105 protein-coding genes (1 of these 105 only partly in view) are annotated in these 107,533 nt (G+C 65.7%); 55 read left to right on the forward strand and 50 right to left on the reverse strand.

Annotation, left to right across the window (positions count from 1 at the left end; genetic code table 11):
* Positions 1-67 carry the 5' portion of a tripartite tricarboxylate transporter substrate-binding protein gene (locus J2X67_RS16100; RefSeq protein ID WP_309954275.1) on the reverse strand. Its footprint begins 908 nt before the window's first position, so only the first 67 of its 975 coding nucleotides appear in the window; it begins with the start codon at positions 65-67; its stop codon lies off the left edge, out of view.
* A gap of 206 nt (positions 68-273) precedes the next feature.
* Between J2X67_RS16100 and J2X67_RS16105 the strand changes: the two genes are divergently transcribed.
* Complete coding sequence (locus J2X67_RS16105) at positions 274-1,464, forward strand: M48 family metalloprotease (protein ID WP_309954277.1); 1,191 nt, start codon at positions 274-276, stop codon at positions 1,462-1,464.
* A gap of 128 nt (positions 1,465-1,592) precedes the next feature.
* Positions 1,593-2,162, forward strand: coding sequence for a type 1 glutamine amidotransferase domain-containing protein (locus J2X67_RS16110; RefSeq protein WP_309954278.1), 570 nt, complete (start codon positions 1,593-1,595; stop codon positions 2,160-2,162).
* A 21-nt stretch (positions 2,163-2,183) separates the two neighbouring features.
* Here the strand turns inward: J2X67_RS16110 and J2X67_RS16115 are convergent, their stop codons facing one another.
* Positions 2,184-3,350 carry a citrate synthase gene (locus J2X67_RS16115; RefSeq protein WP_309954280.1) on the reverse strand — a complete coding sequence of 389 codons (1,167 nt, stop codon included), beginning with the start codon at positions 3,348-3,350 and terminating at the stop codon, positions 2,184-2,186.
* A 77-nt stretch (positions 3,351-3,427) separates the two neighbouring features.
* Here J2X67_RS16115 and J2X67_RS16120 point away from each other — a divergent pair, with 77 nt between their 5' ends.
* Positions 3,428-4,546 (forward strand): citrate synthase/methylcitrate synthase, encoded by a 1,119-nt coding sequence (locus J2X67_RS16120; RefSeq protein ID WP_309954281.1) that lies wholly within the window; start codon positions 3,428-3,430, stop codon positions 4,544-4,546.
* 132 nt (positions 4,547-4,678) lie between these two features.
* Positions 4,679-5,698 carry a hypothetical protein gene (locus J2X67_RS16125; protein ID WP_309954282.1) on the forward strand — a complete coding sequence of 340 codons (1,020 nt, stop codon included), beginning with the start codon at positions 4,679-4,681 and terminating at the stop codon, positions 5,696-5,698.
* On the opposite strand, the gene J2X67_RS16130 is transcribed toward J2X67_RS16125, so the two are convergent.
* The 7 genes from J2X67_RS16130 to J2X67_RS16160 all read right to left on the reverse strand — a co-directional run bounded on the left by J2X67_RS16130 (position 5,689) and on the right by J2X67_RS16160 (position 14,290).
* Positions 5,689-6,936: an AMP-binding protein gene (locus tag J2X67_RS16130; RefSeq protein WP_309954283.1), complete on the reverse strand. Its 1,248-nt coding sequence runs from the start codon at positions 6,934-6,936 to the stop codon at positions 5,689-5,691. The two genes, J2X67_RS16125 and J2X67_RS16130, sit on opposite strands and share 10 nt — an antisense overlap.
* 154 nt (positions 6,937-7,090) lie before the next feature.
* The gene (locus J2X67_RS16135; protein WP_309954284.1) at positions 7,091-7,903 is read right to left on the reverse strand and encodes an ABC transporter ATP-binding protein; all 813 of its coding nucleotides are present in this window, start codon (positions 7,901-7,903) and stop codon (positions 7,091-7,093) included.
* A 95-nt stretch (positions 7,904-7,998) separates the two neighbouring features.
* Positions 7,999-9,330: an ABC transporter substrate-binding protein gene (locus J2X67_RS16140; protein WP_309954285.1), complete on the reverse strand. Its 1,332-nt coding sequence runs from the start codon at positions 9,328-9,330 to the stop codon at positions 7,999-8,001.
* Between the two features lie 55 nt (positions 9,331-9,385).
* Positions 9,386-10,450 carry a branched-chain amino acid ABC transporter permease gene (locus J2X67_RS16145; protein WP_126748489.1) on the reverse strand — a complete coding sequence of 355 codons (1,065 nt, stop codon included), beginning with the start codon at positions 10,448-10,450 and terminating at the stop codon, positions 9,386-9,388.
* 1 nt (position 10,451) lies between these two features.
* A complete protein-coding gene (locus J2X67_RS16150) occupies positions 10,452-11,381 on the reverse strand; it encodes a branched-chain amino acid ABC transporter permease (protein WP_309954286.1) in 930 nt (309 codons plus the stop codon).
* A gap of 168 nt (positions 11,382-11,549) precedes the next feature.
* Complete coding sequence (locus tag J2X67_RS16155; RefSeq protein ID WP_309954287.1) at positions 11,550-12,338, reverse strand: ABC transporter ATP-binding protein; 789 nt, start codon at positions 12,336-12,338, stop codon at positions 11,550-11,552.
* Positions 12,335-14,290, reverse strand: coding sequence for an AMP-binding protein (locus J2X67_RS16160; protein WP_309954288.1), 1,956 nt, complete (start codon positions 14,288-14,290; stop codon positions 12,335-12,337). Before J2X67_RS16160 ends, J2X67_RS16155 begins: the two co-directional genes overlap by 4 nt.
* Positions 14,291-14,374: 84 nt before the next feature.
* Here J2X67_RS16160 and J2X67_RS16165 point away from each other — a divergent pair, with 84 nt between their 5' ends.
* The 4 genes from J2X67_RS16165 to J2X67_RS16180 all read left to right on the forward strand — a co-directional run bounded on the left by J2X67_RS16165 (position 14,375) and on the right by J2X67_RS16180 (position 16,726).
* Entirely contained in the window at positions 14,375-15,145 is a 771-nt protein-coding gene (locus J2X67_RS16165) for a Crp/Fnr family transcriptional regulator (protein WP_309954289.1), read from the forward strand.
* Positions 15,142-15,612, forward strand: coding sequence for a hypothetical protein (locus J2X67_RS16170; RefSeq protein WP_309954290.1), 471 nt, complete (start codon positions 15,142-15,144; stop codon positions 15,610-15,612). The genes J2X67_RS16165 and J2X67_RS16170 overlap by 4 nt, the downstream gene beginning before the upstream one ends.
* A gap of 62 nt (positions 15,613-15,674) precedes the next feature.
* Positions 15,675-16,439: an SDR family NAD(P)-dependent oxidoreductase gene (locus J2X67_RS16175; RefSeq protein ID WP_309954291.1), complete on the forward strand. Its 765-nt coding sequence runs from the start codon at positions 15,675-15,677 to the stop codon at positions 16,437-16,439.
* Between the two features lie 29 nt (positions 16,440-16,468).
* Positions 16,469-16,726 carry a hypothetical protein gene (locus tag J2X67_RS16180; RefSeq protein WP_309954292.1) on the forward strand — a complete coding sequence of 86 codons (258 nt, stop codon included), beginning with the start codon at positions 16,469-16,471 and terminating at the stop codon, positions 16,724-16,726.
* A 46-nt stretch (positions 16,727-16,772) separates the two neighbouring features.
* On the opposite strand, the gene J2X67_RS16185 is transcribed toward J2X67_RS16180, so the two are convergent.
* Both J2X67_RS16185 and J2X67_RS16190 read right to left on the reverse strand, forming a co-directional pair.
* A complete protein-coding gene (locus tag J2X67_RS16185) occupies positions 16,773-17,828 on the reverse strand; it encodes an MBL fold metallo-hydrolase (RefSeq protein ID WP_309954293.1) in 1,056 nt (351 codons plus the stop codon).
* 61 nt (positions 17,829-17,889) lie between these two features.
* Positions 17,890-18,885, reverse strand: a complete 996-nt coding sequence (locus J2X67_RS16190) for a tripartite tricarboxylate transporter substrate binding protein (RefSeq protein ID WP_309954294.1) — start codon at positions 18,883-18,885, stop codon at positions 17,890-17,892.
* Positions 18,886-19,092: 207 nt separating this feature from the next.
* On the opposite strand from J2X67_RS16190, the gene J2X67_RS16195 reads away from it, so the two are divergent.
* A complete protein-coding gene (locus J2X67_RS16195; RefSeq protein ID WP_309954295.1) occupies positions 19,093-19,470 on the forward strand; it encodes a VOC family protein in 378 nt (125 codons plus the stop codon).
* Between the two features lie 30 nt (positions 19,471-19,500).
* On the opposite strand, the gene J2X67_RS16200 is transcribed toward J2X67_RS16195, so the two are convergent.
* On the reverse strand, positions 19,501-20,082 hold the full coding sequence (locus J2X67_RS16200) for a Fe-Mn family superoxide dismutase (protein WP_309954296.1): 582 nt from the start codon (positions 20,080-20,082) through the stop codon (positions 19,501-19,503).
* A gap of 40 nt (positions 20,083-20,122) precedes the next feature.
* Entirely contained in the window at positions 20,123-20,791 is a 669-nt protein-coding gene (locus tag J2X67_RS16205) for a metalloregulator ArsR/SmtB family transcription factor (RefSeq protein ID WP_309954297.1), read from the reverse strand.
* Between the two features lie 178 nt (positions 20,792-20,969).
* On the opposite strand from J2X67_RS16205, the gene J2X67_RS16210 reads away from it, so the two are divergent.
* The 7 genes from J2X67_RS16210 to kdpE are packed head-to-tail and all read left to right on the forward strand — an operon-like array spanning position 20,970 to position 29,147.
* Positions 20,970-21,110, forward strand: a complete 141-nt coding sequence (locus J2X67_RS16210) for a hypothetical protein (RefSeq protein ID WP_309954298.1) — start codon at positions 20,970-20,972, stop codon at positions 21,108-21,110.
* On the forward strand, positions 21,107-21,205 hold the full coding sequence (gene kdpF / locus J2X67_RS16215; protein WP_309954299.1) for a K(+)-transporting ATPase subunit F: 99 nt from the start codon (positions 21,107-21,109) through the stop codon (positions 21,203-21,205). The genes J2X67_RS16210 and kdpF overlap by 4 nt, the downstream gene beginning before the upstream one ends.
* A gap of 1 nt (position 21,206) precedes the next feature.
* Entirely contained in the window at positions 21,207-22,949 is a 1,743-nt protein-coding gene (gene kdpA / locus J2X67_RS16220; protein ID WP_309954300.1) for a potassium-transporting ATPase subunit KdpA, read from the forward strand.
* Between the two features lie 12 nt (positions 22,950-22,961).
* Positions 22,962-25,061 carry a potassium-transporting ATPase subunit KdpB gene (kdpB, locus tag J2X67_RS16225; RefSeq protein WP_309954301.1) on the forward strand — a complete coding sequence of 700 codons (2,100 nt, stop codon included), beginning with the start codon at positions 22,962-22,964 and terminating at the stop codon, positions 25,059-25,061.
* 13 nt (positions 25,062-25,074) lie between these two features.
* On the forward strand, positions 25,075-25,659 hold the full coding sequence (kdpC, locus tag J2X67_RS16230; protein WP_309954302.1) for a potassium-transporting ATPase subunit KdpC: 585 nt from the start codon (positions 25,075-25,077) through the stop codon (positions 25,657-25,659).
* Positions 25,660-25,675: 16 nt separating this feature from the next.
* Positions 25,676-28,444, forward strand: coding sequence for a DUF4118 domain-containing protein (locus tag J2X67_RS16235; RefSeq protein ID WP_309954303.1), 2,769 nt, complete (start codon positions 25,676-25,678; stop codon positions 28,442-28,444).
* 4 nt (positions 28,445-28,448) lie between these two features.
* Positions 28,449-29,147 (forward strand): two-component system response regulator KdpE, encoded by a 699-nt coding sequence (gene kdpE, locus J2X67_RS16240; RefSeq protein WP_309954304.1) that lies wholly within the window; start codon positions 28,449-28,451, stop codon positions 29,145-29,147.
* Positions 29,148-29,158: 11 nt separating this feature from the next.
* Here the strand turns inward: kdpE and J2X67_RS16245 are convergent, their stop codons facing one another.
* The 4 genes from J2X67_RS16245 to J2X67_RS16260 form a co-directional block, all read right to left on the reverse strand.
* Positions 29,159-30,289, reverse strand: coding sequence for a zinc-binding dehydrogenase (locus J2X67_RS16245; protein WP_309954305.1), 1,131 nt, complete (start codon positions 30,287-30,289; stop codon positions 29,159-29,161).
* Positions 30,290-30,388: 99 nt separating this feature from the next.
* A complete protein-coding gene (locus J2X67_RS16250) occupies positions 30,389-30,967 on the reverse strand; it encodes a tyrosine-protein phosphatase (RefSeq protein ID WP_309954306.1) in 579 nt (192 codons plus the stop codon).
* On the reverse strand, positions 30,964-31,455 hold the full coding sequence (locus tag J2X67_RS16255) for a hypothetical protein (protein WP_309954307.1): 492 nt from the start codon (positions 31,453-31,455) through the stop codon (positions 30,964-30,966). The genes J2X67_RS16250 and J2X67_RS16255 overlap by 4 nt, the downstream gene beginning before the upstream one ends.
* The gene (locus J2X67_RS16260; RefSeq protein WP_309954308.1) at positions 31,452-32,591 is read right to left on the reverse strand and encodes an MGDG synthase family glycosyltransferase; all 1,140 of its coding nucleotides are present in this window, start codon (positions 32,589-32,591) and stop codon (positions 31,452-31,454) included. The genes J2X67_RS16255 and J2X67_RS16260 overlap by 4 nt, the downstream gene beginning before the upstream one ends.
* Positions 32,592-32,685: 94 nt before the next feature.
* Between J2X67_RS16260 and J2X67_RS16265 the strand changes: the two genes are divergently transcribed.
* The 5 genes from J2X67_RS16265 to J2X67_RS16285 all read left to right on the forward strand — a co-directional run bounded on the left by J2X67_RS16265 (position 32,686) and on the right by J2X67_RS16285 (position 37,401).
* Positions 32,686-33,510, forward strand: a complete 825-nt coding sequence (locus tag J2X67_RS16265) for a pseudouridine synthase (RefSeq protein WP_309954309.1) — start codon at positions 32,686-32,688, stop codon at positions 33,508-33,510.
* A gap of 10 nt (positions 33,511-33,520) precedes the next feature.
* Complete coding sequence (locus J2X67_RS16270) at positions 33,521-34,624, forward strand: winged helix DNA-binding domain-containing protein (protein ID WP_309954310.1); 1,104 nt, start codon at positions 33,521-33,523, stop codon at positions 34,622-34,624.
* A 129-nt stretch (positions 34,625-34,753) separates the two neighbouring features.
* On the forward strand, positions 34,754-35,410 hold the full coding sequence (locus J2X67_RS16275) for a response regulator transcription factor (RefSeq protein ID WP_281147028.1): 657 nt from the start codon (positions 34,754-34,756) through the stop codon (positions 35,408-35,410).
* A gap of 132 nt (positions 35,411-35,542) precedes the next feature.
* A complete protein-coding gene (locus J2X67_RS16280) occupies positions 35,543-36,949 on the forward strand; it encodes an ATP-binding protein (RefSeq protein WP_309954446.1) in 1,407 nt (468 codons plus the stop codon).
* A gap of 113 nt (positions 36,950-37,062) precedes the next feature.
* Positions 37,063-37,401 carry a hypothetical protein gene (locus J2X67_RS16285; protein WP_309954313.1) on the forward strand — a complete coding sequence of 113 codons (339 nt, stop codon included), beginning with the start codon at positions 37,063-37,065 and terminating at the stop codon, positions 37,399-37,401.
* 7 nt (positions 37,402-37,408) lie between these two features.
* On the opposite strand, the gene aqpZ is transcribed toward J2X67_RS16285, so the two are convergent.
* Positions 37,409-38,116: an aquaporin Z gene (gene aqpZ, locus J2X67_RS16290; RefSeq protein ID WP_309954316.1), complete on the reverse strand. Its 708-nt coding sequence runs from the start codon at positions 38,114-38,116 to the stop codon at positions 37,409-37,411.
* Positions 38,117-38,290: 174 nt separating this feature from the next.
* Positions 38,291-39,301: an NAD(P)-dependent alcohol dehydrogenase gene (locus J2X67_RS16295; protein ID WP_309954318.1), complete on the reverse strand. Its 1,011-nt coding sequence runs from the start codon at positions 39,299-39,301 to the stop codon at positions 38,291-38,293.
* Between the two features lie 99 nt (positions 39,302-39,400).
* On the opposite strand from J2X67_RS16295, the gene J2X67_RS16300 reads away from it, so the two are divergent.
* The 4 genes from J2X67_RS16300 to J2X67_RS16315 all read left to right on the forward strand — a co-directional run bounded on the left by J2X67_RS16300 (position 39,401) and on the right by J2X67_RS16315 (position 44,029).
* Entirely contained in the window at positions 39,401-40,333 is a 933-nt protein-coding gene (locus J2X67_RS16300; protein ID WP_309954320.1) for a LysR substrate-binding domain-containing protein, read from the forward strand.
* 68 nt (positions 40,334-40,401) lie between these two features.
* Positions 40,402-41,451, forward strand: coding sequence for an ABC transporter substrate-binding protein (locus tag J2X67_RS16305; RefSeq protein WP_309954321.1), 1,050 nt, complete (start codon positions 40,402-40,404; stop codon positions 41,449-41,451).
* A 143-nt stretch (positions 41,452-41,594) separates the two neighbouring features.
* The gene (htpG, locus tag J2X67_RS16310; RefSeq protein WP_309954323.1) at positions 41,595-43,631 is read left to right on the forward strand and encodes a molecular chaperone HtpG; all 2,037 of its coding nucleotides are present in this window, start codon (positions 41,595-41,597) and stop codon (positions 43,629-43,631) included.
* A 62-nt stretch (positions 43,632-43,693) separates the two neighbouring features.
* The gene (locus J2X67_RS16315; RefSeq protein WP_309954325.1) at positions 43,694-44,029 is read left to right on the forward strand and encodes a hypothetical protein; all 336 of its coding nucleotides are present in this window, start codon (positions 43,694-43,696) and stop codon (positions 44,027-44,029) included.
* Positions 44,030-44,062: 33 nt separating this feature from the next.
* Here the strand turns inward: J2X67_RS16315 and J2X67_RS16320 are convergent, their stop codons facing one another.
* The 4 genes from J2X67_RS16320 to J2X67_RS16335 are packed head-to-tail and all read right to left on the reverse strand — an operon-like array spanning position 44,063 to position 47,998.
* Positions 44,063-45,196 carry a hypothetical protein gene (locus tag J2X67_RS16320; RefSeq protein WP_309954327.1) on the reverse strand — a complete coding sequence of 378 codons (1,134 nt, stop codon included), beginning with the start codon at positions 45,194-45,196 and terminating at the stop codon, positions 44,063-44,065.
* Between the two features lie 6 nt (positions 45,197-45,202).
* Positions 45,203-45,964 carry a hypothetical protein gene (locus J2X67_RS16325; RefSeq protein WP_309954329.1) on the reverse strand — a complete coding sequence of 254 codons (762 nt, stop codon included), beginning with the start codon at positions 45,962-45,964 and terminating at the stop codon, positions 45,203-45,205.
* Positions 45,954-46,973 carry a hypothetical protein gene (locus tag J2X67_RS16330; RefSeq protein ID WP_309954331.1) on the reverse strand — a complete coding sequence of 340 codons (1,020 nt, stop codon included), beginning with the start codon at positions 46,971-46,973 and terminating at the stop codon, positions 45,954-45,956. The genes J2X67_RS16325 and J2X67_RS16330 overlap by 11 nt, the downstream gene beginning before the upstream one ends.
* Positions 46,970-47,998, reverse strand: a complete 1,029-nt coding sequence (locus tag J2X67_RS16335; protein ID WP_309954334.1) for a glycosyltransferase family 2 protein — start codon at positions 47,996-47,998, stop codon at positions 46,970-46,972. The genes J2X67_RS16330 and J2X67_RS16335 overlap by 4 nt, the downstream gene beginning before the upstream one ends.
* Positions 47,999-48,093: 95 nt before the next feature.
* Between J2X67_RS16335 and J2X67_RS16340 the strand changes: the two genes are divergently transcribed.
* The gene (locus tag J2X67_RS16340) at positions 48,094-49,431 is read left to right on the forward strand and encodes a UDP-glucose/GDP-mannose dehydrogenase family protein (protein WP_309954336.1); all 1,338 of its coding nucleotides are present in this window, start codon (positions 48,094-48,096) and stop codon (positions 49,429-49,431) included.
* Here the strand turns inward: J2X67_RS16340 and J2X67_RS16345 are convergent.
* The 3 genes from J2X67_RS16345 to J2X67_RS16355 are packed head-to-tail and all read right to left on the reverse strand — an operon-like array spanning position 49,417 to position 53,319.
* A complete protein-coding gene (locus tag J2X67_RS16345; RefSeq protein ID WP_309954338.1) occupies positions 49,417-50,562 on the reverse strand; it encodes a CoA transferase in 1,146 nt (381 codons plus the stop codon). The two genes, J2X67_RS16340 and J2X67_RS16345, sit on opposite strands and share 15 nt — an antisense overlap.
* 23 nt (positions 50,563-50,585) lie before the next feature.
* Positions 50,586-51,572, reverse strand: coding sequence for a Bug family tripartite tricarboxylate transporter substrate binding protein (locus J2X67_RS16350; RefSeq protein WP_409050506.1), 987 nt, complete (start codon positions 51,570-51,572; stop codon positions 50,586-50,588).
* 25 nt (positions 51,573-51,597) lie between these two features.
* Entirely contained in the window at positions 51,598-53,319 is a 1,722-nt protein-coding gene (locus tag J2X67_RS16355; protein ID WP_309954340.1) for an acyl-CoA dehydrogenase family protein, read from the reverse strand.
* 90 nt (positions 53,320-53,409) lie between these two features.
* Here J2X67_RS16355 and J2X67_RS16360 point away from each other — a divergent pair, with 90 nt between their 5' ends.
* Positions 53,410-54,297: a LysR family transcriptional regulator gene (locus J2X67_RS16360; protein WP_309954342.1), complete on the forward strand. Its 888-nt coding sequence runs from the start codon at positions 53,410-53,412 to the stop codon at positions 54,295-54,297.
* Here J2X67_RS16360 and J2X67_RS16365 read toward each other — a convergent pair.
* From J2X67_RS16365 to J2X67_RS16395, 7 genes are all read right to left on the reverse strand, one after another.
* Complete coding sequence (locus J2X67_RS16365; protein WP_309954344.1) at positions 54,288-55,322, reverse strand: serine/threonine protein kinase; 1,035 nt, start codon at positions 55,320-55,322, stop codon at positions 54,288-54,290. The two genes, J2X67_RS16360 and J2X67_RS16365, sit on opposite strands and share 10 nt — an antisense overlap.
* Before the next feature lie 33 nt (positions 55,323-55,355).
* On the reverse strand, positions 55,356-56,471 hold the full coding sequence (locus J2X67_RS16370; RefSeq protein WP_309954346.1) for a DUF2855 family protein: 1,116 nt from the start codon (positions 56,469-56,471) through the stop codon (positions 55,356-55,358).
* A gap of 176 nt (positions 56,472-56,647) precedes the next feature.
* Positions 56,648-57,073 (reverse strand): organic hydroperoxide resistance protein, encoded by a 426-nt coding sequence (locus J2X67_RS16375; protein ID WP_126750043.1) that lies wholly within the window; start codon positions 57,071-57,073, stop codon positions 56,648-56,650.
* Between the two features lie 75 nt (positions 57,074-57,148).
* On the reverse strand, positions 57,149-57,601 hold the full coding sequence (locus J2X67_RS16380) for a MarR family transcriptional regulator (RefSeq protein ID WP_309954349.1): 453 nt from the start codon (positions 57,599-57,601) through the stop codon (positions 57,149-57,151).
* A 659-nt stretch (positions 57,602-58,260) separates the two neighbouring features.
* Entirely contained in the window at positions 58,261-59,106 is an 846-nt protein-coding gene (locus J2X67_RS16385; protein ID WP_309954352.1) for an ABC transporter permease, read from the reverse strand.
* A 3-nt stretch (positions 59,107-59,109) separates the two neighbouring features.
* Positions 59,110-60,090, reverse strand: a complete 981-nt coding sequence (locus tag J2X67_RS16390) for an ATP-binding cassette domain-containing protein (RefSeq protein ID WP_309954354.1) — start codon at positions 60,088-60,090, stop codon at positions 59,110-59,112.
* A 52-nt stretch (positions 60,091-60,142) separates the two neighbouring features.
* Entirely contained in the window at positions 60,143-61,033 is an 891-nt protein-coding gene (locus tag J2X67_RS16395; protein WP_309954356.1) for a LysR family transcriptional regulator, read from the reverse strand.
* 111 nt (positions 61,034-61,144) lie between these two features.
* On the opposite strand from J2X67_RS16395, the gene J2X67_RS16400 reads away from it, so the two are divergent.
* Positions 61,145-61,810 carry a glutathione S-transferase gene (locus J2X67_RS16400; RefSeq protein WP_309954358.1) on the forward strand — a complete coding sequence of 222 codons (666 nt, stop codon included), beginning with the start codon at positions 61,145-61,147 and terminating at the stop codon, positions 61,808-61,810.
* A complete protein-coding gene (locus J2X67_RS16405) occupies positions 61,807-62,766 on the forward strand; it encodes a pyridoxamine 5'-phosphate oxidase family protein (RefSeq protein WP_309954361.1) in 960 nt (319 codons plus the stop codon). Before J2X67_RS16400 ends, J2X67_RS16405 begins: the two co-directional genes overlap by 4 nt.
* Positions 62,767-62,807: 41 nt before the next feature.
* Here J2X67_RS16405 and J2X67_RS16410 read toward each other — a convergent pair whose 3' ends face one another.
* Complete coding sequence (locus J2X67_RS16410; protein ID WP_409050507.1) at positions 62,808-63,980, reverse strand: cytochrome P450; 1,173 nt, start codon at positions 63,978-63,980, stop codon at positions 62,808-62,810.
* 113 nt (positions 63,981-64,093) lie between these two features.
* On the opposite strand from J2X67_RS16410, the gene J2X67_RS16415 reads away from it, so the two are divergent.
* Positions 64,094-64,783, forward strand: coding sequence for a helix-turn-helix transcriptional regulator (locus J2X67_RS16415; protein ID WP_309954363.1), 690 nt, complete (start codon positions 64,094-64,096; stop codon positions 64,781-64,783).
* A gap of 22 nt (positions 64,784-64,805) precedes the next feature.
* Here the strand turns inward: J2X67_RS16415 and J2X67_RS16420 are convergent, their stop codons facing one another.
* Together J2X67_RS16420 and J2X67_RS16425 are read right to left on the reverse strand one after the other, a co-directional pair.
* Positions 64,806-65,816, reverse strand: a complete 1,011-nt coding sequence (locus J2X67_RS16420; RefSeq protein ID WP_309954365.1) for a tripartite tricarboxylate transporter substrate binding protein — start codon at positions 65,814-65,816, stop codon at positions 64,806-64,808.
* Between the two features lie 99 nt (positions 65,817-65,915).
* Positions 65,916-67,433, reverse strand: coding sequence for an AMP nucleosidase (locus J2X67_RS16425; RefSeq protein ID WP_309954368.1), 1,518 nt, complete (start codon positions 67,431-67,433; stop codon positions 65,916-65,918).
* Between the two features lie 104 nt (positions 67,434-67,537).
* Between J2X67_RS16425 and J2X67_RS16430 the strand changes: the two genes are divergently transcribed.
* Positions 67,538-68,449, forward strand: coding sequence for a 2-dehydropantoate 2-reductase (locus J2X67_RS16430; RefSeq protein WP_309954372.1), 912 nt, complete (start codon positions 67,538-67,540; stop codon positions 68,447-68,449).
* On the opposite strand, the gene gorA is transcribed toward J2X67_RS16430, so the two are convergent.
* Both gorA and J2X67_RS16440 read right to left on the reverse strand, forming a co-directional pair.
* Positions 68,446-69,804 (reverse strand): glutathione-disulfide reductase, encoded by a 1,359-nt coding sequence (gorA, locus tag J2X67_RS16435; protein ID WP_309954374.1) that lies wholly within the window; start codon positions 69,802-69,804, stop codon positions 68,446-68,448. The genes J2X67_RS16430 and gorA overlap by 4 nt on opposite strands.
* Before the next feature lie 90 nt (positions 69,805-69,894).
* The gene (locus tag J2X67_RS16440) at positions 69,895-71,874 is read right to left on the reverse strand and encodes a DUF6600 domain-containing protein (RefSeq protein ID WP_309954376.1); all 1,980 of its coding nucleotides are present in this window, start codon (positions 71,872-71,874) and stop codon (positions 69,895-69,897) included.
* A 139-nt stretch (positions 71,875-72,013) separates the two neighbouring features.
* Here J2X67_RS16440 and J2X67_RS16445 point away from each other — a divergent pair, with 139 nt between their 5' ends.
* Positions 72,014-74,104: a PEP/pyruvate-binding domain-containing protein gene (locus tag J2X67_RS16445; protein WP_309954378.1), complete on the forward strand. Its 2,091-nt coding sequence runs from the start codon at positions 72,014-72,016 to the stop codon at positions 74,102-74,104.
* A 22-nt stretch (positions 74,105-74,126) separates the two neighbouring features.
* Here the strand turns inward: J2X67_RS16445 and J2X67_RS16450 are convergent, their stop codons facing one another.
* The 3 genes from J2X67_RS16450 to J2X67_RS16460 form a co-directional block, all read right to left on the reverse strand.
* On the reverse strand, positions 74,127-76,115 hold the full coding sequence (locus J2X67_RS16450; protein WP_309954380.1) for a TRAP transporter large permease subunit: 1,989 nt from the start codon (positions 76,113-76,115) through the stop codon (positions 74,127-74,129).
* Positions 76,112-76,732 (reverse strand): TRAP transporter small permease subunit, encoded by a 621-nt coding sequence (locus J2X67_RS16455; RefSeq protein ID WP_309954382.1) that lies wholly within the window; start codon positions 76,730-76,732, stop codon positions 76,112-76,114. The genes J2X67_RS16450 and J2X67_RS16455 overlap by 4 nt, the downstream gene beginning before the upstream one ends.
* Before the next feature lie 94 nt (positions 76,733-76,826).
* Positions 76,827-77,942 carry a TRAP transporter substrate-binding protein gene (locus J2X67_RS16460; RefSeq protein ID WP_281146660.1) on the reverse strand — a complete coding sequence of 372 codons (1,116 nt, stop codon included), beginning with the start codon at positions 77,940-77,942 and terminating at the stop codon, positions 76,827-76,829.
* Positions 77,943-78,161: 219 nt separating this feature from the next.
* On the opposite strand from J2X67_RS16460, the gene J2X67_RS16465 reads away from it, so the two are divergent.
* On the forward strand, positions 78,162-78,575 hold the full coding sequence (locus J2X67_RS16465) for a rhodanese-like domain-containing protein (RefSeq protein ID WP_309954384.1): 414 nt from the start codon (positions 78,162-78,164) through the stop codon (positions 78,573-78,575).
* Positions 78,576-78,679: 104 nt separating this feature from the next.
* Here J2X67_RS16465 and lysM read toward each other — a convergent pair whose 3' ends face one another.
* Entirely contained in the window at positions 78,680-79,141 is a 462-nt protein-coding gene (lysM, locus tag J2X67_RS16470) for a peptidoglycan-binding protein LysM (RefSeq protein WP_309954386.1), read from the reverse strand.
* Between the two features lie 127 nt (positions 79,142-79,268).
* Here lysM and J2X67_RS16475 point away from each other — a divergent pair, with 127 nt between their 5' ends.
* Positions 79,269-80,045, forward strand: coding sequence for a type III pantothenate kinase (locus tag J2X67_RS16475; protein WP_309954388.1), 777 nt, complete (start codon positions 79,269-79,271; stop codon positions 80,043-80,045).
* Positions 80,046-80,062: 17 nt separating this feature from the next.
* Here the strand turns inward: J2X67_RS16475 and J2X67_RS16480 are convergent, their stop codons facing one another.
* The 3 genes from J2X67_RS16480 to J2X67_RS16490 are packed head-to-tail and all read right to left on the reverse strand — an operon-like array spanning position 80,063 to position 83,153.
* Complete coding sequence (locus J2X67_RS16480; RefSeq protein WP_309954389.1) at positions 80,063-81,403, reverse strand: serine hydrolase; 1,341 nt, start codon at positions 81,401-81,403, stop codon at positions 80,063-80,065.
* 44 nt (positions 81,404-81,447) lie between these two features.
* Positions 81,448-82,272, reverse strand: a complete 825-nt coding sequence (locus J2X67_RS16485) for a crotonase/enoyl-CoA hydratase family protein (protein WP_309954390.1) — start codon at positions 82,270-82,272, stop codon at positions 81,448-81,450.
* Between the two features lie 32 nt (positions 82,273-82,304).
* Complete coding sequence (locus J2X67_RS16490) at positions 82,305-83,153, reverse strand: 3-hydroxybutyryl-CoA dehydrogenase (RefSeq protein ID WP_126749873.1); 849 nt, start codon at positions 83,151-83,153, stop codon at positions 82,305-82,307.
* 186 nt (positions 83,154-83,339) lie between these two features.
* Between J2X67_RS16490 and purT the strand changes: the two genes are divergently transcribed.
* The 9 genes from purT (at position 83,340) to J2X67_RS16535 (ending at position 92,886) form a co-directional block, all read left to right on the forward strand.
* Positions 83,340-84,542 (forward strand): formate-dependent phosphoribosylglycinamide formyltransferase, encoded by a 1,203-nt coding sequence (gene purT / locus J2X67_RS16495; RefSeq protein ID WP_309954392.1) that lies wholly within the window; start codon positions 83,340-83,342, stop codon positions 84,540-84,542.
* Positions 84,543-84,864: 322 nt separating this feature from the next.
* The gene (locus J2X67_RS16500) at positions 84,865-85,692 is read left to right on the forward strand and encodes an AraC family transcriptional regulator (RefSeq protein WP_309954394.1); all 828 of its coding nucleotides are present in this window, start codon (positions 84,865-84,867) and stop codon (positions 85,690-85,692) included.
* A gap of 22 nt (positions 85,693-85,714) precedes the next feature.
* Positions 85,715-86,590 carry a branched-chain amino acid ABC transporter permease gene (locus J2X67_RS16505; RefSeq protein WP_309954396.1) on the forward strand — a complete coding sequence of 292 codons (876 nt, stop codon included), beginning with the start codon at positions 85,715-85,717 and terminating at the stop codon, positions 86,588-86,590.
* A 6-nt stretch (positions 86,591-86,596) separates the two neighbouring features.
* Positions 86,597-87,673: a branched-chain amino acid ABC transporter permease gene (locus tag J2X67_RS16510; protein ID WP_309954398.1), complete on the forward strand. Its 1,077-nt coding sequence runs from the start codon at positions 86,597-86,599 to the stop codon at positions 87,671-87,673.
* Entirely contained in the window at positions 87,670-88,491 is an 822-nt protein-coding gene (locus J2X67_RS16515; RefSeq protein WP_309954400.1) for an ABC transporter ATP-binding protein, read from the forward strand. Before J2X67_RS16510 ends, J2X67_RS16515 begins: the two co-directional genes overlap by 4 nt.
* A 70-nt stretch (positions 88,492-88,561) precedes the next feature.
* On the forward strand, positions 88,562-89,335 hold the full coding sequence (locus J2X67_RS16520; RefSeq protein ID WP_309954402.1) for an ABC transporter ATP-binding protein: 774 nt from the start codon (positions 88,562-88,564) through the stop codon (positions 89,333-89,335).
* Positions 89,336-89,339: 4 nt separating this feature from the next.
* Entirely contained in the window at positions 89,340-91,220 is a 1,881-nt protein-coding gene (locus tag J2X67_RS16525; RefSeq protein ID WP_309954404.1) for a long-chain fatty acid--CoA ligase, read from the forward strand.
* 32 nt (positions 91,221-91,252) lie between these two features.
* A complete protein-coding gene (locus J2X67_RS16530) occupies positions 91,253-92,416 on the forward strand; it encodes an ABC transporter substrate-binding protein (RefSeq protein WP_309954406.1) in 1,164 nt (387 codons plus the stop codon).
* An 8-nt stretch (positions 92,417-92,424) separates the two neighbouring features.
* The gene (locus J2X67_RS16535; RefSeq protein WP_309954407.1) at positions 92,425-92,886 is read left to right on the forward strand and encodes an EVE domain-containing protein; all 462 of its coding nucleotides are present in this window, start codon (positions 92,425-92,427) and stop codon (positions 92,884-92,886) included.
* Between the two features lie 7 nt (positions 92,887-92,893).
* Here J2X67_RS16535 and J2X67_RS16540 read toward each other — a convergent pair whose 3' ends face one another.
* On the reverse strand, positions 92,894-93,547 hold the full coding sequence (locus J2X67_RS16540) for a MarC family protein (protein WP_281146675.1): 654 nt from the start codon (positions 93,545-93,547) through the stop codon (positions 92,894-92,896).
* 61 nt (positions 93,548-93,608) lie between these two features.
* Positions 93,609-94,355 (reverse strand): SDR family oxidoreductase, encoded by a 747-nt coding sequence (locus tag J2X67_RS16545; RefSeq protein ID WP_309954411.1) that lies wholly within the window; start codon positions 94,353-94,355, stop codon positions 93,609-93,611.
* A gap of 73 nt (positions 94,356-94,428) precedes the next feature.
* On the opposite strand from J2X67_RS16545, the gene J2X67_RS16550 reads away from it, so the two are divergent.
* Positions 94,429-95,034, forward strand: a complete 606-nt coding sequence (locus J2X67_RS16550; RefSeq protein WP_309954413.1) for a 2-hydroxychromene-2-carboxylate isomerase — start codon at positions 94,429-94,431, stop codon at positions 95,032-95,034.
* 57 nt (positions 95,035-95,091) lie between these two features.
* Positions 95,092-95,775, forward strand: coding sequence for a dienelactone hydrolase family protein (locus tag J2X67_RS16555; RefSeq protein ID WP_309954415.1), 684 nt, complete (start codon positions 95,092-95,094; stop codon positions 95,773-95,775).
* A 27-nt stretch (positions 95,776-95,802) separates the two neighbouring features.
* Here the strand turns inward: J2X67_RS16555 and J2X67_RS16560 are convergent, their stop codons facing one another.
* Positions 95,803-96,711, reverse strand: a complete 909-nt coding sequence (locus tag J2X67_RS16560) for a LysR family transcriptional regulator (protein WP_309954417.1) — start codon at positions 96,709-96,711, stop codon at positions 95,803-95,805.
* A gap of 228 nt (positions 96,712-96,939) precedes the next feature.
* Here J2X67_RS16560 and J2X67_RS16565 point away from each other — a divergent pair, with 228 nt between their 5' ends.
* Entirely contained in the window at positions 96,940-97,308 is a 369-nt protein-coding gene (locus J2X67_RS16565; protein WP_309954419.1) for a DUF4148 domain-containing protein, read from the forward strand.
* Positions 97,309-97,418: 110 nt separating this feature from the next.
* Here the strand turns inward: J2X67_RS16565 and J2X67_RS16570 are convergent, their stop codons facing one another.
* The gene (locus J2X67_RS16570; protein ID WP_309954421.1) at positions 97,419-98,579 is read right to left on the reverse strand and encodes a magnesium transporter CorA family protein; all 1,161 of its coding nucleotides are present in this window, start codon (positions 98,577-98,579) and stop codon (positions 97,419-97,421) included.
* 69 nt (positions 98,580-98,648) lie between these two features.
* A complete protein-coding gene (gene hemB, locus J2X67_RS16575) occupies positions 98,649-99,638 on the reverse strand; it encodes a porphobilinogen synthase (RefSeq protein WP_409050509.1) in 990 nt (329 codons plus the stop codon).
* Between the two features lie 368 nt (positions 99,639-100,006).
* Here hemB and J2X67_RS16580 point away from each other — a divergent pair, with 368 nt between their 5' ends.
* From J2X67_RS16580 to J2X67_RS16620, 9 genes are all read left to right on the forward strand, one after another.
* On the forward strand, positions 100,007-100,435 hold the full coding sequence (locus J2X67_RS16580; protein WP_309954425.1) for a CopD family protein: 429 nt from the start codon (positions 100,007-100,009) through the stop codon (positions 100,433-100,435).
* 5 nt (positions 100,436-100,440) lie between these two features.
* Entirely contained in the window at positions 100,441-101,589 is a 1,149-nt protein-coding gene (locus J2X67_RS16585) for a VanZ family protein (protein ID WP_409050508.1), read from the forward strand.
* Between the two features lie 9 nt (positions 101,590-101,598).
* Positions 101,599-101,952 carry a ferredoxin gene (locus tag J2X67_RS16590; RefSeq protein WP_281146685.1) on the forward strand — a complete coding sequence of 118 codons (354 nt, stop codon included), beginning with the start codon at positions 101,599-101,601 and terminating at the stop codon, positions 101,950-101,952.
* A 71-nt stretch (positions 101,953-102,023) separates the two neighbouring features.
* Entirely contained in the window at positions 102,024-102,656 is a 633-nt protein-coding gene (locus J2X67_RS16595; RefSeq protein ID WP_309954427.1) for an alpha/beta fold hydrolase, read from the forward strand.
* 40 nt (positions 102,657-102,696) lie between these two features.
* Complete coding sequence (locus J2X67_RS16600; protein ID WP_309954429.1) at positions 102,697-103,866, forward strand: D-alanyl-D-alanine carboxypeptidase family protein; 1,170 nt, start codon at positions 102,697-102,699, stop codon at positions 103,864-103,866.
* 182 nt (positions 103,867-104,048) lie between these two features.
* Entirely contained in the window at positions 104,049-104,426 is a 378-nt protein-coding gene (gene rpsL / locus J2X67_RS16605; protein ID WP_013543948.1) for a 30S ribosomal protein S12, read from the forward strand.
* Between the two features lie 151 nt (positions 104,427-104,577).
* Positions 104,578-105,051, forward strand: a complete 474-nt coding sequence (gene rpsG / locus J2X67_RS16610) for a 30S ribosomal protein S7 (RefSeq protein ID WP_013543947.1) — start codon at positions 104,578-104,580, stop codon at positions 105,049-105,051.
* 96 nt (positions 105,052-105,147) lie between these two features.
* Complete coding sequence (gene fusA, locus J2X67_RS16615) at positions 105,148-107,247, forward strand: elongation factor G (RefSeq protein ID WP_309954431.1); 2,100 nt, start codon at positions 105,148-105,150, stop codon at positions 107,245-107,247.
* Positions 107,248-107,443: 196 nt separating this feature from the next.
* Positions 107,444-107,533, forward strand: a 90-nt coding sequence (locus tag J2X67_RS16620; protein ID WP_038111923.1) for a GTP-binding protein, incomplete at its 3' end; no start/stop codon positions are given.

The following is a 107,533-nucleotide window of genomic DNA, read 5'->3' on the forward strand; positions in this document are numbered from 1 at the left end:
GGAAATCCTGGGCGTGGACGCCGAGGGCGGCAGCGGCAAGCGCCGTGAGTGCAAGCAGTTTCTTCATGGTGTCTCCGGAGACGGTGAAATTGAAAATGGCCGCGATCATAAGGGCTGACCGCGACCTGACCACTAGCGAATAGCCCTTAGGGGGATCCCGATATAGGTGGTTTCCTGGGGCATGATTCGGCCTCGCATATCGCGCCTGAGGGGGCGCGAAAAAACAACCACAACACCGGCGGCCCCCGGGGCCGCATCGAGGAGGAAATTCCAATGGATCCATGGGTTTATCCGCGCGAGCGCTGGCTCGGCAACATCACGCTCGGCCTGGGCCTGCTCGTCTGGGCGGCACTGGTGCTCGGCACCTTCGGCATTGCGCTCATCTACGTGCTGCTCGGCTTCATCGGCTATGTGTTCGCACAGTCGGCCGTCATTGCGTGGATCAAGGGCACGGCCGTCAAGCTTTCGCCCACCCAGCTGCCCGAACTGCATGCGCGCTTCCAGGCCTGCTGCGGCTATCTCGGCATCGAGGAGCCGCCCGAGGCCTACCTGCTGCATGGCGACGGCATCTTCAATGCATTTGCCACGCGCTTCTTCGGCCGCAACTTCGTCGTGCTGCTGTCCGACGTGGTCGACGCCATGGAAGCCCAGCCCGACGGCATCAACTTCTACATCGGCCACGAGCTCGGCCATATCCGCCGCGGCCACCTCACGGGCCACATCTGGCGCGCACCGGTGCTGTGGATTCCGCTGCTCGGCGCAGCCTATTCACGGGCGCAGGAATACACGTGCGACCTGCACGGCGCCGCCTGCTGCGAGCAGGCCGACTCCGCGCCTCGGGCGCTCGTGGCCCTGGCTGCCGGCGCCCAGCAATGGCGCAATGTCGACCTGCAGCGCTATGCCAACCAGTCGGCTGGCAACAGCGGCTTCTGGGCTTCGTTCCATGAACTGATCGCCGGTTATCCGTGGCTCACCAAGCGGGTGGCGCGCACCATCGACCCGGCCGCCAAGCTGCCGAGCCGCAATCCGCTGGCTTATGTGCTCGCGATCTTCGTGCCCTACACCGGCCGTGCCGGCGGCGGCGCGCTGGGCCTGCTGGTGGTGGTTGCCGTCATCGGCGTGCTGGCCGCAGTGGCACTGCCGGCCTACAAGGAGTACGAGTCGCGCGCGGCCGTATCGCAGGCCTGGTCCGAGGCTGCGCCGGTGCGCGAAGCGCTGGGCAACTACTACAAAGAGAAGCAGGAGATTCCCGAGTCTCTTGAAGCCGCTGGCGCGCCAGCGGCCTTGCCCAATGGCTCGGCCCTCACGCTCGACACCGACACCATGGTGGTCGACGTGGAGCTCCCCAAGGCTAAGGGCACGCTGCGCATGGAGCCCTCGGCTACCGAAGACGGCATTGCCTGGAACTGCGTGGCTGGCGACGACCTCTCGCAAAAGGCTTTGCCGATTTCTTGCCGCAAGTAAACGCGATCAAAGCGTAAGAGAAGTTTTCCGCCTGTCGAACTGTCCGACAGGCGGACCCGACGGGTGCCGATGCACGCCGCGGGTATCGGCTCTAGGGTGAAGTTCTTGTTTCAAGGAGTGCTTTACCCATGCCCGCTATTTCATCTTCACTCGACGGAATGAAGGTTGCCATTCTTGTGTCGGACGGCTTCGAGCAGGTCGAAATGACCGAGCCGCGCAAGGCGCTCGACGCGGCCGGCGCGCAGACGCAAATCGTTTCGCCGCTCGACGGCAGCGTGCGCGGCTGGAAACACCTCGACCCGGCCGACACCTTCGAGGTCGACGTGATGCTCAAGAACGCCAACGCGGACGACTTCGACGCGCTGCTCCTGCCCGGCGGCGTCGTCAACCCCGATGCACTTCGTATCAATGAAAAGGCCGTGGCCTTCGTGCGCGCCTTCGTCGATGCGGGCAAGCCCATTGCTGCAATCTGCCACGGCCCGTGGACGCTCATCGACGCAGGCGGCGTCAAGGGCCGCAGGATGACGTCATGGCCTTCGCTGCGCGCCGACTTGCAGAACGCAGGCGCAAAGTGGATCGACCAGGAAGTGGTGGTCGACCAGAACCTGGTCACGAGCCGCAAGCCCGACGACCTGCCCGCATTCAACCGGGAGATGACGACGCTGTTCGAGCTCGCTCACGAAGACGCCATTCATTGACGCGAGCAGGAACGGTGCCCTTCACCGCGTGAGCGCCGGCCCCGTGTAGCGCGCACGCGGCCTTATCAGTTGCCCCGTGGCCTGCTGCTCGAGCACGTGGGCCGTCCAGCCGACGGTGCGCGCCAACGCAAAAAGCGTCAACGGCGCGTCGGTCGGAAGCTTGTGCACGGCCGCCAGTGCGGCCAGTGCGAAGTCGATGTTCACTGCTTCGCCCAGCAGCCTTTCGCCCGTTGCCCGCAGGTCCGCGAACACGGGCGGAAGCACGACGTCCGCGAGCAGCGCCGCGCAGCGCGCGTCGCCTTGCGGATACAGCGGATGGCCGAAAGCCGCGAGCGCGCGATCGTGCGCGAGCCATTCGCGCACCGCGGCATCGCTGCCCGATGCAGCGGCGTTGCGCACGAGTGCCTGAACCGCTGCCGCGGCACCGCCATGCAAAGGGCCTGTCAGCGTTGAAAGCCCCGTCAGCAGGCAGGCGGCCATCGAGGCGCCGGTCGATGCAGTCACCCGCGCGGCAAAGGTCGATGCGTTGAGTTCGTGGTCTGCCATGAGCACCAGTGCCCTGCGCAATGCATCGGTCGCTTTCGGACGGCGCCACGCCGCGGCAAGGCGTGCATGCAAGGGCAGGGCGGCGGAAGAAGGCGGGCCGAGCAGTGCATCTGCAAGCGTGCCGATCACCTCTGCCGCCTCGGCCTGCAGCACTGCGCGCGAGCGGCCTCGCGAGGGCGCGTCGATTGCGGCGCGCCCTGCGAGTGCGAGCAAGCCGGCCTGAAGGGGTGTTGACTGCTTTGTGCTGTGCACCTGGGGCGAAGCGGTGCAGGCAAAGCGCGGCGGTGCGCTCTCCCACAGGAGCCCTGCCACTTCTTCGAGCGTTGCGTGTTCCGCCAGCAGGCAGGCGTCCTGCCCGCGATACCAGAGCCGCCCGTCAGCCACGGTGGACACGGCGGAGGGCAACACCGGTTCGCCCCATTGAATGGCTTCGCTCGCCACTGCCTCGCTGGTGCGCCGCCCGCGCGTGCGAGCCGCGGTGCGCTGAACGTCTTCGCGGTGGTAGAGGCTGCGGCGCGGGTCTGCCGCATCGGGCTTGGCGCGAATGCGGCCGCGGCTCACGCTGGCGTAGAGCGTTTGCGGCCGCACCCGCATCAGTTCGAGCGCCTGTGCGGCGGAAAGCCAGAGCGGAGGCTTGGTCATGTTGATGGAATAAATCAAGATTGACGTCAATATTAGCGCCGACAGAATGAACGCCATCTCATCAAGGAGCACAAGAAATGAAAGACGAAGATGGCGGTCTCGAAGGCGTGGTGGCCGCGCACACGGTGTTGTCCGAAGTGGATGGCGCCGCTGGCCGGCTGGTGATTCGAGGCCACGAGCTCCGCGAAATTGCGCAGCACTGGCACTACGAAGACGCCGTGGCGCTGCTGTTCGAGGGCTTCTTCGAAAAGCTCCCCGACGCGGCCGCCTTGCGCAGCGGCTTGGGCCGTGCGCGGCGCGAAGCCTTCGAGCGGCTGCAGGCCAATGACGATGCCATGCTGCGCAAGCTCCCGCCCATCGAAGCGGTTCGGGCCTTGATGGCACGCCTGCCCGACGGCGACGACCTTGCCACTGCGCTGCGCCTGGTGGCTGCGCCCGCGGTCTACACCGCAGCGGTGATGCGTTGGCGGCTGGGCGTGCAGGCGCTTGCACCCGACGAAACACTGCCGCAAGCCGCCGACATGCTTCGCATGCTGCACGGCCGCGCACCCACCGGGGCGCAGGTTGCGGCGCTCGACACCTACCTGGTCACCGTCTGCGACCACGGCCTGAATGCGTCCACCTTTGCCGCGCGCGTGGTGGCTTCGACCGGCGCGGGGCTTGCGTCGGCGGTGCTCGCCGGCATCAGCGCGCTCAAGGGTCCGTTGCACGGCGGTGCGCCCGGGCCGGTGCTCGATGCGCTCGACGCCATCGGAACCGCGGCCAACGCCCGCGCTTGGCTCGAAGAGGCTGTGGCGGGTGGCCAGCGGTTGATGGGCTTCGGCCACCGCATCTACCGCGTGCGCGATCCGCGAGCCGATGCGCTCAAGGGTGCGCTGCGCCGCCTGAGCGCGGACGGCGCCGTCAACGCCGCGCGCTTCGAACTGGCAGAGGCCGCCGAGAAAGCCGCGCTCGCCATCCTGCGCGAGAAAAAGCCCGATCGCGCGCTCGAAACCAATGTGGAGTTCTACACCGCGCTGCTGCTCGAAGCCCTGGGCTTCGGCCGCGAGAGCTTCACCTGCGTGTTCGCGGCCGGGCGCGTGAGCGGATGGATCGCGCATGCGCGCGAGCAGGTGAAGAAGGGCCGATTGATACGGCCGCAATCGGTGTATGTGGGCCCCCCGCCCGAAGAAGCCGAGGCCGCGCTCGCGCACTGAGCACACCCTGGACGTGCTTTGCACGGCCTCGGGAGTGCCGCCATCGCGATCCGGTACGCTCGCCGCTTTTACATTGCCCGGCCCCGTGCGTGCCGGATGATGGGCTCATCAAGGCGAAAGTATTCCTATCGTATGGCGGCATCTCCATCTTTCGAGCGCGCGCAGCGCCTGCCCAGAGACTTTGCATGGATCGTGGTGGCCATCGATGCGGCCCTGTTCATCGTCAGCATGACGGTGCAGCTGCTGCCATCGTCGCCGCACAGCGAGCAGATGCGCAGCGTGTACGCGCAGCCGGGCGTGTGGGTTCCGCTGCTGTCGCGCGTTGCAACGGCCTGGCTGCTGGCCGCCACGCTGGCGTGGTGCCATGCGCGCAAGGCGCTCGACGAGCGCGGTGCCGCCCGCGTTGCGCAGCTTCGCAGCCCGGGGAGTCGCTTTGCCGCCGTGTTCCTGCCGGCGATGGTGGTCAACGCCCTTGCGCTGACGCCGCTGTTCTACCAGGCACAGGTGCTCTTCATGCCGGGCGGGCCGATGCACGAGGCGGTCGATGCGTACGGCTTGCGGTCGATCATGGCCATGTCGATGCTGCTCCAGTCGGTTCTACAGGTGCTCGTCGTCATCGCGAGCGTGTGGCTTGCCGCTCGTTTTGCATTGCGCGAGCGCGGGATTGCAATCGAGGATGAACGCTACGGCGCGGAGCCTGGCGGCGCCGCATCGACGCGCGGCGCGGTGGCACTGGTGATTGCCGCAATGTTCGTCTCGCTGCAGATGTGGATCGGCAACGCCGCGAGCGGCTGGGTCGATATGTCGCGGGACTCCGAAGTGCTGCCGCTTCTTCTTGCCTGGTTTGCGCTTCCGCTGCTGGTCTATGGGCTGGCGTTCTGGGGCGGGTGGCTTGGCGCCGAACCTGCGCCTGCGCAGACGCGTCCCTTCCGGGCCGTGGCGGCGGCGGTCACGGCCTTTGCGCTGCTGCAGGCGGTGTGCATTGCACTCGCGGTCGGCGGCCTGTTGTGGATTGCGAGCGTGAGCTTTTCGGGCCAAAGCAGCAGCGGCAGCTTCGTGATGCTCGCGGTTGCAATGGCGGTGGTCTACCTTGTGCTGCTGGTGTTTGTGGCGCGTGCAGTCACGCGCCGTTTCTACCGCCGTTACTTGTAGCTGCGCGCGTCCTCGATCACCTTGCCGTCGTTCGGCAGCGTTCCGGGCGCCACCAGTTCGATGGTGCCGCGCAGCTTTGTCACCTCGCGCACCGCATCTGCGATGCGTGCATCGAGCCCGGCCGGCGCGCCGGCGCATTCGAGCCTGAAGGTCATCTGGTCGTCGCCCATTTCGCCCGACACCACAAGGCGCGCACGCACGATCTCCGGAAAGCGCCGCACGATTTCAGCGACCTGCGAAGGATGCACGAACATGCCGCGCACCTTGGTGGTCTGGTCGGCGCGGCCAAGCCACCCCTTGATGCGCTTGTTGGTGCGGCCCGTGGGGCAGGTGCCCGCAAGCACCGCAGAGAGGTCTCCGGTGCCGAAGCGCACCAGCGGATAGTCGGGGTTGAAGGTGGTCACCACAATTTCGCCCACCTCGCCGTCGGGCACGGGGTCTCCGGTTCCGGGGCGCACAATTTCGACCAGCACGCCCTCATCGATCACCAGGCCTTCGCGCGCGCTGGTCTCATAGGCGATCAGGCCGAGGTCGGCGGTGGCGTAACACTGGGTGCCTTTCACGCCGTGCGCCGCAATCCAGTCATGCAGGCTGGGCGGAAAGGCTTCGCCGGAAACAAGTGCCTTGGTGAGCGAAGGCAGCTTCAGGCCTTTTTCTTCGGCCTTCTCGAGCAAGATTTTCAGAAAGCTCGGCGTGCCCGCATAGCCTTCGGGCTTGAGGTCGACCATGGCTTCGAGCTGCTGTTCGGTCTGCCCGGTGCCGCCCGCAAACACGGTGCAGCCCATGGCACGCGCGCCGCTCTCCATGATGGAGCCGGCCGGTGTCATGTGGTAGCTGAAGCTGTTGTGAATGAGCTCGCCGGTACGAAACCCCGCCGCATGCAATGCGCGCGCAGTGCGCCAGTAGTCGCGGGCTTCGCCTTCGGGCTCGTAGATGGTGCCGGGGCTTGCGAACACGCGCGGCATGCGGGTGCCGCGGCCGATGGTCGAGAAGCCGCCGAAGGGGTCGTCGGTGCGGCGCTGCTTCTGCAGTTCGAGCAGTTCGGTCTTGCGCGTGACGGGCAGCCTGGCGAGTGCCTCGCGTGTGGTGATGTCGGCGGGCTTTACGCCGTCGAGAATTCTTGCGAAAGCAGGCGCTGCGGTCTGGGCCTGCGCAATCTGCTTCGGCAGCGCGGCCAGGAGGTCGCGCTCTCGTTCGGCGGGGTCACGGATTTCTAGCTTGTCGTAGTGGTCGGTCATGTCCGTACCTTCATGTCTTGATTTGCAACGCGTGGAAGTCCAATGCGGACGCGTTCGGGGCGTGTGCACAGGCCACCGGGTTCTCCCCTCCGCGAATTTCTCCCGTCGGCGGGTGCGCCCCCCGAACAGGAGCGCCCCAATCCACGACAGGGCTTCACGCCAGCCACCTCTTGCGCCGCTTGTAGCTCTTCACGTCGCGAAAGCTCTTTCGGTCCGCACCGCCGACGCCAAGGTAGAACTCCTTCACGTCCTCGTTCTCGCGCAGGCTCCTGGCTTCGCCGTCCATTACGATGCGGCCGTTCTCCAGGATGTAGCCGTAGTCGGCATAGCGCAGCGCCATGTTGGTGTTCTGCTCGGCCAGCAGAAAGGTCACGCGCTCCTTGGTGTTCAGGTCTTTCACGATCTCGAACACTTCCTCGACGATCTGCGGCGCCAGGCCCATCGATGGTTCGTCGAGCAGCACCATCGTCGGGTTGGCCATCAGCGCGCGGCCAATGGCGCACATCTGCTGTTCACCGCCCGAGGTGTAGGCCGCCTGCGATGTGCGGCGCGTCTTGAGCCGCGGAAAGTACGCATACACCTTCTCCAGCGTTTGCTGCACTGCCGCCTTGCCGTCGGTGCGCGTGTAGGCGCCCGTCATCAGGTTTTCCTCGATGGTCAGGTGCGCGAAACAGTGGCGGCCTTCCATTACCTGGATGAGCCCGCGCTTCACCAGCTCGGAGGGCGACAGCGCCTCGATGCGCTCGCCGCGCAACTCGATGGTGCCCTTGGTCACCGCGCCGCGTTCGCCCGCGAGCAGGTTGCTCACGGCGCGCAGCGTGGTTGTCTTGCCCGCGCCGTTGCCGCCCAGCAGCGCCACGATGCCGCCCTCGGGCACCGTGAGCGACACGCCCTTCAGCACCAGGATGACGTGGTTGTAGATGACCTCGATGCCGTTGACATTGAGAAGGATTTTGGATTCGCTCATGGTGTGGTCCGAAGCATTCGAAAGAACAACGACGACAGGCAGCTGTTCTTTCGAATGGCGGCTCTTGCGAGCCGCCACGGTTCATCAACTCGTGATCAGGAGCTGCAGTCCGCCGCGTCGCGGCGCGTGAGCTTCTTTTCGCCCGCGTACTTCTCGGCCGCAACCTTCACCATCGGCTTGATGATCTGTTCGTCGGCCTGGTACCAGTCGGACATGCCGCCCCACTTGGCGCCGTCCCAGGTGTGCACGCGCGCCCAGGTCGATCCCATGTGGTCCTGGCACGATGTGCTCACCGGGCGCAGCACGCCGGAGAAACCCAGCGAGTCGAGCTTCTTCTGGTCGAGCGCCAGGTTTTCCATGCCCCAGCGCACTTGCTCGCCGGTCATGACCTTGCCCTTGCCGAAGCGTTCTTGCGCGCGCTTCACCGCTTCGACGCCGAGCATCTGGATGATCACGCCGCGCGTGTAGAGCACCGAGCCCACTTCTTCCTTCGGGCCCGTGCCCTGGCCCTTGTCGTGCACCTGCTTGAGGATTTCCTGGATCACCTTCGGCTCGGTGCCCGAGGTGTTGAGCGCCAGCGCGTTGTAGCCCTTTGCATTGGCGCCCACGTCCTTCACGTCGGGTTCGGCGCCGGCCCACCACACGCCATACATCTTCTCGCGCGGGTAGCCGGTGGCCACGGCTTCCTTCAGCGCGGTGGAGTTCATCACGCCCCAGCCCCACAGCATCACGTAGTCGGGCCGCGACTGGCGCACCTGCAGCCAGGCAGACTTTTGCTCGACGCCGGGCGCGGTAACCGGAATGAGAGACAGCTCGAAGCCGTTCTGCTTGGCGCGCTCCTGCAGCAGCGGAATCGGCGCCTTGCCGAACGGCGAGTCGTGATAGACAAGGGCAATCTTCTTGCCCTTGAGCTTGTCCATGCCGCCTTCCTTCTTGCCGATGTGCTGCACCAGGATGTCGGCCGCCGTCCAGTAGCTGCCCATCAGCGGGAAGTTCCACTTGAACACGCTGCCGTCCTGCGAAGCCGAGAGGCCGTAGCCCAACGTGATGAGCGGGATCTTGTCGGTGGGCACCTTGTCGGTCAGCGCAAAGGTAATGCCCGTGGCCTGCGGGTCGAACAGCGTCACGCCGGGGCGGCCCTTCAGGCGCTCGTAGCACTCCACGCCCTTGTCGGTTGCGTAGCCCGTTTCGCATTCTTCGTACGTGATCTTCACGCCGTTGATGCCGCCGGTGGCATTGACGTACTTGATGTAGTCCTGCTTGCCGTTGGCCCATGGCGTGCCGTTGGGCGCGTAGGGCCCGGTGCGGTACACCAGCAGCGGGAAGAACTGCTCCTTGGCCTGGGCTTGCGCGAGCGAGGGCGCCAGCAGGCTGCCGAGAGTGCCGGCCACCAGGGCGGCGGTCAGAGCGAGCGATTTCAGTTTCATGCCTGTCTCCTTATGTGGGCACCTCTGTGCCGGTTTCTACGAACGAATCAAAAAATCAGTGTGGGAAGGGCCAGAGCCGCAATTTCTCCTTGCCCGTGGACCACAGCCGCGCAAGGCCGTGCGGCTCCACGATCAGGAAGAACACGATCAGCGCGCCGAAGATCATGGTTTCCAGGTGCGAGGCCAGCGCGGTCGAAATCGAGAAGCCCAGCCACCCGGGAAGCTGGTTCAGGAAGAGCGGCAGCAGCACGATGAACGCGGCGCCGAAGAAGCTCCCCATGATCGAGCCGAGCCCGCCGATGATCACCATGAAGAGCAGCTGAAAGGAACGGTCGATGCTGAACGCCGCCGGCTCCCACGCACCCAGGTGAATGAAGCCCCACAGCGCGCCGGCCACGCCAACGATGAAGCTGCTTACTGCAAAAGCCGTCAGCTTGGCGTACACCGGGCGAATGCCGATCACCGCGGCGGCAACGTCCATGTCGCGCATGGCCATCCACTCGCGGCCGATGGCGCTGCGCACCAGGTTCTTGGCAAGCAATGCAAACACCACCACGAAGACCAGGCAGAACAGGTATTTCTGCACCGGCGATTCGATCGGCACGCCGAACACGTTGAGCCCCGCCACGCTCACCGAGCCGGAAGACGAGTTGTTGGTGAACCACTGGATGCGCAAGAACGCCCAGTCGGTAAAGAACTGCGCCGCCAGCGTGGCAACCGCCAGGTACAGCCCCTTGATGCGCAGGCTGGGAATACCGAACAGCACGCCGATGATCGTGGCGCACAGGCCGCCGAGCAGCAGCGACGCAATCAGCGGCATGCCGTCGATGCGCACCTGGAAGTTGTAGGCCGCATACGCGCCCACCGCCATGAACGCACCGGTGCCCAGCGAGATCTGCCCGCAGTAGCCGACCAGGATGTTGAGGCCCAGCGCGGCGAGCGAAAGAATAAGAAAGGGCGTGAGGATGGCGCGCATCCAGTAATCGGACACGCCCAGCGGCACCACGATGAAAGCCACGAGCAGCAGCACCAGGATGGCAATGCGGTCCTGCGCGATCGGAAAGATCTGCTGGTCGGCCCTGTAGCTCGACTTGAACTGGCCGTTTTCTCTATAGAACATCTCAAACCCGATCGATGATCTTCTCGCCGAACAGGCCTTGCGGGCGAACCAGCAAGAACACCAGGGCAAGAACGTACGCAAACCAGATCTCGATGCCGCCACCGAGCATGGGGCCGAGATAAATTTCAGAAAGCTTCTCGCCCACGCCGATCAGCAGGCCGCCGATGATGGCGCCCGGAATCGAGGTGAGGCCGCCGAGGATCACCACCGGCAGCGCCTTCAGCGCCACCAGCGACAGCGAGAACTGCACGCCCAGCTTCGAACCCCAGATGATCCCGGCCACCAGCGCCGAGAAGCCGGCCACCGACCACACGATCACCCAGATTCGCTTGAGCGGAATGCCGATGGACTGCGCGGCCTGGTGGTCGTCGGCCACGGCGCGCAGCGCCCGCCCTGTCGCGGTCTTCTGGAAGAAGATGGCCAGTACCACCACGAGGCCTGCTGCCACGAGCGCGGCAACCAGGTCTTCCTGGCTCAGCAGCAGCCCGCCCTGGAAGGTGCCCTGCAGCACCATCAGCGGTTCCTTGGGCATGCCCACGTCGATCTTGTAGATGTCGTTGCCGAAGATCGTCTGGCCCATGCCGTCCAGGAAGTAGGCAATGCCGAGCGTAGCCATCAAAAGCGTGATGCCTTCCTGGTTCACCAGCTTGCTGAGCGCGAGCCGTTCGATGAGCCAGGCCACGACCACCATGACCCCCATGGCCGCGACAAAGGCCAGGATGTTCGCAAGGATCTGGCTTTCGAAGCCGAACCACAGCGGAAACCACTCGGCAAAGCGCGCCATGGCCAGCGCCGCGAACAGCACCATTGCACCCTGCGCAAAGTTGAACACGCCCGACGCCTTGTAGATCAGCACGAAGCCGATGGCGATCAGCGAATAGAGCATGCCGACCATCAGGCCGCCGAAGAGGGTTTCGAGGAAAAAGCCCATGGTCAATGTCTCTCTTGTTCTTCTCCCTCCCCTTCCGGGGGAGGGTTGGGGTGGGGGCAGGCGGCGCTCGATGAAGCGCGGCCGTGTAGCGAGGGCTGTCGTGCCCCCATCCCAGCCTTCCCCGGGAGGGGAAAGGAGCAATGCATCGGCGTCAGGTGTGGCATGGCGTCAGTGCTCCACACCCAGGTAAGCCCGGATCACGTCTTCGTTGTTGCGCACCTCATGGGGCGTGCCGTCGCCGATCTTCTTGCCGTAGTCGAGCACCACCACGCGGTCGGAGATGTCCATCACCACGCCCATGTCGTGTTCGATGAGAACGATGGTTGCGCCGAACTCGTCGTTCACGTCGAGGATGAAGCGGCTCATGTCCTGCTTCTCTTCCACGTTCATGCCGGCCATGGGTTCGTCGAGCAGCAGCACCTGCGGCTCCATGGCAAGCGCGCGGCCGAGGTCGACGCGCTTTTGCAGGCCGTAGGGCAGGCGGCCCACCGGTGTCTTGCGGTGCGCCTGGATCTCGAGAAAGTCGATGATGTGCTCGACGAACTCGCGGTGCCTCAGCTCTTCGCGCTCGGCCGGGCCCCAGCGCAGCGCCTGTGCGAAGAGGCCGCTCTTCATCTTGAGGTTGCGGCCCGTCATGATGTTGTCGAGCACGCTCATGCCCTTGAAGAGCGCAAGGTTCTGGAAGGTGCGCGCCACACCCATCTCGGCCACCTGGCGCGAGTTCATGTGCTTGAAGGTCTGGCCGCGGAAGGTGATGGAGCCCTGCTGCGGCCAGTACACGCCGTTGATGCAGTTCAGCATCGAACTCTTGCCCGCGCCATTGGGGCCGATGATGGCCCGCACCTCGTGCTCCCGCACATTGAAGCTGATGTCGGTGAGCGCCTTCACGCCGCCGAAGCTGAGCGAGATGTTCTGCACGTCGAGAATGACGTCGCCGATTTTTCTGTTGCTGCTCATGCCGCCGCCTTCACGATGGGGAAGGTCTTGGCCTCGACGATCTTCAGCGTGGCGCTCACCACGCCGGTGCGTCCGTCCTCGAACTTGACCTGGGTCTCGATGAACTGCTCGGCCCTGCGGCCATACAGCGCGTCGACAAGCACCGCGTACTTCTCGGCGATGAAGCCGCGGCGCACCTTGCGCGTGCGGGTGAGTTCGTCGTCGTCGGGGTCGAGCTCCTTGTGCAGCACCAGGAAGCGCGCGATCTGCGTCTCGCCCATGCCGTCTTCGCTTGCGAGGTCGGCGTTGACCTTGGCGATGCATTCGCCCACGAGCGTCAGCACCTCGGGCTTGCCGGCCAGGTCGACGTAGCCGCCATAGGCCAGGCCGCGCCGCTCTGCCCAGTTGCCCACCGCCTCGAAGTCGATGTTGATGGCTGCGCAGACTTCGCTCCGGCCGTTGCCAAAGCAAACGGCTTCCTTGATCTGCGGAAAGAACTTGAGCTTGTTCTCGATGTAGTTGGGCGCAAAGATCGCACCGCTCACGAGCCGGCCTACATCCTTTGCGCGATCGATGATGCGCAGGTGGCCTTCGCTGTCGAGCACGCCTGCGTCGCCGGTGTGAAAGTAGCCGTTCGCGTCGAGCACTTCGGCAGTGGCGTCGGGGCGCTTGTAGTATTCCTTCAGCACCGACACGCCGCGCACCAGCACTTCGCCGTCGTCGGCAATCTTCAGCTCGATGCCCGGCGCGGCCGTGCCCACCGTTTGCAGCTTGACCTTGCCGTCCTGCTGCAGGCACACGTAGGCGCAGGTCTCGGTCTGGCCATAGAACTGCTTCAGGTTGACGCCAATGGAGCGGTAGAAGCGAAACAGGTCGGGCCCGATGGCCGCGCCCGCTGTGTACGCCACGCGAATGCGGCTCATGCCCAGCACGTTGCGCAGCGGCCCATACACCAGCAGGTTGCCCAGGCCGTACATCAGCCGGTCGCCCGTGCCCACGGGTGCGCCGTTGAGAATGTCTGCGCCCACGCGTTGCGCCAGCGCCATGAACTTTGCATACAGCCAGCGCTTGGGCGCCGCCGCGTCTTCCATGCGGATCGACACGGCCGTGAGCAGCCCTTCGAAGGTGCGTGGCGGGCCGAAGTAATAGCTCGGCCCGATCTCGCGCATGTCGTTCATCACCGTTTCGCTCGACTCGGGGCAGTTGAGCGTGAAGCCGCCCACCAGCCACTGCGCGACCGAAAACAGGTGGTCGCCCACCCACGCCATCGGCAGGTAGCTCATGATGTTGTCGCCGGGGCCGAGCTTGTCGGTTTCCACGCCGCCGCGGCCCGCCGCAATAAAGCTTGCATGCGTCTGGCACACGCCCTTGGGCCGGCCGGTGGTGCCCGAGGTGTAGAGGATCACGCCCACGTCGCTTGCCTCGCCGCTTGCCACTGCGCGGTCGTAGTAGCCGGGGTTTGCCGAGTCGAAGGTGCGGCCCAGCTCGCGAAGCTGGTCGTAGCTCATGAGCCCGGGCTGGTCGTAGTGGCGCAGGCCCTTGGGGTCGTCGTAGATGATGTGGCGGATGCCGTGCTGCTCGTCCTTCTGCAGTTCGCGGCATTCGAGCAGCTTGTCCACCTGCTCCTGGTCTTCGACGATCACGAAGTCGATGGCCGCGTCCTGCAGCATGAAGACCATTTCGCTGGCCACCGCGTCCTGGTAGAGCGGCACCGGCACGCCGCGCAGGCTCTGCGCCGCGAGCACCGCCATGTACAGGTGCGGGCGGTTGGCGCCGACGATGGACAGGTTGTCGAAGGGCTTGAAGCCCAGGCTCGCGAGGCCGCAGGCCATCTCGCGCACCTCCTGGGCCACGGCGCTCCAGCTCCAGGTCTGCCAGATGCCCAGGTCCTTCTCGCGGACAGCGGGCGCATCGGGCTGGGCCTGGGCGTGAGCGAGCAGCAGGCGGGGAAAGGTGGGGTCGGTGGTTTGCACAGTGGGCGGATCGTAGGCCTCACTTTGACGCTGGGTTGTCGTTCCAACGACAATCCTAGGGACACTACTCCCCGGAGTTTCCCGATGCTTCACGGCAGTTCAAACCACAGCCTGCACGGCGCTTCGATCAAGGACCGCGCGCGTTCCCCCAATGCCGAAGAGCTCGACGGCATTCCGTGGCTGCCCGCGCTCACGCCCACCGAGCGCCGGCGTGCCGAGGCCGCGCTGGTGGTGGGCGAGGCCGAGGTCGGCGACCTGGTCTGCCGCGTCGGCCGCTCGCCCACCTACTGGTTCGGCGTGGTCGAAGGGCTGCTCAAGATGAGCAACGACAACGCCGACGGCGGCTCCGTCACCTATGCCGGCATACCGCCGGGCGGCTGGTTCGGCGAAGGCACTGTCATGAAGCGCGAGCCCTACCGCTACAACATACAGGCGCTGCGACGCAGCGTGGTGGCAGGCCTGCCGATCGACAGCTTTCACTGGCTGCTGGACCACTCCATCGGCTTCAACCGCTTTGTGATGAACCAGCTCAACGAGCGGCTCGGCCAGTTCATTGCGGCGCTGGAGATCGACCGCCTCAACAACCCCGACGCGCGCGTGGCGCGCAACCTGGTGTCGCTGTTCAACCCGGTGCTGTACCCCGGCGTGGGCGAAGTGCTGCGCATCACCCAGCAAGAGCTCGCCTACCTGGTCGGCCTTTCGCGCCAGCGCGTGAACGAGGCGCTCAACGGCCTTTCGGCGCAGGGGTTGATCCGGGTGGAGTACGGTGGGCTGCGCGTGCTCGACCTGACGGGCCTGCGAGCCACCGCAATATCGAACAAGAAGAACACCTCACCGGAAACGGAAACCTCATGACCCTCGAAGACCAGCTCCAGATCGTTTCCGCAAATGCCGAAGCGGCCCTTGTTCCGCCGCCCGAGACTCGGAAGCCAGATACCGGCGAAACCGGCCCCACGCTCGAAGAAGCCATCGAGCGGAACGAGGCGCTCACCGAAAAGCTCGATGCGCTCGACGCGGTGCTCGCCAAGCCGCTCGCCGAAATTCTTGCCGAGCGCGAGAAGGCCGACGAGGCCGCCCTGGCCTGGGACCGCTTCGGCGCGATGTGGATGCTTTCGCAGCGCGCCATGCGCCGCGTGGCGCTCGACCTTGCCGCGCAACTCGGCGTGAGCGAGGAAGAAGTCGTTGCGCGCGCCATGACGCATGCCAACGCAGTGCTCAACGGCGCGGACGAGGTCGACCTTGGCGGCACCATTGCGCCTGCACAACTGCAGCACATCGCGCGGCACCGCAACTTTCTGCGCAAGCAGTTCCGCACCGGCTGAGCCGCCGGGCCATTGCTTGCATACCGCTTAACCTTCCGCCTTCGTTCAAGAAAGTTCTTTTGATGACTACCTCCCAACTCACCCTGATCACCGGCGCGTCGCGCGGCCTGGGCCGTGCCATGGCCGCGCAGCTGCTGCAGGCCGGCCACACGGTGCTCGGCATCTCGCGCAGGCAAGACCCGCAGCTGGCCGAGCTGGCGGCCAAGGCCGGTGCCGAACTCATCCAGTGGGAGCAAGACCTGTCGGAGCCCGTGGCTGCGGCGGCGCGCGTTTCCGCATGGCTCAAGTCGCTCGACGGCCAGCGCTTCGACGGCGTGACCTTGATCAACAACGCGGGCACCGTCGGCAACCCGGCGCCGCTCGCGAGCGCAGTGCCGGCCGAACTGGCGCAGGCGCTTCGCATCGGGCTCGAAGCGCCGATGCTGCTGACCGCCGCCTTCCTGGGTGCCACGCGCGAATGGCGCGGCGCGCGCAAGGTGCTGAACATTTCGTCGGGCCTGGGCCGCAACGCCATGGGCAGCCAGGCGCCTTACTGCGCCGCCAAGGCGGGCATGGACCACTACTCGCGCGCGGTGGCGCTCGAAGAGGCCCCTATGCCGAACGGCGCGCGCATCGTGTCGCTCGCACCCGGCGTGATCGACACCGACATGCAGGTGCAATTGCGCGGCGCGTCGGTCGAGAATTTTCCGGACCGCGGGCGCTTCGAGAAGTTGAAGAGCGAGGGCATGCTCGACAGCCCCGAGACGGCGGCGGCCAAGGTGCTCAAGTACCTGGCGCGCGCGGATTTCGGCAGCAACCCCGTGGCCGACGTGCGCGACCCGGCCTGAATGCCGGGCACAAGAAGCCGGGAACGAACATGGCCACCGCAAAGTCGATCGACACCAACGACTACAAGCTCTTTCCTTCGCCGAGGAACGTGCACCGCATCGTCTTCGAGCACCAGGTCTTCGTGCCGTACCCGTACGCACTGATCGTGATGGACGAGTTCTACTTCAAGGGCCGCTACAGCCTGTTCTCCGCCTGCCGCCTGAGCGACGGAAAAATGGGGCAGGTGGCAACGTTCGAGTTGGCATCGGACGTGGACATCTTCAACAAGAAGTTCACGCCCGACTGACCCTCGGTCTTTTTCCCTCCCCTTTCGGGGGAGGGAGCAACACAACTCACTGCATCAGGAACCTGTCGCGCTGCGCCTGCGCGCATCCGCCCATCACCGCCAGCGCCCGCTCTACCGTCGGCGTGCCGAGCACGAACGGGTTTGCCGCCGGAGCGGGCTGCTGCCGCAGGGCGGCGAGCTTGGCCTGCGACTCGTCGATGTTCGAATGGTTCGACAGCAGCACGTCGATGCGCTGGGTCTGCACGATGGCGCCCATGCGCTGCGTGGCGCCGATGTAGCTGTCCAGCCGCGGCACGTCCTTGCCAAAGTTGAAGCCGGTGCCGCCCCACAGCATGGCCCGGTGCTTGCGCCCGCCGGAGCTCACGTCGAACACCGGCGAAAGGGTGCCCATGGTGTGGCCGGGCGTGAGGTACAGCGTCACGCTGGTGTCGCCCAGCGTGATGCGGTCGCCGTCCTTCGCCGAAACGTCGCCCGGGCCGCGCTTGGGCGGTGCGCCCCAGATCGGCGTCGCAAACTCGAGCCGCGTTTCGGTCATGGTCCAGTCGGCCTCGCTCATCACCACGCGTGCGCGGTACTTCTGCGCAAGGTAGGGCGCGCCGCCGTAGTGGTCGCCGTGGCCGTGCGTGACGATCACGTACTTGATCTGCGCCGGGTCCAGCCCGAGCTTGCGCATGCCGCCCTCGATGAGCGCCGCGGCTTCGGCCTGCGTGTTGAGCGCATCGATGAGGATGATGCCGTCCGAGGTCTTGATCGCCCAGGCACTGACCCAGTCGGCGCCCACGAAATAAAGATTGTCGAAAGCCTGGCCCGGCGGCGGCGCAGGCTTGGCGATGAATGCGGCCAGGCCCTTGTCCAGCTCGGCTTGCGCCGGGCGGGTGGCCGGCGCCGGCTTGCAAAGGGTAAGCAGGGGCTTCAGGTCGGAGCCGGCGGCGCGCGTGGCGGCTGCGACATGCGAGGCAACGCTGGCCTCCGACGGAACCAGCTGTTGTTGCTGCTGCTGCGTTCGCATTTGCGCACAGCCCTGCAACAGGGCAACCGCAACCGCTGCCAGCGCGGTTGTGTTCAGCAGAAGGGCGTTCTTCGGGTTCTTGCGCTGTGCCATTGCTGTCTCCGTGCCGTCGATGCGGCCTGTTGTGGAGACAGCATTCTGCGATGCCCGGTGCCTATTCGATAGTCGCGCCGGAGGCTTGCACGATGCCCTTCCACTTGTCGTAGTCGGTCTTCAGCAATGTCTCGAATTGTTCGGGCGTCATGCTCTGCGGCTCGGCACCCTGGGCAATGATGGCGGCCTTCATTTCAGGCGTGGCCAGCAGCTTGTTCACTTCTGTGTTCAGCGTGGCGATCACATCCTTCGGCGTCTTGGCGGGCACGAAGAGGCCGTACCAGGTGGACACGTCGAAACCCTTGTAGCCAAGCTCGGCCACGGTGGGCGTGTCGGGCAGCGAGGTGCTGCGCTTGGCCGACGTTACGGCCAGCGGGCGCAGCTTGCCTGCCTTGATCTGCGCCAGCGCCGAAGGCACCGACGACACCATCAGGTCGACGTTGCCCGCCAGCACGTCCATCATGGCCGCGTTGGAGCCCTTGTAGGGCACGTGGCGCATCTTGATCTGGGCTGCGCCGTTGAAGATTTCGCCGGCCAGGTGAATGGTGGTGCCGTTGCCGGGCGAGCCGTAGGTGACGGTGTCTGGCGCGGCGCGCGCGGCGGTGACTACGTCGTTCAGCGTCTTGAACCTGGAGTTGGCCTGCGTGACGATCACCACCGGCGTGTAGGCCACGTGGGCCACGGCGGTGAGGTCTTTCACCGGGTTGTAGGTCAGGTTCTTGTAGAGCCATGGCGCGACGACCATGTTGTCTTTCTGGCCCATCACGATGTCGTAGCCGCCGGGCGCGGCGCGTGCGGCCTCGGCAATGCCGATGGTGCCGCCGGCACCGCCGCGGTTGTCGGGCACCACGGTCCAGTGGTTGGCCTCGGTGAGCTTCTGGGCCACCAGGCGCGCCAGGATGTCGGTGCCGCCGCCGGGCGGGAAGGGCACGATCATGCGAATGGGCTTGGCGGGGTAGGCCTGCGCCTGCGCGGCAGGGGCGGCGAACGTGAGCGAAACGGCGGCCAGGGGAAGGGCCAGCGCAAGGGCCAGCGGGCGGGTGAGTTTGCGGATCATGGGTTTGTCTCTGTATCGGGGGCTTGTCGGGTGCGGATCGAGGGGCAGATTTTCAGGCCTCGCCGGGCACTGCACCAAGGGTGCAGTGTGCCGGAACCCGGGTTGTGCGGTTTTCTTCGTTCGAGATGGGTCCCTTATCGCGTAGCGGCGGCTTGACATGCCCGCTGCGCGGCAGAAGATGGGTGCCCATCCACACAGGAGACAGCCATGCTCGGAAATATCAATGCTGTGGCCAACCTCGCGGTGAAAGACCTTGCCGTGGCGCGCCGCTTCTACGAAGACACGCTGGGCCTGGCGCCGGCCGACACAGACTGCGAGGACATGATCGCCTATCGCAGCGGTAACAGCCGTATCAATGTCTACTGCTCTTCATTCGCCGGCACCAACCAGGCCACGGCGGTGACCTGGGCGGTGGGTGGCGACATCGAGGGACTGGTAGCGGCGCTCAAGGCCAAGGGCGTCCGCTTCGAGCACTACGACATGCCGAACACAACGCTCGCAGGCGACATCCATGTCATGGACAAGATGAAGGTCGCCTGGTTCAAGGACCCGGACGGCAACATCCTCAACCTCGTCAACGAGTGAGGATGCCGCCGGCGGGAACCTTGGCTGGCGTCAGCCGAAGTTCTTGGCCGCGAAGTCCCAGTTGACCAGCTTGGCCAGGAAGGTCTCGACGAACTTGGGGCGCAGGTTGCGGTAGTCGATGTAATAGGCGTGTTCCCACACGTCCACCGTCAGCACCGGCGTGTCGCCCGTGGTCAGCGGCGTGCCGGCGGCGCCCATGTTCACGATGTCCACCGAACCGTCGGCCTTCTTCACCAGCCACGTCCAGCCCGAGCCGAAGTTGCCCACGGCCGACTTCACGAACGCTTCCTTGAACGCGTCGTAGCTGCCCCACTTGGCATCGATGGCCTTGGCCAGCGCGCTGGTCGGAGTGCCGCCGCCCTGGGGCTTCATGCAGTTCCAGAAGAAGGTGTGGTTCCAGATTTGCGCGGCGTTGTTGTAGATGCCGCCGCTGGACTTCTTGACGATCTCCTCGAGCGTCATCGATTCGAACTCGGTGCCCTTTTGCAGGTTGTTCAGGTTCACCACGTAGGCGTTGTGGTGCTTACCGTAGTGGTACTCGAGGGTTTCCTTCGAGTACTCGGGTGCCAGCGCGTCAAGCGCGTAGGGCAGGGGCGGGAGGGTGTGTTCCATGGTGGGTCTTTCCTTTCGGGGTTTATGAAAACAGTCTGAATCAAGGCGCGTTTCTGGGGCTCACCTGGTAGGCGCAGCGCCGCGCGCCCGCAAGCACATGCTCGACGCGGCTCACGCTCGTATCGGTTCCCAGCACTTCTTCGAAGAGCTGCAGTTCGCTGCGGCAAAAGCCTGTGCAGGCCCGCGCCGCGGTGCAGATGGGGCAATGGTTCTCTATGAAGAGAAAGCCGTCGCCCTCGGGCCGGAACTCGGCCATGTAGCCTTCGCGGCTGCGGATTTCGGCGAGCCGTTCGAGCTTTGTCTTCAGGCTGCGTGCGCCAAGCATCGCTTCGCGGTAGTTGGCGCGCATGGCCTCCTCGCGCGCGCCGATGAGCTGGTCCATGCCCTTCTCGCCGAACACGGTGATCACGGCGCTGATCATTTGCACCGTCATCTCGGCATGGGTGTCTGGAAAGCGCGCGTGCCCGGCACTGGTAAGCCGCCATATCTGCGTCGGCCTGCCGCGGCCCGCGGGGCGGCTCTCGGCGTCGACCAGTCCATCGGACTGCAGCTTGACCATCTGCTGGCGCACCGCCTCCACGGTCACGTCGAGCACCTTGGCAATGTCGGGAATGCCGAGCGCGCCGCGCGTCTTGAGCGTGGACAGGATGCGGTCCGCCGGCTGGTGCGGCGTCCAGGCGGGCTTCAGGTCGAGGGGGCGGATGGTCATTCCCGTTATTTCAAAGAACTCACTTTGATTATTAAATGGCAGCGCAACTGCTGTCGAGGGCTTTGATAAAGGAGGGTCGTCTTTACGGTTTCTTTATGCGCCCTGGGCGACTCTGTTTCCTGTTTTTACGCACGCCTGCCGAGACTCGAGGCCTTGTGTTTCGCTGCAGGAGCAATGAATGGATTTCGTCTGGATGGGCGCCTTGCTGGCGCTGTGGGCGGCGGTGGCGGCCATGGCCGCCGGTCTTGACCGGCTCGAAGGGCTGAAGACGCCGGGGGCAACCGAAGCGCCGAAGAGCGGTGCGGGAGAGCGCAAATGATCGGCCTCCAAGCTCTCTACGGCTTCGGCGCGTTGATCGCCGTCGTTCTCTTCGCATACCTGGTGTTCGCGCTGATCTGCGCCGAGGAGTTCTGAAATGACCTCTTCCGCATGGAGCCTGCTGGCACTCTTCCTGGCGGCGCTGCTGGTGCTGGCATGGCCGGTCGGCAAGTTTCTTGCCGCGCTTTGCAACGAGCGCGTGCCGCGGTGGATGCAGCGCATTGAAGCGCCGCTCTACAAGCTGGCCGGTACCGAGCCCGGTCAATCGATGCAATGGCCGCGTTATGCGTTTGCGCTGCTGGCCTTCAATGCCGTCGGCGCAATCTTCCTGTACGCGCTGCAGCGCCTGCAGGGCTGGCTGCCGCTCAACCCCGCGGGCATGAGCGCCGTATCGCCCGACTCGGCCTTCAACACTGCGGTGAGCTTTGTCTCCAACACCAACTGGCAAGGCTATGCGGGTGAATCGACCATGAGCTACCTCACGCAGATGCTCGGGCTCACGGTGCAGAACTTCTTCTCCGCCGCAACGGGCATTGCGGTGGCTTTTGCGCTCGTGCGCGGCTTTGCGCGCCGCGGCGACGGCAAGAGCCGTGGCCTGGTCGGCAACTTCTGGGCGGACATCACGCGCATCACGCTGTGGCTGCTGCTGCCGCTTTCCTTCGTGCTTGCGGTGGCCTTCGCAGGCCAGGGCGTCATCCAGAACTTCGATGCGTACAAGACCGTGCAAACGGTCGAGGCCGCTGCAGGCCCGCAAGCAAAGACGCAGGCACAGACGCTCGCCATGGGCCCCGTCGCGTCGCAGGAGGCCATCAAGATGATCGGCACCAACGGCGGCGGTTTCTTCAACGCCAACTCGGCGCACCCCTACGAGAACCCGACCGCGCTCAGCAACCTGCTGCAGATGATCGCGATCTTCCTGATTCCGGCGGGGCTGTGCCTTGCATTCGGCCGCGTGGTGGGCGACATGCGGCAAGGATGGGCCGTGCTTGCGGCAATGACGGTGATGTTCGTGCTTGCGGTGATTGCCATCATTCCTGCCGAACACGCCGGCAATCCGCTGCTCGGGCCGCTCGGGGTCGATCAGGCGGCCAGCGCGCTGCAAGGCGGCGGCAACATGGAAGGCAAGGAGGTGCGTTTCGGCATCGACGCATCCGCGCTCTTTGCGGCCGTGACCACCGCGGCATCCTGCGGCGCGGTGAACGCCATGCATGACTCGTTCACGCCGCTCGGCGGCATGGTGCCGCTGGTGCTGATGCAGCTGGGCGAGGTGGTTTTCGGCGGCGTCGGCAGCGGCCTCTACGGCATGCTGATCTTCGCGATGCTCGCGGTGTTCATCGCGGGCCTGATGATCGGCCGCACGCCGGAGTACCTTGGCAAGAAGATCGAGGTGCGCGAGATGAAGCTCATCTCCATCGCCATTCTGGTGACGCCCATTCTGGTGCTGGCCGGCACCGCGGTGGCGGTGATCGCGAGCGCCGGCAAGGCCGGCATCGCGAACCCCGGCGCACATGGCTTCTCTGAAATTCTGTACGCGCTGAGTTCGGCCGCCAACAACAACGGCAGCGCCTTCGCGGGCCTTTCGGCCAACACACCGTTCTACAACGGCCTGCTCGCGCTCGCCATGTGGCTTGGCCGCTTCGCGATGATCGTTCCGGTGCTGGCCATTGCCGGCTCGCTGGCCGCCAAGCAACGCCTGCCGGTCACCGGCGGCACGTTGCCCACGCACGGGCCGCTGTTCGTCTCGCTGCTGATCGGCACCGTGCTGCTGGTCGGCCTGCTCAACTATGTGCCGGCGTTGGCTCTCGGGCCCGCTGTCGAACACCTGGTGCTCTGGAAGTAAGGGGCGCGCACCATGACTGCCAATACAAAAACCTCTCTCTCGCTGCTCGACGCGGCGCTGGTCAAGCCTGCGCTGTGGGGCGCCTTCGCCAAGCTTGATCCACGCACGCAGTGGCGCAACCCGGTGATGTTCATCGTGTACATCGGGAGCATCCTCACCACGCTGCTCTGGGTGCATTCGCTGAGCTTTCCGGGCGACACCGGCATGAAGCCGGCCTTTGTTCTGGCCATTACGGTGTGGTTGTGGTTCACCGTGCTGTTCGCCAACTTTGCCGAAGCATTGGCCGAGGGCCGCAGCAAGGCGCAGGCTGCCTCGCTGCGCGGCCTTCGCAAAGACACCTGGGCCAAGAAGCTCAAGGAACCCCACCACGGTGCGACGTTCCTCCCGGAGCAGGCGCCCAACCTGCGCAAGGGCGATGTGGTGCTGGTCGAGACCGGCGACGTGATCCCGCTCGACGGCGAAGTCATCGAAGGCGTGGCCTCGGTCGACGAAAGCGCCATCACCGGCGAATCGGCACCCGTGGTGCGCGAATCGGGCGGCGACTTTTCTGCGGTGACCGGCGGTACGCGCGTGCTGTCCGACTGGCTGGTGGTGCGCATCTCGGTGAACCCGGGCGAGTCGTTCCTGGACCGCATGATCGGCATGGTCGAGGCGGCCAAGCGCCACAAGACGCCCAACGAGATCGCACTCACCATCCTGCTGGTTGCGCTCACGCTCGTCTTCCTGATGGTCACGGTCACGCTGCTGCCGTTCTCGGTGTTCAGCGTGGAGGCCGCGGGCGCCGGCACCGTGGTGTCGCTCACTGCATTGGTGGCGCTGTTGGTGTGCCTGATTCCCACCACCATCGGCGGCCTGCTGTCGGCCGTGGGGGTGGCGGGCATGAGCCGCATGATGCAGGCCAACGTCATTGCCACATCGGGCCGCGCCGTGGAAGCAGCCGGCGACGTCGACGTGCTGCTGCTCGACAAGACCGGCACCATCACGCACGGCAACCGCCAGGCCAGTGCTTTCATGCCTGCGCCGGGCGTGCCCAAGGCCCGCCTGGCCCGCGCCGCAATGGTTGCCTCGCTGGCTGACGAAACGCCCGAAGGCCGAAGCATTGTCGAACTGGCACGCCGCGACGGCCTCGAAGCCGCGGCGGTGGAAGGTGCACGCTTCGTTCCGTTCACCGCGCAGACCCGCATGAGCGGTGCCGACCTGCCCGCTGCTCCCAACAGCCTCGATACCGACGTCGTGCTGCTGCGCAAGGGTGCCGTCGATGCGATCCGCCGGCACGTCGAATCGCTGGGCGGCAGCGTGCCGCCCGAGATGCTGCGCGCAGCCGAGGAAACCGCGCGCCGCGGCAGCACGCCGCTGGCCGTGGCCGAGGGCAACCGCGTGCTTGGCGTGGTCGAGCTCAAGGACATCGTCAAGACCGGCATCAAGGAGCGCTTTGCCGAGCTGCGCCGCATGGGCATCAAGACGGTGATGATCACCGGCGACAACAAGCTCACGGCCGCGGCCATTGCGGCCGAGGCGGGCGTGGACGACTTCCTGGCCGAGGCCACGCCGGAGGACAAGCTGGCGCTGATCCGCAAGTACCAGGCCGAAGGCCGGCTGGTCGCGATGACCGGCGACGGCACCAACGACGCGCCCGCGCTTGCGCAAGCCGACGTGGCCGTGGCCATGGGCAGCGGCACGCAGGCCGCCAAGGAGGCCGGCAACATGGTCGACCTGGACTCGAACCCGACCAAGCTGCTCGAGGTGGTCGAAACCGGCAAGGCGCTGCTCATGACGCGCGGCTCGCTCACCACCTTTTCCATTGCGAACGACGTGGCGAAGTATTTCGCGATCATTCCGGCGATCTTTGTCTCGACTTATCCGCAACTGGGCGCGCTCAACGTGATGCGGCTTGCGAGCCCGTCATCGGCCATCCTGTCGGCGGTGGTCTTCAATGCACTGGTCATCGTGTTCCTGATTCCGCTGGCGCTCAAGGGCGTGCGCTACCGGCCTGTGGGCGCCGCCGCGCTGCTGCGCCGCAACCTGGCCATCTACGGCCTGGGCGGGCTGCTCGTTCCCTTCGTCGGCATCAAGCTGATCGACTGGCTGCTCGTGGCCGTCCATCTCGTCTGAGGAGTTCTTCACCATGAACAACAACATCGTTCGTCCCGCCCTCGTGCTCTTCGCGCTGCTGGGCGCGCTCACCGGCCTGGTCTACCCGCTGGCCGTCACCGGCGCCGCGAAGGCGCTGTTTCCGTCGCAGGCCGAGGGCAGCCTGCTCGTGCGAGGGGGCACCACCATCGGGTCCACGCTCATCGGCCAGAATTTCAGCGATCCAAAGCATTTCTGGGGTCGGCCCTCGGCCACGGCGCCGCAGCCCTACAACGCCAGTGCTTCGGGCGGCTCGAACCTCGGCCCGCTCAATCCGGCGCTGGCCGATGCGGTCAAGGCCCGTGTCGAAGCCCTTCGCGCCGCGGACCCGGGCAACACCGCGCCGGTGCCGGTCGATCTGGTCACGGCTTCGGCCAGCGGGCTCGACCCCGACATCAGCCCCGCCGCAGCGCGTTACCAGGCGGCCCGCGTCGCGCGCGTGCGCGGCCTTCCGGTCGAAGAAGTGAATGCGCTGATCGCCAGCCATACGCAGGCGCCGCTCTGGGGCGTTCTGGGCGAAGCACGCGTCAACGTGCTGGCGCTGAACCTTGCGCTCGATGGGCGCGGCCCAATGCGCTAACCTGCGCTGCCTTTCCATGCTCGACACCCGCCCCGACCCCGACGCCCTGCTTGCGCAACTGCGCAACGACGAGGCACGTGCGCTTCGCGGCAAACTGCGCATCTACTTCGGTGCGAGTGCCGGTGTCGGCAAGACCTGGGCGATGCTCAGCGCCGCCCAGCGCGAACGCGCCGCGGGCCGCGACGTGCTCATCGGCGTGGTCGAAACCCATGGCCGCAGCGAAACCGCCGCGCTGCTCGCGGGGCTCGACACCCTGCCGCAGCGCGAACTGGACTACCGCGGCCGCACGCTCGCCGAGTTCGATCTCGACGCGGCGCTGGCGCGCAAGCCCGCCGTGCTGCTGGTCGACGAACTGGCCCACACCAATGCCCCGGGCTCGCGCCACGCCAAGCGCTGGCAGGACGTGCAGGAACTGCTGGCAGCGGGCATCGAGGTGTGGTCGGCCCTCAACGTGCAGCACCTGGAGAGCCTCAACGGCACGGTGGGCGCGATCACCGGCGTGCGCGTGCATGAGACGGTGCCCGACACCGTGCTCGACGAGGCCGACGAGGTCGTGCTGGTCGACGTCACGCCCGACGAGCTGACGGCGCGGCTCGCGGCCGGCAAGGTGTACCTGCCGCGTCATGGGGAGAACGTGGCCGAACGCGCCGCGCAGAATTTCTTTCGCAAGGGCAACCTGATCGCGCTGCGCGAAATTGCGCTGCGCCGCACCGCCGAGCACGTGGAAGACGATGTGCGCGGCTGGCGGGTCGAGCAGTCGGGCGCGGCCGGCCGCAATGGCAAAGACGGAAATGGCGGCGCGCTGCAGGCCTGGAACACATCGGGCGCGATCCTCGCATGCGTGGGCCCGCACGAAAGCGCGGCGCAGACGGTGCGCACCGCGGCGCGGCTTGCGAGCCAGCTGAACGTGCGCTGGCACGCGGCTTATGTCGAGACGCCGCGGCTGCAACGCCTTGCAGCGGATGAGCGCGACCGCATCCTCGCGGTGCTCAAGCTCGCCGAGGAACTGGGTGCGGCCACCGCGGTGCTCACCGGTTCGGACGTGGCCGAGCAACTCTCCGAGCAGGCCCGCAGGCTCAACTGCGCCACGCTCGTGATCGGGCGTTCGGAGCCCGCGGGCGGATGGCGCCGCTGGTGGCCTGCCGCGCCGGTGCCCCTGCCTCGCGCGCTGGCGCAACGCGCGCCCGCGCTCGACATCCTGGAGGTCGGCCGCGTCGACAGCGCACGCCGCCTTGGGCGCACGCCGCTCAACATGCCGCGTGCCGACGAAGGCGATCACGAGAAAGCGCCCATCCATTGGCCCGCCTACGCCTGGGCCGCGGCCACCAGCGTGGCGCTCACGCTGGCCTGCACACCGTTGGCCGGCGTGCTCGAACTCGCGAACATCGTGATGCTGTTCCTGCTGGGCGTGGTCGGCGTGGCAATGCGCTTCGGGCGAGGGCCTTCGGCGCTGGCGGCGCTGCTCAACGTCGCGGCCTTCGACTATTTCTTCGTGCCGCCGCAGCTTTCTTTCGCGGTGAGCGACGTGCAGTACGTGCTGACCTTCGCGATCATGCTGGGCGTCGGGCTGCTGGTGGGGCAGCTCACCGCGGGGCTGCGTTTTGCGGCCGGCGTATCGACCAGCCGCGAACGCCGCGCTCGCTCGCTGTTCGAACTCACGCGCGAGCTCTCAGCGGCGTTGGAGAGCACGCAGGTCGTCACGCTCGGCACTGCCGCCGTGCAGGGCCACTTCGGCGGCCACGCGCTGGTGCTGGTGACGGACTCCGCTGACCAGCTCGTGCTGCCGAAGGAGCCGCCTGAGGGCTTCGATGCGCAGGTGGCCGACTGGGCCTTTCGCCACGGCCAGCCCGCGGGCCTTGCAACGGCGACGCTGGCGGCGCAGCCGTGGCACTACGTGCCGCTGCAGGCGCCGATGCGCGTGCGCGGCGTGCTGGCGCTGTCGCCCGCGCAGCCGCGCTGGCTGCTGATTCCGGAACAGGCGCAGCAGCTCGACACGCTGGCGCGGCAGATCGCGATCGCGCTGGAGCGCGTGCACTATGTAGGGGTGGCGCAGCAAGCCGTGGTCGAGATGGAGTCGGAGCGTTTGCGCAATGCCTTGCTCGGCGCGATCTCGCACGACGTGCGCACGCCGCTCACCGCGTTGATCGCGCTGGCCGAATCGTTGCAGACGCTGCCGCCTGAAGAACACGGCAGCGCGGCGCGTGCCATCGTCGTGCAGGCGCACGAGCTGCATGCACTGGTCAACAACCTGCTGGACATGGCGCGGCTCGAAAGCGGCATTGCTGGCGGTGCGGTGAACCTGCGACGCGACTGGCAGTCCGTGGAGGAGGTCGTGGGATCGTCGATCCGTGCGGCGCGCACCTCGCTGGGCGATGCCGTCGTGCAGACCGCGCTTGACGCCGATCTGCCGCTGGTCGAATTCGATGCGGTGCTGATAGAGCGCGTGCTCGTCAACCTGCTGGAGAACGCCACCAAATACGGCGCCCCGCCCATCGTGGTGGGTGCGCGCGCCGAGCCTGGCACGCTGGTGCTCACGGTGCGCGACCACGGCCCTGGCCTGCCCGCCGCGCTGCTGGGCCGCGAGCAGAAGCTCTTCGACAAGTTCACGCGCGGCGAGGCCGAATCGGCCACGCCCGGCGTCGGGCTGGGCCTTGCGATCTGCCGCGCAGTGGTGAGTGCACATGGCGGCGAGATCACGGCGGCCAATGCGCAGGGCGGCGGTGCAGAATTCACCGTCACCCTGCCGCGCCGGGAGCCACCCGAACCGGCCGAAGCCCAACTCTGAACCCATGCCATCGCCCACCGCCATCGTGATCGAAGACGAGCCGCAGATCCGCCGCTTCGTGCGGGGCGCGCTCGAGGCCGAAGGCTGGCTGGTGCACGAGGCCGGTACGCTGCGCGATGGGCTGGCGGCAGCCGGCACGCGGCAACCCGACCTGCTGGTGCTCGACCTTGGCCTGCCCGACGGCGATGGTGTTTCGCTGATCCGCGATGTGCGCGGCTGGTCGGCGGTGCCGATCATCGTGCTGTCGGCGCGCAGCGACGAGTCCGACAAGATCGCCGCGCTCGATGCGGGCGCCGACGACTACCTGACCAAGCCTTTCGGCACCGGCGAGCTTTTGGCGCGCGTGCGCGCCAACCTGCGCCGTCCGCGTGCCGTTGGAGGCAGCGAAGAACCGGCCGAAGCGGTCTTTCGCTTCGGTGAGATCGAACTGGACCGATCCGCGCGCATCGTGCGCCGCGCCGGGGTTGAGGTGCACCTTACGCCCACCGAATACCGGCTGCTGTCGGTGCTGGTCGCCAACGCCGGGCGCGTGCTTACGCAGCGCCAGCTGCTGCGCGAGGTGTGGGGGCCGTCTCACACGGATCAGAGCCACTACCTGCGCATCTACATGGGGCATCTGCGGCAGAAGCTGGAGGCCGATCCGGCGCAGCCTCGGCATCTGTTGACGGAGACTGCGGTCGGGTATCGGTTGGTGGTTGGCTGAGCAAGAAGGGATCAGGCAGCGACACCCTTGTTCGGATTCAACAGGAACTTCTCCCCCGTCGCCTGCTTGCCATACACCCCGATGGCATCCAATTGCAGCGCCTCGAGCAAAGAGACTTCGCGCGTGTAGCGGCTCGCAAATGTGGTCTTCAATTCGGCGACCACCCGCGCCTTCAAACGCTGCACACCTTCGTCCCCGAGCTTCTGCAAGAACGGAAACAGCAGCCACCCGCCCATGCCCCAGGCCATGCCGAAGTTGCGCACAAACTCCGTCGGCGAACGGTCGAGCCCGCCGTAGATGTAGACCTGCTTGTGCGTGGTCGAGCCGTAGCGGCTGTATTCCTTGGCGGTGCGGTTCAGCGCCGCTTCCATGCACCCGAGGATCTGCCCCGCGAGCTTGCCGCCGCCCGTGGCGTCGAAGGCCAGCGTCGCGCCTGTTTCGACCAGGGCCTGCGTCAGGTCTTCAAGAAAGGTGGGCGAGCTTGCGTTGCACACGTACTTTGCGCCAATGCCGCGCAGCAGTGCCTCCTGTTCGGGCTTGCGCACGATGTTGACCAGGTCGACGCCGTCCTTCTGGCAGATCTTGTTGAGCATCTGCCCCAGGTTGGATGCAGCGGCCGTGTGCACCAGGGCCTCGTGGCCTTCGCGCCGCATCGTCTCGACCATGCCGAGCGACGTGAGCGGGTTCACGAAGCACGATGCGCCTTCGGCCGGCGCGGTGCCTTCGGGCAGTTCCAGGCACTGGGCTGCCGCCACGGCGCGGTACTGCGAATACATGGCGCCCCCGATGGCAGCCACCGTCTTGCCCAGCAGTGCCTGTGCCGCGGCCGACGATCCGGCCTTCACCACCAGGCCCGCGCCTTCGTTGCCGACCGGCATCGATTGATCGAGCCGTCCGGCCATCATGGGCATTCCGCGCTCGGGCACCGTGGCCGTGACGACGGGCCGCTCGGGCGTGCCCGAAACCTTGGCGGTGCTCATGTCGGCCGCGCCGAACAGCAGGCCCAGGTCCGAAGGGTTCATGGGCGACGCCTCGACGCGGATCACCACTTCGTGCGCCTGCGGTTCAGGCACCGGTTCGTCGTGCAGCGAGAGTTCGAGTTCGCCGTTCGCGCGGATGAGGGTGCGCAGTTGCAGTGCCATGAAAACCCCTTGCGACCCTGGTTGAAGGGCCTGTTCGAAGGTGGCCCAGGGCCACGGGGCGGCCAGTATAGGAGCGGCCTGCGAAGTCTGCAGGCGCCTTCAGGACACCATGGGAATTGCCGGCGCGTGGTCCAGCGCGTGGCGCATCCTTGCCGGATCGAACCGGTCGATGTAGCGTGGAATGTTGCGCCACAGCGTGTGGTAGCCATAGCCACCGCGAAACATCTCCTGGCGCGCGCTTTCCTTGTCCCAGCCCTGCACCGCCATGCGGTAGGCCGCCGCGACCACGCCGGTGCGATCGGCGCCGTGCATGCAGTGGATCAGCACCGGGCCTTGTTTCTCCGCATCGCGAATGGCCACCAACGCGCGCAGCACCTTGGCGTCGTCGATCGACCAGGTGTTGATTGGCACGCGCACCAGGCGGATGTCGTGCCCGGCAAACACCTTGCGGTCGTCGTTGAACGAACGCAAGCTGACGATGGTGCGTATGCCCAGGGCCTTCAGCTCCGCCACGTTGGCGATGCGCGGCTGTGCGCTGCGGTACAGCGTGGGCGTGATGCGGTGCAGGTTTTCAACGCCGTGCGTGTCGAGCGGGTCGGCCCAGTGCCCGGGGCGCGGCACGGCGTGGGCCGCGGCGTTGCCGTCGCCGCTTCTGTGCTTCTTGCTTCTTGTGCTCATTTCGCGCGCCGCCAGTGCCGCGTCACCAGGATCAGCAAGGCCACCGCCAGGCCGCCCCAGTAGTCGACCGGTGCGCCCCACACCCAGTGCTTGTGCCAGAACGCGTCGACCGGGTTGAAGCGTCCCCAGCCGAACGCCGGGTTGATGATGAACCACAGGAAGTCTTCGCAGACCCAGAACACGATCAGCCCCGCAACGGCCAGGCCCACGTCCCGCCACGTCCATCGGCCGTTGAAGGCCAGGGGCGCGAAGAACACCAGCACCATGAAGGTGAAGACCCAGGCGTGATAGCCGGTCATCGCGCGGCCGCCCCAGAAAATATCGAGCCAGATGCTGTTCTCGATGCGCCAGGTGGGCAGCGACGTGGCCCAGCCCGCACCGCCTTCGATCTGGATTTCGGCATTCGCAAAAAAGAATGCCATCACCACCACCCAGGCCAGGTAGCCGATGGTGCGGGCCACGCCCGTCTTCTCGGTGGCGCCGCTCATGATGCTTCGCCCAATACACGCTGCAGCACCGTGGCCGCCGCGCGCGGCTTGCCGAGCGCGCGACTGCGCCGGGCCATGTCCGCCAGCTTGGCGGGATCGGCCATGAGCCGCGCCACTTTGTAGTCCAGGCCGATGGCGTCGTAGGCGAGCCAGGCCGCGCCTTCTTCCATCAGAAAGCCGGCGTTGTGCTCTTCCTGCCCCGGAATCGGCGAAATCAGCAGCATGGGCTTGCCGAGCGCCAGGCATTCCGACACCGTGAGCCCGCCCGGCTTGGTCACCACCAGGTTGGCTGCAGCCATGAGCTTGTGCATTTCGTTCGTGAAGCCGATGGGCACCACGCGGCCGGGGTGCCGTGCGGCCACCGCCTGCAGCCTGGTGTGCGCCTCGGCATTGCGGCCCGCCACGGCAATGACCTGGAAGCCGCTGTCGCCACCGAGCGAAAGCACGCGTTCGACCATGCTCGGCAGGTCTCCGACGCCCGCGCCGCCCGAGGCCATCAGCAGCACGGGACGCGCGGGGTCGAGGCCGAGCGCGGTGGCGCAAGCGTCGCGCGCGAGGGCCGGTGCATCGGGCTCGGAGAAAGCGGGCATCACCGGAATGCCGGTCACGTGGATGCGATCGGCGGGAATGCCGCGTGCCCGCAGCCTGAAGGCCACTTCTTCCGTCGCGGCCAGGTAGCCCGCCATGCCCGGCACCAGCCACATGTTGTGCAGGTCGTAGTCGGTGATCTGCAGCCACACCGGAAAGTCGATGCGGCCGCGGTTGCGCTCGCGCATCAGCAGCTCGGCCGGCAGGAAGTGCGTGCAGATCACGGCGTCGGGCTTTTCGCGGCAGATCTCGCGCACCAGGGCGCCGGTGCTGAGCCGCTCGATGCCGCGGCGCAGCCGCTGCGAGGGCGCGTGGTGCGGCGTGGCGTCGGCGCGCTGGTGCAGGTAAGACCACAGCTCCGGCGCGCGGTTCACGAGCTGGATGTACCAGTCGGTGTACACCTTCCGAAAACCGCCGGCCACGTGGGCCATGGCATCGATGTGGACCGCCGTGTGCGGCGGGGCCGATTGCATGGCGGCTTCAAGGGCTTGCGCTGCGCGCACATGGCCGTTGCCGGCGCTCACACTGAGGATCAGGATTTTTGTCATTCGGGTCCGGGGCCGTCGGCTGGCCATTGGCGCGCATTATCCCCATGCAATGCGACACATCCCGCCGACACCGACCATGGGCGAAAATGCGGGCATGACTGACGCTCCCGCCGCACCTGTACGCCTCAACAAACGCATGGCCGAGCTGGGCCTCTGCTCGCGCCGCGAGGCCGACGAGTGGATCGGCAACGGCTGGGTGAAGGTGAACGGCAAGCCGGCCGAAATGGGCGTGAAGGTCACGCCGGCCGACCGCATCGAGGTGGACAAGGCCGCCAAGGGGCAGCAGGCGAACCAGGTCACCATTCTCATCAACAAGCCCATCGGCTACGTGAGCGGCCAGGCCGAGGACGGCCACGAGCCCGCGGTCACGCTTTTTACGCCGCAGAACCGCTGGGCCGAAGACAACGCGCGCTTCTTCTTCAGCCCCCAGCAGTTGCGCGGCCTTGCGCCGTGCGGCCGGCTCGATATCGACTCGATCGGCCTGTTGGTGATGACGCAGGACGGGCGCATTGCGCGCCAGCTGATCGGCGAAGACTCGGTGATGGAAAAAGAATACCTGGTGCGCGTGGCCTACCACGGCCTGGGCCAGCCCGCGCCCACCGGGCAGCTGGTGCGCATGGACGACGACGACCCGGTCACAACCAATGTGCAGGCGGTTTTTCCGCCCGCCATGCTTGCCAGGCTGCGCCACGGCCTGAGCCTCGACGGCCAGCCGCTCAAGCCCGCTCGCGTCGAATGGCAGAACCCCGAGCAGTTGCGCTTTGTGCTCACCGAGGGAAAGAAGCGCCAGATTCGCCGCATGTGCGAGCTGGTCGGCCTGAAAGTGGTGGGCCTCAAGCGCGTGCGCATCGGCAAGGTGATGCTTGGCAACCTGCCCGTGGGGCAGTGGCGCTACCTCGGTCCGCACGAGAAGTTCTGAGTTCCTGCCGATGGCCGTGGTGCTGAGCCGGCGCGCGCTGAACCGGGCCACGCTGGCTCGGCAGATGCTGCTGCAGCGGCGCAAGGCGACGGCGTTGCAAGCCATCGAAAAGCTCGCGGGGCTGCAGGCGCAAGCGCCCAACCCGCCTTACATCGGCCTGTGGAGCCGGATCGAAGGCTTCAGGCGCGAACAGCTGACCGAGGCCCTGAAGAAGCGGCGCGTCGTGCGCATGTCCACGATGCGCGCGACCTTGCACCTGATGGCCGCATCGGATGCGCTGGCCTGGCGGCCTCTGCTCGAACCCGTGCATCAGCGCGGCCTTGCGGGCGAGCACTCGCGGGCCCTCGAAGGCATCGACCGGGCGGCGGTGGTGAAGGCGGGGCGGGCATTGCTGCGTGAAGGCCCGCTTACCAGTGCCGAACTCGGGCAGGCGCTCGCCTTGCGATGGAAGGACCGCGCGCCCGCTTCGCTCGCTGCGCTCATCCGCAACAACGTGCCGCTGGTGCACCTGCCGCCCGCAGGCAGCTGGAACTCGCACCAGAGCGCACAGCTGCAACCCATTGCACAGTGGCTCGGCGAATCCGCCGCCGGCGTGGCGCCCGCCACCCAGGACGAACTGCTGCTGCGCTACCTGGCCGCTTTCGGCCCCGCCACCCTTGCCGATGCGGGTGCGTGGTCGGGCCTTACGGGGTGGAAGGCCGTGGCCGAGCGCCTGCAGCCCCAACTGCGCGTGTTTGCCGGCGATGAGGGGCAGGAGCTCTTCGACCTGCCGCGCGCGCCGCGGCCAGACCCCGACACGCCCGCACCGCCGCGCCTTGTCGCCGAATGGGACAACCTGCTGCTCTCGCATGCCGATCGCAGCCGCGTGATGAGCGACGAGCACCGCGCCCGGGTGTTCACCCTCAACGGCATCGTGCGCGGCACGGTGCTTCTCGACGGTTTCGTCGCAGGCGTCTGGAAGATCGAGCGCGCGAAGAACACGGCCACGGTGCTCCTGGAGCCCTTCACGCGATGGTCCGGGTCCGACCGCATCGGCGTGCAGGAAGAGGCCATGCGGCTGCTTGCGTTTGCAGCGGACGGCGAAGGCGAGCGGCACGAGGTTCGCGTGCTGTGAATCTTTACCCGCGCAGCGTTGACAGCTCCTAAGCCTCGCCTAAGACTCCGCGCCTAGGCTGCGCCACGGCGCAAGGCACTGCCGGTCATCCCGATCGCGTGCTGCCTTGCCGCCCAGGGAGTCGACGCGATGCGTGTGCTGCTGGTGGAAGACGACGAGATGATCGGGCGCAGCCTGAAGCAGGCGCTCGAGGGCGCGGGCTGGTCGGCCGACTGGGTGCGCGATGGCGAGCTGGCGCAAAGCGCGCTGGGCGACGGCGGCTACACCTGCGTGCTGCTCGACCTGGGCCTGCCCCGCCAGGACGGCACAGAGGTGCTCCGGCGCGCACGCGAACGCGGCGACGCCACGCCGGTGCTGGTTCTCACCGCGCGCGACGGCCTCGACGACCGCATTCACAGCCTGGACCTTGGCGCGGACGACTACCTGCGCAAGCCGTTCGAGTTTCGCGAGCTGCTCGCGCGCATGCGGGCCGTGGTGCGCCGGCGCGACGGCGCTGCGCATTCGTTGATCGGCGGCAATGCGATGCAGCTTGACCTGACCACCCGCGAGGTGGTGATCCACGGCGAGCGCGAGGCGCTGACGGCAAGGGAATTTGCGCTGCTGCATGCATTGCTGGAACGGCCCGGTGCCATTCTTTCGCGCGAACAGCTGGAGAACCGCATCTACGGCTGGGGCGAAGAGGTGACGAGCAACGCCATCGACGTGCTGATCCACGGCATGCGCCGCAAGCTCGGCGCGGAATCGATCCGCAACGTGCGCGGGTTGGGATGGCGCGTCGTTGCATGAGCGCCGCGCCGGGCCGCCCCAAGCAAGCTCGCACCGCAGTGCGAAGCACGGAGGTTTGCTGGTGATGGTTTCCGCGCCGGGCCGCCCCAAGCAAGCTCGCACCGCAGTGCGAAGCACGGAGGTTTGCTGGTGATGGTTTCCGCGAGCGGCCGCTGGTGGCGCCCGCGCTCGCTGCGCTCGCAGCTGCTGTTCTGGCTGGTTACTCTGCACCTGGTGGCTGCGGCGCTCACGGCGTGGTTTACCTTCGTTGCGTACGGCGACCTGGTGCACAACGCGCTCGACGAGCAGATGCGGCTCGTGGCCGATTCCCACGCGGGCACCGATCCGCCCCGCGCGCCGCGCCCGGTCGAAGGCGAGGCCGCATTCGAGCGCGGCGCCTTCGTGGTGCAGGTGTGGAGCGCCGATGGCCGCACGTTGCTGGCGAGTTCGTGGCCGCCGCTGGCCTCGGTGCCTCTTCAGCCAAAGCCTGGCTTCAGCGATGCGAGCACGGGCGCTCACACGCACTCGCGTTGGCGCGTGTTCACCGCCGAACCCGGTCCGCATGCCGACCAGCCGCGCGTGCAGGTCTTGCAGAACGAAGACTACCGCCGGCGCCGTGCGCTGCGGCGCGCGCTGCTCGAGGGCCTGCCCATCGCGCTGCTGCTGCCGCTGGCCCTGCTCATCCTCTGGCTCATCGTGTCGGCGGCCTCACGGTCGCTCCGGGCCGTGGCGCGCGACGTGGCCTCGCAGGACGAGCGCAGCCTCACCGATCTTTCACTGGCGCGCGTGCCCGACGAGATTGCACCGCTGGTGCAGGCCTTCAACCACCTGCTCTCGCGCGTGCGCAATGCCTTTGCCACGCAGCGCCGCTTTGTGCAGGACGCAGCCCACGAGCTGCGCACGCCCATGGCCGCGATTGGCTTGCAGGTCGAGAACCTGCGCGCGCACGTGCCCGCCGGCGAGGCTACCGAGCGCTTCAACCAGCTTGAAGCCGGCGTCACGCGAGCGCAGCACCTGATCGAACAACTGCTGAGCCTCTCGCGCCACGACGCGCCGGGCCGCCCCACGCCAGGCGAGGCGGTCGACATCGAGACACTGCTGCGCGAAAGCGTGAGCCAGCTGATGGTGCTTGCCGACGCGCGGCGTGTGGACATCGGCTTCGAGGGATCGATTGCGCCCGTGGTGCATGCGCCGGCCGCCGAGCTGCGCAGCGTGTTCGACAACCTGATCGACAACGCGCTGCGCTATGCGCCGGAAGGCGGCGTGGTCGACGTGCGGCTGCACGAAGCCGACGGTCATGCGGTGGTCGATGTGCTGGACAACGGGCCAGGCATTCCCGCGCCGTCGATCGGCCGCGTGTTCGACCGGTTCTTTCGCGTGCCGGGCGCGCCGGCCGGGGGCAGCGGGCTTGGCCTTGCCATTGCGCGCACAGCAGCCGAGCGGCACGGCTTGCGCATCGAGTTGCGCAATCGGGCTGAAACAGAGGGCGAAAAGGGAGCTTCCGGGCTGATGGCGCGGGTGCATCTTCCGCCGTTGCCGTCGACACTCATCCCGGGCTAATTCATCGCTCACAGCCAACTCAGTCCGGCTGCCTAGAGTGCACGCAGGCCCTGCCACGCGCAGTTCGCGCGATGGCAGGCGGCCGGAGACAACGCCATTCAGGAGCACACACCATGCGCACTTCCTTCAAGCTTCTTGCCCTTGGTTCCTTTGCCGCATTTGCAGCGATGGGTGCCGTCAATGCGTCGGCCGAAACGACCGACGGCTCGGACTACCATCCGTTGCAGATGAATTCGCCCGAGAACCCCGACGTGCAGGCGGGTGCGATGGCTGCCGCACGGCCCAGCGGCACCGAGTCCATTGGCCAGTCGACCAGCGCGCCGGCAATGAATTCGACAATTTCAGTGTCCGATGTGGAGGCCGGCGCGTACGCGGCCTCGCATGCGACCGGAACCGAATCGATCGGGCAATCGACGTCGCTGCCGCTCGTGAAGTCGGCGAGCGGCAGCTGACCGAGGGTCAGTCGTCGTTGTTGTTGCTGAGGAGAGCGCGGTAGATCACCGCGCCGATGATCGCGCCCACGATGGGTGCAAGCCAGAACAGCCACAGCTCCGACATTGCATACGACGGGCCGAACACCGCCGGGCCGGTGCTGCGCGCCGGATTCACCGAGGTGTTGGTCACGGGAATGGAGATCAGGTGAATCAGCGTGAGGCACAGGCCAATGGCCAGGCCCGCAAAGCCGCCGGCCGCGCGCTTGGCGGTGGAGCCGAGAATCACGATCAGGAACACGGCGGTCATTACCACTTCGCAGATCAGCGCTGCGGTCATGCCGTACTTGCCGGGCGAGTGCTCGCCGAAGCCGTTGGTCGCAAAGCCGCCGATGTCGGCGCCGGGCTTGCCGGTGGCAATCAGGTAGAGCACGCCGCCGGCTGCAATGGCGCCCAGCACTTGCGAGACGATGTAGCCCGCAAGTTGCGAAACCTTGAAGCGGCCGGCGGCTGCGAGGCCGATCGACACCGCGGGGTTGAAGTGGCCGCCGGAGATGGGGCCGAGCGCGTAAGCGCCGGTGACCACCGTGAGGCCGAACGCCAGCGAGACGCCCAGAAAACCGATGCCAAGGCCCGGAAAGGCTGCAGCAAGAACAGCGCTACCGCAGCCGCCAAGCGTGAGCCAAAAAGTACCTATGAACTCGGCCGACCACTTTTTGTAGGTGCTATGTTCCATGTCGTTCCATCCTGAAGTTGAGAAAAAAGTGCGTGGCCCAGCCAAGACGCGGCCGGATTCTAGGAATGGAAATCACATGGGCGGCGCAGGTTGTTTGCGCCTAGCGGAACCTGTTCACAAATCGGCGATCTTTCGTTCCTCACAGGCGCGATGCGCGTGAAATATTGAAGCCGGTCAGAGCGTGACAACGATCTTTCCGAAGGCGCCGCGCGCCAGGTGGCCAAGGGCATCCGGCACTGCGTCGAAGTCGTAGCGCGCGGCAATCACGGGCTTGAGCGCGTTCACATCGACGGCACGCACCAGTTCTTCGAGCGCACGCCGATGGCCCACGCCAATGCCCTGCACCGTGACGCGGCCGAGCACCATGGCATAGAACGAAGCGCTCAGCGTCTCGCCGCCGAGCATGCCGATGATCGACACGCGCGCGCCTTGCGCAGCCGCCTGCAGCGAGCGGTCGAGGTTCGGCCCGCTGGAGAGTTCGAGCACGTGGTCGGCACCGCGGCCTTCGGTAAGGCGGCGCACTTCGGCGGGCCAGTCGCTGTCGCGCATCAACACGTGGGTGGCGCCCAACGCGAGTGCCTGTGCGCGCTTGTCTTCGCTGCCCGAGACCACGATGGTGCGCGCGCCATGCAGACGCGCAAGCTGCAAGCCGAACAGCGCCACGCCGCCGGTGCCGTGGATCAGTACGGTCTGCCCCGGCCGCAGCGCGCCTGTTTCGGCGAGCGCAAACCATGCCGTGAGACCGGCGCACGGCAGCGTGCTCGCTTCGGCGAAATCCAGCGTGGCGGGCGCAGCCACGGCCCATGCCGCATCGAGCAGCACATGCGAGGCCAGCATGCCCGGACCGGGCCCGCCGGCCAGTACCGTATCGGCGTGCCACCGGCCGTCGATCCAGCCGCCCCAGAAGGTGTTGACGACGCGATCGCCAACGGCAAACCGGCGCACATCGGCGCCCGCGGCCACCACGGTGCCGGCCATGTCGGAGCCCGGCGTAAAGGGCATGTCGAACTTCATGCCCATGCCGTCCTTAACCATCAACAGGTCGCGGTAGTTGAGCGACACCGCACCGACTTGCACGAGGATCTGGCCAGGCCCAGGGGTGGGCAGCGGCCGTTCGACCTGCTCGAGATGCACGGTGCCAAAAGAAGCGAGTTGCCAGCGGCGAAGCGTCTGGGATTCCTGCATGAAAAGACTCCACGTAAACAACGAAGCCTTCATGCTATTGGTGAGTTGTCTTATCCAGTGGTGGATAATTTTCGACTTTATGGCGCCTGAAAATCTCCAATGAGCCAACGTCTCCAGGGCATCGAAGAGTTTGTCGCCGCGGCAGAGGCGGGCAGCTTTGCGCTCGCGGCGCAGCGGCTGCACGTTACGAGGTCGGCGGTTGCCAAGAGCATTGCGCGGCTCGAGGCTAGGCTGGGCACGCGGCTTTTTCTGCGCACCACGCGCAGCCAAAGCCTCACGGAAGAAGGCCACGGCTACTACGAGCGCTGCCGCCGCGCGCTGGCAGAGCTCGACGCGGCTGAGGCCATGACCGATGCCGCCCGCAGTACCGCCACCGGGGTGGTGCGCCTCAGCATGCCCGCGATGCTCGGGCGGCTCAGGGTGGGGCCGCTGCTGCTGGCGCTTGCCCGCCGGCACCGCGGCCTTTCTCTGGAGCTTTCATTCAACGACCGGCGCGTGGACCTCGCGGAAGAAGGCCTGGACCTGGCCATTCGCAGCGGTGAACTGCCGGACACCGCCGACCTGGTCGCCCGCCCGGTCGGCGTGCAGTGGATGGTGCTGTGTGCGGCGCCCGCCTATCTGGCAGCGCACGGGCGCCCGGCGGGCCTGGCCGAGCTTCTTGCCGCTTCGGCGTTGCATGAGGCCGTGCTGTACGCGCGCGACGGACAGATCTCGCCCTGGCGCTTTCACGATGCCGAAGGCCGGCTCATCGAGGTGGTGTTGCCATCGCGGCTGCGCTGCGACAGCGCCGAGGTGCTGCTCGAAGCCGCCATTGGCGGCATGGGCCTGGCGCGCCTGCCGGCCTGGCTTGCAGCGGAAGCACTGGCGGCGGGAACGCTGCTGCGCGTCTTCGAGGAGCCGCAGCCCTTTGGCTTCGAGCTGAACGTGATTCGTTCGAGCAGCCGCTATCTGCCGTACAAGACCCGGGTGGTGATCGACTGGCTTGCGGAGCACCTGCCGCCCCTCCTGGCTCCGCCTGTGGCGGCCTACTGAGCGGCTTTGCCCGCTATCCTGCGGCCTTGTCGTCGCCTTCCACATTTCATTCACCTGCCGGAGAACGCATGCGCCTCTTTGCCTTCAGAAACAGCGCGGCCCCTGCCGCTGCCGCCATTGCAGGTGTGCTGGCCTTGTTCTCGGCAGGCGCCGGGGCGCAGGGCACGACGGTGAACGCGCTCTGCAGCACCGACGCGAGCTGGTGCGAGGCGGCCGCCGCCGCCTTCACGCGCGAAACCGGCATCAAGGTGCAGCAGGCGCACAAGGGCACCGGCGAAATCGGCGCCCAACTGCGCGCCGAGGCGGCCAACCCCAAGACCGACATCTGGTGGGGCGGCACGGGCGATCCGTTTCTCCAGGCAGCCGAGCAGGGCCTGCTGGAGCCTTACCGCCCGGCCTACATCAACGACCTGCACGACTGGGCGGTACGCCAGTACGCCATGTCGCAGAACATGGTGGGCGGCTTCTACACCAGCGCCATCGGCTTCGGTTTCAACACCGACCTGCTCAAGAAAAAGAAGCTGAGCGAGCCCAGGTGCTGGGCCGACCTCATCAAGCCCGAGTACAGGGGCGAGATCGAGATTTCGCACCCCGCTTCAAGCGGCACGGCTTACACCATCATTGCGGGGCTGGTGCAGCAGATGGGCGAGGACGCGGCCTTCGAATACCTGAAGAAGCTGCACCGTAACGTCACCAGCTACACCCGCAGCGGCCAGGCGCAAGCGCCCAACGTGGCCAAGGGCGAGGTGGCCATCGGCGTGAGCTTCATCTTTGGGTTCGAGCGCTGGCGGTACGACAAATTTCCTGTCAAGACCGCCGCGCCCTGCGAAGGCACGGGCTACGAGGTGGGCGGCATCGCACTGGTCAAGGGCGCGCGCAACAAGGAGAATGCCAGGCGGTATTACGACTGGCTCATGAGCCCGGCCGGCCAGGCGATCGGCGGGCAGGCCGGGAGCCTGCAGTCCCCGGCCAACAAGACTTTCAAGCCCGACCCGCGCATTCCGTCGATGAACGACGTGAAGCTCATCAAGTACGACTTCGAGAAATACGGCAAGGCCGCCGAGCGAAAGCGGCTCATCGACCGCTGGACCCGCGAAGTGGAATCCCAGGCCCGGTAGGCCGGGCCGGGTTCCACGCCGCTGCAACAAACGCGGCCTATTGTTTTTTGGGGCACCAGCCCCAACTCGCAGAGTTGGTGAGTCGGACGTGCGGTCAACGCACCCGGCTTAGAATTTTTTGGTTTCGATATTTCTTCTTTCCCATGGCTGATTCTTCCAATACGAAACTACCGTTCCAGGCTGAAGTCGCGCAACTGCTGCATCTGGTCACGCATGCGCTGTACTCCAACAAGGAAATCTTCCTGCGCGAGCTGATCTCGAACGCATCGGACGCCTGCGACAAGCTGCGCTTCGAGGCCATCGACCACCCCGAGCTGTACGAAGACCAGCCCAACCTGGACGTGCGCCTTTCGTTCGACAAGGCCGCGCGCACCATCACCATTACCGACAAGGGCATCGGCCTGTCGCGCCAGGAAGCCATCGACAACCTGGGCACCATTGCAAAAAGTGGTACCAAGGACTTCATGAGCAAGCTCAGCGGCGACCAGAAGGCCGACGCGCAGCTCATCGGCCAGTTTGGCGTGGGCTTCTACTCGGGCTTCATCGTGGCCGACAAGATCACGGTCGAATCGCGCCGCGCCGGCCTGCCGCCCGAAGAGGGCGTGCGCTGGGTGAGCGGCGGCGCGGGCGACTTCGAAGTGGCCGACATCACGCGCGCCGAGCGCGGCACCAGCATTACGCTGCACCTGCGCGAAGACGCCGACGAATACCTCAACGCCTGGAAGCTCAAGCAGATCGTCGGCAAGTATTCCGACCACATCTCGCTGCCCATCCTCATGGAAAAAGAGGAATGGAAAGAAGGCGAGAACGACCAGCCCGGCGACATGGTCAAGACCGGCGAATGGGAAACGGTCAACAAGGCCAACGCCCTGTGGAGCCGCAACAAGAAGGACATCACGCCCGAGCAGTACGAAGAGTTCTACAAGACCATCAGCCACGACTACGAGGCGCCGCTCGCCTGGAGCCACAACCGCGTGGAGGGCAGCACCGAGTACACGCAGCTGCTCTACATTCCCTCGAAGGCGCCGTTCGACCTGTGGAACCGCGACAAGAGCGCGGGCGTCAAGCTGTATGTGAAGCGCGTCTTCATCATGGACGACGCCGAGGCGCTGCTGCCGAGCTATTTGCGCTTCGTGAAGGGCGTGATCGACTCGTCCGACCTGCCGCTCAACGTGAGCCGCGAACTGCTGCAGGAAAGCCGCGACGTGAAGGCGATTCGCGAGGGCAGCACCAAGCGCGTTCTGGGCATGCTCGAAGACCTGGCCAAAAAGCAGAAGACCGGCCCGGAAAGCAGCGAAGGCAAGATCGACGTGGGTTCGGGCGAATCGGTGCCCGCACCCGAGCCGACCGAGGCGGTGACCGACGTGGTCGACAAGAATGCGCCGACGGCCGCCGAAACCGCCGCCGCCGCGGCAGACGAATCGGGCAAGTACGCCAAGTTCTATGCCGAGTTTGGCGCCGTGCTGAAAGAAGGCCTTGGCGAAGACTTCGGCAACCGCGACCGCATTGCCAAGCTGCTGCGCTTTGCCTCGACCACGAGCGACACCGTGAGCGTGAGCTTTGCCGACTACAAGGCGCGCATGAAGGAAGGGCAGGACGCGATCTACTACATCACGGCCGACACGCTCGCCGCCGCCAGGAACAGCCCGCAGCTCGAGGTTTTCAAGAAGAAGGGCATCGAGGTGCTGCTCATGACCGACCGCGTGGACGAGTGGGCGCTCAACTACCTGACCGAGTTCGACGGCACCCCGCTGCAAAGCGTGGCCAAGGGCGCGGTCGATCTTGGCAAGCTGCAGGACGAGGCCGAGAAGAAGGCCGCCGAAGAGGCCGCCGAATCGTTCAAGCCGCTGCTCGAGAAGCTCAAGGAAGCACTCAAGGACAAGGCCGGCGACGTGCGCGTGACCACGCGCCTGGTCGATTCGCCCGCCTGCCTGGTGGTGCAGGACGGCGGCATGAGCACGCAGCTTGCGCGCATGCTCAAGCAGGCCGGCCAGCCCGCACCCGACCTGAAGCCGGTGCTCGAAGTGAACGCCGAGCACGCGCTGGTGAAGAAGCTCGACGGCTCCGAGCACTTCGACGATCTGGCAAACATTCTTTTCGACCAGGCGCTGCTGGCCGAAGGCGGCCTGCCGGCCGATCCCGCGGCCTACGTGAGGCGCGTGAACGCGCTGCTGGTGTGAAAGCCCGGCCGCGCATCGCTCGGGCAGGGGCCGTCGCTTCGGCGGCGGCGTTGCTGGTCTTGATGAGCGGCTGTTCTCACTACCACATAGGTATTCCGCTGGTGCCCGGGCTCTCACTCGGCCTGGGTGCCACCAAGGACGGCAATTTCTCGGTCGGTCTCAACACCGGCTGGGGCCCGCTCGGTGCCGGAGTGGCCGTCAACAACTCGGGCGTGGTGGCCGGTTCTGCCGGCGTGGGTGTGGGCGTTGGCGTGGGGCCTGTCGGCACCGGCGTAGGCGTGAGCAAGAGCGTGGTGTTGCACGACCCCAATGCCGCCGCTGCGCGCGTTTCTTACCGGCCGGCCGCGGTGGCGCAAGCCGGTGAGCTCGGCACGCCTGCCAATCCCGTCGCGCCCTGATCGCCGCGAGTCGAGGTGCGGCGCAGGCCGCCCTCAACGATGCGCTGCCAGGCTCAGGAGCAGCACGGTCCAGTGCTGCAGGCGGGCAAGCGCGTACTTGCGGCCCTCCATCGCATGGTGGCCGTCAGCGCTTTTGCCGATGGCGAGCAATTCATTGGCAGCCGCGGTCACGTCGTGCGCAAAATCTTCCGCGTTGCCGCGCCACACCACGGTGCGGTGCTGCAGCCCCAACTGAGCCGCGCGTTCCGCATTGATCGCCTGCTCGGGTTGGTCGGTCAGCACCAGCAGGATCGGCTTGCGGTACACCGCTGCGACAGACAGCGCCGCCATGCCCGGCGCCGAGACGATGAAGGCGCTGCGCGCGGCCGTGTCGATCCAGTGCTCGTCCTGTGCATGCCAGCCCCTGCTGTGCGCGTAGCCCTCGCCCACAAGATGCGTGGGCACGCCGGTATCGGCCAGCCCGTGTTCCAGGCCGTCGGCCAGCGCACCTTCCTCGAAATGCGGGTTCAGGTACACTGCGGCTGGCGGCTCGATGTGCGGATGTGCGCCGGCATGCACCTCAGCATCGGCGCGTGCCACGGCTACTGGCGTGGCCAGCCGGTGGCCGCCGCGTCCATCGTGCAGCGGCTCGCCGTAGCCGAAGTCATGCGCGATGCGGGCACGGGCGCGGTCGATCTGCCAGGCGACGATGCGGCCGAACAGCTGGGCCGTCCACCCCGGCATGCGTCCGCTGAAGTTGGTTTCGAGCGCACGCCGCAGGCTGTCGCCGTAGACGTGCACCACCTTGTGCCGCCAGCCCGGCATCCAGCCCATGAAGAGCAGCGCAGGGTGGAAAGAATCGTTCACCACCAGGTCGGCATTGCGGAACCACCTGCTCAGCCGCACGATGTCGCGCAGCATGCGCCCGGGCCTGAACATGTAGTGCGCCACGTTGCGGTCGGTCTCGCGGCGCAGCATGTTCTGGCGGCTGTCGAACTGCACCGCATAGTGGCGCGAGAGCACCGGCGCATGAATGCCGAAGCCCGCAAGAAAGCGCGCGCCTTCATCGGAGGTGGTGAGCACCTGCACGCTGGCGCCCGCATCGCGCAATGCATGCGCGAGCAGCTGCGAGCGCATCAAATGGCCGCGCGCGTCCGCAGTCGCAAGATAGACGATGCGTGGCGGCATCGGCGCTCAGGCGTGCATCGGCCGTGCGGCACCGGGCCGAAGGCGCAGCGCCAGGCCGGCAAGGTACATGCCCAGTGCGCCGGTAATGCCAAAGCCGCGTTCGGTATTGCGCACCTCGCGCATCAGCAGCGCGAGCCGCGCCTCTTCGTGCGGTGCCACGCAGCGCTGCAGCGTATGGCTGCACAGGCGAGTGTGGCGGTCCTCATCGGCCAGCACGCGCGTGAGCAGCGGGTGCAGTGCATGCCCGGTACCTATCAGCGCGCAATGGCGCTGCAGGATGCGTGCGGCCATCTGCTCGGCAGCCAGGCCAATGGCGTAGGCCGGCACCAGGGCGCCATGCGAAAAGTGCGGCGCATGGCTGCGGATGAGCCGCTGCCACCGCGCGAGCTTGCGTCGGCTCAGCCAGTCGGGCTGCGGCGCTTCTTCAGGCGACGCGGCGGCCTGCGCGTGGCCCCCGCGCTCGGCGATGGCGTCGGCAAAAAGCCGCGCATGCAATTGCTCGTCGGCCAGGTGCTGGTCGAGTTGCCGTGTGAGCCAGTCGGGTGCGCTCGCGCGCAGTTCACGCTGCAGGGCCTGCTCCGAAGATTCCTCGCCGACCAGGTACAAACGCAGCAGCAAGATTTCACCGTCGCGGCTCGCATGCAACTGCCGCAAGGCGCCTCGCTTGACGTGGTGCACCAGGCGCGCCTGCAACGCGGGCCAGCCGCGCAGCCTCGGCGGCGCAAGGCAGTCGAAACCGGTGGCCGGCAAAGGCGTTTCAGCGGGCATCGGCCACTGCCCTGGACAGCGGGGCTTGTTGCTGCTGCCAGCCGAGCACGAGCCCGATAAAGCTGTCTTGCAGGAAGGCGCGCGCCGAGGCGTCGGCCTCGGCAAAGTCATGCTGCCGCCCGTCGTAGCGCAGATAGCCCTTGCCGTTGGCGGCACCGAGCACGAGCTTCTCGTTCTTCCTGAAGCCGTTCTGCAGCAGCGGCTGCAACTGCGGGCGCGATTCGAGGCCGTAGAGGAACAGGTCGCGCTGCACCACCTGGCGCGGAATCTGTCCGCTCAGCGCCTGCAGCTCGAGCGACCAGTTGCCTTGCCGCATGGCTTCTGCAAGCTCCCGGCCCTTGGCCGAGGGCGCGCGAAACTGCGCACGCGCCACCGACTTGGACGCCTTGCGCAGGCCCAGCCCAACGGTGATGTCCGCGTCCTTGGCAACGCCGGTGCGGTTGTCGCGCACCTGCACCACCTCGTTCGCGAGGCGCGCGGCAAGCGATGGCTTGGAGAGCGTCTCGCTGATCTGCGTGGGCGTGAGCACCACGCGCTCGCTGTTGCCTTCGATCACCACGACCTGGTAGGGGTCGATGCGGATGTCGCTGAACTCCCCGCCGATGGGCGAATGCGCATGACTGCTCACCGACCATTCGTTGCCCGAGCGGCTCAGCAGCGCATGAAAGGTGAGCGGCACGCGCTGGCCGCCGGACGATTGGCCGGAGCCGTGCAGCAGCACGTCGCCCACGATGGCCTTGTCGGCGTAGCCGCGCGGATTGGCAAAGCGGATGGTGTGCGCGGCGCTGTCGAGTGCGGCGCGCGTGTCGGCGTCGTCCAGCGCAAGGCGATTGCATTCGTTCGCGGAGCCTGCCAGTGCGGCAAAGGGGCAGCCGCTCTCGGACTTGAAGTTGAAGACCCCGCGGCCGGTGAAATCGGCGGCGTTGGCCGTCACGGCGGCCGTGGCGCAGGCACCGGCCAGCACCAGCGAGGCAATGCGAAGCGCGTGCGCGCTGAAAGTTATTTTCATGTGGGGCGATGGTAGGAGAGTGCCTGGGCGTCGGCGTTGGTGCGGCCGGTGGTGTGCCAGCCGATGCCGCGCGCGAATGCGCCCAGCATGTCGATGGCCGAGAAGCCCAGGATCAATGCCACGCCCGCGAGCCAGCGCATGCCGGAGAGGCGTGGCAGGTCTTGGTGGTTGAGCGCGCGCATGCTGAAGCCGAGCCGCGTGAACAGCACGCACAGCGGGCCGATGGGCCCGCTCTTCGCGAGCCACTGCCACCTGGCGGGCACGTAGCTGCGCAAGAGGTGCGGCGTGAGCGAATACGTGTCTTGCCCGCGCATCCAGCGCAGCTTCAGCGCCTCGGCGCGGGTGTCGGGCAGGCGGTGCTCGGTATGGGCGGCGGCTGCGTAGTGAATGGGCACGCCGGCCGCCTTCAGGCGCATGCCCAGCACCTGGCAATGCGCGCGGTACACGCCGTCGAGCGCCTGGTAGCTGTGCCGTTCGAACACGTCGCGGCGGAATGCCACGTTGTTCGCGTAGAAGTTGCTCGTGGCGCCTGCGTGGTCGGCATTGGGAAAGTACATGAAGTCGATGGTGGTGAGCGCGGTGCCGACCACGTTGGCCGCATAGCTTGTGCGGCCGGCCACCACCGCGGGCGCATCGGCGCGGGTAAAGGGCGCGAGCATCTGCAGCAGCCAGTCGTCGTCGGGCAGGCAATCGGCATCGGCGAACACCACGTGGTCGCAGCGCGCTGCATCGGTGGCGCCGAAGCCTGCGTTCTTGGCGTCGTAATAGCCGGTGGCGGGGTCGATGCGCACAAAGTCGACCGGGCGGCCCGCGAGCGCCTCTACCGCATCGCACGACGCGGCGCTGAGGCAGTCATGCGTGATGACCACTTGCGCGAGTGCCGTGAGCGGGAGCTCCTGCTTTGCCAGCAGGCCGACGAGGCGCTGCAGGCTCGTGCTCGCGGCTGCCTCGGCGTCCGCACCGCCGCGCAGGTTGTTGGTCTCCAGGACCAGCGCGGTGCGCGCGGCAACGTCATGGGGCATCATCGAATTTTTTCTCCGGGCATTGTTTTGAAGGCTTGCATCCTGCTTTTATCTCACAACCGCCGAGGCTGCCAGTGCCTCGAGAGCCGGGCGCACGAATGAAGGTGAGCCTTTTCGGCGCCGGCTACGTCGGCCTGGCCTTTGCCGCATGCCTTGCCGAAGCGGGGCACGAGGTGCTTTGCGCCGACGCGGATGCCGCCCGCATCGAAGGATTGCAACAGGGCCGCATGCCCCTGCATGAGCCCGGACTGGAGGCGCTGGTGGCAGCGGGGCAGGCTGCCGGCACCCTTCGCTTCACCACCGACGAACGCGCGGCAAGCCTGCATGGCGAGGTTCTTTTCATCGTGGTCAACACGCCGGCCGATGCGGCGGGCGAGATCGATCTGCGTCATGTGATGGCCGTGGCGCGCAGCATCGGCCGGCACCGCGATCGGCCGGGGCTCGTGGTCTGCAAGTCCACCGCGCCGGTCGGCACGGCGGAACAGGTCGAGGCCGTGCTGGTCGATGAGTTCTTGCAGCGCGGCGCGGCCCATCGCATTGACGTGGCTGTGAACCCCGAGTTCTTGCGCGAAGGTTCGGCCGTGCGCGATTGCCGCCAGCCCGACCGCGTGGTGATCGGTGCGGAAGACCCGGAAGCCGTCGACTTGCTGGCCAGGCTCTACCGGCCCTTCGTGCAAGACCCGAAGCAGGTGCTGGTGATGGACCGCCGCTCCGCGGAACTCACCAAGTACGCGGCCAATGCCATGCTTGCAACGCGCATCAGCTTCATGAACGAGATGGCGCGCGTGGCAGAGCATGCGGGGGCCGACATCGAGATGGTGCGCCGCGGCATCGGTGCCGATCCGCGCATCGGCCCCGGTTTTCTGCAGGCCGGTGCCGGCTACGGCGGCTCATGCCTCGCGAAGGACGTGCGCGCGCTGCGGCATGCGGCAGACCGCGACGGGTACGGGCTTCGCATCCTGTCGGCGGTGGAGGCCACCAACCACGAGCAGAAGGGCCGGCTCTTCGACCTGATGACGCACCACTTCGAAGGCCGCATCGCCGACAAGACGATTGCCCTTTGGGGCCTTGCATTCAAGCCCGACACCGACGACATGCGCGACGCGCCCAGCCTTGTGCTGCTGGAGCGCCTGCGGGCGGCCGGAGCGCGTGTGCAGGTGCACGACCCGGCGGCCATGCCGAACGCGCGCGCGATGGTGGGCGAGCACGGCGACGTGCGCTGGTGCGACACGCCGGAGCAGGCGCTCGAGGGTGCCCACGTGCTGGCACTGGTGACCGAGTGGCCGGTGTTCCTGTGCCCGGATTTCTCGCACATTGCGGCGACGCTCGGAACCCCGGCGATCTTCGACGGCCGCAACATCTACGACGCGGCAGAGGTCGAGGCTGCCGGCATCGCGTACTACGGCATCGGCCGCGGCCGCTCAGTGCTGCGCTGAGTCGTCGTCGTCGACAGGCAGGAAAGCGCTGCCCGGCGTGAGCGGCGCATACCGGTAGCTCGCCGGCGTGCGGCCCAGCTTTACGGGCGCACCGATGCCACGGTAGCCGCCGGGCATCTCCACCACCATTTCGCGGTGCAGCGTGTGCGGGTGCTGCAGCGCATCGGCCACGGGCAGCACCGGCGCGGCGGGCACGCCGGCGGCCATCAGCTGTTCGACCAGCGCGCGTCCGTCGAAGGCAGCCATGGCCGCCTCGAGCCGCTGCTTGAGCCCGTCGCGGTGAACAGAGCGCGCACCCGCCGTGCGGTAGAGCGGATCGTCCGCCAACCCGGGCAGGCCGATGCAACGGCACAGGCTGGCGAATTGCCGGTCATTGCCCACCGCCACGAATACCGGGTCGGTGCCGGTGGCCAGCGCGTCGTAGGGGTAGATGTTGGGATGCGCGTTGCCGGTGCGGCGCGGCGCGGTGCCGTCCATGAACCAGTTGGCCGCATGCGGATGCAAGAGCGAAAGGCCGCTGTCGTAGAGCGCCGCTTCCACGAACTGCCCGCGCCCGCTGCGCTGGCGCTCTTGCAGCGCGAGCAGCACGCCGATCACCGCATTGAGCCCCGTCACCATGTCGACCACCGGCAAGCCCACGCGCAGTGGACCGCCATCGGCCTCGCCGTTGATGCTCATGATGCCGGTCATGGCCTGCACCGCGGCGTCGTAGCCGGGCAGCGCGCCGAGCGGGCCGTCCGCGCCAAAACCCGAGACGCGGCACCACACCAGGCGCGGAAAGCACTCCGAAAGCGCCTCGTAGCCGATGCCCCAGCGCTCCATCGTGCCGGTCTTGAAGTTCTCGATCAGCACGTCGGCCTCGGCCACCAGCGCAAGCAGCGCCTCGCGGCCTTCCTCGGTCGAAAAGTCCAGATGCTGCACGCGCTTGTTGCGGTTGAGCCCGTGGTAGTAAGAGGCCACGCCCTCCTTGAAGGGCGGACCCCAGGTGCGCGTGTCGTCGCCCTGGGGCGGCTCCACCTTCAGCACGTCGGCGCCGTGGTCGCCGAGAATCTGGCCGCAATAGGGGCCGCCGAGAATGCGCGAGATGTCCAGAACGCGGATGCCCGCGAGGGCGCCTTGGGTCGATGTCATGGGCTGTGTCCGGTGCCGTGCAATCAATCGAGCTGCGCGCCGGATTTCTTCACCACCGCGCTCCACTTGGCCGATTCAGCCGCGATGAACTGGCCGAGCTTCTGTGGCGAGGTGTCCGCAGAAGCTTCGAGCCCTTGGGCGGCGAACATCTGCTTGACCTTGGGCGAGTTCAGCACCTCGGCAAAGGCATGGTTGAGCTTGGCCACGCGGTCCGCAGGCGTGCCGGCCGGCGCCACGATGCCGAAGAACACGCTCACGTCGTAACCCTTGTAGCCTTGCTCCGAAATGGTCGGCACCTCGGGCAGCGCCTGCGAGCGCGCCACCGTTGCCACGCCCAGCGCGCGCAGCTTGCCCGCCTTCACATAGGGCAGCGCCGTAAGAATGTCGGTGAAGGTCATGCTCACCTGGTTGCCCAGCAGGTCGTTGAGCGCGGGGCCCGTGCCCTTGTAGGGAATGTGCTGCAGGTCGGTGCCCGCCACCGAGTTGAACAGCACGCCCGCCAGGTGCGAAGAGGCACCGTTGCCCGACGACGCGTAGCTCAGCTTGCCCGGGTTGGCCTTGGCATACGCCACCAGTTCGGGCACGGTTTTTACCGGCAGGGCAGGGTTCACCACGAGGATGTTGGGCAGGTAGCCGACCTGGATCACAGGAGCAAAACTCTTGACCGGGTCGTAGCTGATCTTCCGGTAGAGGCTTGCGTTGATGGCGAGCGGGCCCGAGGTGCCGAACAGCAGCGTGTGGCCGTCGGCTTCGGCGCGCGCAACGTATTCCGCGCCGATGTTGCCGCCCGCGCCGGCGCGGTTCTCCACGATCATCGGCTGGCCGAGGCGGTCTTTCATCTCTGCCGCCAGCGTGCGGGCCATCGCATCTGTGGGGCCGCCGGGCGGGAAGGGCACGACCAGCATCAACGGCTTGGAAGGGAAGGGGCCCTGGGCTTGTGCGGCGGGTGCCGTGGCCAGCAATGCGGTGCAGGCGACTGCGGCAGCAAAGAAGTGGGTGAGGTGTCGCAAGATGATGTCTCCGTTCTTGTGTGAATCAGGCAATGGCTTCGGTGCTGCGCGCCGCGGCGCTGTTCCAGTCCGCAGGCATTGCGTCGGGCGCGAGCGGGTCGCGCGGCAGCACGCGGTGCAGCAGCACGAGTTGCGCCCACCGCAGGCGCGGTGCTGAACCGCCGTGCGCGGCTTCCCATGCCATCGCGATGGCGCTGGTGCAGTGGTAAAGCGCTGATGCGGCCTGGCGCGCGAGCACGTCGCCGCCTTCGCGCGCGGCGGTTTCGGCCAACGCTGCGGCGCGTGCCAGTGCATCGCGCAGCGCCTGCGCAAAAGCCGGCGCGAGCGCTGCGTCGCCCAGCAGCTTCTCGCAGTGCGAGCGCAGCACCGGCAGCGAGCCTTCGCGCTTCACCGCGCGGATCACGTCCAGCGCCACGATGTTGCTGGTGCCTTCCCAGATCGAGCCCAGGTGGGCATCGCGTACCAGGCGCGGATCGCTCCACTCTTCGATGTAGCCGCAACCGCCGCGCACTTCCATCGCATCGCCCGTTACCTTGCGCGCATCGCGGCAGGCGCGGAACTTGATGAGCGGCGTGAGGATGCGCAGCAGTGCATACGCGTCGGGCTCACCAGCGTCGGAGCGCGCGAGCGCCAGCGCCGTCTGGCACACCATGGTGCGTGCCTGCTCGGCCGGCACGCGCAGCTTGTCCAGCTGGCGTTGCATCAGCGGCATCTGGTCGAGCGTGCGGCCGAAGGCACGGCGCTGCGACGCGATGTATTCGGCTTCGGCCACCGCGCGGCGCATGAGGCCCGCTGCGCGCACGCCGTTCGACAGGCGCGAGTTGTTCACCATGTCGGCCATCTGCACGAAACCCCGGCCCTCTTCGCCCACAAGGTAGGCGACCGCGCCTTCGAGCCGGATCTCGCCGCTCGCCATCGAGCGGGTGCCCAGCTTGTCCTTCAGCCGGATGATGCGGTAGCGGTTGAGGCTGTCGTCATCGAGACGGCGCGGCAGCAGAAAGAGCGACACGCCCTTCATGCCCGCCGCGCCGTCTTCGGCGCGCGCGAGAACCATTGCAAAGTCGGCATCGGGGTTGGAGCAGAACCACTTGTCGCCGGTGATGCGCCAGCTGCCGTCGGCCTCTCTCCGGGCCATCGTCGCGGTGGCGGCAATGTCCGAGCCCGCGGCCTGCTCGGTCATGAACATGGCGCCCTGCGCAAGCTCGTCGAAGTCCAGCGAGGTGAGGCGCGGCAGAAAGCGCGCGACCAGCCCTGCGTCGCCGAATTTCTTGAGCGTGCGCGTGAGCGAATCGGTCATCGAGACCGGGCAGCACAGGCCGAACTCCGCCTGCACGAAAAGATAGGTCAGCACGTACTTGACCAGCGGCGGCATCTTGCCTTTCCAGCCCAGCGTTTCGTCGCGGTGCGACATGGCGGCCAGGCCGAACTCGCTGAGCGCCAGGCGTTCCATCTCCACATAGGCCGGGTGCTTGACGACCTTCTGCTCGTCGAGGCCGGTGCGGGTGCGCTGCTTCAGCGTGGGCGGATTGCGGTCGGCGGTGCCGGCCAGTTCGTCGAGCGGGCCGCCCGCCAGGCCGCCCAGGCGCTCGAAGTGCGGCTGCATGTGGACGCGCAGGTCGTCGGGAAGGTACAGCGCGAGCAGCCGGTGCAACTCGGCATCGGCGGTGAACAGGTTCTGGCCGTGGCGGTCGGGAATGGGATGGGCGTGCGCGGCTTGCGGCGCGGCGTGTGCGGCGTTTTCAGGCATGCGTTTGTCTCCTGGTTCGCCGCATTGTTGAAGCAGCAACGATCCGTGTCTAATATCGAATTGGTCTTGTTCGATTCGATCTGCCTATTCATGGAGCTGCGACACCTGCGCTATTTTTCTGTGCTGGCCGAAGAGCTTCACTTCGGGCGAGCGGCGCGGCGCCTGTCGATTTCGCAGCCACCGCTCTCGGTCGCCATTCGCCAGCTCGAAGACTCCGTGGGCGCGCGGCTCTTCGAGCGCAACAGCAAGGAGGTGCGGCTCACGCATGCGGGCGAGGCGCTGCGTATTTCGGCGCGGCGCCTGTTGCAGCAGGCCGAAGAGGCGGCCACCGAAGCGCGCGACGTGGCAAGCGGTTCTGCGGGGCGGCTGCGCATCGGCTTCGTGGGTGCCATGCTCTACCGCGGATTGCCGCCGGCGCTGCGGGCATTCCAGGCCAGGCACCCGGCAGTGCGCATCACACTCAGCGAACTCAATTCGGGCGTGCAGATTTCCGAGCTGCTGCACGACCGGCTCGATCTTGGGTTTGTTCATACGAGCCGCATGCCGCCCGAGCTGCATCACCGCTTGCTGGTGTCCGAGCCCTTTGTGTGCTGCCTGCCCGCGGGGCATTCGCTCGCGCGCAAGAGGGTGCTGGCGCCGGCCGACCTGCACAGCCAGCCCTTCGTGCTGTTCTCGCGCGAGGCCTCACCCGACTATCACGAGCGCATTCTTTCGATTTGCGCCGATGCGGGCTTCCTGCCCGAGGTGCGGCACGAGGTGCGCCACTGGCTGGCCGTGGTGTCGCTGGTGTCGCAGGGCATGGGCGTGGCGCTGGTGCCGCAGGCCATGCGGCACTCGGCGCTGCGCGGCGCCGTGTTTCGCCCGCTCGACCGTGCGGTGGCGCAGTCGGAAGCCTATGGCGTGTGGCGCGCGGGCCCGTCCAACGTGCTCGTGGAGCGGCTCCTGCAAGGCGTGGCGGAAGCCGCCGCTCAGGCGTAGAGCGGCTCTTCGGCCATTTGTTCGCACTGCTCCTGCAGCACGAGGATCTGGCCCTTCCAGTAGTCGCTGGAGCCGAACCACGGAAAGTTGATCGGGAAAATCGGGTCTTCCCAGCGGCGCGCGAGCCAGGCGCTGTAATGGATGAGCCGCAGCGTGCGCAGCGGTTCGATCAGCGCGAGTTCGCGGCGATCGAATTCACGGAACTGTTCGTAGCCGTCGAGCAGGCCCGACAGCTGCGAGGTGCGCTGCGCGCGGTCGCCCGAAAGCAGCATCCACAAGTCTTGCACCGCAAAGCCGGTGCGCGCGTCGTCCAGGTCGACGAAATGCGGGCCGCCGCCGGGCCGGTCGGTAGGCGTCCACAAAATGTTGCCGGGGTGCACGTCGCCATGCAGGCGCAGCTTGCGCGGCTGGAACTCCGAGGCCGGCGCATTCACCGCAAGGGCGGTGGCACCGATCATGTCCAGCGCTTCGTTGCAGGCCGCTTCCCATTCGCGCTGCACATCGAGCGGCACCTTGTTGTTGGCCAGCAGCCAGTCTCGAGAGGCAATGCCGAAGGTCTGCAGGTCGAGCGCGGGGCGCGCCTCGAAGGGCTTGGCACTGCCCACGGTGTGGATGCGCGCAAGGAACCGGCCGACCCATTCGAGCACCTCGAAGTCGTCGAGCTCGGGCGCGCGCCCGCCGCGGTAGGGGCTCACGCTGAAGGCAAAACCGGCGTGGTGGTGCAGCGTGGTGCCGTCGAAGGCCAGCGGCGGCACTGCGGGCACCTCGCCCGCGGCCAGTTCGAGCGAGAAGGCGTGTTCTTCAAGAATCTCGGCTTCGCTCCAGCGCTCGGGCCGGTAGAACTTGACGACGACCGCACTGCGGTCTTCCAGGTACACCTGGTAGACACGGTTTTCATAGGAGTTGAGGCCGGTGAGCCGGCCATCGCCGTGCAGGCCGAGCGTTGCGAGCGCGTCGAGCACCACGTCGGGCGTGAGGCTCTCGTAGGGATGGGTATTGGCAGGCGCTGCGGGGGAAGGGGTCATGCAGCGATTGTCGCTACCCCCGCGCCGGCGCCCTCAAAGCCCGCCGGGTTGCTTGTAAAGCGAAAGGATATGGCCGGTGCGCGGATCGCCCCTGCCGGCCAGCACCTGCGCGTAGGCCGCCTGTACGGCCTCGCCGCCGTGGTGGTGCTCGGCGCGCAGCCACGGGTTCTTTGCGTCGCTCACTGTCGACAGAAAGCTGCGCCAGGCGGACACCATGCGCCGGCCGAACTCGTCCGCACCCCATTCGGCGGTGCGCTTCTTGATTTGTGCGGGTGCAAAGAACAAGGTGGCGCGCGGGCCCGGCAGATCTTTGCCGGCGCCCTTGGACGAGAGCTGCTCCACATGCGTGCCGCCGATCGAGCAGCTGTATTTGAGATTGGCGAAGCGCGTGTGAATGGCGCTGCGAAGGCCACCGTTGCCGGCAAAGTCGACGTACACGCAGGGCGTATCGGCCGCAATGCTGTCGAGCGCGTCGTATGTCACCACGCGGTCGTAGCAGCCCAGGCTTTCGCAGAAGGCCACGTTGCCGGGCGAGGTGAGGCCGATCACCTCGATGCCTTCGCGCTGGTGCAACTGAAAGGCGGTGCCGTACGCCGTCTTGCTCGATGCGCTCGACAGCAGCATGGTGCCGGCGCCGAAAAAGTCGTTGTCCGCCATGAAGTCGTCGATCAGCCAAGAGGTGATGAACAGCGGGCGCAGCAGCGCCTGCGCATCTTCCGTCTCGGCGGTGTAGAGCGGGTCGGCGTTGCAGCGGAAATACTGGTTGTAGACGGCGGGCAGTGCCGCGCGATGCGGCGCGCCGTCGGCAAAGCGCTCCGGCGACAGCCGCTCGGGGCTCAGCACCGCGCTGGACGCCATCGGCCAGTAGCCATAGAACCGCTCGCCCACCGCCACGCCCGGGTGCAGCGACTGCACCACGCTCGCGAAACCCCAAACCGGAATGCTGCCCCAGCCTTCTTCGCCCGAAGGGAAGAACTGCCAGTAGCTCATTGCATCGCCGAATGCGGCATAGGTGATGTTGTTGGACGTGAGCGCAAAGCTGTCGATGCGAACGCGAACCTGGCCGTAGGCCAAAGGCTGGTCGGTGGCGGTGTGCAGGCGCGAGGCGGCGAGCTCGTCCTTGCGGATCAGGAGGTTGGTGGTGCTCATGGTGTCGATCGATCTCCACGGTGCGTTGAAGGGCGTGCGGCCACATTAGCCAAGCTTGATGAAAGGCGCTATCGCGTTTGCACCTTGCGCGTCGCCCGTGAGACAACGCCGGCCATGAAAAAGCGCCCCGGCTTGTGGCCGGAGCGCTCTTTTTTTTCTGCGCACTCGGCGCGGAATCAGGCGATGGTCAGTTCAACGTCGATGTTGCCGCGGGTGGCGTTCGAGTACGGGCAGACCTGGTGCGCCGTGTCGACCAGCTTCTGCTTTTGTTCAGCGTCCAGGCCGGGCAGCGTGATGGCGAGCTGCACCGAAATGCCGTAGGCCGCGCCGCCGTTCGTCGGGCCGAGGGAAACCTTGGAATCGATGGCCACGTCTTCGGGCACCTTCACGCCGATCTTCGGGCCGACGGCCTTCATGGCGCCGATGAAGCAGGCGGCGTAGCCCACCGCGAACAGCTGCTCGGGGTTGGTGCCGGGCTTGCCCGAACCGGGCGAGCTCAGCTTGACGTCGATGGCGCCGTCGCTGGACTTGCCTGCGCCGTCGCGGCCGCCGACGGTGTGGGCTTCAGCGGTGTAGAGAACCTTGTCGAGTTTGGTGGTCATGGTGATTCCTTTGTGGATGAGGGTGGAGGGAACGGTGAAAAAGAGCTTCTTTTTGGATCGAAGCGGAAGAAAACCTCAGGCCGCTTTTCTGATGCGGTCGCGCAGCGATTGCATCTGCTGGGTAAGCGAAATCAGCTCGGGTACGGAGCACTGGGAGGCAGCCATCAGGCACTCGGGCACGTTGGCTGCGCGCGCCTTGAGCTTGCGGCCGGCGGCGGTAAGCGTGATGTGCACGCGGCGCTCGTCGGCCACGTCGCGCACCCTGGCCACGTAACCGTTGGCTTCGAGCCGCTTGAGCAATGGGGTGAGCGTGCCGGAATCCAGCGAGAGACGTTCGCCGAGTGCGGAGACGGTGGGGCCGTCTTGCTCCCAGAGGGCGAGCATTACGAGGTATTGGGGGTAGGTGAGCTGCAGCTTTTCCAGGACCGGCTTGTAGAGGCGGGTCATGGCCAATGAGGCGGAGTAGACGGCGAAGCAGAGCTGGTTGTCCAGCTTGAGCAATTCGTCTTTGGGTTGGGGGGAGGGCATGGGGGAATTGTAGTTCGCAATTTAATTGTGTGCAATGTAGTTGTTTTAGGTTCAGTTTGGGGGGGGTGTGTTCCGGGGCCGGGAATCCGCCCGGCGGCGGACTCACTTTCTTTTGCTTCGCCAAAAGAAAGTAAGCAAAGAAAAGGCGACCCCACTGTCTGCGACCCTGCGCTTCGCTACGGGCAACCTGCGGTGCTCAGGTTTCGCGGGGTCCGCAGAACTCGCTTCGCTCAAACAGCTGCGGCCCTGATCCGCGAAACCCTCCGCTCCTCGGCGCATACAGAGGGGAGTGCAACCCATGCGGGCCTTTGCTTCGCTCGGCCTCCAGGCCACCGCGGCGCTGCGCGACGCAGTGGTCGGCATTGAGTCGGCTGTTGGTATTGGGTGTTGGGGCCGAGCGAGAGCGAAGGCTGCCCGCTCCCCGCCCCTTCTGTATGCGCCGAGGAGCGCAGATGGAGGCGGGATCAGGGCCGCAGCTGTTTGAGCGAAGCGAGTTCTGCGGACCCCCGCCGGAGTCGAGCACCGCAGGTTGCCCGTAGCGAAGCGCAGGGACGCAGACAGTAGGGGTCGCCTTTCTTTGCTTACTTTCTTTGGCGAAGCAAAGAAAGTGAGTCGCCCGCCGGGGCGACACCCGGCCTCGGAAAACAAACCAAGCCCCGTTAAGCCCGGAACCTCTTCCGAGTCAACCCCAACGCCACCCAAAACGCCACAACCGCATAAACGCCCAACACAGCCGCATGCCGCCCCCACCCCAAAGGCCACTGATCCATAAAAAGAGGCCTCACCAAAGCCACCGCATTAGTCAACGGCAGCCAAGCCGCCACACCCCTCACAGCCGAAGGCAACTGCTCCAAAGGAAAGAACACCCCACTCAAGAACATCATCGGCGTCATGAACAGCGTGAAGTAGTAAGTAAAAAAGTCATACCCCTTCGCCAGCGCATTGAAGATCAGCGCAATCGACGAAAACGTGATCCCCGCGCCCATCAGCACCATCCACGCAACGATCAGCTTCGGGCTGTGGCTGATTCCCAGCCCGAGCATCACGAACAAGATCGCGGTCACCGTAAAGATCGACTTGAACGCCGCCCACAGCATCTCGGCCAGCACGATGTCGTCGAGCCCCACAGGCGCGTTCATGATGCCGTCCCAGGTCTTCTGCACATGCATGCGCGAAAAGGCTGAGTACAGCGCCTCGAAGCTCGCAGCGTTCATTGCGCTCATGCAGATAGAGCCGCTGGCCAGGAAAAGGATGTAAGGCACCTTCACGCCGTCCACCGACACCTGCCCCACCAGCGCTCCCATGCCATAGCCGAAAGCCACGAGCCAGATCAAGGGCTCGGCAATGTTGCCGATGAGGCTCGGTATGGCGAGCTTGCGCCACACGAGCAGGTTGCGCAAAAACACAGGCCACCAGCGCAGCGAGAGTTCGGGGGCGCGCCATACCGATCGCGCTGGCGGCGTGTTGCCCGCTGCTGCTGTTGTCGTCGTCGTCGTGTCGTTCATTGGCTAGCCCTCCTCGCGAATCTGCCGACCGGTGAGCTTGAGAAAAAGATCTTCGAGGTTCGCCGGCCGATGAAAAGTGCGCAGCCGGCCATGCTGCGCCAGCGCATCCAGCAGGCGGCGTGCATCCTGCGTGTAGAAGAACACGGTTTCGCCGCTCACCTCCACGCGCGCCGCCAAAGCCTTGAGCTCCGGTGACTCGGCCAGCGATAGCGCGCCGTTGCCATACACCTCGACCACGTCGGGCTCGAGGTGCTCGGCAATCAGGTCGCGCGGTCGTCCTTCGGCAATCTTGCGGCCATGGTCGAGCACCAGCAGGCGGGAGCACAGTCGCTCGGCCTCGTCCATGAAGTGGGTGGTCAGCAGGATCGACTTGCCCTGCTGCAGCAGCACCTGCAGCCGCTCCCACATCAGGTGGCGGGCCTGCGGGTCGAGCCCGGTGGTGGGTTCGTCGAGCAGCAGCAGCCTCGGGTCGTTCACCAGCGCACGCGCGAGCGAAAGGCGCCGCCGCATGCCGCCGGAAAGCTCACCGGGCTTTGCGTCGGCCTTGTGCGAAAGCGCCGCAAACTCCAGCAGCTGCGGCACGCGCTCGCGCACGTGGGCCTTGCTGAAACCGAAGTAGCGGCCGTACACCACAAGGTTCTCGGCGCAGCTGAAGTCGGGGTCGAGCGTGTCGAACTGCGAGACCACGCCTAGCTGCGCCTTGATGGCAAGCGCATCGCGCGGCATCTGCAGGCCCAGTGCGGAGATCTGGCCGCCGTCGGGCGCGGTCAGGCCCAAGCACATGCGAATGGTGGTGGTCTTGCCCGCGCCGTTCGGGCCGATCACGCCCAGGCATTCGCCGGGCGCAATCTCGAACGACAGATCGTCGACGACCGTGGCGGTGCCATAACGCTTGAGGAGATGGCTGGCCTGGAAGAGGGGGGTGGGAAAAGAAGTGGTCGGCACGCGGCCATTCTGGCCCAGGCCCGTGAAACCTGCCGCCATCGCTTCAACGGATGGACAACCCCGCCGCCCTTGGAGCAACCGGCGCCAGGCGCTACATCCGCATGCCGCTGAACTCGGTCTTCATCCAGTCGATGAAAGCCCGTGTCCGGGCCGGCAGCAGGCGCGCGCTGGGGTAGATCACGCTCACCGGCCGGGGTGGCGGCTCGTAGTCTTCGAGCACCAGCTTCAGCCGCCCTTGCGCCACATACGGCAGCACCTGGTAAGAAAAGAAAGTGCCAAAGCCCATGCCCGCCGCGCAAGCTTCCACGGCGGGCGCGAGGTGGTTGAACTCCAGGCGGTTGCTCGGCGTCACGCTCACGGTCTTGCCGCCTTCGTGAAACTGCCATTGGGGCGGTGCGTCGATGCGGCCGCGCACGCACGGAGCGCCGGCAAGGTCGCGCGGATGCCGCGGCACGCCGTGCTGCGCAAGAAAGTCGGGGCTGGCTGCCACCACGCGCCGGATGGTGCCTAGCGCCTGGGCCACCAGCGACGAATCCTGCAGCGGGCTGATGCGAATGCCGATGTCGATGTTTTCTTCCAGCAGGTTCACCGTGCGGTCGTACAGCAGCACGCTGCAGCGCACCTTGTCGTAGCGCTTCATGAAGCGCGTAATGGCGGGCCCCACGTACATGTGGCCGAAGAGCACGGGCGCGGTAATGGTGAGCTGGCCTGCCGGCTCGTGCGCCTCGGCCTTGAGTGCGAGGTCGGCCGCGTCGGCCGCAAGCAGCACCTCGCGCGCACTGGCCAGGTAATGGCGGCCCTCCTCGGTAAGCGACAAGCGGCGCGTGGTGCGGTGGAAGAGCCGCACACCCAGGTGCGCTTCCAACGCCGCGAGCGAGCGCACCACGGCGGGCAGCGAGTTGCCCAGCGACTCGGCAGCGCGGGTGAGGCTGCCCTGTTCGGCAATCTCCACGAAGGTCTGCATGGCTTTGAAGCGGTCCATGGCGAGATTATTAAACCGAAAAACGCAGTAGTGAAATCCTGTTGAAGCTATTCATTCATTTATCGGATTAGAAAACAATACAGCCATCCCACAGCCCTTCGAGGAAAACACATGAACGCAAGCAACGCAGCCGCCCGCCTTCCCGCGCAGCCCATCAAGCTCTATGGCACGCCGATCTCGGGCCACGTGCACCGCGTGCGGCTCTTTCTCTCGATGCTCGGCTTGCCTGCAGAGTTCATTGAACTCGACCTTCGCCAGAAGGCGACGCGCACGCCGGAATTCCTGGCCCGCAATCCCTTCGGCCAGGTTCCGGTCATCGAAGACGGGGAGGTCACCCTGGCCGATTCGAACGCCATCCTGGTGTACCTGAACGAGCGCTATGCCGCCGATCCGGCCCGCTGGATGCCGCGCGATCCGGTCGGCGCCGCGCGCGTGCAGCGCTGGTTCTCGGTGGCCGCGGGGCCGCTGGCCTACGGCCCGGCGGCAGCCCGCGTGGTGGCACTGTTCGGCCTGCCTGTGGACCCGGCCGAAACGGTATCGCGTTCGCACCTGCTGCTGTCGGTCATGGAGACGCACCTGCAGCGCGAGGCTTTTCTTGCGGGCCCGTCGGTCACGCTGGCGGACCTTTCCAACTACGCCTACGTGGCGCATGCGCCAGAGGGCAGCGTGTCGCTCGAGCCGTATCCGCAATTGCGCGGCTGGCTCGAACGCATCGAGGCGCTTCCCGGTTTTGTGCCCATGGTGCGTACGCCCATAGGGCTTGCGGCGGCCGCATGATTGCCGCACCCTTCCACGCCGGCGAACGCGCGCTGCAAACCCTGGCGGGCTCGCGCGAGGTCATGGCCGCGGCCGGCTCGCGCGTGATTCGCGACTACATGCCCGACCAGCATCGCGAGTTCTTCGCGCAACTGCCGTTCCTCATCGTCGGCAGCATGGATGCGCAGCTGCAACCCTGGGCCAGCGTGCTGGCGGCGCCGCCCGGCTTTGCGCACTCTCCGGACCCGACGCACTTGCGCATCGATGCGCTGCCCATGGCGGGCGATCCGCTGGCTGCCCAACTGGCACAGGGTGCATCGCTGGGCCTGCTCGGCATTCAGCCCCACACGCGGCGGCGCAATCGCATGAACGGCAGTGTCGAGGCAATCGATGCCACCGGCTTCACGGTGGAGGTGCAGCAGAGCTTCGGCAATTGCCCCAAGTACATCCAGGCGCGGGAGCCCTTGTTTGCAGCGGGCCAGGTTGCGGCGCCGGCGCAGTGGATCGACGGACTCGACGATGCGGCGCGCGCGCTCATCGGCCGCGCCGACACCTTCTTCATCGCGTCGGCGTTGCCACAGCATGCGGCCGTTGGCGACGAGGCCGATCCGGCGGCGCAGGGTGTGGACGTATCGCACCGCGGCGGGCTGCCGGGCTTCGTGAGGGTGGGCGAGGACGGCGTGCTCACCGTGCCCGATTTCACCGGCAACCGCTTCTTCAACACGCTGGGCAACCTGTCGGTTCATCCGCGCGCCGGGCTGCTGTTCATCGATTTCGAGAACGGCGACCTGCTGCATGTGACAGCCACCGCAGAGATCGTATGGAATGGCCCAGAGGTAGATGCGTTCGAAGGTGCCGAGCGGCTGCTGCGCCTGCGGCTCGAGCAGGTGCTGCGGCGTCCGGGTGCCTTGCCGCTGCGTTGGGGCGGTGCCGAACTGTCGCCGCACCTGGCCCGCATGGGCCACTGGGTGGGCTGAGGGCCGTACGCCGCAATAATGGCTTGGCGGCCCCCTGCGCTTCAGTCGAACACCGGAATGCGCGCGTTGGCCGAGGGCCTGTAGTGCCAGCCGCGCTCGCGCAGGGCGTCCAGGTCGATGCCCCGCGCAAGCATCGCTTGGAGCCCGGCGGCCGCGAGTGTGCAGGCCAGCGCCTGGCCGGGGCAGGCGTGCACCCCGTGTCCGAAGCCCAGCATGCGCCGCTGCGTGCGAATGGGCATGAAGCGGTCGGGCTCGGCGTTGAACTCAGGGTCCCTGTTGGCCGAAGCCAGAACCAGCAGCACCGCATCGCCTGCAGCCAACTGCACGCCCGCCGTGGTGACGGGCTCCGCCACGAAGCGCCGCGTGTTCTGCACCGAGGGGTCGTGTCGCGCCGTTTCCTCCACGATGGCATGCAAGCCGCCCTGCGCGCGTGCGGCAGCGCGCAGATCGGGTTCGCGCATCAGCGCGACAAGGCTGTTGCCCAGCAGCCCGGCCGTTGCATCGCAGGTTTGCGAGAGCAGCCCCACCAGGTTGGCAAGCAACGCTCGCGAAGGCGGCGAGCCCGCTTCGCCGTCAGAAAGCACAGCCGCCAGCAGCGTGCCGTGCCGCGGTGGCGCGATTGCAGCCAGGGCTTCGAATCGCGTCATCAATGCATCGGCTGCGATGCTTGCACGCTGCAATTGCGCCTCGGTCGAAAGCGGCGACAGGCACGCGACAAAGTCGCGCATCCACGCGGTGACTTGCGGCAGCGTCTCGGGCGCAAAGCCCAGCAGGTGGGCCACTGCCTGGATGGGCATGGCAAACAAGGTATCCGACAGTGGCGCCTCGGGCACGAGTCGCGCAACCTGCAGCGCATCGGCATGCGCGGCGTTCAGATCCATCCCGGCAAGTGCGCGCTGCAGTGCCGGCTTGTGCGCCGTGTGCGCCGGCCCGTCGTTCATTCGCACCAGATGGCCGAACACCTCGCCCGCAGGGCTGCCGGCAATTGCGCGCGGCACCGGTTCTGAAACCGGCCGGACCCGCAGGGCGCCTGGTGAAAGCAGCAGTGCTTCGATGACGTCGGCGCGGCTCGCAACCCAGAGGCGGAGGCTTTCGTTCCACGCGAGCGGCGGCCCGGCGCGCAGGGTTTCGTAGAAGGGATAGGGATCGGCGTGCGTGACGGCCGCGACCGCATCGGCGGGCATGCCTAAAGAAGAAAAGGGGCTTGGATTCATGCCGCGCAGTGTGCGGCCGAAGCCGCCGGCACACTTCGGCCATGAACGAAGTGTCGGATGCAGCGGCGCTTTACGATGGCGGGATGAGCACTACTTCATCGCCTCGCGGAACCATGGCCGTGTCTGCAAATGCGGACGTCCAGCTGGCACGCCTGGCCGGCGCCATTGCCGAACCTGCTCGCGCACGCATGCTGAGCTGCCTGATGGACGGCCACGCGCGCACCGCGACCGAGCTCGCGGCAGTGGCCGAGGTGGCCGCATCCACCGCCAGTGCGCACCTGGCGCGGCTGAAGGACGAGCGGCTGGTCGAACTGCTGGTGCAGGGCAAGCACCGCTACTTTCGCCTGGCCGACGACAACGTGGCCGCCGCACTCGAAAGCCTCATGGTCGTGGCGGGCACGCCGCGGCCCGCGGCTTTCGAGCCGAGCACGCCAAGCCGGCTGCGCACGGCGCGCACCTGCTACGACCACATGGCCGGCACGGCCGGCGTGGCGTTGCACGACCGCTTGCATGCGCAAGGCTGGCTGAGCGGGCTGCAGAGCGGTTCTTACGAACTCACGTCGCAAGGTGCGGTGGCGCTGGAGAGCTTGGGCGTAGAGGTCGATGCGGTGCGCCGCTCGCGTCGGCGCTTTGCCTGCCCTTGCCTGGACTGGAGCGAGCGTCGCCCGCATCTGGGCGGTGCGCTCGGCGCGGCGTGGCTCCAGTTGTCGCTGCGCCGCGGCTGGGTGCGCCAGGCGCTCGACAGCCGCGAACTGTCGCTCACGCCCAAGGCGCTGCGCGAACTGCCGGAGCTCTTTGCGTGAACTCTTTGCCCGAAGCGCCGCGTCAGGCCTTCAGCTTGAGCAAATAGATCATCGGGCCGGCCATGGCCAGGTCCAGCTCGAGGAAGCTCTCGAAGTCCTTGCCGGCCATCCAGTACGAATCCCAGTTGTTGCGCTTGATGGTCTTGTTCCACACGTCGGCGGTGGTGGCGCGGTGCACGGCTTCGAGCAGCACGGCCTTGCGGTCGGCGGGCACTTTCTTGCCGGTGAGCACGCCGCGCCAGTTGGCCAGGTCGGCGTCCACACCCTGTTCGCGCACCGACGGAATGCCGAGGAACGGACGCTTCGACGACACGCCGATGGCGCGCAGCTTGCCGCTTGCGAGGCTTTCGCTGAATTCGCTGAAGCCCGAGATGCCCGCCACCGCCTTGCCCGTGACCAGCGCCTCGACGACCTGCGCGCCGCCCGGATACGGCTGGTAGACCAGGCCTGCGGTATTGCCGGCCACGCGTGCCAGCATGCCGGCGTACATGTGGTCCACGCCGCCTGCGGAGCCGCCGGCGATGATGGTCTTGGCCGCGTCGGCGCGCAGCTGGGCGATCAGGTCCTTGGGCGTCTTGATGGGTGAATCGGCCTTGACCGCCACCACTTCGTAGTCGCTGGTGAGGCGCGCCACGGGCGCCACTTGTGCCATGGTGACGGGCGGCTTCTGCAGCGCCACCGCACCGACCATGACCATGCCGCTCATCAGCAGGGTGTCGGCATCGGCGTCGTACTTTTCGACGTACTTGGCCAGGCCGATCGTGCCGCCTTTGCCGCCGATGTTTTCGTAGACCACTTCGCCCGCAGCGCCCGAGGCGACCAGCGCAGCGCCGAGCGCGCGGCCGGTCTGGTCCCAGCCGCCGCCTTCGTTGGCCGGAATGACGATGCGCAGCTTGGAAATGAGCTGCGGTTCGGCGGCGCCCGCGGGGCGGGACCAGAGCGCGGCTTGGCCGGCGCCCGCGACCGCGGCTGCGCTCGCCATCCATGCATTGAAGTTGCGGCGAGAAAGGCTCGCAGGCGACGAACTAGGCATTTCGTTTCCAGTTGTTGGCAGAAGTAACCAATGATGTCCGCGAAATGAGTCTGTCACCTACCTGTCAGTCTAGGTGTAAACCCTAATAAGTGTTAAATATTACTGAAAAGCGACCTCCGCGAAGCTCCGGAGCTTGCGGCTGTGCAGCCGTGTAGAACCCTGCTCGCGAAGGATGTCGATGGCCCGCATACCGATGCGAAGGTGCTGCTCCACCCGCTCGCGATAGAAGTGGTTCGCCATGCCCGGCAGCTTGATTTCGCCATGCAGCGGTTTGTCGCTCACGCACAACAAAGTGCCGTACGGCACCCGGAACCGGAAGCCGTTGGCGGCAATGGTGGCGCTTTCCATGTCCAGCGCCACCGCCCGGCTCTGGCTGAAGCGGCGCTGCGGCTGGTTGCCGGGCAGCAGCTCCCAGTTGCGGTTGTCGGTGCTCGCAACGGTGCCGGTGCGCATGATCTTCTTCAGGTCGGGGCCGGTGTAGCGCGTAACGTCGGCCACCGCTTTTTCCAGCGCGAGCTGGATCTCGGACAGCGCCGGAATCGGCACCCACAGCGGCAGTTCTTCGTCGAGCACGTGGTCCTCGCGCACGTAGGCGTGAGCAAGCACGTAGTCGCCAAGCTGCTGCGCGTTGCGCAGGCCCGCACAGTGGCCCAGCATCATCCAGGCGTGGGGGCGCAGCACGGCAATGTGGTCGGTAATGGTCTTGGCGTTGGCGGGCCCCACGCCGATGTTCACCATGCTGATGCCGCTGCAGTCTTCGCGCACCAGGTGGTAGGCCGGCATCTGCGGCAGGCGCGGGGGCGCGGTGCCCTGGCTGCCGTCGAGCAAGGCGCCAAAGTTGGTGCTCGCGCCGGCGGGCAGGCCGCGGCGGCGCGTGATCACGTTGCCGGGCTCGATGAAGGCGATGTATTCGCTCTTCTCGTCGGCCATGGCCTCGTGGCCGAGGCGCACAAACTCGTCGATGTAGAACTGGTAGTTGGTAAACAGCACGAAGTTCTGGAACCACTCGGGCGCAGTGCCGGTGTAGTGCCGCAGGCGGTGCAGCGAATAGTCGACCCGCGCCGCCGTAAAGAGCGACAGCGGCTGCGCCTCGCCGGCCTGCGCTTCGTAGGTGCCGTTGGCAATGCCGTCGTCCATCACGCCCAGGTCGGGCAGGTCGAACACGTCGCGCATCAGCGCGCGCCGCTCGTCGCTCATGGTGCCTTCGATGTGGTCGTTTTCGGCGAACGAGAAATGGATCGGGATCGGCTGCGTGCTGGTGCCCACCTCGATCTCGACCTGGTGGTTTTCGAGCAGCAGCCGGAACTGGTCCAGGTAGTAGCGCGAAAAAAGATCGGGCCGCGTCAGCGTGGTCTCGTAGCGGCCCGGCCCTGCGACAAAGCCGTAGCTCAAGCCGGCGTTGGCCGGCGGCGTGTGGCGCGACACCGTGTGCGTGTGCACCCGCACAAAGGGGTAGCAGGCGCGCACCCGGCCGGGCAGCGCTTCGCCGGCGACAAAGCGCAGCATCGATTCCCTCAGGTGCGCGAGGCCGCCCTGGTAGATGGACTTGACCTGGTCCAGCGCCGCGTTGGCGTCGTTGAAGCGGGCGGGAGCAACGAAAGTGGGCATGTGAGGCATGACGGCATTGTGCAATGCCCGTGCCGGCAGAGCGCCGCCCAGAAAGGTGCGGGTGAACCGATTAACCTCGAGCAATCTCCCCGAACATCCCGAAAGGTGAAGCAATGAAGGTCGCAGTGATGGGCGCCGGTGCAGTCGGCTGCTACTACGGTGCCATGCTGGCGCGCGCAGGCCACGAGGTGGCGCTGATCGGCCGGCCCTCGCACGTGGAAGCCGTTCGCGCAAAGGGGCTGCGGCTGGAGACCAAGGCGTTCGACGACCACGTGCGACTCGATGCGAGCACCGAAGCCAGCGCAGTGCAGGGCGCCGGCCTCGTGCTGTTCTGCGTGAAGTCCACCGACACCGAGCTGGCCGCAGCGCAGATCGAACCGCACCTTTCGGCCGATGCGCTGGTGCTCACGCTCCAAAACGGCGTTGACAACGACGAGCGTGTGCGCGCGGTGCTGCCCCGCCACGAGGTGGCCGCAGCCGTCGTCTACGTGGCCACCGAGATGGCCGGGCCGGGCCACGTGAAGCACCATGGCCGGGGCGAACTGGTGATTGCGCCTTCGCGCACCAGCGGGCAGGTGGCGCAGCACTTCGCAGCCGCGGGCGTGCCAACGCAAATTTCAGATAACGTGCGCGGCTCGCTCTGGGCCAAGCTGGTGCTGAACTGCGCCTACAACGCGCTGTCCGCCATTACCCAGCTGCCGTACGGCGAGCTGGCAAAAGGCCAGGGTGTGGACGACGTGATTCGCGGCGTGGTCGACGAATGCCTTGCCGTTGCCAAGGCGGGGGGCATCGTCATTCCCGGAGACACCGGTGCGGCCGTGCGCGCCATCGTGCAGACGATGCCCTCGCAATACTCGTCGACCGCCCAGGACCTTGCGCGCGGCAAGCCGAGCGAAATCGATCACCTCAACGGCTTTGTCGTGCGGCGCGGCGAAGCGCTCGGCGTGCCCACGCCGGCCAACCGCGTGCTGCTGGTGCTGGTGAAGCTGCTCGAAGGCAAGCAGCGGCTGAAGCCAGGGGTCTAGCCGGGCATCGGTTCGCGCATGGTCACGAACTCTTCGGCCGCCGTGGGATGGATGCCTACGGTGCTGTCGAACAGCGCCTTGGTCGCGCCCGCGCGCATGGCCACCGCAAAGCCCTGAACGACCTCGCCCGCATCGGGACCCACCATGTGCAGGCCCACCACGCGGTCGGTCGACTTTTGCACCACCAGCTTCATGAAGGTGCGCTCGCTGCGGCCGGAGAGCGTGTGGCGCAGCGACTTGAACTCGCTCGAGAACACCGTCACCTCTCCGAACCTGGCGCGCGCATCGATCTCGGTGTAGCCGCAGGTGCCGATGTTCGGGTGCGTGAACACTGCGGTTGGAATGAACTCGTAGTCGAGCTTGCGCTTGCCCTGGCCGAACAATGCATCGACCACGGCCATGGCCTCGGCAAGCGCCACCGGCGTGAGCTGCACGCGGGTGGAGACGTCGCCCACCGCGTAGATCGAGGGCACCGAACTGCGGTAGTGCGCATCGACCGCAATCGCGCCGCGATCGTCGAGCGCAACGCCTGCGGCCTCCAGGCCCAGCCCCTGCGTGTTGGGTACCCGGCCGGTGGCAAAGAGCACCGTGTCGGCCTCTATCTGCTGGCCGCGCGCAAGCGTTACCACGAGGCCGTGCGGACCACGCGCGACCGAGGCGGCCTCGACGTTGAGCCGCACTTCGACGCCTGCCTTGCCCATTTCGTTGGCGACGAACTGCCGCACGTCGTCGTCGAAACCGGTGAGCAGGTGCGCGCGGCGATGCAGCTGCGTTACCTTGGAGCCGAGGCCGTTGAAGATCGACGCGAATTCGCATGCAATGTAGCCGCCGCCCACCACCAGCAGGCGCTTGGGAAAGGGGTCGAGGTCGAACATCGCATCCGAGGTGGCGATGTGTTCGCGACCCGGAATGTCGGGCACGAAAGGCGTGCCGCCGGTGGCAACGAGCAGGTGGCGCGCGGTGTGGCGCTTGCCGTCGACCTGCACCGTGTGGGCGTCGACCAGCTGCGCCCAACCCGTGACCAGCTTGACGCCCGAATTTTTAAGCAGCGAGGCGTACACGCCATTGAGCCGCGCAATTTCTTTTGCGCGCTGGGCCTTGAGGTGGGCCCAGTCGAATTTCGGCGCCTTCGGCAGGTTCCAGCCGTAGCCCTCCGCCTCCTCGAAGGCTTCGGCATAGCCGGCTGCGTAGCTGTAGAGCTTTTTTGGAATGCAGCCCACATTGACGCAGGTGCCGCCAAGGTCCGCCGCTTCGGCCAGGCCCACGCGCGCGCCGTGCTGCGCCGCCATGCGCGCTGCCCGCACCCCGCCGCTGCCGCCGCCGATGACGAAAAGGTCGAAGTCGAATGTGCGCATGTGAACGGTGCTCCTTGCCGGCGACTTTAGCCGCCAGCGGGGAGCACCGGGTTCTGCGGGTCTTGCGCGCGGCAACGCGCCCCCGCACGTTTAGCGTTGCGAATCAGGTGACGTCATCATCCGGCGCCGTTCGTCGCCGCCACGCTGGCCGGGTGCCGGTTGGGGCTGGGCCTGCTGAGGCTGGGGCGGCGGAGCGATGCCGCGTTGCTGCTGCATCGCGCGCACCTGCGCTTCCTGGGCCTGGCGCATGGCGTTCTGCTGGGCCTGTTGCTGGGCCAGGGCCTGCTGCTGCATTTGCGCGGCGCGCTGTTGCATCTCTTGCTGCTGGCGAATCATCTGCTGCTGGGCGAGCGCCTGCTGCGCAGCGCGTTGCTGCTGCTGCTGCACCTGTTGCTGCTGCGCCTGCGCCTGGGCGGCACGCTGCTGCAACTCCTGCTGCTGCCGGACCGCCTGCTGTTGTTGCTGCTGCTGTTGCTGTTGCCACTGGTTCTGGTTCTGGTTCTGGTTCTGGTTCTGGTGGCCGCGTTGCTGCCAGTCCTGCTGCTGGCGCTGGCCTTGCTGTCGCTGCCATTCCATTTGCTGCTGCTGTTGTTGCTGTGCGGCCTGCTGCTGCGCTGCGCGTTGCTGCATGGCCTGGATGTTCTGGGCCTGCTGCATCTGCTGCACCTGCCGCGCCTGCTCGTATTGAAACTCCTGCTGCTGGCGTGCCCGAAGTTGCGGCGGCGGCTGCATGGCGGCAGGCCGGCCGAAGCCGCCGCCAAAGCCATGCATCGGAATGCCCGGTGCCGGCGCCACCGGCACGCGCGCAAAGCGGTCGTCGGGCAAACGCACCAGGTCGCGCCGGCCGAAGGGGCCGCGGCCGAAACGGTCGGCCGGCACCACGGTCACCGCGCCCGGCATCCGCTGGTTGGCATAGAAGTCGTTTCGCATCTCGGCCTGGCGGTTCCGGTAGATGGCCATGCGATTCACCCGATCGATATAGCGAGGGCTCGCGCTGTAGGCGGGGCGCCATTGCTCGCCGGGCGCGAGCGGAAACCAGCCTACGCCGCTGCGGCCGTCGCCGATCTGCAAGGTGGCGTTCGCGCCGCCACCGCCGCCGCCCACAAAGCCGACCAGCGCGGGCGAATAGACGGGCCGTGCGGTAGCCTGCCCCGGCACCCAGGCCCAGCGCGGGCCCACGCGGGCCCAGCGGCCGTAGTGGAAGGGCGCAAAGCCCCACGGTGCGGCGTCGACCCAGGTCAGGCCCCAGGGCGCGACGTTGACCCACTGGCCGTCGCGGTAGGGCGCCCAGTCGGCGTCCACGTTGCGCGGGAACCAGACGGCGCCGTAGGAGGGGTCGTTCTGCCAGTCACCGTAGTTGTCGAGCTGCTGGTAGCCGACCACCTCGCGCGACACGTAGCGCGCCGAAACCGACTGGTCTTCGATGCGGTTGCGCTCGGCCACCCAGGCGTCGAAGCCGCCGTTCTGCGGCGGGAAGCTGTTCACCGCGGCAAGGTCGCGGCCGGACGCAGTGAGTTGCTGCCGCGCACCCAGTGTTTGCGACTGGCCGTTTTCGCCATGGAGCGTGACGCGGCCCGAGGCCACCGCAACCCACGTGGTGCCGGCGGACGGATCGGCCGCAATGCGGTATTCGCCGGGGGCGTCGATCACCACGGCGAGGTTGCCGGTATCGACCTCGACGCGCTGGCCCGAAAGATCGTCGCGCACGCGCAATTGCAAGTTGCCCTGGTTCGCAGTGATGCGCACGGTGTCGTCGTCGAGTTCAGAGAATTCGACGTGCGTTTGCCCGTCCATCCGCAACGCCGCTGAACCAACGTGGATTTCGGCGCGTGCGTTGCGGTCGGTCCAGAGGCGGTCTCCGGTGGTGATGGGGCGGTTGGGCTGCGCGTCGTACCAGCTGTCTTCGCCGGCCGGCGCAAAACTCACCGTGCCTTGCTGAAGATTCAGGCGCGCTACGCGGCCAGGCGGGTCTTGCTGTGCGCTGGCGGCGGCGCCAAGGCAAAGCAGTACCAGGCCGAGAAGCCACCGGTGCAGCGGCCGGTTGAGAAGGGAAAAGGCGGGGCGGGTCATGGGTTTGTCTCTGGTTCGCGGGACCGGGTTGAAGCGATGCACATGTAACGCGCGAGAATCCGCTGCCGCTGTCAGCGCATGCCCACTGCTTGGTGAAGCGCACGCACATTCGGCAACCGCTTGTAATGAGGGACTCTGCATGAAAAACCATAACAACCCAGGTGCATCGGGCAAAGTGCGCTACCGGAACCATAGCAAATCATGGAGTGCGGCAACGCTCGCAACCGCACTCGAACTCGCGCTCCCGTTCGCTTTTGGCGCGATGGCCTGGGCTGCGGCGCCGACTGCCGAGGCCCAGCTGGCGCGCAAGCCCTCTTACTACCAGCAGCAGAACAACACCAATGCCGCGCCCGAAGCCACCCCCGCGCGACCGGCGGCGCCCGCATCACTGGCCGCGCTTCGCAGCCGGGGCGACTTCGACGCCCTTGCGCGTGTCTACGACGCCGGCACGCCGATGCAGCTGGCGCACGTGCTCTTCGCCGTCGACCGCCGCGCCAAGCCCGTGCGCACCTACTACATCGACACCCCACGCTTCCAGCTCCATGTGCGCTTCGTGCGCGACACCGGCCTTGCACCAGGCGCGGGCAAGCGCGAGATCGACCGCAACTATCTTGTGCCGGATCGCCGCTTCCTGTTCGGCACGCTCAGCTGGCAACAAAACATCGGCGCCTTCACCTACGAGTACTGGGAGGGCGACCAGCTCACCCCCGCGCTGCTGCGGCAGGCCGATGCGCAGGTGAAAGCCAGCTTCTTTGCGCCGGTCAAGTTCAAGACCAATTCGACGTTGCACGAGCGTGTTGCAAAAGAAACCGGCATCGACTTTGTCAGCCAGGAAGCGCTGATCCGCGAACAGCCCTACATGCCCATGAACCTCGGCACGGCAACGGGCCGGGTGCGCATCGTCGACGAGGCCTCGGGTGCGAACGTGTTGAACGCGCTGCTGCCCGACGACATTGCGGTGCTGCGCCAGGTGCCGATCAATCTGCCGCCCGTGGCCGGCGTGCTGACCGAGCGCCCTTCGACGGCGCTTTCGCACGTCAACCTGCTGGCCAAGGGTTGGGGCATTCCCAACGCCTATGTGCGCGATGCCGCGGCCGTGCTGCGCGAGCATGAAGGCCAGTGGGTGGCGCTGAAGGTCGCGGCTTCTGGCTACCAGTTGCGCCGCCTTGCGCCCGACGAGATCGCGGCGCTGCCGCCGCGCAATGTGCGCGCCGCCGCCATAGGTGCCGTGCCCGGCGGCGCGAAAGCCGCGAAGCCCGATCTGCGGGAAACCCGCCTGCTGCCGCTCGCATCACTGCGCGCACGCAACAGCATGCAGTGCGGCTCCAAGGCCGCCAACCTCGGCGCCGTGCTGGCCGCGCGCATCCCGCAGACCACGGTGCCGGACGGCTTCTGCATTCCGTTTGCTCACTACGACCGCTTCATGCGCACGAACGGTCTTGCGGACCGTATCGCTCGCATGCAGCAGCAGCCTGGTTTTGCAAGCGATCCGCAAGTCAGGCAGAAGGCGCTCGCGCAATTGCGCGAAGAAATCGTGCAGTGGCCTGTCGATGCGGCCACTGCTGCGGCGTGGCGCGCCGCATGGCAATCGCAGCTGGGCGGCGGCGGCGTGTTCGTGCGCAGCTCGTCCAACTCGGAAGACCTGCCCGGCTTCAGCGGCGCGGGGCTCTACACCACGGTGCCCAACGTCAAGACGGGCGATGCACTCGAACTGGCGGTAAAGAAGGTGTGGGCATCGGTCTTCAACCCCGAAGCATGGGAGGCGCGCAGCGCCGCCGGCTTCGGCGCGGAGTCGGTGCTGATGGGCGTGTTCGTGCAGACCGCCATCGATTCGGCCAATGCCGGCGTGATGATCACGCGCGACCCGTTCGACGCCGGGCATCCGCATGTCACCTACATCTCGGCCAAGCGTGGCATCGGCATTCGCGTGGTCGAAGGCAAGCGCGTGGCGGAGCAGGTCATGTATTCGAGCTGGTCCAAGGCCATTCAGGTGCTGAGCCGCTCAGCCGAAGAAACATCCTTGCAGTTGGACAAGGAGGGCGGGGTGAAGGAAGTGCCCGTGGAGGCCGGCCGCAACGTGCTCACCGATGAACTGGTGGTGCGGCTGGCCAACGTGGGCGCGGCCGTGAAGCGCGCGTTCGGCGGCGTCGACCAGGACATCGAATGGGCCACCGTGGGTGACCGCGTCGTGCTGCTGCAGGCGCGGCCCTACGTGGAGCGGCGGCGCTGAAGTTTGCGCGCCGCCCTGCCGCTTATTTGTAGAGCAGCTGCGGCAGCCAGAGCCCGATCTGCGGCCAGATGTACAGCAGCACGATGGCCAGCACCTGGATGCCCATGAATGGCAGCATGCCCAGGAAAATCTGGTTCAGCGTGACGTGCGGCGGGCTCACGCCCTTCAGGTAGAACGCCGCCATTGCCACCGGCGGGCTCAAGAACGCGGTTTGCAGGTTCAGCGCCACCAGCAAGCCGAAGAACAGCGGATCGACGCCGAAGTTGTCGAGCAGCGGAATGAAGATGGGCATGAAGATCACGATGATTTCCGTCCACTCCAGCGGCCAGCCCAACAGGAAGATGATCACCTGGCTCAGCACCAGGAACTGCACCTTCGTGAGGTTCATGCCAAGCACCCACTCTTCCACCAGCGCCTGCCCGCCAAGCAGCGCGAACGCCGCCGAGAAGATGGCCGAGCCCACGAAAAGCCAGCACACCATGGCCGAGGTCTTGGCCGTGAGAAACACCGATTCCTTCAGCACCGACAGGTTGAGCCGCCGGTAGGCCGCCGCCAGCAGCATGCCGCCAAGCGCGCCCATGGCCGCCGCCTCGGTGGGCGTTGCCAGGCCCAGCACGATCGAGCCGAGCACCGAAAGGATCAGCAGCACTAGCGGAAAGAACGAGGCCAGCAGCATCTTGAAGATCTCCAGCCGCGCGAAGCTCAGGAACAGGTAGAACAGCGTGACCATCGCACCGAAGATGGCGAAGGTGACCCACCACCAGGTGGGTGCGGCGCGCACCGAAGCGCCTTCTGTCGCTGGTGCGTCGGCGGCCATGCTTGCGGTGGGCGGTTGCGCCGCCGCTGCTTCGGCTGGTGCGGTGGCTGCGCCGGGTGGTTCGGCCAGCGGGCCTGAAGAGGAAGGAGCTGCAGGCGAAGAAGGCGTGTCGCCGGAAGGGGGCTCCTGCAGTCCGCCCTCGGCCGGCGGCTCCTGCAGGCCTCCGGTGGAAGGCGGTTCCTGCAATCCGCCGCCGCCTGCGCTTTCGGCGGTGCCGCTGCGCGTGGCGCCGATCTCCTCGATCTCGTAGCGCGCCTGCGCCTCTACGGTAGTTACGGCCTTGTAGCCGAAGCCGGCAAAAAGCAGAAAGATCAGGCCGGGCATTGCGACGATGCCAAGCTGCCGCAGCACATGCGAAAACGGCACGTCCGCATTGCGCCGGCCTTTCAGCAGCCCCACCACCGCGTGCGCAGCGGGGCTGTCGGCCAGCCGCTGCGACAGCGGGGGCAGCGGCACCTCGCGTTCCGCCCGCGAAAGCGGCGGCGCCCACTGGGGCTTGAGCCGCGCGATGACGATCACGTACACCACGTACAGCGAGGCGAGCATGAGCCCCGGAAAGAATGCGCCCGCATACAGCTGCACCACGGAGACACCCGCGGTCGCGCCGTAGACGATCAGCAGCACCGAGGGCGGAATCAGAATGCCCAGGCACCCGCCTGCCGTGATGGCGCCCGCGGCCAGCGGCACGCTGTAGCCCGCGCGCAGCATGGCGGGCAGGGCCAGCAGGCCCATCAGCGTGACCACCGCGCCGACGATGCCGGTTGCGGTGGCAAAGATGGTGCAGGTAACCAGCGTGGCAACGGCCAGTGCACCCGGCAGCCGTGCAAGCGCCAGGTGCAGGCTCTTGAACAGCGACTCGATGAGGTTGGCGCGTTCCACCAGGTAGCCCATGAAGACGAACAGCGGCACCGCAATGAGCACGTCGTTGGCCATGGTCTTGTAGGCAGCCTGCACCATCAGGTCGAGCGTGCGGTGCCAGTCGCGGTCGTAGGCCAGCCAGGTGAAGAGCATGCCCATGCCCATCAGCGTGAACGCCGTTGGAAAGCCCAGCATGATGGCCACCACCACGAGCGAGAGCATGAGCAGGCCCAGGTGGCCGTTGGTGATGGTGTCGGCGCTCACGAGCACCGAGGCCGCGCCGATCACGATCAGCGCCATGAACGACAGGCCGAACCAGAGTTCGCGGCGGATCATCGTGCGGCCTCCTTGGAAACCACCACGCGGTCGAGCGCGGCAATGTCTTCGTCCTTGACGTTGACCATTTCCTTGAGCTTCTCGACGTCGACTTCTTCCACGTCCTGCTCGCGCGAAGGCCACGCGCCGCTCTGGATGCACTGTACGCAGCGGATGATCTCGACCAGCCCCTGCAACAGCAGCGTGAAACCGGCGAGCGGAATGATGTACTTGAACGGATAGAGCGGCAGCGGCTCGGCCGAGAAGGTCTGCTCGCGGATGGCGAGCGATTCGCCCGCATAGATCCATCCGGCCCAGGTCAGCGCCACGATGCCGGGCAGGAAGAAGACGATGTACAACACCAGGTCGACCAGCGCCTGCGTGCGGGGACGGAAGAAGCCGTAGAGCACGTCGCCGCGCACGTGGCCGTTCTTGGAGAGCGTGTACGCCCCGGCCGTCATGAACATGGCGCCGTACAGCATGATCTGCGCGTCGAGCACCCAGGCGTGCGGGCGATTGAGCGCATAGCGCGAAAACACCTCCCAGCTGATGAGCAGCGTGAGCAGCAGCGCGCACCATGCGAAGGTCTTGCCGATCCACGTCGAGAAACGATCGACGGCCAACAGGAAAGATTGCATCGAAATGAACTCCTCGCTGCGCGCGGCGCAGCACGGACGCACAGGCATGAAAAGAGGGCACCGCGCCGGGTGCCCTCGCATCAACGGATCGGCATCAGGACTTCTTGGCTTGCGAGCCGAAGTAGTGGTTGTAGGCCATCTTGAAATCGACCGTGTAGTCGTTGTGCCACTGGCCGGCACGCTCGGCAAAAGCCTTTTGCGAATCGAGCACCTTCTTGAACATCGGGTTCTCGGCAGCCTTCTTGGCAATGGTCTTGTCCCACGACGCAAGCTGCGCGCGCAAGATGGCGTCGGGCGTCTTGTAGAACTTGATGCCGGCTTTTTTCAGCTCGATGTAGTCTTGCGAGTTGCGCTGGATCGCCTTCCAGCTCATGTCCGCGCTGGACGCCTGCACCGCATAGTCGATGATCGATTTCAGTTCGGCCGGCAATGCCGCGAGCTTGCCCTTGTTGAACAGGATCTCGAACTGCTCGCCCGACTGGTGGAAGCTTTGCAGCATGCAGTTCTTCGCCACGTCGGGAAAGCCCAGCACGCGATCGCTCGACGCATTGTTGAACTCGGCCGCATCGATGAGGCCGCGGTCCAGTGCCGGCACGATCTCGCCGCCCGGCAGCGGGTTCACGGCCGTGCCCATGTCGGTGAACACGTCGACGGCCAGGCCCACGGTGCGGAACTTCAGGCCCTTCATGTCTTCCACGCGGGCCACCGGCTTCTTGAACCAGCCCAGCGGCTGCGTGGGCATGGGGCCGTACAGGTACGAGACCACGTCCAGGTTCAGGCTCTTGTAGATTTCCTCGATCAGCGCCTTGCCGCCGCCGTAGTTGTGCCAGGCCAGCACCATGTTTGCGTCCATGCCGTAGCCGGGGCCCGACCCCCAGAGCGCAAGCGCCGAGTTCTTGCCGTACCAATAGGCCACCACGCCGTGACCGCCGTCGAGCGTGCCCTTGGCGACCGCATCGAGCAGCTGAAAGGCGGGCACCACGGAGCCCGCCGGCAGCACTTCGATCTTCAGGCGGCTACCCGCCATGTCATTGACCTTCTTTGCGAAGTCTTGCGCGTATTCATGGAAGATGTCCTTGGCCGGCCAGGTACTCTGGAAGCGCAGCGAAGTGGTCTGGGCCATGCTGACCATGGGTGCCGACATGGCACCTGCGGCCACCGCTGCACCTTTGAGAAGATTGCGGCGGCGGGGTGATTTGCTCTCTGTCATGTTGTCTCGCTCCATACAAGTTCTGACTGAAGAAACCCTGCCCGCCTTCTTGGCGCTATGTTCGGCAGGCCCATGCGCATCTTTGGCGCGCTGGAATATGCGACAAACAGGGTTTTCACGAACTGGTGAAAAATTCCATCATCCGGCGGGGCTTGCAAACAGCGCGAGAGCACGGTTTGCCAGTGAAAGCGGCCCCACCCATCAAGAGGACTCAAGGACATGACTGAACCCGTTGGGGAAAAGGGCTATGCCGGCGACGTGACGCCAGAGCAGGCCGCACAGTGGATGGCAAGCGGCGAGGCCGTATTGGTAGACGTGCGCAGCGACGCCGAGCGCGAATGGGTCGGCTACGTACCGGGCGCGGTGCCCCTGGCCTGGAAGCAGTGGCCGGGCATGGTGCTCAACCCGGCGTTCGACGGCGGCATCCGGGCCGCAGGCGAAAACGGCAAGAAGAAGCTGGTGCTGCTGTGCCGCAGCGGCGTGCGCTCCATCGCTGCCGCCAGGCGTGCGACAGAACTGGGCCTGGAGGCATACAACATCCTGGAGGGCTTCGAAGGCAATCCGGACGACAACGGGCACCGCGGCGTGCTTGGGGGCTGGCGCAAGCGCGGGCTGCCCTGGAAGCAGAACTAGGGTTCACCATAAAGCGTGCCCTGTGCACACGCCCTGAACAACAGCGCCAAAAAACAAAGGGCCCACTGTCTCCAGTGGGCCCTTTCATGGCGAGCTGAATCAGTTCAAAGCGCCGGAATGCGCAGCTTCTGACCCGGATAGATCTTGTCCGGATGGCTCAGCATCGGCTTGTTCGCCTCGAAGATCGCGTTGTACTTGTTCGCGTCGCCGTAGTACTTTTTGGAAATAGCCGAGAGCGTGTCGCCCTTCACCACGTCGTGGTACTGCGCCGGCGGGGCGGCTGGTGCGACCAGATTGTTGTCGACACTCGTCACATTGGCGACGTTGCCGGCGGCAAGCCCGGCCTTTTCGCTTGCTTCCTGCGATGGTGCCTGGCCCGCCAGCGTAACGACCCCCGTCGCGGCGGTGTAGGTCACCTCCAGGCCCGTGAGCCCGAGATTCTGCGTCTCGATGTAGGTCTTGATGGCAGCCGCGGCCTTGGTGTTCGCGTCCGGTTCGGCAGCGTGTGCCGACGAGCCGCCGAACAGCTTTTCTCCTGCTTCCTTGATGAAACTCAGCAAACCCATGGGGTACTCCTTTTGCCGTGGTGGTGGTGGGAATCGCGACTGTAACGGCGGCTGGTGACCCTGGCGCGTAGTCCCTTGCCGCAAGTGCAAGCGGCGGTAAGCGACATAAAGTCGCAATAATCCGTCCATGGCCTCCCCCTTTCTTGCGATCGACATCGGCAACACCCGCCTCAAATGGGCTCTCTACGATGGGGCGCATCCGGGGGCCACGCTGCAGGCGCATGGTGCCGAGTTTCTCGACCACATCGAGCGCCTTGCAGAAGGCCCTTGGGCCGACCTGCCCGCGCCGGGTGCCATGCTGGGCTGCGTGGTGGCCGGCGATGCGGTACGCCGCCGCGCCGAGGAACAGATCGAGGAGCGCTTCGAATGCGCGCCGCGATGGGTGGTGGCAAGCGCGGCCGAGGCCGGCATCGTCAACGGCTACGACCATCCGACGCGGCTGGGCGCCGATCGCTGGGTGGCAATGATCGGTGCGCGCCACCGCATGCTCGGCACAGGCCCCGCACGGCCCATGGTGGTCGTGATGATCGGCACGGCCGTGACGGTGGAGGCCATCGACGCCAGCGGCAAATTTCTGGGCGGGCTGATCCTGCCGGGCCACGGCATCATGCTGCGGGCGCTCGAATCGGGCACGGCCGGGCTGCACGTGCCCACGGGTGAGGTGCGCGAATTTCCCACCAACACCAGCGATGCGCTCACCAGTGGCGGCACCTACGCCATTGCCGGTGCGGTCGAGCGCATGGTGCAGCACGTGCGCTCGCACTGCGGCGCCGAGCCTGCCTGCTACATGACGGGCGGCGCAGGGTGGAAGATGGCCCCCGTCATGAACGGAGATTTCGAACTCGTCGAAAGCCTGATCATGGACGGGCTTCTGGTGATTGCACGCGAGCGGGCCGCCGAGTAAAGCTTTTGCGGGAAAGCTCAGGGGCGCATGAGCGCTTCGGCCACCGCGTGGAACGCGGGCAGCGTCAGCGGGTCGTTCCCCGCACTGGCCGCCACCGGATGCGCGGCATAGCGCACGATCACCATCTCGGCCTTCGGATCGATGTAGATGCTTTGCCCGTGGATGCCGCGCGCCATGTAGGCGCCGTGCGGGTTGTTCGACACCCACCACATGTTGCGGTACGACCAGCCCGGCAGCAGCGTGTAGCCTGCCTTCACGAATTTGGCCGTGTCGCCGCCGCGCTGGATGTCTTCGACCACGGCCTTTGGAATGGCTTGCTGCCCATTGGGTGCCCGGCCGCCGTTGCGCATGGTTTCGCCGAAGCGCGCAAGGTCGCGCAGCACGGTGTTGAGACCGCCGCCGCCCGACTCGGTACCGATGCGGTCGACCATGAAGTAGGCGTCCTGCTCGGCCCCGATGCGGCGCCAGATCTTTTCGCTCAGCAAGTCGGCGAGCGGCTGGTTGCTCACGCGGCGCAAGACCCAGGCGAGCACTTCGGCGTTGACCGTCTTGTAGGCAAAGGCGGTGTCGTGCGCGCCTTCCTTCTTGAGCGTGGCCAGAAATTCATAGAACGACTTCGGGCCCGTGTAGTTCGGCCCCTGCGCCAGCATGCCGCCGGCGCGCGCGTAGTCCCAGATCTCGGCCTTCGGGTCGGCGTAGTTTTCGGAGTAGTGCACGCCGATGGTCATGTCCATCACCTGGCGCACCGTCGCATCGCCGTAGGCCGTGTCCTTGAGCTCAGGCAGGTAGCGGGTGACGAGCGCCGACGGGTCGAGCTTGCCTTCGTCCGCGAGGATGGCCGCCAGCGTGCCCACGAAAGACTTGGTGACAGACATCGCAATGTGCGGCCGTTCGGGCGTGAGCGCGCCGAAATACTTTTCGTAGACCACGCGGCCGCGGTGCATCACCAGGATGCCGTCGGTGTAAGTGCGCGGAATCATCTGCGCGAAGGTCATCGTCTCTTCGCTGGCCGTGCTTCCCAGGGGCTTGAACGTGACGCCTTCGATGTCGTTGCGCAGCGCCGCAGGCAAGGGGCTGGGCGCGTCGCTGCCGCGCCACACGTTGGCTGTGGGCACGGTTTCGCGCACATGCGAAAAGCTCCAGCGCGTGCGCGGAAACACGCCACCGGCCGGGTTGTCGAAGGTAATCAGCTTGTCGGGCGGAGGCGGAAAGCCCTTCATCCAGCCCATTGCCTCCACCGACGTGGCCGCGGGATCGGGAGGCGCGGCGGGCGCGGGTGTCTGGGCGTTCGATGAGGTGTTCACGGCAAGCAGTGCTAAGGCGGCGGCGAGCGCCGTTCGTTGGAAAAAAAAGAACATGGGCAACGCGGCTCCGGTGGAATTCATCTTCTTCAACATGCACTTCATCGGCCGCTGAAGCGCGCCGGCCGGCGCTCGACGAACGAGCGCACGCCTTCAGCCGCGTCTTCGCTGTTCGACAGCCGCTTCTGCGTTTCGATGAATTCCGACACGGCCGCGAACGGGCCTTGCTCCACGGCCTTGATCACGTTGAGCCGGGTGGCCACCACTGCGAGCGGCGCCTGCGCCGCAATGCGCTCTGCAATGGCCAGCGCCGCGTCGAGTTCCTGCCCGGCGGCAACCACTTTCTGCACGAAGTTGAGGCGATAGGCCTCGGCACTGTTGAACTCGTCGGCGGTGAGCAGGTGCAGCATGGCATTGCCCACGCCCGCGCGCTCGGCCATGCGCAGCGTGGCGCCGCCCGTGGCCATGATGCCGCGCTGCACTTCCATCTGCGAGAAGCGGCAGTTGTCGGCCGCCACCACGATGTCGGCGCCCAGCATCAGCTCGATGCCCACCGTAAAGCAGATGCCCTTCACCGCCACGACCATCGGCTTGGTGCGGCGGCGGTAGCCGGGCAGGCCGAAGTCGTGCGGCTCCACCAACCCCGGCGGTACCGCCTTTTCGCCGCGCTTCATGTATTCGGTCACCGCCGGCAGGTCCAGGCCCGCCGTGAAGTGGTCGCCGAACGCATGCAGCACGCCCACACGCAGCTCCGGGTCGTCGTCCAGCCGGGTGTAGGCCTCCGCCAACTGCCTGAACATCGGCGGCGTCCAGCCGTTGCGCTTGGCGGGACGGTTGATGCCGATCAGCAGCACATGGCCGATGACCTGCGTGTCGATACAGCCTTCTGCGGGTGGGGTGGTTGCGGTGATGGACGCGGCGGTCATGGCTTGTCTCCTTTGTTGTTCTTTCGGGGCGCTCAGTAGGTGTACACGCCGCGCCCGGTCTTGCGGCCCAGCTGGCCGGCCGCGACCATTTCTTTCAGCAGCGGGCAGGGGCGGTACTTGGAGTCGCCGAATTGCTCGAGGTAGACCTCCATCACGGCAAGGCACACGTCCAGGCCGATCATGTCGGCCAGCGCCAGCGGGCCGATGGGCTGGTTGCAGCCCAGCTTCATGCCGGCGTCGATGTCTTCGGCGGTGGCAATGCCTTCGGACAGCACGAAGAAGGCCTCGTTGATCATCGGCACCAGGATGCGGTTGACCACGAAGCCCGGCGCGTTTTTCACCGTGATGGGCGACTTGCCCAGCTTCTCGGCCAGCGCCTTGACGGCGTCGTGCGTGGCGTCGCTCGTGAGATAGCCGCGGATCAGCTCCACCAGCGCCATCATCGGCACCGGGTTGAAAAAGTGCATGCCGATGAAGCGGTCGGCGCGCGAAGTGGCGGCCGCGAGCTGGGTGATGGAGATCGACGAGGTGTTCGACGCAATGATCACCTCGGGCGCCAGCAGCTCGTCGACCTGCTTCAGGATCTTCAGCTTGAGCGCATGGTTCTCGGTGGCCGCCTCGATGACCAGCTGCGCGCTCTTCAGGTCGTCGTAGTTGGTCGAGCCCTTGATCAGCGCGAGCGCGGCGGTTTTCTGCTCGGCCGTGAGCTTTTCTTTCTTGATCAGGCGGTCGAGGCTGCCCGAGACGGTGGCCAGGCCCTTGTCGACCGCCGCCTGGGCAATGTCGACCATCACCACATTGACGCCGGCCACCGCGCAGGCCTGCGCAATGCCATTGCCCATCGTTCCGGCGCCGATGATGCCGACGGTCTGAATCGTCATGAGAGAACTCCTTGGATAAGAACAAAACTGGGAGGAAGCAAGTGGGGTCGACGCCGCCACCGCTGCAGGAGATCGATTGTGAAGCAGCCCCGCCAGGCCGCTGTTGCCGCGAGTGACACGGCCGCCACCGGGTGGCTTACAGTGCGGCGATCGCTTCTCTTTCCTTTCTCTTTTTCGACCCCGACCATGACCACCCTCGGCACCCCTCTTTCCCCCTCGGCCACCCGCGTGATGCTGCTCGGCTCCGGCGAGCTCGGCAAGGAGGTGCTGATTGCGCTGCAGCGCCTCGGCGTCGAAACCATTGCGGTCGACCGCTACGAGAACGCGCCCGGCCAGCAGGTGGCGCACCATGCGCGCACCATCACCATGAGCGACCCGGAGCAGCTCAAGGCGCTGATCGAGGCCGAGAAGCCCACCCTCGTGGTGCCCGAGATCGAGGCCATTGCCACGCCGATGCTGCAGCAGCTCGAAGACGCGGGCGTGGTCCGCGTGATTCCCACCGCCCGTGCCGCCCGCCTCACGATGGACCGCGAAGGCATTCGCCGGCTGGCTGCCGAAACGCTGGGCGTGCCCACCAGCCCCTACAAGTTCTGCGACTCGCTGGCCGAACTGCAGGCGGCCATCGACGCGGGCATTGGCTATCCCTGCATCGTCAAGCCCGTGATGAGCAGCTCCGGCAAGGGCCAGAGCAAGATCGACGGCCCGGCCGACGTGCAGAAGGCCTGGGACTACGCCATGGCCGGCGGCCGCGTGAGCCACGGACGCGTCATCGTCGAAGGCTTCATCGACTTCGATTACGAGATCACGCTCCTGACGGTGCGCGCCAAGGACGCAGCCGGTGCGGTGCAGACGCAATTCTGCGAACCCATCGGCCATGTGCAGGTGAGCGGCGACTACGTGGAGAGCTGGCAGCCGCACCCCATGGCGCCTGCCGCGCTGCAAAAGGCGCAGCAGATTGCGCAGGCCGTTACAGCCGACCTGGGTGGCCAGGGGCTTTTTGGCGTCGAGCTGTTCGTGAAGGGCGACGAGGTCTGGTTCAGTGAGGTGAGCCCGCGTCCGCACGACACCGGCATGGTGACCATGGCCACCCAATGGCAGAACGAGTTCGAGCTGCATGCGCGCGCAATTCTCGGCCTGCCGGTGGACACGTCGCTCAAGAGCCCGGGCGCGAGCGCGGTGATCTACGGCGGTGTCGATGCGACCGGCATTGCGTTCGACGGCGTGGCCGAGGCGCTGCAGGTGCCCGGCAGCGATATCCGCCTGTTCGGCAAACCCGAGAGCTTTGCCAAGCGCCGCATGGGCGTGGCGCTCGCGCATGCAGGCGATGTGGAAACGGCGCGCGTCAACGCGAAGGAAGCCGCATCGCGCGTGAAGCCGCGCAAGGCCTGAACGGTCGGCTCACAAGCAATCAGGCAAGCACAGCCAGTTTTCGCAAGCCGGGCCGGGGGCTCGAAGGCATCGTGCACAGGAGACCGGGCGAACACCGCCCGGCCACCGGAGACACCATGCTGCACCCCCAGGCCTGCGCCCTGTTCGAAGGCGCCCCGCACCCCAAAGCACAGCCGAACGCCGGAATGCGCCGGGCGTTCGCATGAGCCTAGGGAAAGTCCCCGCGCAAATGCATGCCGCGCAGCGAGCCCCCGCCGCTACGATCCTGCCAACGCAGCGCTGGCCATCGGCCGGCAGCGGCCCGATGCAGGAGACAGACAGCATGCAGCGATCGAACGCGACGTTGCCAGGCAGCGGCGCCGGGCAGCGTGGAGAGCGCCTGATGTGGCTCACGCACCAGCGCGTGTTCTATGCAGGGCTGCTCGGGGCCGCAGCCGAACGCACCATGGGCGGGTACGGCGTGTATGTGTCGCCTGCCGGTGCACCGCTTAACCGCCTGCGCATCGGCGGAGGTGCATGGCAGGCGGGCGAATTGTTCGTGGTGCCGCCGCAGGTGCCGCACCGCGTTGAGAGTACGCACCCGCTCATCTTCAATCTGCTTGTCGAGTCGGAGTCGGTCGACCCCGCGCGCCTGCCCGGCTTCATGCAGCACTGCGGTCCCGTCGATGCGCCCGCTTTCGTGCAGCGCATGCGCGATGCGCACACCCATTTGCTGGCACTCTCGGGCCGCCAGAGCTTCGAAGGGCTGGAGTTCGACCGTCTGTTCTTCGGCGAAGCCCTTGCGCTGCGCGCGCTCGATCCGCGCATCCGCAAGGTCATCGATGCCATCAACGCCGACCCTGCCGCGCCCACCTCGGCGGAAGACTGCGCGGCCTCGGTGCATCTGTCTTTCTCGCGCTTCCTTCACTTGTTCAAGCAGGAGACGGGCATTGCGTTTCGCGCCTTCCGGGCCTGGAAGCGCGCGCGAAGCCTGCTGCGCTACGTGCGCCAGACAAGCACGCTGACCGACATCGCGCTGGACACCGGCTACCCGGATTCGACGCACTTCAGCCATTCGATCCGCCAGGTGTACGGGCTCAAGCCGAGCGACATCGTCGCCGGTTCGCGCCGCCTTGCGCTGCACGATGCGGCCGGCGGCTACACGCAGTAGCCAGCGCAAGAAAAGAAGCCGCATGCAAATACTCCAGCTGTTGCTGTCGGGCATTGCGCAAGGCTGCATCTATGGGCTGATCGCACTGGGCTTCGTGCTCATCTACAAGGCCACCGAGACGGTGAGCTTTGCGCAGGGCGACCTGATGATGCTCGGCGCTTTTGGTGCGTTCGCCGGCATGTCGCTGTTCGGCATGCCGTTCTGGCTTGCGGCGCTGCTTGCGCTGGTGGCCATGGCAGCCTTCGGAGTGCTGCTCGAACTCGTGGTGATTCGCCCCATCCTCGGGCAGCCGCAGTTCTCGATCGTGATGCTCACCATCGGCATTGCGTACGTGGCGCGTGGGCTCATCACCATGGTGCCGGGCATTGGCACCGACACCCACACGTTGCCGGTTCCCTACAAGGACCAGATCTGGAAGGTGGGCGGGCTGGTGGTCAACCTCGAGCAGCTCGCCATTGTCATTGCCACAGCCATCCTCTGCGGGCTGCTGTTCGCGATGTTCCGCTACAGCAAGCTGGGTATCGCAATGCAGGCCTCTTCGCAGAACCAGCTCGCGGCCTACTACATGGGCATTCCGGTGAAGCGGCTCAACGGGCTGGTGTGGGGCCTGGCGGCGGCGGTGGCGGCCATCGCGGGCATGCTGCTCGCGCCCATCACCTTCGTGCACGCGAACATGGGCTTCATCGGGCTCAAGGCTTTTCCGGCTGCGGTGGTGGGCGGGTTCGGCAGCTTGCCGGGCGCCATCGTCGGCGGGCTCGTCATCGGCATCGTCGAATCGTTCGCAGGCTTCTATCTGCCGGACGGCTTCAAGGACACGGCCCCGTACATCGTCGTGCTGCTGATGCTGATGATCAAGCCCAACGGCCTGTTCGGCGAGAAGCTGCGCAAGAAGGTCTAGCTCGATATGCGCTTCATCTTCAAGACCAGCTACGACCAGGACATTCGCCTTGCGCGGCACGGCGGCCATGTGTTCTGGTATGGCCTCCTGGCCGCGTTCCTGCTCGTCGCACCGTGGGCCATCGACGAGTACTGGCTCGCGCAACTGACCTTCGTGCTGATCTACGGCATCGTCGGATTGGGCTTGATGCTGCTCGCCGGTTTCACCGGGCAGTTCTCTATCGGCCATGCGGCGTTTCTAGGTGCGGGCGCGTACACGCAAGGCGTGCTGACCAACCTGGGCGTGCCTTTTCCGGTTGCGTTGCTCGCGGCCGCGGCGCTTTCGGCAGCGGTGGGCGTGGTGGTTGCATTGCCTGCCTTGCGCGTGAAGGGCATCTACCTTGGCATTGCCACGCTGTCGTTTGGCTTCATTGTCGAAGAGGTTTTCGCGCGCTGGGAGAGCGTGACCGGCGGCAACGCGGGGCTGCACGTGAAGTCGCCGCAGCTCTTCGGCTGGTCGCTGGGCTCGGGTGAGGGCTTCTACTTCTTGTGCCTGGTGGTGGCGGTGCTCAGCACGCTGGGCATTCTGAACTTGCTGCGTTCACCGACGGGGCGCGCCTTCGTTGCGATTCGCGATTCCGAGATTTCTGCGCAGAGCATGGGCATTCACCTGGCGCGCTACAAGACGATGTCGTTTGCCATTTCGGCCGCGCTCGCGGGGCTGGGCGGTGCGCTGTATGCGCACAAGCTCAGCTTCATTTCGCCCGACCAGTTCAACATCCTGCAGTCGATCGACCTGCTGCTGATGGTGGTGATCGGCGGGCTGGGCTCTGTGCACGGCGCGTTCTTGGGTGCGATCTTCTTGATTGCAATGCCGCAGCTGATCTCGATGGGCAAGGATTGGCTGCCGGCCGTGGTCGGCCAGGCACCGGGGCTGCAGGGCCTGGTGTATGGATTGGTGCTGATCGCGTTCGTGCTCTTCGAACCGTTGGGCTTGTATGGCCGCTGGCTGAAGATTCGCACCTGGCTGCAGCTCTTTCCGTTCTATCGCAAGGGCTTGTTCAAGCGGCAGAAGTCGTTCACCAAGTCGGACCGGCTGAGATGAGCGGCGCCGACGTCCTTCTTTCTGCCAAGGACCTGAGCGTGCGCTTCGGCGGCGTGCTGGCGGTCAACAAGGTGACCTTCGATGTGCGGCGCGGCGAGGTGTTCACGTTGATCGGTCCCAACGGCGCGGGCAAGACGACGGTGTTCAACTTGATCAGCCGCATCTACACGCCGACGATGGGCGAGATCACATGGCATGGCGAGGCCTCGGGCCCGCTGGCTTTGACGCAGCAGGCACCGCACGAGATTGCGGCGCTGGGCATTGCGCGCACTTTCCAGAACATCGAGCTTTTCGAGCATGCGACTGTCTTGCACAACCTGCTGATAGGCCGCCACACGCACCGGCAGACGGGTTTCTGGAGCGAGGTGTTCTTTACGCCCGACACGCGCCGTGCGGAGATTGCGGCGCGTGAAAAGGCCGAGCAGGTGATCGACCTGCTGGACTTGCAGCATCACCGCGATTCGATGGTGGCCGGTTTGCCTTACGGCGTGCGCAAGGTGGTGGAATTGGCGCGCGCGTTGTGCACCGAGCCGAAGCTTCTGCTGCTCGATGAGCCTTCTTCTGGGCTCAACGTCGAAGAGACGGCGGACATGGCATTCTGGATTCAGGATATCCAGCATGAGCTGGGTGTGTCTGTGCTGATGGTCGAGCACGATATGTCGCTGGTTTCCAAGGTATCGGATCGCGTGCTGGCGATGAACATGGGCGAGGTGCTGGCGACCGGAACGCCGCGTGAGGTGCAGGCTGATTCACGGGTTGTCGAGGCTTATCTTGGGACTGTGGATGACGTGAGCAGCTTGAGGAGGGTGGCGGTATGAACGCTTTGTTCGCTGCTTCGTTGGGGACGCCCCAACGCCGCCCCCCGTCCGAAGCAAATGAGGCGACGCCATGACCGACGTCGTACTCCAGTTGCTCAACGTCGAAAGCGCCTACGGTCCTATCAAGGCCATCCGCGGCGTGAGCCTGAAAGTCAGGCAGGGCGAAATAGTGACCGTCCTGGGCTCGAACGGCGCCGGCAAGACAACCATCTTGAAGACGATCTCCGGAATCATCGATCCGAGAAAAGGCAGCATCGAATTCCAGGGCAAGGACATCACCGCCAAGGACCCGGCCTACATCGTGCAGCAGGGCCTGAGCCACGTGCCCGAAGGCCGCGAGGTGTTTCCGCTGCTCACGGTGAAAGACAACCTGCTGATGGGCGCCTACACCCGCAAGGACCGCGACGGCGTGGCGCGGGACATGGAGAGCGTCTACAACTACTTTCCCATTTTGCGGGAACGCGCCACACAGGATGCCGGCCTGCTCTCGGGCGGGCAGCAGCAGATGCTCGCCATTTCGCGCGCCATCATGGCGGCGCCGCATCTGATCCTGCTCGACGAGCCGAGCCTTGGGTTGAGCCCCAAGCTGACGAAGGAGATCTTCGAGATTGTCGTGCGCATCAATCGCGAACGCGGCACCACCATCTTGCTGGTGGAGCAGAACGCCAACATGGCGCTCAATGCTTCCGATCATGGCTATGTGCTCGAGAACGGCCGCATCGTCATGGAAGACACCTGCGAGCGCCTGCGCGAGAAGGAAGACATCAAGGAGTTCTACCTCGGCGTCAAGGACGACGGCGTGCGCGGCGAGCGGCGCTGGAAAAAGAAGAAGACCTGGAGATGACAGCATGAGCACTCTTGCCTTGCGCGCTCCCGCTGGCCTCTGGGATCTGGCGCACCTGCAGCCCAAGCCCGGCGTCGTCGTGCCTGGCGACACCATTCCGGCCGTGTTCTGGAAGGCCGTGGAACTGCGTGCCGACAAGGTGTGGATGCGGCAGAAGGAATTCGGCATCTGGCGCGCGTGGACGTGGAAGCAAACCGCCGAGGCTGTGCGCGAAATTGCGGGCGGCCTGCTGGCGCTGGGCTTTGCCCAAGGCGAGTGCGCCTCGATTCTTGCCAACACCGTCATTGAGTGGGTGCTTTGCGATGTTGCCGTGCTCAGTTGCGGCGGTGTTTCGAACGGCATCTACCCCACCGACGCTGCTTCGCAGGTGCACTATCTTTGCGAAGATTCCCGCACCACCGTGCTTTTCGTGGAAGACGACGAACAGCTCGACAAGGCGCTCGAAGTGCGTGAGCGATTGCCCATGCTGCGCAAGGTTGTCGTGTTCGACATGGAGGGCCTGCGCGACCTCGACGACCCGGGCGTCATCAGCCTCGATGCTTTGCGCGCGCTCGGCCGAGAGTACCTGCAGGCTCATCCGCAGGCGATGGAGCAGCGCATTGCCGCCTGCCGGCCCGAAGACCTGGCCATTCTTGTCTACACCTCGGGCACCACCGGCAAGCCGAAGGGCGCGATGCACAGCCACCGCGGCCTGGTGTACACCATGCGCGGCTACAACTCCCTGCTGGCGCAGGGCGAGGGCGACGAGCGCATGTGCTTTCTGCCGCTGTGCCACATTGCCGAGCGCATGGGCGGCGAATACTTTGCGATGTACACCGGCTCGATTCTCAACTTCGTCGAAAACCCCGAGACGGTGCCCGAGAACGTTCGCGAGATTTCGCCCACCGTGTTCACTGCCGTGCCGCGCGTGTGGGAAAAGTTCTATTCGGGCGTGATGATCGCGCTGAAAGAGGCGAGCCGCTTGCAGCAGGCCGCCTATGGCTGGAGCATTGCCGTGGGCCAGCAGATTGCCGAGCGCGTGCTGCAGGGACAGCCGGTGGGCGCGGGGCTGCGGTTCAAGTTTCGAGTGGCGCGCTGGCTGGCGCTCGACAACGTGCGCAAGCTGATCGGGATTCACCGTGCGCGTTTTCTTGTGACCGGCGCGGCGCCGATTTCGCCAGACCTCGTGCGCTGGTACCTGGCATTGGGCGTACCCATGCTGGAGGTATGGGGCATGACGGAGTCTTGCGGCGCCTCCACCGGAGTGCCGCCGTCGCGCATCATGCCGGGATCGATCGGGCCGGCCACCAGCTACAACGAAGTGCGGCTCGACCCTCAGACGGGCGAAATACTGGTGCGCGGCCCCAATGTATTCATGGGGTATCTCAACCTGCCCGAGAAAACGGCCGAAACCATCGACGCCGATGGCTGGCTACATACCGGCGACGTGGGAACGGTCGACGCGGGAGGGTATTTCCGCATCACCGACCGCATGAAGGACATCATCATCACGGCGGGGGGAAAGAACATCACGCCGAGCGAGCTGGAGAACGAGCTCAAGTTCAGCCCCTACATCACCGACGCAGTGGTGATCGGCGACAAGAAGCCGTACCTGACGGTGATCGTCATGATCGACCAGGAGAACGTCGAAAAGTTTGCGCAGGATCACGATGTGCCTTTCAGCAACTACGAAAGCCTGACGCGTGCGCAGGAAGTGCTGGACCTGATCCAGGGCGAGATCGATCGCGTCAATTCCAAGTTTGCGCGGGTGGAGCAGATCAAGAAGTTCTTCCTGCTCGAGACGCAGCTGAGCGCCGAGGACGAGGAGCTCACGCCCACGATGAAGCTCAAGCGCAAGCTGGTGCAGGCCAAGTACGCCGGGCGCATCGAGGCGATGTATCGCTAGTTTCTTTTTCGTCAACCCGAGGAGACAACCCCATGAAGCTCAAGACAGTGACGGCCCTGGCGGTGCTGGGCCTGACAGCTACGCTTTCGTCCGCGCAGCAGCAGGGCGTGAGCAAGGACGAGATCCGCATCGGCACGATCCAGGACTTGTCGGGTCCGCTCGCGGGCTTTGGCAAGCAGGCGCGCAACGGCATGCAGCTGCGAGTGGACGAGCTCAACGAGCAGGGCAACATCCATGGCCGCAAGCTGAAGCTGTTTGTGGAGGACTCGGGCTACGACCCCAAGAAGGCGGTGCTTGCCGCGCAGAAGCTGGTCAACCAGGAAAAGATCTTCATCATGGCCGGCCACATCGGCACGGCGCAGAACATGGCGGCCATGCCGGTGCAGTTCGACAAGAACATCGTCAACTTCATGCCGATTACTGCGGCGCGCGAAATGTACGAGCCGCTGCACCGGCTGAAGTATTCGTTTGCCGCCACCTACTACGACCAGATCCGCCTCGCATTGCCCAAGATGATCAAGGAAAAGGGCGCGAAAAAAGTCTGCACCATCTACCAGGACGACGAGTTCGGGCTTGAGGTGCAGCGCGGTGCGGAAGCGGGCCTTAAAACCGCGGGCATGGAATTGGCCGAGAAAACCTCGTTCAAGCGCGGCGCCACCGACTTCAGTTCGCAGGTCGCAAAAATGAAGGCCGCCAACTGCGACCTGGTGGTGCTTGGCACCATCATCCGCGAGACCATCGGCACCGTGGGCGAGGCGCGCAAGACGGGCTTCAACCCGACCTTTCTCGGCTCGAGCGCGGCGTATACCGACCTGATTCACAAGCTGGGCGGAAAGGCAATGGACGGCGTCTACGCCACCATGACGGTGCAGAACCCCTATACCGACGAGCAGTCGCAGCCGCTGCGCTTCTGGGCCAACAAGTACAAGACCAAGTTCAACGAAGACCCGACGGTGTTCTCGGTGTACGGCTACGTGATCATCGATTCGTTCATCAAGGCGGCACAGAAGGCCGGGCCGAACCTTTCGACCGACAGCTTCATCAAGGCCATGGACAGCATGACCTTCGAGCCCGACATGTTCGGCAGCCCCAAGAGCAGCTACACCGCCACCAAGCGCCTGGGCAACGACCAGTCGCGTTTGTCCCAGATCAAGGACGGGAAATGGGTTGTCGTGTCTGACTATGTGACACCATAACGGGCACCATGCCCAATTACTGGTTGATGAAATCCGAGCCCGACGAGGTCTCGATCGACGATGCGCTCGCTGCATCCAACGCCACCGTGGCGTGGACCGGCGTGCGCAACTATCAGGCACGCAACTTCATGCGCGACGGCATGAAGATCGGCGACGGCGTGCTGTTCTATCACTCGAGCTGCCCGGAGCCCGGCATTGCGGGCATCGCGCGCGTGGCCTCGGGCATCAAGCCCGACCCGACGCAGTTCGACCCGAAGTCTCCGTACTACGACGCGGCGTCGAAAAAGGAAGAACCGCGCTGGCTGCTGGTCGATGTGCAGGCGGTGCGCAAGACGCGGCTGCTTGCGCTGCCTGAGCTGCGCGCCAAGCCCGAGCTGGCCGACCTTGTGGTGCTGCGCAAGGGCAACCGGCTGTCGATCACGCCGGTCGATCCCGCGCATTGGCGGGTCATCGAGAAAATGCTGGCCTGAGAACCGGTCAGCCCACGCGCTGGAGAATGGGAAACAGCTTGCCGAGGCCGTCGGCCATGACCTCGACCGCAAGCGCCGCCAGAATCAGCCCCATGAGCCGCGTCATGATGTTGATGCCGGTCTTGCCGAGCACGCGCGCGATCGGCTGCGCAAGCGAAAAGGCCAGTGCGGTAGCCAGCGCCACCACCACGCCGTAGCCGACCAGCACGCCAAGCTCCCACAGGTGCTGCGTCTTGTCGGCATAAATCACCACCGTCGATATGGTGGCCGGCCCGGTAAGGAGCGGAATGGTGAGCGGGACCACGGCAATGGATGCGCCCATGGAAGCTTTCACCTCGGTGGCGCGCAGTTCCTCGACGTTGGTTTTGCTCTCGGCAGGCTTCGCGTTGAGCATCGACAGCGAACTCATGAGCAGCAGCAGGCCGCCGCCCACCTGGAAGCTGGCAATCGAAATGCCGAAGAACGCCAGCAGTTGCAACCCGAGCAGCGCGCTGACCGCAATGACAACGAACGCGCTGAAGGCCGACATGCGCACCGTGTGCCGTCGCTGCGCATCCGAATACCCCTGCGTGTAGTGGATGAAGAAGGGCACGATGGCCAGCGGGTTGACGATGGCCACCAGCGTGACCAGCGGCTTGATCAGGTCCATCGAAGTGCTCATCGGACAGCCTCCGCGCTGCGCACTGCGGTATTCGCCTTGGGGGCGGCCCTGCGGTTCATGGCTACCTCCCCCCCGTAACGTCGAGCAGGGCCATGGTGGTGTAGCTGGCCTCGGCGGAGAGCAGCCAGAGAATGGCGCCGGCAATTTCTTCGGCGCTGCCGGTGCGCCGCATCGGTACGGTGGGTGCCAGTTCGAAGGCGCGGTCGGGCATGCCGCCCGAGGCATGGATCTCGGTGTCGATGAGCCCGGGCCGCACTGCATTGACGCGAATGCCCTCGGCGGCTACCTCCTTGGCCAGACCGATGGTGAAGGTGTCGATGGCGCCCTTGCTGGCGGCGTAGTCGACGTACTGGTCGGGCGAGCCCAGCCGCGCGGCGCCGCTGGAAATGTTGACGATGGCGCCGCCCGAGCCGCCGTGCCGGGTGCTCATGCGCCGGACGGCCTCGCGCGCGCAGATGAAGCTGCCGATCACGTTGATGCGGAACATGCGCGTGAGCCGCTCAACGCTCATCTGGTCGACGCGCGCCTGCACGTCGACCACGCCGGCGTTGTTGACCAGCGCCGTGAGGCGGCCGAGCTTCGTATCGATTTTTTCGAACATGGCGACCACCTGGGCTTCGTCGCCCACGTCGGCCTGAACGGCGATGGCCGTGCCGCCGCCCGCGCGAATGGTGCGCACCACTTCGTCGGCGGCAAGCGAGTTGCTGGCGTAGTTGACGGCCACCGCGTAGCCGCGCTGCGCTGCCAGCAAGGCGGTTGCAGCGCCAATGCCGCGTCCGCCGCCGGTGATCAAGAGTACCTGGTCCAAATCCGACCTCCTGCAGAAAAACCGAGTGTCAGTTAAAACGGCTGGCTTGGATTACATCATCGAGGGCGAGCGCATGAGCCATACGATCGACTATTACTTTGCGCCGCAAAGCCCCTGGACCTACCTCGGGCATGCCCGGTTTGCAGCCATCGCAGCCGCGGCGGGCGCCACGGTGCGCGTACGGCCCGTGGACCTGGGGAGCGTGTACCCGATTTCCGGCGGGCTTCCGCTCGGCAAGCGCGCGCCGCAGCGCCAAGCCTACCGGCTGGTTGAACTGGCGCGCTTTTCGCGCTATCTCAACCTGCCGCTGAACCTGAAGCCGAAGTTCTTTCCGGTGTCGGGCGACGACGCGGCGCGGCTGATCATTGCGGTGGACCTGCATGACGGAACCGAGGTGGCCATGCGGGTGTGCGGCGCGGTGTTTGCAGCCGTGTGGGTGCAGGAGCGGAACATTGGCGACCCGAAGGTGCTCGAAGCGCTGGTCGCAGAATGCGGCCTGCCGCCCAAGCGCATGGAGCAGTCGCTGAGCCAGGCGGTTCAGGAGCGCTACGAGGCCTACACGCAAGAGGCCATCGACATCCAGGTGTTCGGTGCACCCAGTTATGTCATCGACGGCGAGATATTCTGGGGGCAGGACCGGCTCGATTTTGTCGAGCGCGCGCTGCAGCAACAGCGCTAGCCACACATCCGTTCATTCATTCATTCACGCATTCGCAAGTCAAGGAGCATGACAACCATGGGCCAATTCATCGATCTCACCGCCAAGGACGGTTTCGTTTTTCCGGCCTATGTGGCCGAGCCCGCCGGCAAGCCGCGGGGCGCGGTCGTTGTGGTGCCGGAGATTTTTGGCGTCAACTCGCACATCCGCTCCGTGGCCGACGGGTATGCGGCCGACGGCTATCTCGCGGTTTCGCCTTCGACCTTTCATCGCGTGAAGCCCGGCGTCGAGCTTGGCTACAGCGATGAGGACATGAAGACAGGCTTCGGGCTGAAGACCGCAGTCGAGGCACTGCCCGCACCGGGCGTGCTGCAGGACGTCGAAGCCGCCGTGGCCTACGCGGCAAAGGCCGGCAAGGTGGGCATCGTGGGCTATTGCTGGGGCGGCCTGCTGGTGTGGCGCGCGGCAAGCCTCGTCCCCGGGCTGGCCGCCGCGGCGCCGTATTACGGCGGCGGCATGACCACCCCGGAAGAAACCGCGCGCCAGCCCAAGGTGCCGGTGCTGGCGCATTTCGGCAACCAGGACCACTGGATTCCGCTGGACACCATCGAGGCCTTCAAGAAGGCGCACCCCGAGGTGGAGGTGCATGTGTATGAATCGGGTCACGGCTTCAACTGCGACCAGCGGGGCTCGTACAACGCCGAGGCCGCGAAGCTGGCGCGTGCGCGCACGCTGGAGTTCTTTGCCAAGCACGTCGGCTGAGCGAAGCCTGGCTCGTGCCAGGCTTTTCTATCGTTTCTTTTGCGATCCGGGCCCTTTGCCGACCCGAGTCTGAAGAAAGTCGAGTAATGCGCGAAGCGCGGCGCTGTTGTGGCGCCGCTGCAGGTAGGCGGCCGAGAGCCACATGTCCTTGCGCGCATAGTCTTGCAACACCGGCACCAGTTCGCCGTTCTCGATGTGCGATTGCACGAGGATCGAGGGCAGGTAGATCACACCGAAGCCGCGCATCGCAACGCGTATCAGCGGCGCGCCCTCGGTGCAGTCCATGCGGCTTTTCACCGGCACGTCCAGCGGCTGGTCGCCGTCTTCGAAGCGCCAGACCGGCTGGGCGCCCAGCAGAGAGTGCGTAAGCGCTTCGTGTCCGGCAAGGTCGCGCGGATGCTCGGGCTTGCCGTGCTTTTTCCAGTACACGGGAGAGGCGCAGACGACCATCTCCATGAGCATCAGCTTGCGCACGATCAGGTTGGCGTCGGCAACCGGGCCGCTGCGAATATCGACGTCGATGCCTTCTTCTGCAAGATCGACCGTGCGATTGGTGAGCTGCAGGCTGATGCTCACATCGGGGTAGTAGCGCATGAAGTCGGCCAAGAGGCTCGGAAACTCCCCGTTTCCCATGCCGTGCGGTGCCGAGATGCGCAAGCGGCCGCCGGGTTGGGTGGCGCGCTCTTGCAACTCGGCCTGCGTGAGTTCCACCATCTCCAGCACCGGGGTGCTGCGCTCGAGCAGCAACTGCCCGGCATCGGTAAGGCTCACGGAACGCGTGGACCGGTTGAGAAGCCGCACCCCGAAGCGCGTTTCGAGTTCGGCCACATATTTGCTGACGGTGGCCTTGGACATGTCGAGCTTCTTGGCCGCATGCGAAAAGCTGCCGTGCGAAGCAACCTCCCGGAAGGTTCTGATCAGATCGAGACTGTCCATGTCAAAGCGCCTATTGTTGTTTGCGTTCCGGGAACGGCATGCGCGGATTTTCCGGCGAATGCGTTCAATCGAGTGGCATGCCTTCGGGTTGTCATTGTTTCAATAGAGGAAACACGGTGTCTCTGTTCCACGTGTTTTGCAGTGGCCATTCAGTTGGAAACTCGCCGCACAGGTGAGCAACCAGCGAGCCTGGTGGACGAACCATCCAACGAATACAAGGAACTGAAAATGAAGACCTCGCACATCCTCGCCGCTGCAGCCCTGACCCTTTTGGCCGCCACTGGCGCTCAAGCTGAATCCTACGAAGGCGTGAACACCGCCGTCTCGACCAAGAGCCGTGACGAAGTGAACGCCGAAGCCATGCGCACCGCATCGGCTCCGAACCAGAACGTGACCCGCGGTTCGCGCGGCCCGGAAACCGTCGCCGTGTCGAAAGACCGCGCCCTCGTCGAAGCCGAAGCCGTTCGCACCGCCTTCGCTCCCGACCAGAACGTGACCAGCGGCTCGCGCGTCAACAGCAAGGTTGTCTCGACGATGCCCCACCCGATGGACGCACGCGTTCAAGCCCAGCAAGGCTCGGGCGCTGTCGCCAAGTAAGCGGGACGCAAGTCGCTGCCTTCGCGGGCAGCAACAAAAAAGGCCACGCAATTGCGTGGCCTTTTTGCTTTGGGGATCTTGCGAGACCGCTGTAAAAAGCGCCAGGGCGTTCAGCGCGTGCGCGCCAGGTAGCGCTTGCGCCAGAACACCACCACCAGCACGACGGCGATGACCAGCATCGCAGCCATCGCAATCCAGAATCCGTCCGCCTTGTGCACCAGCGGAATGAATTCGAAGTTCATGCCGAAGATGCCGGCAATCAGGTTGAGGGGCAGAAAAATGGCCGTCAGCACGGTGAGCACCCGCATGATGTCGTTGGCGCGGTGCCCCTGAACGCTGAAGTGCATCTGCACTGCGGTTTCGGCGTTCTGCTCCAGCCGGTGCACGTGGTGCACCACCCGTTCGATGTGTTCGAGCACGTCGCGGCTGCGCACCATGATCAGTTCGCGCTCGCGCTGCTCCGCTTCGTTCTTGGGCGCTGGCAGCGTCTCCAGCGAGTCGATCCAGTCTTGTATGGCGGCGCGCTGGTCCTCGCAGATTTCGTCCAGGCGGTGCAACGACTGGCGCGCTTCCATGAGCGCTCCCCAGTTCGTGAAGCGGCTGCGCGGATCGATCAGCTCGGATTGCCAATGGTCGAGCTGGCGCGTGAGTTCGCGGCGCATGTCCAGGTAGCCATCGACGATCTGGTTGATGACGCGCAGCATCAGGTCTGCGGTGCCCGTGGGAACGCGGGCCGAAGTGGCCCGCACGTCGAGCGCCGGAGCGCCCTGGTCGTCCGGAGACCCCGCGGCAAGCAGCCTGGCGGCAAAGGCGTCGCGTACCGCACCGTCTTCCGGGTGCACCGACAGCAACACGCGGTCGAACAGCGCAAACCCCACGGGACGGGTATCGACCCGGCGCAGCACCGGGGGGCCGCGTCGCGACGGCGTAGGCAGAGGCGGCTCACCGCCGGTGGTGCCTTGGCCGTTGCCCAAAGCCGCCTGGCCGGGCCCGGCAGAGAGGCGCCGGAACACCAGCACGTCGTATTTGGAGGTGTAGTCGTAGTGCGAAGGCAGCTGGTCGTTGAGCAGGTCGGCCACGTGCAGGTCGACCAGCTGGGTGAGGCAGAGCGACTGCAGGATCTGCTGGACTTCTGCAAGCGACTCGCGAAACTCGTCTCGCGTGAGCGAAATCCAGACATAGCCTTGCGCGGCGCAGGCCCCGGGCACCGTGAGAGGCGCCAGCGCCGGATGCTCGCTCACTTGCGAACGGTTGATTTCAAAGATGCGCATGGGCCTGCCTCGTTGCTCTCTTTTTTCTGAATTGCGATCGGCCCACGCCGCAGGCGCGAAAGCGTTCAGCTATTGTTTTTGTAGCAAGCGCGCGGCGTCAAGCGCAAAGTAGGTGAGTACGCCGTCGGCACCGGCGCGTTTGAAGGCGAGCAGGCTTTCGAGTACGACGGCGTCGTGATCGAGCCAGCCGTTCTGTGCGGCGGCCTTGAGCATCGCGTATTCGCCACTTACCTGATAGGCGAAGGTCGGCACGTGAAACTCGTCTTTGACCCGGCGCACGATGTCCAGGTAAGGCATGCCGGGTTTGACCATCACCATATCGGCACCTTCGGCGATGTCGAGTGCCACTTCGCGCAGCGCCTCGTCGCTGTTGCCCGGGTCCATCTGGTAGACCTTCTTGTTGCTCTTGCCGAGCGTGGCGGCCGAGCCGACGGCATCGCGGAACGGGCCGTAGAAGGCGCTCGCGTACTTGGCGCTGTAGGCCATGATCCGGGTGTGAACGTCGCCGCGGGCCTCGAGCGCCGCGCGAATGGCGCCGATGCGCCCATCCATCATGTCGCTGGGGGCAACGATGTCGACCCCCGCCTGCGACTGTGTGAGCGCCTGCTTCGTGAGAACTTCAACAGTGGCGTCGTTGATGATGTAGCCGGTGTCGTCTAGCAAGCCGTCCTGCCCGTGGCTGGTATAGGGGTCGAGCGCCACGTCGGTCATCACGCCAAGCTCCGGAAAGCGGGCCTTCAGGGCGGCGACCACGCGCGGAATGAGCCCCTCCGGATTGAATGCCTCGTCACCCGCCGGTGTCTTCAGGCTTGCATCGATGACCGGAAAAAGGGCCATCACCGGAATTCCGGCTTTTACGCATTGCTCGGCCACCGGCAGCAGCAGGTCGAGGCTCAGGCGCTCGACGCCGGGCATCGAAGACACGGCATCGCGCTTTTTCTCGCCTTCTTGCACAAACACCGGGTAGATGAGGTCATGAGCCGTTAACGCATGCTCCCTGACCAGGTTGCGGGTGAAAGTGTCTCGCCGCAAACGGCGGGGCCGGCCGGCCGGGTACATGGCAAAGGAGGGGGAGGGACGCGTCATAAGCCGAAAATTGTGCCTGAAGCGCCAAATTGCGGCGCGATTCCATATTTCCGGTTGTCCGATGACACGACAAATTAGTAGCCCGAAGGTTCTCTTTTTTTATACAAAAATGTCAAAGAAAGTGGCCGAGTCGCTTGAAACCTTGTTTCGTCTTTGTTAAATTCTGAAGCGGGCGGCTTGCCGCTCCCCGCTTTTCCTCCCTGAGCGGGTGCCTTGATGTGTGACAGCAAAAGGGCTTCCCAGCCCGACGTGAAGACGTCGGGCTTTTTTTTGCCTGCCGTTCGCGTCGGTTCGGCACGCTGGAGCAGATGGATGGCGCAGTCGGCCACTAAACTGGCTCCATGCTCTGGGTCAAATCTCTTCACATCGTCTTTATTGCAAGCTGGTTCGCGGGGCTTTTTTATCTTCCTCGGATCTTCGTCAACCTGGCGATGGTGCCGCCTGAATCCGTCGCAGAGCGTGAGCGCCTGCTGCTGATGGCGCGCAAGCTGTTGCGCTTCACCACCTTCCTGGCCGTTCCGGCGCTCGGCTTCGGTTTGTGGCTGTGGCTGGGCTACGGTATTGGCAGGGGCCCAGGCAACGGCTGGATGCATGCCAAGCTGGCGCTGGTGCTCGTGGTCATCGGTTATCACCATGGCTGTGGCGTGCTGCTGCGCCGCTTCGCGGAGGGCGGCAACCGGCGCAACGACCGCTGGTACCGCTGGTTCAATGAACTGCCAGTCCTGCTGCTGCTCGGCATCGTGGTGCTGGTGGTCGTCAAGCCGTTCTGAGCCCGGTGCCCACGGTGGAGAAGCAGCAGCACAAGTCCGCCGCGCTGCCTCTTGCGCTCGCCTATGCGGCGCTGATCGTCTATGCCAGCCTGTACCCGTTTGCAGACTGGCGCGACCAGGGCATCGCGCCCTGGGCCTACCTGTCGGCGTCTTGGCCGAAGTACTGGACGGGCTTCGATTTCGCCGTCAATGTGGCTGGCTACGTTCCGTTTGGTTTTCTGTGCGCATTGGCCGTGCTGCGCACGCGGCAAGACGCCAGCGGCTGGCGCGCGATGTTGTGCGCCACCCTGGCCGGCGCTGCACTGGCCTTTGCCATGGAGACATTGCAAAGTTATCTGCCGGCGCGCATCCCTTCCAACGTGGACTTGGGTTTGAACACGTCAGGGGCGCTTCTGGGAGCCATGCTGGCAGCGGGGCTGGAACGCCTGGGGGCAGTGGCGCACTGGAGCCGCACGCGCTCGCAGTGGTTTGTCGACGATGCGCGCGGCGCGCTGGTGCTGCTGGCGCTCTGGCCATTCGCACTTCTTTTTCCGGCTGCGGTGACGTTCGGACTGGGCCAGGTGTTCGAGCGGCTAGAGGTGGCAATCTCCGAGTGGCTGCTCGACACGCCTTTTATCGACTGGATGCCGCTGCGCCAGTTCGAGCTCGAGCCGCTGGTGCCTGCTGCCGAACTGCTGTGCGTGATGCTCGGCGCGCTTGTGCCATGCCTGCTGGCTTTTCTGGTTACGCGCACGGTCGTGCGGCGCGCGGTACTGCTGCCGCTGACGTTGCTGGCGGGCATCGGCGCGTCTGCGCTGTCGGCGGCGCTGAGTTATGGACCGGAGCATGCGTGGGCCTGGCTGGGCCTCCCGGTGCAGGTGGGCATTGCCACGGCACTTGTCGCCGGCATGCTGTTGCTGGGAGCGCCCCGCCGCTTGTGCGCGGCTTTGCTGTTGTTGGGGCTGGTCATCCAGCTGAGTCTTTTGAACCAGGCGCCCGAGAGTGCGTACTTTGCGCAGACGCTCGCAACCTGGGAGCAGGGGCGCTTCATCCGGTTTCACGGGCTGGCGCAGTGGCTAGGCTGGCTTTGGCCTTTTGCAGTGCTTGCCTATGTGGTCGCAGCGCTGTCGCGGCGAAGCAAGCCGCAGCCTGAAGGGAACGGCGCGCGTCACTAAAATCACTCGATGCCCAGTTCCAACTCCGCCGCGCCGCGCGGCTACTACGGCCGTCACATCTTCTTTTGCCTGAATGAGCGCAAAAACGGCGAAGACAGCTGCGCCCTGCACAATGCCCAGCAGGGTTTCGACCGCTGCAAGGCAAAGGTAAAAGAAGCGGGGCTGGCCGGCCCGGGCAAGGTGCGGGTCAACAAGGCCGGCTGCCTGGACCGTTGCGCTGGTGGCCCGGTCGCAGTGGTTTACCCGGAAGCGGTCTGGTACACCTTTGTCGATACGGATGACATCGACGAAATCGTCGAGTCGCATCTGAAGAACGGCGAAGTCGTCGAGCGGCTCCTGTTGCCTCCCGATGTGGGCCGCTGAACTTTTTCGGAAATTCAATGCTCGTACCGTGCGCCCCGGCGCACCGTAGCGACGCCCTTAATTCCTGCACCATGAATTCCCAGACCGAAAAGATCCGTCTTCAAGGCGCCGCCGGCGTCATCGAGGTTCAGCGCGATCTGCCGGCCGACGCCTCGCGCGGCATTGCGGTCATCGCTCATCCTCATCCGCTGTTCGGCGGCACCATGGACAACAAGGTGGTCCAGACGCTGGCGCGCGCCTTTGTCTCCTGCGGCTGGACGGCGGTGCGCTTCAACTTTCGCGGCGTGGGTGCGAGCGAAGGGGTGCACGACGAGGGGCGCGGCGAGCGCGAGGACATGCTGGATGTGGTGAGCCAGCTTGCCGCGAAAGGGCCGTTGGCCATTGCCGGATTTTCTTTCGGCGCTTTCGTTGCAAGCTGCGCCGCCGAAAAGCTATGGGCTTCGCGCGACGTGCGGCAGCTTGTGCTCGTGGGAACGGCTGCTTCGCGTTTCTCGGTGGCCGCCCTGCCGGTCGAGGCGCACGAGCGCACCCTGGTTGTCCACGGCGAAGCCGATGACACCGTGCCGCTCGCGGCTGTCATGGACTGGGCGCGGCCGCAGTCACTTCCTGTCACGGTTGTCCCCGGGGGCGGCCATTTCTTTCACGGACAATTGCCGCTGCTCAAAAGCTTGGTCGTCCGCCATTTGCGCGCCGGCGCCCCATGAAAGCCCCGCGGGCTTGTTTTCGTTTTCTCCAATTTTTCCAATGAATCGTTTTCTTGACGCATTTCGCGCGCTGGTGCTCGCCGCCGCCGCATCGGTTTGCATGATTGCCGCCGCCCAGGTGCCGGCCCCGCCGGAAATTGCCGCGCGCAGCTATCTGTTGCTCGACGTCACCGCCAACCAGATCCTTGCGCAGAAAGACATCGACAGCCCCGTCGAACCCGCCTCGCTCACCAAGCTGATGTCGGCATACATCGTGTTCGACGCCTTGCGCGCCAAGAAGATCACGCTGAGCCAGACCTTCCCGGTCAGCCAGCGCGCCTGGAAGATGCCGGGATCGCGCATGTTCATCGATCCCAAGATGCAGGTGCCGGTCGAAGACCTGATCAAGGGCCTCATCGTGCAGTCGGGTAACGATGCCACCGTGGCGCTCGCTGAAGGCGTAGGCGGTACCGTGGAGCACTTCGTCGAACTCATGAACGCGCAGGCCAAGGCGCTGGGCATGAAGAACACCAGCTACAAGAACCCCGAAGGCCTCACCGCCCCCGGCCATACCACCACGGCCCGCGACCTGAGCATTCTTGCAACGCGCCTGGTGCGCGACTTTCCCGAAGAAGCCAAGTACTACGCCATCAAGAAGTACCGCTACCCCGGCACGCCTTCCACCAACGACACCAATCGCAACCTGTTGCTGTTTCGCGACCCTACTGTCGACGGCCTGAAGACCGGACATACCGAGGCGGCCGGCTATTGCATGATTGCCACCGCCAAGCGCGACTTTCCCAACCTGACCGGCGGCCGCCGCCTGCTGTCGATCGTGCTGGGCACTTCGGGCGAAACCGTGCGCGCCAACGAGTCGCAAAAGCTGCTGAACTGGGGCTACACGGCCTACGACGCCGTTCGGCTGTTCGACGCCGGGCAGCCGGCGGCCACGCCAGCTGTCTGGAAGGGCAAGGTCAACACGCTGAAGCTTGGCCGGCCGGAAGCCATCGTGGTTGCGGTACCAGCCGGTACCGCCAGCAAGATCAAGACGCAGGTGGCCCGTCCGGAGCCGCTGGTTGCTCCTTTCACCAAGTACCAGCCTGTGGGCTCGCTCAAGGTCACCCTGGACGACCAGCCCCTGGCCGACGTGCCGCTGGTGGCGCTCGAAGGTGTCGAGCAGGCGGGTGTCTTCGGCCGCGCCTGGGACGCCGTTCGCCTCTGGATCAAGTGATTTTGCACGCGCCCTCCCGGTTCATTTGCCGGTAGCAAGGGCGACTGCTATACTCGTGGGCTTTTCGGAATTTTCCGAAGGGTTTCACGTTTTCGTTATTCCCGGTCTCCTTGCCTTGCGTCACGTCAAGGACAAAGGCGGTTCACAGCCAAAGGCCGGGTTGTTTTGGGACTAATTCATTCATGCCAACCATCAATCAACTGGTGCGTCAGGGTCGAACGGTCGAAAAGATCAATTCGAAGAGCCCTGCCATGCAGAACTCGCCGCAACGTCGCGGTGTCTGCACCCGCGTCTACACCACGACGCCAAAGAAGCCCAACTCGGCGCTTCGTAAAGTTGCCAAGGTCCGTCTGACCAATGGCTTCGAAGTCATTTCCTACATCGGCGGCGAAGGCCACAACCTGCAAGAACACAGCGTTGTGCTGGTTCGCGGCGGTCGTGTCAAGGACTTGCCCGGTGTTCGCTACCACATCGTGCGCGGTTCGCTCGACTTGCAAGGCGTGAAAGACCGCAAGCAGTCGCGCTCCAAGTACGGCGCGAAGCGTCCCAAGAAGGCTTAAGCCTTCCTGTCGTCAGAAAAACAAACGGTGTTCGGTTGCCTTGGCGGGCACATCGAACGAAGTGACCCAATGTCGGGTCGAGTAAGTGAGAGTCCGGAATGGCTCTCGCGGTGCCGGAATCGGCGCCAACTGAAGCAAAGAGGTTAGTAACATGCCACGTCGTCGCGAAGTCCCCAAACGTGAAATCCTGCCGGATCCCAAGTACGGCAATGTCGAGCTGTCGAAATTCATGAACGTGATCATGGAAGGCGGCAAGAAGGCGATCGCCGAGCGCATCATTTACGGTGCACTCGACTTCATCGAAAAGAAGAACCCTGACAAGGACCCGCTCGAAGCTTTCACCGTTGCCATCAACAACGTGAAGCCGATGGTCGAAGTCAAGTCGCGCCGCGTTGGCGGTGCCAACTACCAGGTGCCGGTCGAAGTGCGTCCCGTGCGCCGCCTGGCGCTCTCGATGCGCTGGATCAAGGAAGCCGCTCGCAAGCGCGGTGAAAAGTCGATGGCCCTGCGTTTGGCCAACGAACTGATGGAAGCCACGGAAGGCCGTGGTGGTGCCATGAAGAAGCGCGACGAAGTGCACCGCATGGCTGAAGCCAACCGCGCTTTCAGCCACTTCCGCTTCTAAAAATCAAACTTCGCTTGGGCGTTGGGTATTGAGTGTCGGGCGACGTCGCCCGTGCTCAAGGCCCAGCGCTCAACGCATTTAACCCGAAAGTAAATCATGTCCCGCAAGACCCCCATCGAGCGCTACCGCAACATCGGCATCTCCGCGCACATCGACGCCGGCAAGACCACGACGACCGAGCGCATCCTGTTCTACACCGGCGTGAACCACAAGATCGGTGAAGTGCACGATGGCGCCGCCACGATGGACTGGATGGAGCAAGAGCAAGAGCGTGGCATCACGATCACCTCGGCTGCCACCACCTGCTTCTGGAAGGGCATGGCCGGCAAGTTCGACGAACACCGCATCAACATCATCGATACCCCCGGCCACGTTGACTTCACCATTGAAGTCGAGCGCTCGATGCGCGTGCTGGACGGTGCCGTGATGGTGTATGACGCCGTGGGCGGCGTGCAGCCCCAGTCGGAAACCGTCTGGCGCCAGGCCAACAAGTACAAGGTTCCGCGCCTCGCGTTCGTCAACAAGATGGACCGCACCGGCGCCGACTTCCTGCGCGTGCGCCAGATGATGGTCGACCGCCTGAAGGCCAACCCCGTCGTGATCCAGATCCCGATCGGTGCCGAAGAGCACTTCCAGGGCATCGTCGACCTCGTGAAGATGAAAGCAATCATCTGGGACGAAGACAAGGGTGTGACCTTCACCTACGGTGAGATCCCCGCGAACCTGACCGACGTTTGCAACGAATACCGCGAAAAGCTCGTCGAAGCCGCTGCCGAAGCAAGCGAAGAGCTGATGAACAAGTACCTCGAAGGCAACGAGCTGACCGAGGAAGAAATCAAGAAGGCCCTGCGTCAGCGCACGATCGCCGGCGAGATCCAGCCAATGCTGTGCGGCTCGGCCTTCAAGAACAAGGGCGTGCAGGCCATGCTCGACGCCGTCGTCGAATACATGCCGTCGCCGCTGGACATCCCTCCGGTTGCAGGCCTCGACGAAGACGAAGCACCTGTCACCCGCAAGGCCGACGACAACGAGAAGTTCTCGGCGCTCGCGTTCAAGCTGATGACCGACCCGTTCGTGGGCCAGTTGACCTTCGTGCGCGTCTACTCGGGCGTGCTGACAAAGGGCGACAGCGTCTACAACCCGGTGCGCGGCAAGAAGGAACGTATCGGCCGTATCGTGCAGATGCACGCGAACAACCGCGAAGAAGTCAATGAAATCCGCGCCGGCGACATCGCCGCTTGCGTGGGCCTGAAGGAAGTCACCACGGGCGAAACCCTGTGCGACCCTGCAGCCATCGTGACGCTCGAGCGGATGGTGTTCCCCGAGTCGGTGATCTCGCAAGCGGTTGAGCCGAAGACCAAGGCCGACCAGGAAAAGATGGGTATCGCCCTGCAGCGTCTCGCCCAGGAAGATCCCTCGTTCCGCGTCAAGACCGACGAAGAATCGGGCCAGACCATCATTGCCGGCATGGGCGAGCTCCACCTCGAAATCATCGTGGACCGCATGAAGCGCGAGTTCGGTGTGGAAGCCAACGTGGGCAAGCCGCAAGTGGCATACCGCGAAACGATCCGCAAGACCGTCGAAGAAGCCGAAGGCAAGTTCGTTCGCCAGTCGGGCGGCAAGGGCCAATACGGTCACGTCGTGCTCAAGCTTGAGCCGCAGGAAGCCGGCAAGGGCTTCGAATTCGTCGACGCCATCAAGGGCGGTGTGGTTCCTCGCGAATACATCCCCGCGGTGGAAAAGGGTGTTGTCGAAGCGCTGACGCAAGGCGTGCTGGCGGGCTACCCCGTCGTGGACGTCAAGGTCACGCTGCACTTCGGTTCGTACCACGACGTGGACTCGAACGAAATGGCGTTCAAGATGGCCGCGATCTTCGGTTTCAAGGAAGGCGCCCGCAAGGCCAGCCCCGTGATTCTCGAGCCGATGATGGCCGTGGAAGTCGAGACGCCCGAAGACTATGCCGGCAACGTGATGGGCGACCTGTCCTCACGCCGCGGCATGGTGCAAGGCATGGACGACATGGTTGGTGGCGGCAAGGCCATCAAGGCCGAAGTGCCGCTGTCGGAAATGTTCGGCTACTCGACCACGCTGCGCTCGATGTCGCAAGGCCGTGCAACGTACACGATGGAGTTCAAGCACTACGCTGAAGCTCCCCGTAACGTTGCTGAAGCCATCGTGGCTGCTCGCGCTAAGTAATGTCTTTGTGGGACAGACCAAGATTTGCGCAGCAAATTTGCTCTGTTCCCAACTGATTAAAAAGAATGCGGGGTCGCGCAGTGCGCGGCCCTCGTTGTCTGCGATCCGGTGCCGCCGCGTTCCCGTGCGAGGCGAACCAGCAATCGGGTGCAGACATAAAACCAATGCACGGGAATGCTCTTTCAAGGATTGAAAAATGGCAAAAGGTAAATTCACCCGCACCAAGCCGCACGTGAACGTGGGCACGATCGGTCACGTTGACCACGGCAAGACCACGCTGACGGCG

The organism is Variovorax sp. 3319, assembly GCF_031456585.1.
In the GTDB taxonomy this organism is placed as follows: domain Bacteria; phylum Pseudomonadota; class Gammaproteobacteria; order Burkholderiales; family Burkholderiaceae_C; genus Variovorax; species Variovorax paradoxus_P.

Coding starts and splice junctions, on each gene's coding strand:
- J2X67_RS16105 (WP_309954277.1), top strand. CDS start 274: ATGGATCCATGGGTTTATCCGCGCGAGCGCTGGCTCGGCAACATCACG.
- J2X67_RS16110 (WP_309954278.1), top strand. CDS start 1,593: ATGCCCGCTATTTCATCTTCACTCGACGGAATGAAGGTTGCCATTCTT.
- J2X67_RS16115 (WP_309954280.1), bottom strand. CDS start 3,350: ATGACCAAGCCTCCGCTCTGGCTTTCCGCCGCACAGGCGCTCGAACTG.
- J2X67_RS16120 (WP_309954281.1), top strand. CDS start 3,428: ATGAAAGACGAAGATGGCGGTCTCGAAGGCGTGGTGGCCGCGCACACG.
- J2X67_RS16125 (WP_309954282.1), top strand. CDS start 4,679: ATGGCGGCATCTCCATCTTTCGAGCGCGCGCAGCGCCTGCCCAGAGAC.
- J2X67_RS16130 (WP_309954283.1), bottom strand. CDS start 6,936: ATGACCGACCACTACGACAAGCTAGAAATCCGTGACCCCGCCGAACGA.
- J2X67_RS16135 (WP_309954284.1), bottom strand. CDS start 7,903: ATGAGCGAATCCAAAATCCTTCTCAATGTCAACGGCATCGAGGTCATC.
- J2X67_RS16140 (WP_309954285.1), bottom strand. CDS start 9,330: ATGAAACTGAAATCGCTCGCTCTGACCGCCGCCCTGGTGGCCGGCACT.
- J2X67_RS16145 (WP_126748489.1), bottom strand. CDS start 10,450: ATGTTCTATAGAGAAAACGGCCAGTTCAAGTCGAGCTACAGGGCCGAC.
- J2X67_RS16150 (WP_309954286.1), bottom strand. CDS start 11,381: ATGGGCTTTTTCCTCGAAACCCTCTTCGGCGGCCTGATGGTCGGCATG.
- J2X67_RS16155 (WP_309954287.1), bottom strand. CDS start 12,338: ATGAGCAGCAACAGAAAAATCGGCGACGTCATTCTCGACGTGCAGAAC.
- J2X67_RS16165 (WP_309954289.1), top strand. CDS start 14,375: ATGCTTCACGGCAGTTCAAACCACAGCCTGCACGGCGCTTCGATCAAG.
- J2X67_RS16170 (WP_309954290.1), top strand. CDS start 15,142: ATGACCCTCGAAGACCAGCTCCAGATCGTTTCCGCAAATGCCGAAGCG.
- J2X67_RS16175 (WP_309954291.1), top strand. CDS start 15,675: ATGACTACCTCCCAACTCACCCTGATCACCGGCGCGTCGCGCGGCCTG.
- J2X67_RS16180 (WP_309954292.1), top strand. CDS start 16,469: ATGGCCACCGCAAAGTCGATCGACACCAACGACTACAAGCTCTTTCCT.
- J2X67_RS16185 (WP_309954293.1), bottom strand. CDS start 17,828: ATGGCACAGCGCAAGAACCCGAAGAACGCCCTTCTGCTGAACACAACC.
- J2X67_RS16190 (WP_309954294.1), bottom strand. CDS start 18,885: ATGATCCGCAAACTCACCCGCCCGCTGGCCCTTGCGCTGGCCCTTCCC.
- J2X67_RS16195 (WP_309954295.1), top strand. CDS start 19,093: ATGCTCGGAAATATCAATGCTGTGGCCAACCTCGCGGTGAAAGACCTT.
- J2X67_RS16200 (WP_309954296.1), bottom strand. CDS start 20,082: ATGGAACACACCCTCCCGCCCCTGCCCTACGCGCTTGACGCGCTGGCA.
- J2X67_RS16205 (WP_309954297.1), bottom strand. CDS start 20,791: ATGACCATCCGCCCCCTCGACCTGAAGCCCGCCTGGACGCCGCACCAG.
- J2X67_RS16210 (WP_309954298.1), top strand. CDS start 20,970: ATGGATTTCGTCTGGATGGGCGCCTTGCTGGCGCTGTGGGCGGCGGTG.
- kdpF (WP_309954299.1), top strand. CDS start 21,107: ATGATCGGCCTCCAAGCTCTCTACGGCTTCGGCGCGTTGATCGCCGTC.
- kdpA (WP_309954300.1), top strand. CDS start 21,207: ATGACCTCTTCCGCATGGAGCCTGCTGGCACTCTTCCTGGCGGCGCTG.
- kdpB (WP_309954301.1), top strand. CDS start 22,962: ATGACTGCCAATACAAAAACCTCTCTCTCGCTGCTCGACGCGGCGCTG.
- kdpC (WP_309954302.1), top strand. CDS start 25,075: ATGAACAACAACATCGTTCGTCCCGCCCTCGTGCTCTTCGCGCTGCTG.
- J2X67_RS16235 (WP_309954303.1), top strand. CDS start 25,676: ATGCTCGACACCCGCCCCGACCCCGACGCCCTGCTTGCGCAACTGCGC.
- kdpE (WP_309954304.1), top strand. CDS start 28,449: ATGCCATCGCCCACCGCCATCGTGATCGAAGACGAGCCGCAGATCCGC.
- J2X67_RS16245 (WP_309954305.1), bottom strand. CDS start 30,289: ATGGCACTGCAACTGCGCACCCTCATCCGCGCGAACGGCGAACTCGAA.
- J2X67_RS16250 (WP_309954306.1), bottom strand. CDS start 30,967: ATGAGCACAAGAAGCAAGAAGCACAGAAGCGGCGACGGCAACGCCGCG.
- J2X67_RS16255 (WP_309954307.1), bottom strand. CDS start 31,455: ATGAGCGGCGCCACCGAGAAGACGGGCGTGGCCCGCACCATCGGCTAC.
- J2X67_RS16260 (WP_309954308.1), bottom strand. CDS start 32,591: ATGACAAAAATCCTGATCCTCAGTGTGAGCGCCGGCAACGGCCATGTG.
- J2X67_RS16265 (WP_309954309.1), top strand. CDS start 32,686: ATGACTGACGCTCCCGCCGCACCTGTACGCCTCAACAAACGCATGGCC.
- J2X67_RS16270 (WP_309954310.1), top strand. CDS start 33,521: ATGGCCGTGGTGCTGAGCCGGCGCGCGCTGAACCGGGCCACGCTGGCT.
- J2X67_RS16275 (WP_281147028.1), top strand. CDS start 34,754: ATGCGTGTGCTGCTGGTGGAAGACGACGAGATGATCGGGCGCAGCCTG.
- J2X67_RS16280 (WP_309954446.1), top strand. CDS start 35,543: ATGGTTTCCGCGAGCGGCCGCTGGTGGCGCCCGCGCTCGCTGCGCTCG.
- J2X67_RS16285 (WP_309954313.1), top strand. CDS start 37,063: ATGCGCACTTCCTTCAAGCTTCTTGCCCTTGGTTCCTTTGCCGCATTT.
- aqpZ (WP_309954316.1), bottom strand. CDS start 38,116: ATGGAACATAGCACCTACAAAAAGTGGTCGGCCGAGTTCATAGGTACT.
- J2X67_RS16295 (WP_309954318.1), bottom strand. CDS start 39,301: ATGCAGGAATCCCAGACGCTTCGCCGCTGGCAACTCGCTTCTTTTGGC.
- J2X67_RS16300 (WP_309954320.1), top strand. CDS start 39,401: ATGAGCCAACGTCTCCAGGGCATCGAAGAGTTTGTCGCCGCGGCAGAG.
- J2X67_RS16305 (WP_309954321.1), top strand. CDS start 40,402: ATGCGCCTCTTTGCCTTCAGAAACAGCGCGGCCCCTGCCGCTGCCGCC.
- htpG (WP_309954323.1), top strand. CDS start 41,595: ATGGCTGATTCTTCCAATACGAAACTACCGTTCCAGGCTGAAGTCGCG.
- J2X67_RS16315 (WP_309954325.1), top strand. CDS start 43,694: ATGAGCGGCTGTTCTCACTACCACATAGGTATTCCGCTGGTGCCCGGG.
- J2X67_RS16320 (WP_309954327.1), bottom strand. CDS start 45,196: ATGCCGCCACGCATCGTCTATCTTGCGACTGCGGACGCGCGCGGCCAT.
- J2X67_RS16325 (WP_309954329.1), bottom strand. CDS start 45,964: ATGCCCGCTGAAACGCCTTTGCCGGCCACCGGTTTCGACTGCCTTGCG.
- J2X67_RS16330 (WP_309954331.1), bottom strand. CDS start 46,973: ATGAAAATAACTTTCAGCGCGCACGCGCTTCGCATTGCCTCGCTGGTG.
- J2X67_RS16335 (WP_309954334.1), bottom strand. CDS start 47,998: ATGATGCCCCATGACGTTGCCGCGCGCACCGCGCTGGTCCTGGAGACC.
- J2X67_RS16340 (WP_309954336.1), top strand. CDS start 48,094: ATGAAGGTGAGCCTTTTCGGCGCCGGCTACGTCGGCCTGGCCTTTGCC.
- J2X67_RS16345 (WP_309954338.1), bottom strand. CDS start 50,562: ATGACATCGACCCAAGGCGCCCTCGCGGGCATCCGCGTTCTGGACATC.
- J2X67_RS16355 (WP_309954340.1), bottom strand. CDS start 53,319: ATGCCTGAAAACGCCGCACACGCCGCGCCGCAAGCCGCGCACGCCCAT.
- J2X67_RS16360 (WP_309954342.1), top strand. CDS start 53,410: ATGGAGCTGCGACACCTGCGCTATTTTTCTGTGCTGGCCGAAGAGCTT.
- J2X67_RS16365 (WP_309954344.1), bottom strand. CDS start 55,322: ATGACCCCTTCCCCCGCAGCGCCTGCCAATACCCATCCCTACGAGAGC.
- J2X67_RS16370 (WP_309954346.1), bottom strand. CDS start 56,471: ATGAGCACCACCAACCTCCTGATCCGCAAGGACGAGCTCGCCGCCTCG.
- J2X67_RS16375 (WP_126750043.1), bottom strand. CDS start 57,073: ATGACCACCAAACTCGACAAGGTTCTCTACACCGCTGAAGCCCACACC.
- J2X67_RS16380 (WP_309954349.1), bottom strand. CDS start 57,601: ATGCCCTCCCCCCAACCCAAAGACGAATTGCTCAAGCTGGACAACCAG.
- J2X67_RS16385 (WP_309954352.1), bottom strand. CDS start 59,106: ATGAACGACACGACGACGACGACAACAGCAGCAGCGGGCAACACGCCG.
- J2X67_RS16390 (WP_309954354.1), bottom strand. CDS start 60,090: ATGGCGGCAGGTTTCACGGGCCTGGGCCAGAATGGCCGCGTGCCGACC.
- J2X67_RS16395 (WP_309954356.1), bottom strand. CDS start 61,033: ATGGACCGCTTCAAAGCCATGCAGACCTTCGTGGAGATTGCCGAACAG.
- J2X67_RS16400 (WP_309954358.1), top strand. CDS start 61,145: ATGAACGCAAGCAACGCAGCCGCCCGCCTTCCCGCGCAGCCCATCAAG.
- J2X67_RS16405 (WP_309954361.1), top strand. CDS start 61,807: ATGATTGCCGCACCCTTCCACGCCGGCGAACGCGCGCTGCAAACCCTG.
- J2X67_RS16410 (WP_409050507.1), bottom strand. CDS start 63,980: ATGAATCCAAGCCCCTTTTCTTCTTTAGGCATGCCCGCCGATGCGGTC.
- J2X67_RS16415 (WP_309954363.1), top strand. CDS start 64,094: ATGGCCGTGTCTGCAAATGCGGACGTCCAGCTGGCACGCCTGGCCGGC.
- J2X67_RS16420 (WP_309954365.1), bottom strand. CDS start 65,816: ATGCCTAGTTCGTCGCCTGCGAGCCTTTCTCGCCGCAACTTCAATGCA.
- J2X67_RS16425 (WP_309954368.1), bottom strand. CDS start 67,433: ATGCCTCACATGCCCACTTTCGTTGCTCCCGCCCGCTTCAACGACGCC.
- J2X67_RS16430 (WP_309954372.1), top strand. CDS start 67,538: ATGAAGGTCGCAGTGATGGGCGCCGGTGCAGTCGGCTGCTACTACGGT.
- gorA (WP_309954374.1), bottom strand. CDS start 69,804: ATGCGCACATTCGACTTCGACCTTTTCGTCATCGGCGGCGGCAGCGGC.
- J2X67_RS16440 (WP_309954376.1), bottom strand. CDS start 71,874: ATGACCCGCCCCGCCTTTTCCCTTCTCAACCGGCCGCTGCACCGGTGG.
- J2X67_RS16445 (WP_309954378.1), top strand. CDS start 72,014: ATGAAAAACCATAACAACCCAGGTGCATCGGGCAAAGTGCGCTACCGG.
- J2X67_RS16450 (WP_309954380.1), bottom strand. CDS start 76,115: ATGATCCGCCGCGAACTCTGGTTCGGCCTGTCGTTCATGGCGCTGATC.
- J2X67_RS16455 (WP_309954382.1), bottom strand. CDS start 76,732: ATGCAATCTTTCCTGTTGGCCGTCGATCGTTTCTCGACGTGGATCGGC.
- J2X67_RS16460 (WP_281146660.1), bottom strand. CDS start 77,942: ATGACAGAGAGCAAATCACCCCGCCGCCGCAATCTTCTCAAAGGTGCA.
- J2X67_RS16465 (WP_309954384.1), top strand. CDS start 78,162: ATGACTGAACCCGTTGGGGAAAAGGGCTATGCCGGCGACGTGACGCCA.
- lysM (WP_309954386.1), bottom strand. CDS start 79,141: ATGGGTTTGCTGAGTTTCATCAAGGAAGCAGGAGAAAAGCTGTTCGGC.
- J2X67_RS16475 (WP_309954388.1), top strand. CDS start 79,269: ATGGCCTCCCCCTTTCTTGCGATCGACATCGGCAACACCCGCCTCAAA.
- J2X67_RS16480 (WP_309954389.1), bottom strand. CDS start 81,403: ATGTTCTTTTTTTTCCAACGAACGGCGCTCGCCGCCGCCTTAGCACTG.
- J2X67_RS16485 (WP_309954390.1), bottom strand. CDS start 82,272: ATGACCGCCGCGTCCATCACCGCAACCACCCCACCCGCAGAAGGCTGT.
- J2X67_RS16490 (WP_126749873.1), bottom strand. CDS start 83,153: ATGACGATTCAGACCGTCGGCATCATCGGCGCCGGAACGATGGGCAAT.
- purT (WP_309954392.1), top strand. CDS start 83,340: ATGACCACCCTCGGCACCCCTCTTTCCCCCTCGGCCACCCGCGTGATG.
- J2X67_RS16500 (WP_309954394.1), top strand. CDS start 84,865: ATGCAGCGATCGAACGCGACGTTGCCAGGCAGCGGCGCCGGGCAGCGT.
- J2X67_RS16505 (WP_309954396.1), top strand. CDS start 85,715: ATGCAAATACTCCAGCTGTTGCTGTCGGGCATTGCGCAAGGCTGCATC.
- J2X67_RS16510 (WP_309954398.1), top strand. CDS start 86,597: ATGCGCTTCATCTTCAAGACCAGCTACGACCAGGACATTCGCCTTGCG.
- J2X67_RS16515 (WP_309954400.1), top strand. CDS start 87,670: ATGAGCGGCGCCGACGTCCTTCTTTCTGCCAAGGACCTGAGCGTGCGC.
- J2X67_RS16520 (WP_309954402.1), top strand. CDS start 88,562: ATGACCGACGTCGTACTCCAGTTGCTCAACGTCGAAAGCGCCTACGGT.
- J2X67_RS16525 (WP_309954404.1), top strand. CDS start 89,340: ATGAGCACTCTTGCCTTGCGCGCTCCCGCTGGCCTCTGGGATCTGGCG.
- J2X67_RS16530 (WP_309954406.1), top strand. CDS start 91,253: ATGAAGCTCAAGACAGTGACGGCCCTGGCGGTGCTGGGCCTGACAGCT.
- J2X67_RS16535 (WP_309954407.1), top strand. CDS start 92,425: ATGCCCAATTACTGGTTGATGAAATCCGAGCCCGACGAGGTCTCGATC.
- J2X67_RS16540 (WP_281146675.1), bottom strand. CDS start 93,547: ATGAGCACTTCGATGGACCTGATCAAGCCGCTGGTCACGCTGGTGGCC.
- J2X67_RS16550 (WP_309954413.1), top strand. CDS start 94,429: ATGAGCCATACGATCGACTATTACTTTGCGCCGCAAAGCCCCTGGACC.
- J2X67_RS16555 (WP_309954415.1), top strand. CDS start 95,092: ATGGGCCAATTCATCGATCTCACCGCCAAGGACGGTTTCGTTTTTCCG.
- J2X67_RS16560 (WP_309954417.1), bottom strand. CDS start 96,711: ATGGACAGTCTCGATCTGATCAGAACCTTCCGGGAGGTTGCTTCGCAC.
- J2X67_RS16565 (WP_309954419.1), top strand. CDS start 96,940: ATGAAGACCTCGCACATCCTCGCCGCTGCAGCCCTGACCCTTTTGGCC.
- J2X67_RS16570 (WP_309954421.1), bottom strand. CDS start 98,579: ATGCGCATCTTTGAAATCAACCGTTCGCAAGTGAGCGAGCATCCGGCG.
- hemB (WP_409050509.1), bottom strand. CDS start 99,638: ATGTACCCGGCCGGCCGGCCCCGCCGTTTGCGGCGAGACACTTTCACC.
- J2X67_RS16580 (WP_309954425.1), top strand. CDS start 100,007: ATGCTCTGGGTCAAATCTCTTCACATCGTCTTTATTGCAAGCTGGTTC.
- J2X67_RS16590 (WP_281146685.1), top strand. CDS start 101,599: ATGCCCAGTTCCAACTCCGCCGCGCCGCGCGGCTACTACGGCCGTCAC.
- J2X67_RS16595 (WP_309954427.1), top strand. CDS start 102,024: ATGAATTCCCAGACCGAAAAGATCCGTCTTCAAGGCGCCGCCGGCGTC.
- J2X67_RS16600 (WP_309954429.1), top strand. CDS start 102,697: ATGAATCGTTTTCTTGACGCATTTCGCGCGCTGGTGCTCGCCGCCGCC.
- rpsL (WP_013543948.1), top strand. CDS start 104,049: ATGCCAACCATCAATCAACTGGTGCGTCAGGGTCGAACGGTCGAAAAG.
- rpsG (WP_013543947.1), top strand. CDS start 104,578: ATGCCACGTCGTCGCGAAGTCCCCAAACGTGAAATCCTGCCGGATCCC.
- fusA (WP_309954431.1), top strand. CDS start 105,148: ATGTCCCGCAAGACCCCCATCGAGCGCTACCGCAACATCGGCATCTCC.